Annotated in this window: 106 protein-coding genes, 1 tRNA gene and 1 riboswitch (1 of these 108 running past the window's edge); of the genes, 55 read left to right on the forward strand and 52 right to left on the reverse strand. The window is 55.7% G+C overall.

Annotated features, from left to right (window positions below):
- Window positions 1-291 precede the first annotated feature (291 nt).
- The 23 genes from CHR62_RS09875 to CHR62_RS09985 all read left to right on the forward strand — a co-directional run bounded on the left by CHR62_RS09875 (window position 292) and on the right by CHR62_RS09985 (window position 30,990).
- Window positions 292-906 carry a PilZ domain-containing protein gene (locus CHR62_RS09875; protein WP_123660822.1) on the forward strand — a complete coding sequence of 205 codons (615 nt, stop codon included), beginning with the start codon at window positions 292-294 and terminating at the stop codon, window positions 904-906.
- Window positions 903-3,116 carry a cellulose biosynthesis cyclic di-GMP-binding regulatory protein BcsB gene (bcsB, locus tag CHR62_RS09880; RefSeq protein ID WP_123660823.1) on the forward strand — a complete coding sequence of 738 codons (2,214 nt, stop codon included), beginning with the start codon at window positions 903-905 and terminating at the stop codon, window positions 3,114-3,116. The genes CHR62_RS09875 and bcsB (CHR62_RS09880) overlap by 4 nt, the downstream gene beginning before the upstream one ends.
- 388 nt (window positions 3,117-3,504) lie before the next feature.
- Window positions 3,505-3,975 (forward strand): cellulose biosynthesis protein BcsD, encoded by a 471-nt coding sequence (locus tag CHR62_RS09885; RefSeq protein WP_123660824.1) that lies wholly within the window; start codon window positions 3,505-3,507, stop codon window positions 3,973-3,975.
- 54 nt (window positions 3,976-4,029) lie between these two features.
- A complete protein-coding gene (gene bcsP, locus CHR62_RS09890; protein ID WP_123660825.1) occupies window positions 4,030-4,632 on the forward strand; it encodes a cellulose biosynthesis protein BcsP in 603 nt (200 codons plus the stop codon).
- Window positions 4,629-5,414, forward strand: coding sequence for a cellulose biosynthesis protein BcsQ (bcsQ, locus tag CHR62_RS09895; RefSeq protein WP_123660826.1), 786 nt, complete (start codon window positions 4,629-4,631; stop codon window positions 5,412-5,414). Before bcsP ends, bcsQ begins: the two co-directional genes overlap by 4 nt.
- Window positions 5,415-5,458: 44 nt before the next feature.
- On the forward strand, window positions 5,459-7,804 hold the full coding sequence (bcsB, locus tag CHR62_RS09900) for a cellulose biosynthesis cyclic di-GMP-binding regulatory protein BcsB (RefSeq protein ID WP_158609114.1): 2,346 nt from the start codon (window positions 5,459-5,461) through the stop codon (window positions 7,802-7,804).
- A 3-nt stretch (window positions 7,805-7,807) separates the two neighbouring features.
- Window positions 7,808-9,055: a cellulose synthase complex periplasmic endoglucanase BcsZ gene (bcsZ, locus tag CHR62_RS09905; protein WP_233574953.1), complete on the forward strand. Its 1,248-nt coding sequence runs from the start codon at window positions 7,808-7,810 to the stop codon at window positions 9,053-9,055.
- Entirely contained in the window at window positions 9,055-13,161 is a 4,107-nt protein-coding gene (locus CHR62_RS09910; RefSeq protein ID WP_158609115.1) for a cellulose biosynthesis protein BcsC, read from the forward strand. The genes bcsZ and CHR62_RS09910 overlap by 1 nt, the downstream gene beginning before the upstream one ends.
- 36 nt (window positions 13,162-13,197) lie before the next feature.
- Window positions 13,198-13,857, forward strand: coding sequence for an SGNH/GDSL hydrolase family protein (locus CHR62_RS09915; protein WP_093969389.1), 660 nt, complete (start codon window positions 13,198-13,200; stop codon window positions 13,855-13,857).
- A 5-nt stretch (window positions 13,858-13,862) separates the two neighbouring features.
- The gene (locus tag CHR62_RS09920; RefSeq protein WP_123660829.1) at window positions 13,863-14,543 is read left to right on the forward strand and encodes an alginate O-acetyltransferase AlgF; all 681 of its coding nucleotides are present in this window, start codon (window positions 13,863-13,865) and stop codon (window positions 14,541-14,543) included.
- Between the two features lie 4 nt (window positions 14,544-14,547).
- On the forward strand, window positions 14,548-15,966 hold the full coding sequence (locus CHR62_RS09925; protein WP_123660830.1) for an MBOAT family protein: 1,419 nt from the start codon (window positions 14,548-14,550) through the stop codon (window positions 15,964-15,966).
- Window positions 15,966-17,108, forward strand: a complete 1,143-nt coding sequence (locus tag CHR62_RS09930) for a cell division protein FtsQ (protein WP_123660831.1) — start codon at window positions 15,966-15,968, stop codon at window positions 17,106-17,108. The genes CHR62_RS09925 and CHR62_RS09930 overlap by 1 nt, the downstream gene beginning before the upstream one ends.
- 72 nt (window positions 17,109-17,180) lie before the next feature.
- Window positions 17,181-18,578 (forward strand): GumC family protein, encoded by a 1,398-nt coding sequence (locus tag CHR62_RS09935; RefSeq protein WP_123660832.1) that lies wholly within the window; start codon window positions 17,181-17,183, stop codon window positions 18,576-18,578.
- Window positions 18,575-19,600 carry a polysaccharide biosynthesis tyrosine autokinase gene (locus CHR62_RS09940; RefSeq protein WP_123660833.1) on the forward strand — a complete coding sequence of 342 codons (1,026 nt, stop codon included), beginning with the start codon at window positions 18,575-18,577 and terminating at the stop codon, window positions 19,598-19,600. The genes CHR62_RS09935 and CHR62_RS09940 overlap by 4 nt, the downstream gene beginning before the upstream one ends.
- 35 nt (window positions 19,601-19,635) lie before the next feature.
- On the forward strand, window positions 19,636-21,006 hold the full coding sequence (locus tag CHR62_RS09945) for an O-antigen ligase (RefSeq protein WP_158609116.1): 1,371 nt from the start codon (window positions 19,636-19,638) through the stop codon (window positions 21,004-21,006).
- The gene (locus tag CHR62_RS09950; RefSeq protein ID WP_123660835.1) at window positions 21,003-23,462 is read left to right on the forward strand and encodes a capsular biosynthesis protein; all 2,460 of its coding nucleotides are present in this window, start codon (window positions 21,003-21,005) and stop codon (window positions 23,460-23,462) included. Before CHR62_RS09945 ends, CHR62_RS09950 begins: the two co-directional genes overlap by 4 nt.
- A complete protein-coding gene (locus CHR62_RS09955) occupies window positions 23,459-24,421 on the forward strand; it encodes a glycosyltransferase family 2 protein (protein WP_123660836.1) in 963 nt (320 codons plus the stop codon). The genes CHR62_RS09950 and CHR62_RS09955 overlap by 4 nt, the downstream gene beginning before the upstream one ends.
- A gap of 9 nt (window positions 24,422-24,430) precedes the next feature.
- Window positions 24,431-25,618, forward strand: a complete 1,188-nt coding sequence (locus CHR62_RS09960; protein ID WP_123660837.1) for a glycosyltransferase family 2 protein — start codon at window positions 24,431-24,433, stop codon at window positions 25,616-25,618.
- 41 nt (window positions 25,619-25,659) lie between these two features.
- Window positions 25,660-26,952, forward strand: coding sequence for a lipopolysaccharide biosynthesis protein (locus tag CHR62_RS09965; RefSeq protein ID WP_123660838.1), 1,293 nt, complete (start codon window positions 25,660-25,662; stop codon window positions 26,950-26,952).
- The gene (locus tag CHR62_RS09970) at window positions 26,952-28,019 is read left to right on the forward strand and encodes an acyltransferase (protein ID WP_123660839.1); all 1,068 of its coding nucleotides are present in this window, start codon (window positions 26,952-26,954) and stop codon (window positions 28,017-28,019) included. Before CHR62_RS09965 ends, CHR62_RS09970 begins: the two co-directional genes overlap by 1 nt.
- A gap of 27 nt (window positions 28,020-28,046) precedes the next feature.
- Window positions 28,047-28,913: a polysaccharide deacetylase family protein gene (locus CHR62_RS09975; protein ID WP_123660840.1), complete on the forward strand. Its 867-nt coding sequence runs from the start codon at window positions 28,047-28,049 to the stop codon at window positions 28,911-28,913.
- A 23-nt stretch (window positions 28,914-28,936) separates the two neighbouring features.
- Entirely contained in the window at window positions 28,937-29,722 is a 786-nt protein-coding gene (locus CHR62_RS09980) for a WecB/TagA/CpsF family glycosyltransferase (RefSeq protein ID WP_233574955.1), read from the forward strand.
- Between the two features lie 41 nt (window positions 29,723-29,763).
- Entirely contained in the window at window positions 29,764-30,990 is a 1,227-nt protein-coding gene (locus CHR62_RS09985; protein ID WP_158609118.1) for an outer membrane beta-barrel protein, read from the forward strand.
- Between the two features lie 13 nt (window positions 30,991-31,003).
- On the opposite strand, the gene CHR62_RS09990 is transcribed toward CHR62_RS09985, so the two are convergent.
- The 5 genes from CHR62_RS09990 to CHR62_RS10010 all read right to left on the reverse strand — a co-directional run bounded on the left by CHR62_RS09990 (window position 31,004) and on the right by CHR62_RS10010 (window position 36,055).
- On the reverse strand, window positions 31,004-32,416 hold the full coding sequence (locus tag CHR62_RS09990; protein WP_123660843.1) for an undecaprenyl-phosphate glucose phosphotransferase: 1,413 nt from the start codon (window positions 32,414-32,416) through the stop codon (window positions 31,004-31,006).
- 11 nt (window positions 32,417-32,427) lie between these two features.
- Window positions 32,428-33,864 (reverse strand): mannose-1-phosphate guanylyltransferase/mannose-6-phosphate isomerase, encoded by a 1,437-nt coding sequence (locus CHR62_RS09995; RefSeq protein WP_123660844.1) that lies wholly within the window; start codon window positions 33,862-33,864, stop codon window positions 32,428-32,430.
- A gap of 27 nt (window positions 33,865-33,891) precedes the next feature.
- Window positions 33,892-34,554, reverse strand: coding sequence for an SGNH/GDSL hydrolase family protein (locus CHR62_RS10000; protein WP_123660845.1), 663 nt, complete (start codon window positions 34,552-34,554; stop codon window positions 33,892-33,894).
- An 18-nt stretch (window positions 34,555-34,572) separates the two neighbouring features.
- Entirely contained in the window at window positions 34,573-35,436 is an 864-nt protein-coding gene (locus CHR62_RS10005) for an SLBB domain-containing protein (protein WP_123660846.1), read from the reverse strand.
- A 349-nt stretch (window positions 35,437-35,785) separates the two neighbouring features.
- Window positions 35,786-36,055, reverse strand: a complete 270-nt coding sequence (locus CHR62_RS10010) for a helix-turn-helix domain-containing protein (protein ID WP_123660847.1) — start codon at window positions 36,053-36,055, stop codon at window positions 35,786-35,788.
- Window positions 36,056-36,133: 78 nt separating this feature from the next.
- Between CHR62_RS10010 and CHR62_RS10015 the strand changes: the two genes are divergently transcribed.
- Entirely contained in the window at window positions 36,134-36,910 is a 777-nt protein-coding gene (locus CHR62_RS10015) for a hypothetical protein (RefSeq protein ID WP_123660848.1), read from the forward strand.
- A 296-nt stretch (window positions 36,911-37,206) separates the two neighbouring features.
- The gene (locus CHR62_RS10020) at window positions 37,207-38,103 is read left to right on the forward strand and encodes a HEPN domain-containing protein (protein WP_123660849.1); all 897 of its coding nucleotides are present in this window, start codon (window positions 37,207-37,209) and stop codon (window positions 38,101-38,103) included.
- Between the two features lie 211 nt (window positions 38,104-38,314).
- On the opposite strand, the gene CHR62_RS10025 is transcribed toward CHR62_RS10020, so the two are convergent.
- The 16 genes from CHR62_RS10025 to tyrS form a co-directional block, all read right to left on the reverse strand.
- Complete coding sequence (locus CHR62_RS10025; RefSeq protein ID WP_123660850.1) at window positions 38,315-39,367, reverse strand: LPO_1073/Vpar_1526 family protein; 1,053 nt, start codon at window positions 39,365-39,367, stop codon at window positions 38,315-38,317.
- The gene (locus CHR62_RS15565) at window positions 39,357-39,617 is read right to left on the reverse strand and encodes a hypothetical protein (RefSeq protein WP_148062191.1); all 261 of its coding nucleotides are present in this window, start codon (window positions 39,615-39,617) and stop codon (window positions 39,357-39,359) included. Before CHR62_RS15565 ends, CHR62_RS10025 begins: the two co-directional genes overlap by 11 nt.
- A 442-nt stretch (window positions 39,618-40,059) precedes the next feature.
- Window positions 40,060-40,299 (reverse strand): hypothetical protein, encoded by a 240-nt coding sequence (locus CHR62_RS10030; protein ID WP_123660851.1) that lies wholly within the window; start codon window positions 40,297-40,299, stop codon window positions 40,060-40,062.
- Between the two features lie 280 nt (window positions 40,300-40,579).
- On the reverse strand, window positions 40,580-41,107 hold the full coding sequence (locus tag CHR62_RS10035; protein WP_123660852.1) for a hypothetical protein: 528 nt from the start codon (window positions 41,105-41,107) through the stop codon (window positions 40,580-40,582).
- A gap of 276 nt (window positions 41,108-41,383) precedes the next feature.
- Window positions 41,384-43,159: a DUF927 domain-containing protein gene (locus CHR62_RS10040; RefSeq protein ID WP_123660853.1), complete on the reverse strand. Its 1,776-nt coding sequence runs from the start codon at window positions 43,157-43,159 to the stop codon at window positions 41,384-41,386.
- Window positions 43,156-44,106 (reverse strand): toprim domain-containing protein, encoded by a 951-nt coding sequence (locus CHR62_RS10045; protein ID WP_123660854.1) that lies wholly within the window; start codon window positions 44,104-44,106, stop codon window positions 43,156-43,158. The genes CHR62_RS10040 and CHR62_RS10045 overlap by 4 nt, the downstream gene beginning before the upstream one ends.
- Window positions 44,107-44,269: 163 nt before the next feature.
- A complete protein-coding gene (locus tag CHR62_RS15990) occupies window positions 44,270-44,491 on the reverse strand; it encodes an AlpA family phage regulatory protein (protein WP_199722926.1) in 222 nt (73 codons plus the stop codon).
- Window positions 44,492-44,605: 114 nt separating this feature from the next.
- Window positions 44,606-45,349 (reverse strand): hypothetical protein, encoded by a 744-nt coding sequence (locus CHR62_RS10055; protein WP_123660855.1) that lies wholly within the window; start codon window positions 45,347-45,349, stop codon window positions 44,606-44,608.
- Window positions 45,346-46,578, reverse strand: a complete 1,233-nt coding sequence (locus CHR62_RS10060) for a tyrosine-type recombinase/integrase (protein WP_370318056.1) — start codon at window positions 46,576-46,578, stop codon at window positions 45,346-45,348. The genes CHR62_RS10055 and CHR62_RS10060 overlap by 4 nt, the downstream gene beginning before the upstream one ends.
- 123 nt (window positions 46,579-46,701) lie before the next feature.
- Window positions 46,702-46,792, reverse strand: a tRNA-Ser gene (locus CHR62_RS10065).
- A gap of 89 nt (window positions 46,793-46,881) precedes the next feature.
- Window positions 46,882-47,502, reverse strand: coding sequence for a riboflavin synthase (locus CHR62_RS10070; RefSeq protein ID WP_093969407.1), 621 nt, complete (start codon window positions 47,500-47,502; stop codon window positions 46,882-46,884).
- A gap of 15 nt (window positions 47,503-47,517) precedes the next feature.
- Window positions 47,518-48,684, reverse strand: coding sequence for a bifunctional diaminohydroxyphosphoribosylaminopyrimidine deaminase/5-amino-6-(5-phosphoribosylamino)uracil reductase RibD (gene ribD, locus CHR62_RS10075; protein ID WP_123660857.1), 1,167 nt, complete (start codon window positions 48,682-48,684; stop codon window positions 47,518-47,520).
- A gap of 29 nt (window positions 48,685-48,713) precedes the next feature.
- Complete coding sequence (nrdR, locus tag CHR62_RS10080; protein ID WP_123660858.1) at window positions 48,714-49,199, reverse strand: transcriptional regulator NrdR; 486 nt, start codon at window positions 49,197-49,199, stop codon at window positions 48,714-48,716.
- 51 nt (window positions 49,200-49,250) lie between these two features.
- Window positions 49,251-50,495 carry a serine hydroxymethyltransferase gene (gene glyA, locus CHR62_RS10085; protein WP_123660859.1) on the reverse strand — a complete coding sequence of 415 codons (1,245 nt, stop codon included), beginning with the start codon at window positions 50,493-50,495 and terminating at the stop codon, window positions 49,251-49,253.
- 65 nt (window positions 50,496-50,560) lie between these two features.
- The gene (locus CHR62_RS10090) at window positions 50,561-51,193 is read right to left on the reverse strand and encodes a YbhB/YbcL family Raf kinase inhibitor-like protein (RefSeq protein WP_123660860.1); all 633 of its coding nucleotides are present in this window, start codon (window positions 51,191-51,193) and stop codon (window positions 50,561-50,563) included.
- A gap of 75 nt (window positions 51,194-51,268) precedes the next feature.
- Window positions 51,269-52,495 carry a tyrosine--tRNA ligase gene (tyrS, locus tag CHR62_RS10095; protein ID WP_093969411.1) on the reverse strand — a complete coding sequence of 409 codons (1,227 nt, stop codon included), beginning with the start codon at window positions 52,493-52,495 and terminating at the stop codon, window positions 51,269-51,271.
- Window positions 52,496-52,691: 196 nt separating this feature from the next.
- On the opposite strand from tyrS, the gene CHR62_RS10100 reads away from it, so the two are divergent.
- Window positions 52,692-54,068, forward strand: coding sequence for a peptidoglycan DD-metalloendopeptidase family protein (locus CHR62_RS10100; RefSeq protein WP_370318057.1), 1,377 nt, complete (start codon window positions 52,692-52,694; stop codon window positions 54,066-54,068).
- A gap of 57 nt (window positions 54,069-54,125) precedes the next feature.
- A complete protein-coding gene (locus CHR62_RS10105) occupies window positions 54,126-55,247 on the forward strand; it encodes an anhydro-N-acetylmuramic acid kinase (protein ID WP_123660862.1) in 1,122 nt (373 codons plus the stop codon).
- 28 nt (window positions 55,248-55,275) lie between these two features.
- Here CHR62_RS10105 and CHR62_RS10110 read toward each other — a convergent pair whose 3' ends face one another.
- The 8 genes from CHR62_RS10110 to pmbA form a co-directional block, all read right to left on the reverse strand.
- Window positions 55,276-57,120, reverse strand: coding sequence for an ABC transporter ATP-binding protein (locus tag CHR62_RS10110; RefSeq protein ID WP_123660863.1), 1,845 nt, complete (start codon window positions 57,118-57,120; stop codon window positions 55,276-55,278).
- An 88-nt stretch (window positions 57,121-57,208) separates the two neighbouring features.
- A complete protein-coding gene (gene erpA, locus CHR62_RS10115) occupies window positions 57,209-57,577 on the reverse strand; it encodes an iron-sulfur cluster insertion protein ErpA (protein ID WP_093969415.1) in 369 nt (122 codons plus the stop codon).
- 63 nt (window positions 57,578-57,640) lie between these two features.
- Window positions 57,641-58,348 (reverse strand): DUF6776 family protein, encoded by a 708-nt coding sequence (locus CHR62_RS10120; protein WP_123660864.1) that lies wholly within the window; start codon window positions 58,346-58,348, stop codon window positions 57,641-57,643.
- Between the two features lie 64 nt (window positions 58,349-58,412).
- Window positions 58,413-59,474, reverse strand: a complete 1,062-nt coding sequence (gene argC / locus CHR62_RS10125; RefSeq protein ID WP_093969417.1) for an N-acetyl-gamma-glutamyl-phosphate reductase — start codon at window positions 59,472-59,474, stop codon at window positions 58,413-58,415.
- Between the two features lie 150 nt (window positions 59,475-59,624).
- Complete coding sequence (gene rpsI / locus CHR62_RS10130) at window positions 59,625-60,017, reverse strand: 30S ribosomal protein S9 (RefSeq protein WP_093969418.1); 393 nt, start codon at window positions 60,015-60,017, stop codon at window positions 59,625-59,627.
- Window positions 60,018-60,026: 9 nt separating this feature from the next.
- Window positions 60,027-60,455 (reverse strand): 50S ribosomal protein L13, encoded by a 429-nt coding sequence (gene rplM, locus CHR62_RS10135; protein ID WP_093969579.1) that lies wholly within the window; start codon window positions 60,453-60,455, stop codon window positions 60,027-60,029.
- Between the two features lie 236 nt (window positions 60,456-60,691).
- A complete protein-coding gene (locus CHR62_RS10140; protein WP_093969419.1) occupies window positions 60,692-61,792 on the reverse strand; it encodes a TRAP transporter substrate-binding protein in 1,101 nt (366 codons plus the stop codon).
- A gap of 9 nt (window positions 61,793-61,801) precedes the next feature.
- Entirely contained in the window at window positions 61,802-63,169 is a 1,368-nt protein-coding gene (gene pmbA, locus CHR62_RS10145) for a metalloprotease PmbA (RefSeq protein WP_093969420.1), read from the reverse strand.
- Window positions 63,170-63,233: 64 nt separating this feature from the next.
- Here pmbA and yjgA point away from each other — a divergent pair, with 64 nt between their 5' ends.
- From yjgA to CHR62_RS10160, 3 genes are all read left to right on the forward strand, one after another.
- Window positions 63,234-63,779: a ribosome biogenesis factor YjgA gene (yjgA, locus tag CHR62_RS10150; protein WP_123660865.1), complete on the forward strand. Its 546-nt coding sequence runs from the start codon at window positions 63,234-63,236 to the stop codon at window positions 63,777-63,779.
- Window positions 63,780-63,781: 2 nt separating this feature from the next.
- Entirely contained in the window at window positions 63,782-64,450 is a 669-nt protein-coding gene (locus CHR62_RS10155) for an alpha/beta hydrolase (RefSeq protein WP_093969421.1), read from the forward strand.
- A gap of 274 nt (window positions 64,451-64,724) precedes the next feature.
- Window positions 64,725-65,699, forward strand: a complete 975-nt coding sequence (locus CHR62_RS10160; RefSeq protein WP_123660866.1) for an ABC transporter substrate-binding protein — start codon at window positions 64,725-64,727, stop codon at window positions 65,697-65,699.
- Window positions 65,700-65,773: 74 nt separating this feature from the next.
- Here CHR62_RS10160 and CHR62_RS10165 read toward each other — a convergent pair whose 3' ends face one another.
- Together CHR62_RS10165 and CHR62_RS10170 are read right to left on the reverse strand one after the other, a co-directional pair.
- Complete coding sequence (locus CHR62_RS10165; RefSeq protein ID WP_123660867.1) at window positions 65,774-66,583, reverse strand: alpha/beta fold hydrolase; 810 nt, start codon at window positions 66,581-66,583, stop codon at window positions 65,774-65,776.
- Window positions 66,584-66,614: 31 nt separating this feature from the next.
- The gene (locus tag CHR62_RS10170; RefSeq protein ID WP_093969424.1) at window positions 66,615-69,089 is read right to left on the reverse strand and encodes a GNAT family N-acetyltransferase; all 2,475 of its coding nucleotides are present in this window, start codon (window positions 69,087-69,089) and stop codon (window positions 66,615-66,617) included.
- A gap of 91 nt (window positions 69,090-69,180) precedes the next feature.
- Between CHR62_RS10170 and gltX the strand changes: the two genes are divergently transcribed.
- Window positions 69,181-70,596 carry a glutamate--tRNA ligase gene (gene gltX, locus CHR62_RS10175; protein WP_093969425.1) on the forward strand — a complete coding sequence of 472 codons (1,416 nt, stop codon included), beginning with the start codon at window positions 69,181-69,183 and terminating at the stop codon, window positions 70,594-70,596.
- Between the two features lie 7 nt (window positions 70,597-70,603).
- Here gltX and CHR62_RS10180 read toward each other — a convergent pair whose 3' ends face one another.
- Window positions 70,604-71,098 (reverse strand): hypothetical protein, encoded by a 495-nt coding sequence (locus CHR62_RS10180; RefSeq protein ID WP_123660868.1) that lies wholly within the window; start codon window positions 71,096-71,098, stop codon window positions 70,604-70,606.
- Window positions 71,099-71,495: 397 nt separating this feature from the next.
- Between CHR62_RS10180 and CHR62_RS10185 the strand changes: the two genes are divergently transcribed.
- The 4 genes from CHR62_RS10185 (at window position 71,496) to CHR62_RS10200 (ending at window position 77,159) form a co-directional block, all read left to right on the forward strand.
- The gene (locus CHR62_RS10185; protein WP_123660869.1) at window positions 71,496-74,426 is read left to right on the forward strand and encodes a ribonucleoside-diphosphate reductase subunit alpha; all 2,931 of its coding nucleotides are present in this window, start codon (window positions 71,496-71,498) and stop codon (window positions 74,424-74,426) included.
- Between the two features lie 33 nt (window positions 74,427-74,459).
- The gene (locus tag CHR62_RS10190; protein WP_093969428.1) at window positions 74,460-75,629 is read left to right on the forward strand and encodes a ribonucleotide-diphosphate reductase subunit beta; all 1,170 of its coding nucleotides are present in this window, start codon (window positions 74,460-74,462) and stop codon (window positions 75,627-75,629) included.
- Window positions 75,630-75,784: 155 nt separating this feature from the next.
- Window positions 75,785-76,396 carry a histone gene (locus tag CHR62_RS10195; RefSeq protein ID WP_093969429.1) on the forward strand — a complete coding sequence of 204 codons (612 nt, stop codon included), beginning with the start codon at window positions 75,785-75,787 and terminating at the stop codon, window positions 76,394-76,396.
- A gap of 199 nt (window positions 76,397-76,595) precedes the next feature.
- Window positions 76,596-77,159, forward strand: a complete 564-nt coding sequence (locus CHR62_RS10200) for a YggT family protein (protein WP_123660870.1) — start codon at window positions 76,596-76,598, stop codon at window positions 77,157-77,159.
- A gap of 72 nt (window positions 77,160-77,231) precedes the next feature.
- On the opposite strand, the gene CHR62_RS10205 is transcribed toward CHR62_RS10200, so the two are convergent.
- The 8 genes from CHR62_RS10205 to CHR62_RS10240 form a co-directional block, all read right to left on the reverse strand.
- Window positions 77,232-77,732 (reverse strand): glycine zipper 2TM domain-containing protein, encoded by a 501-nt coding sequence (locus CHR62_RS10205; protein ID WP_093969431.1) that lies wholly within the window; start codon window positions 77,730-77,732, stop codon window positions 77,232-77,234.
- A gap of 39 nt (window positions 77,733-77,771) precedes the next feature.
- Entirely contained in the window at window positions 77,772-78,719 is a 948-nt protein-coding gene (locus tag CHR62_RS10210; RefSeq protein ID WP_093969432.1) for a carbohydrate kinase family protein, read from the reverse strand.
- A gap of 1 nt (window position 78,720) precedes the next feature.
- Window positions 78,721-79,686 (reverse strand): zinc-ribbon and DUF3426 domain-containing protein, encoded by a 966-nt coding sequence (locus CHR62_RS10215; protein ID WP_123660871.1) that lies wholly within the window; start codon window positions 79,684-79,686, stop codon window positions 78,721-78,723.
- Window positions 79,687-79,707: 21 nt separating this feature from the next.
- Entirely contained in the window at window positions 79,708-80,616 is a 909-nt protein-coding gene (gene prmA, locus CHR62_RS10220; protein ID WP_123660872.1) for a 50S ribosomal protein L11 methyltransferase, read from the reverse strand.
- Window positions 80,617-80,648: 32 nt separating this feature from the next.
- The gene (gene accC, locus CHR62_RS10225) at window positions 80,649-81,995 is read right to left on the reverse strand and encodes an acetyl-CoA carboxylase biotin carboxylase subunit (RefSeq protein ID WP_093969435.1); all 1,347 of its coding nucleotides are present in this window, start codon (window positions 81,993-81,995) and stop codon (window positions 80,649-80,651) included.
- 3 nt (window positions 81,996-81,998) lie between these two features.
- On the reverse strand, window positions 81,999-82,445 hold the full coding sequence (gene accB, locus CHR62_RS10230; protein ID WP_093969436.1) for an acetyl-CoA carboxylase biotin carboxyl carrier protein: 447 nt from the start codon (window positions 82,443-82,445) through the stop codon (window positions 81,999-82,001).
- 87 nt (window positions 82,446-82,532) lie between these two features.
- Window positions 82,533-82,967, reverse strand: coding sequence for a type II 3-dehydroquinate dehydratase (gene aroQ / locus CHR62_RS10235; RefSeq protein ID WP_093969437.1), 435 nt, complete (start codon window positions 82,965-82,967; stop codon window positions 82,533-82,535).
- Window positions 82,968-83,073: 106 nt separating this feature from the next.
- Window positions 83,074-83,583: a TlpA disulfide reductase family protein gene (locus CHR62_RS10240; RefSeq protein ID WP_123660873.1), complete on the reverse strand. Its 510-nt coding sequence runs from the start codon at window positions 83,581-83,583 to the stop codon at window positions 83,074-83,076.
- Between the two features lie 76 nt (window positions 83,584-83,659).
- Here CHR62_RS10240 and mpl point away from each other — a divergent pair, with 76 nt between their 5' ends.
- The 8 genes from mpl to CHR62_RS10280 all read left to right on the forward strand — a co-directional run bounded on the left by mpl (window position 83,660) and on the right by CHR62_RS10280 (window position 92,089).
- Complete coding sequence (gene mpl, locus CHR62_RS10245) at window positions 83,660-85,033, forward strand: UDP-N-acetylmuramate:L-alanyl-gamma-D-glutamyl-meso-diaminopimelate ligase (RefSeq protein WP_123660874.1); 1,374 nt, start codon at window positions 83,660-83,662, stop codon at window positions 85,031-85,033.
- Window positions 85,030-85,620 carry a YqiA/YcfP family alpha/beta fold hydrolase gene (locus CHR62_RS10250; RefSeq protein ID WP_093969440.1) on the forward strand — a complete coding sequence of 197 codons (591 nt, stop codon included), beginning with the start codon at window positions 85,030-85,032 and terminating at the stop codon, window positions 85,618-85,620. Before mpl ends, CHR62_RS10250 begins: the two co-directional genes overlap by 4 nt.
- Before the next feature lie 14 nt (window positions 85,621-85,634).
- A complete protein-coding gene (locus tag CHR62_RS10255) occupies window positions 85,635-87,527 on the forward strand; it encodes a ribonuclease catalytic domain-containing protein (protein ID WP_123660875.1) in 1,893 nt (630 codons plus the stop codon).
- On the forward strand, window positions 87,524-88,387 hold the full coding sequence (locus tag CHR62_RS10260) for a TonB family protein (protein WP_093969442.1): 864 nt from the start codon (window positions 87,524-87,526) through the stop codon (window positions 88,385-88,387). The genes CHR62_RS10255 and CHR62_RS10260 overlap by 4 nt, the downstream gene beginning before the upstream one ends.
- Entirely contained in the window at window positions 88,384-89,259 is an 876-nt protein-coding gene (gene aroE / locus CHR62_RS10265; RefSeq protein ID WP_123660876.1) for a shikimate dehydrogenase, read from the forward strand. Before CHR62_RS10260 ends, aroE begins: the two co-directional genes overlap by 4 nt.
- 16 nt (window positions 89,260-89,275) lie before the next feature.
- Window positions 89,276-89,980 (forward strand): monofunctional biosynthetic peptidoglycan transglycosylase, encoded by a 705-nt coding sequence (mtgA, locus tag CHR62_RS10270; RefSeq protein ID WP_093969444.1) that lies wholly within the window; start codon window positions 89,276-89,278, stop codon window positions 89,978-89,980.
- Between the two features lie 100 nt (window positions 89,981-90,080).
- Entirely contained in the window at window positions 90,081-91,259 is a 1,179-nt protein-coding gene (lptG, locus tag CHR62_RS10275; protein WP_123660877.1) for an LPS export ABC transporter permease LptG, read from the forward strand.
- Window positions 91,256-92,089 carry a symmetrical bis(5'-nucleosyl)-tetraphosphatase gene (locus tag CHR62_RS10280; RefSeq protein ID WP_123660878.1) on the forward strand — a complete coding sequence of 278 codons (834 nt, stop codon included), beginning with the start codon at window positions 91,256-91,258 and terminating at the stop codon, window positions 92,087-92,089. Before lptG ends, CHR62_RS10280 begins: the two co-directional genes overlap by 4 nt.
- 26 nt (window positions 92,090-92,115) lie before the next feature.
- Here the strand turns inward: CHR62_RS10280 and CHR62_RS10285 are convergent, their stop codons facing one another.
- Genes CHR62_RS10285 through CHR62_RS10300 form a run of 4 tightly spaced genes read right to left on the reverse strand, consistent with a single transcriptional unit; the run spans window position 92,116 to window position 94,050 of the window.
- Window positions 92,116-92,868: a 1-acyl-sn-glycerol-3-phosphate acyltransferase gene (locus CHR62_RS10285; RefSeq protein ID WP_093969581.1), complete on the reverse strand. Its 753-nt coding sequence runs from the start codon at window positions 92,866-92,868 to the stop codon at window positions 92,116-92,118.
- Between the two features lie 10 nt (window positions 92,869-92,878).
- Complete coding sequence (gene ruvX, locus CHR62_RS10290; RefSeq protein WP_093969447.1) at window positions 92,879-93,289, reverse strand: Holliday junction resolvase RuvX; 411 nt, start codon at window positions 93,287-93,289, stop codon at window positions 92,879-92,881.
- Window positions 93,282-93,866: a YqgE/AlgH family protein gene (locus CHR62_RS10295; RefSeq protein ID WP_093969448.1), complete on the reverse strand. Its 585-nt coding sequence runs from the start codon at window positions 93,864-93,866 to the stop codon at window positions 93,282-93,284. Before CHR62_RS10295 ends, ruvX begins: the two co-directional genes overlap by 8 nt.
- A gap of 19 nt (window positions 93,867-93,885) precedes the next feature.
- Window positions 93,886-94,050, reverse strand: coding sequence for a rubredoxin (locus CHR62_RS10300; protein ID WP_093969449.1), 165 nt, complete (start codon window positions 94,048-94,050; stop codon window positions 93,886-93,888).
- 105 nt (window positions 94,051-94,155) lie between these two features.
- Between CHR62_RS10300 and CHR62_RS10305 the strand changes: the two genes are divergently transcribed.
- Genes CHR62_RS10305 through hemL form a run of 3 tightly spaced genes read left to right on the forward strand, consistent with a single transcriptional unit; the run spans window position 94,156 to window position 96,895 of the window.
- Entirely contained in the window at window positions 94,156-94,956 is an 801-nt protein-coding gene (locus tag CHR62_RS10305) for a bifunctional hydroxymethylpyrimidine kinase/phosphomethylpyrimidine kinase (RefSeq protein ID WP_123660879.1), read from the forward strand.
- Complete coding sequence (gene thiE, locus CHR62_RS10310) at window positions 94,953-95,591, forward strand: thiamine phosphate synthase (RefSeq protein WP_123660880.1); 639 nt, start codon at window positions 94,953-94,955, stop codon at window positions 95,589-95,591. The genes CHR62_RS10305 and thiE overlap by 4 nt, the downstream gene beginning before the upstream one ends.
- A gap of 26 nt (window positions 95,592-95,617) precedes the next feature.
- On the forward strand, window positions 95,618-96,895 hold the full coding sequence (hemL, locus tag CHR62_RS10315; protein ID WP_123660881.1) for a glutamate-1-semialdehyde 2,1-aminomutase: 1,278 nt from the start codon (window positions 95,618-95,620) through the stop codon (window positions 96,893-96,895).
- Between the two features lie 178 nt (window positions 96,896-97,073).
- Here hemL and CHR62_RS10320 read toward each other — a convergent pair whose 3' ends face one another.
- Genes CHR62_RS10320 through CHR62_RS10345 form a run of 6 tightly spaced genes read right to left on the reverse strand, consistent with a single transcriptional unit; the run spans window position 97,074 to window position 104,377 of the window.
- Window positions 97,074-97,484: a RidA family protein gene (locus CHR62_RS10320; protein WP_123660882.1), complete on the reverse strand. Its 411-nt coding sequence runs from the start codon at window positions 97,482-97,484 to the stop codon at window positions 97,074-97,076.
- A gap of 38 nt (window positions 97,485-97,522) precedes the next feature.
- Entirely contained in the window at window positions 97,523-99,175 is a 1,653-nt protein-coding gene (locus CHR62_RS10325; protein WP_123660883.1) for an AMP-binding protein, read from the reverse strand.
- A gap of 29 nt (window positions 99,176-99,204) precedes the next feature.
- The gene (locus tag CHR62_RS10330) at window positions 99,205-100,380 is read right to left on the reverse strand and encodes an acyl-CoA dehydrogenase family protein (RefSeq protein WP_123660884.1); all 1,176 of its coding nucleotides are present in this window, start codon (window positions 100,378-100,380) and stop codon (window positions 99,205-99,207) included.
- Window positions 100,381-101,229, reverse strand: coding sequence for an enoyl-CoA hydratase family protein (locus tag CHR62_RS10335; RefSeq protein WP_093969456.1), 849 nt, complete (start codon window positions 101,227-101,229; stop codon window positions 100,381-100,383).
- Window positions 101,230-101,252: 23 nt separating this feature from the next.
- Complete coding sequence (locus tag CHR62_RS10340; RefSeq protein WP_093969457.1) at window positions 101,253-102,041, reverse strand: SDR family NAD(P)-dependent oxidoreductase; 789 nt, start codon at window positions 102,039-102,041, stop codon at window positions 101,253-101,255.
- Window positions 102,038-104,377 (reverse strand): bifunctional salicylyl-CoA 5-hydroxylase/oxidoreductase, encoded by a 2,340-nt coding sequence (locus CHR62_RS10345; protein ID WP_093969458.1) that lies wholly within the window; start codon window positions 104,375-104,377, stop codon window positions 102,038-102,040. The genes CHR62_RS10340 and CHR62_RS10345 overlap by 4 nt, the downstream gene beginning before the upstream one ends.
- A 279-nt stretch (window positions 104,378-104,656) precedes the next feature.
- Between CHR62_RS10345 and CHR62_RS10350 the strand changes: the two genes are divergently transcribed.
- From CHR62_RS10350 to proB, 6 genes are all read left to right on the forward strand, one after another.
- A complete protein-coding gene (locus CHR62_RS10350; protein WP_233574959.1) occupies window positions 104,657-105,172 on the forward strand; it encodes a MarR family winged helix-turn-helix transcriptional regulator in 516 nt (171 codons plus the stop codon).
- A gap of 73 nt (window positions 105,173-105,245) precedes the next feature.
- Window positions 105,246-106,472, forward strand: coding sequence for a bifunctional glutamate N-acetyltransferase/amino-acid acetyltransferase ArgJ (argJ, locus tag CHR62_RS10355; RefSeq protein WP_093969460.1), 1,227 nt, complete (start codon window positions 105,246-105,248; stop codon window positions 106,470-106,472).
- Window positions 106,473-106,612: 140 nt separating this feature from the next.
- On the forward strand, window positions 106,613-106,924 hold the full coding sequence (rplU, locus tag CHR62_RS10360; RefSeq protein WP_123660885.1) for a 50S ribosomal protein L21: 312 nt from the start codon (window positions 106,613-106,615) through the stop codon (window positions 106,922-106,924).
- 28 nt (window positions 106,925-106,952) lie between these two features.
- Window positions 106,953-107,213: a 50S ribosomal protein L27 gene (gene rpmA / locus CHR62_RS10365; protein WP_093969462.1), complete on the forward strand. Its 261-nt coding sequence runs from the start codon at window positions 106,953-106,955 to the stop codon at window positions 107,211-107,213.
- A gap of 86 nt (window positions 107,214-107,299) precedes the next feature.
- Window positions 107,300-108,421 carry a GTPase ObgE gene (gene obgE / locus CHR62_RS10370; protein ID WP_093969463.1) on the forward strand — a complete coding sequence of 374 codons (1,122 nt, stop codon included), beginning with the start codon at window positions 107,300-107,302 and terminating at the stop codon, window positions 108,419-108,421.
- 36 nt (window positions 108,422-108,457) lie between these two features.
- Window positions 108,458-109,594 (forward strand): glutamate 5-kinase, encoded by a 1,137-nt coding sequence (gene proB, locus CHR62_RS10375; protein WP_093969464.1) that lies wholly within the window; start codon window positions 108,458-108,460, stop codon window positions 109,592-109,594.
- Window positions 109,595-109,613: 19 nt separating this feature from the next.
- Here proB and CHR62_RS10380 read toward each other — a convergent pair whose 3' ends face one another.
- Window positions 109,614-110,375 (reverse strand): helix-turn-helix domain-containing protein, encoded by a 762-nt coding sequence (locus CHR62_RS10380; RefSeq protein ID WP_093969465.1) that lies wholly within the window; start codon window positions 110,373-110,375, stop codon window positions 109,614-109,616.
- 115 nt (window positions 110,376-110,490) lie between these two features.
- On the opposite strand from CHR62_RS10380, the gene CHR62_RS10385 reads away from it, so the two are divergent.
- Together CHR62_RS10385 and thiC are read left to right on the forward strand one after the other, a co-directional pair.
- The gene (locus CHR62_RS10385) at window positions 110,491-110,871 is read left to right on the forward strand and encodes a helix-turn-helix domain-containing protein (RefSeq protein ID WP_158214000.1); all 381 of its coding nucleotides are present in this window, start codon (window positions 110,491-110,493) and stop codon (window positions 110,869-110,871) included.
- Between the two features lie 104 nt (window positions 110,872-110,975).
- Window positions 110,976-111,071, forward strand: a riboswitch (TPP riboswitch).
- 44 nt (window positions 111,072-111,115) lie between these two features.
- Complete coding sequence (thiC, locus tag CHR62_RS10390; RefSeq protein WP_123660886.1) at window positions 111,116-113,029, forward strand: phosphomethylpyrimidine synthase ThiC; 1,914 nt, start codon at window positions 111,116-111,118, stop codon at window positions 113,027-113,029.
- On the opposite strand, the gene CHR62_RS10395 is transcribed toward thiC, so the two are convergent.
- Window positions 113,022-113,948 (reverse strand): AraC family transcriptional regulator, encoded by a 927-nt coding sequence (locus tag CHR62_RS10395; protein ID WP_123660887.1) that lies wholly within the window; start codon window positions 113,946-113,948, stop codon window positions 113,022-113,024. The genes thiC and CHR62_RS10395 overlap by 8 nt on opposite strands.
- Before the next feature lie 227 nt (window positions 113,949-114,175).
- Here CHR62_RS10395 and CHR62_RS10400 point away from each other — a divergent pair, with 227 nt between their 5' ends.
- Window positions 114,176-115,343, forward strand: the 5' portion of a protein-coding gene (locus CHR62_RS10400) for an FAD-dependent monooxygenase (protein WP_158609119.1). 482 nt of this gene lie beyond the right edge of the window; only the first 1,168 of its 1,650 coding nucleotides appear in the window; the start codon lies at window positions 114,176-114,178; its stop codon lies off the right edge, out of view.

Raw genomic sequence — 115,343 nt, forward strand, 5'->3', positions numbered from 1 at the left:
TAAGTGCGCCCAAAAAGCGCCAACAGGCCCGAAAACGGGCCTGATCGGGGTGCAAACAACCCGAAAGTGGCGATGATTTGAGCAGTTTTTAACCATTTTTGAATACTTTGGTCATGAGGTCGATTTTTGGATGTTTGAAATCGAGTTCTTCAGACCTTCCCTAACAAAGGTAAGTTCAACGTAACGGCCAAAGGCGGCATCATCGAGCGATCTTACCTTGACGCTGACATCGCCAAACCTTATATCTTGCTGCTCGGGCTGAATCTTTTTGGCTTGCTGATCGGCGGCATCATGTTGGCAAGCAACTATGAGAACCCCGACCTGTTCATGACCATTATCATGAACATGCTCTGGACGGTCTTCAACGTACTTCTTGCAGGAGCCTGCGTGGCGGTTTCCCTCGAAAGCCGGCAAATCCGGCAATCACCACGGGTATCAGCCACGCTTCCCGCGATTCTGCAGACGCCTGATGGTATGGCATTTCGCTGCGACACCCACGACTTCTCTGAGCAAGGACTTGGCGTCACGCTGCCGCCCGGTGTCCAAATAGCGCCCGGGTCGCTCGTCGGTGTAACGCTCACGCGCGGAGATGACGAAGCCTACGTACCCTGCAAGGTAGTGTTGTGCCAAGGCCAACGCATCGGTGTCAAACTCGAACCGCTTACGCCAGAACAGGCTTTTAACTATACGCAAATGACCTTCGGGCGTGCAGACTTGTGGGTCGACGCCTGGAACGCCGCAGCGCCAGACGCGCCGTTAAGCGCCCTACGCAACGTATTAAATATTGGTGTGCGAGGCATCAGACTATTCGCGAAGCTATCGCGCGACACCCTGACAGAAAAACTCAAGCATCCCGGCATCGGGAAGGCACGCTCTTCATCAGACTCACAGGTTAAACAGCCATGAAGGCGCTCGCTGGAAAATTGCATTCTGGGTTTCAGCTGCTTTGCGCTGCGGCTTCAGTATTGCTAGTAAACACGGCTTACGCCGCAGATCACGTCGAACCGCACGCGCTCAGCGCTCCTGAAATACAAAGCAGGTCCCCAAACCAGGCATCAACGCAGTCTCTGTCGTATACGCTAGCCGACCTTGGCCAGCGCAATAACATCAAGATTGTCGGCGCCGATGGCTCGTACAGCGTCGCCCTGCTCATGCCCAACAAAATCGTGCCGGACACAGCGCAACTCAAGCTGAAATACCATCATTCAGACGAGCTACTCAGCGGTCTATCTCACTTGAATGTACGTATCGACGGAAAACACGTCGCGACAATACCCGTCAAGCAAGATGACGCTGGACAAGAGCTGAGCTACAACGTCGAATTGCCAGCACGCTGGATAACACCCGAATCAAGGCTGGACCTGCAGCTTATTGGACACTACACCAATCGCTGCGAAAATCCCCGTTATTCCGGACTATGGCTAGAAGTCGACAACACGAGCACTCTCGATCTGGAGGCGCGTCCGAACCTTGCCAACCCTCGCCTTGACGATCTGCCTGTACCCTTCTTCAGGGGTAACTCGATCGCTCAACTTGTATTGCCTTTTGTATTGCCGGCAAGCCCGGATGCCGAAACCCTTGAAGCGGCAGGCATCGTTTCGTCGTGGTTCGGCGCGCTCGCCGACTATCGCGGCGCAAAATTCCCCGTTAACCACGACAAACTGCCCGAAACAGGGGACGCCGTTATCGTCTTAAGCGCAGATGAATCAATTAACGGACTTGAGCTGCCTGCGGTAAAAGGGCCTGAGGTGGGCGTGTTCACGCACCCAAGTGATCCAACCGCCAGCCTTCTGGTCATACGGGGTAAAAATCAAACCGAGGTAAAACAAGCCGCGCAGGCACTTGTACTAGGCGACAAGGCCTTGACCGGTAAGCAAGCGTATATCTCAGCACTCGACCTTCCAGAACCGCGACTACCCTACGATGCGCCCAGATGGCTGTCTCGTCACAATCCCGTCGCGTTCGGCAATTTGCAAGCACCTGCCAACTTGCAAGTCAACGGTTTTTCGCCCGATTTAATCAGGTTTGGAGTACGTTTGCCGCCCGACCTTTATGACCCTGACGATGTTGGGGCATTAATTAAACTTGTTTACCATTACACACCCCGGCCAAAATCAGATGCATCCCGCCTCTTGAGTAGCGCTAACGGCATTCCGCTTGGCGTCATAGATCTCAAACCAGCGGGCAACCCCGACACGGCCACACTAAGCCTTCCGGTCAGAACGCTTGCCTCACAAACCGAGCTCCAGTTCTATTTCGACTATAACTATCTATCTCGCGAGAACTGTAAAGACGTTCCCGCGGATACTGTGCGAGGTCGGATCGACCCAAGCTCAACCATCGACATATCGCACTTGCCGCACTTTATCGCCATGCCCAATATGGCCGCTTTCGCCAATAGCGGCTTTCCGTTCACTCGCTTGGCAGATTTATCTGAAACAGCCTTTGTTCTACCGCAACAATCTGGTACCGAAGAGCAAACAACCTACCTCAACATTCTGGGTCAAATGGGCGCAGCGACCGGATACCCCGCAATACGCCTCCAGGTTGTTTTCCCGCAGCCAAACACCCCACTGCCCAACAAGGATATTTTGGTCATCGCGGGCTCCAACATCCACGATGTATTGGGGCCTTGGTCGAGCGCCCTGCCAAAAAATAGCGTCCTGGAAAACGGCCAAGATCAAGAAAATTCCTCGTTATGGAAAAAGCTTATTGCATACGTCGACCCTTCGACCAGCACTCAACCGCATCGCCAACTAAACCATCAGGCATTACTAACCGGCTTTGAGTCGCCTGCGTCAGCGGGCCGCAGCGTTGTTGTAGTTGCGTCAGCAAACCCATCAAATCTGCACCATTTCAGCGACGCGTTGTTAAACACAAGTTTGTTGGAACGCATCCGTGGGTCAAGTATTAGCCTGGGTGCCGATCAGGTACAAACGCTGTCAACACAAACCGACTATTACCTGACCGACCTAAGCCTGCCGCATCGCATTGTTTGGTACTTGGAACGCCATCCGTTAATCCTTGTAATGCTTGCCTTAATCACAACCGTGATACTTGGGCTCATGATGTACGCAACACTGCGTGCACGCGCGATTAAACGTCTGCGCCAGTAAGAGCTAAACGAACAGGGATGCAATACAACACCTAGCCAAAAGGCTTAAAACTTTTGTAATTTTGGTCTAAAATCGCATTAAGTCGCACATTTAACATAATGCTACTCTTTAGGCATGTGCGCTACAGGCAAGGTTATGCTTCAAGAATGCGGGCCGGAAACCCGCAGCTCCGCCTTGCAAAAACTATGCTGGTTATGCATATACGCTTCTCAAGTTGCCAATCCCAGCGCTCTCCGTCTGCGTTGCAGCATCTGGGCCGCCCTGCTGGCATACCGTTTTTCCCCGCAAAACTACCTAAATCGCTCGTTCCAATGCGTATTTCCATACGTATTGCCCAACGCTGCGCTCGCAACGCTTGAGAAATCCAATAAAAACCCAAAGGACCGTCGTGGAAAAAGATATCGTCCAGTACTTGATTACGCAACACTGCTCGGCTCAATGGAGAGGCTTCATGGGGGCGCTTGCACAAGAGCTCACACAGCATCTCACACCCAACAACCTACGCGGGCTCATGCGCCGCGCGGGCCAACGCTTTGCAAGACAGCACCCCTTACCAGAAAGTGAGACGATCGGTGCACTTCAAAGCGCAATCAATGCGCTCTGGCAATCGATGAACTGGGGTTGGGTTTCTATCGACGACGAACATGCACAACTCGTTATTCGTCACTACCTGTCGCCTTTACCCGTCAGCATGCTGCCCGAGAACATGCCCTGGTCAAACGGTTTCCTGGAAGGCGCCTATGAGCAATGGCTGCATCAATCGGGTGCTGATGAATCGCTTTGTCTGCGTCAATCGGCCATCGACGACAGCACGGGTACTGTTGAGTACCGCCTTGAGCACCGCTCATTCGAACGCTGAAATGAGTCGTACTCACCATTGTAAAAAACGAAACGGAATAGAGTGGAACGCAAAATGAGTCAAGACACCGACATTCAAAACCTGTTTCGACAGTTCGACGGGCAATCTGCAAAATATAAAGAGATCACCCGTGACGAGCAAAATTCCAGCGCACGTCACCGGTGGCCGTTGATCGAAACCATTAAGCTTCACCAAGAGCCGGTTCCGCCTGCGCGCATCGTAGAGCCGGCTTTTCCTGAGCACGTTGCAGAGCCGCAAGTGAGCAACACGTTCGTGACTGCAGTCGCGACGGACCAAGCACAACACGCTTCCGTGGCGCCAACGCCAGCGCCTGAGCCAAAACCAGAGCGTGTCATACCGTCAAAAACGGCCTTGCTAAGGTCGCTCACGCAGTCGCCCCAACGACTTCGATCGCAATTTAGCCCAACCGCCGCGCTCGACCTCTCAGAGGCCCAACACAAGCCATTGTTCCAGGCGTCAAACAAACGCACCGAACAAAAAACAATCGAAACGCCTGCGCCCAGCACGATGGCGCAAAGCGCTGCGCCCACAACACCGTCCGATACGGCACAAACGCCGCTAAAGAAGTTATTCGGGCGTTTGGCATCGTCACCGCAAGACAACGCCCCCTCTGACCTTCCCTTGCGTCGCGGATGAACCGCACCGTGAAGAAAGTAGCGATCGTTTCAACCAAGGGCGGCGTCGGCAAAAGTACCGTATCAGCAAATCTGTGCATGGCACTATTTCGCTCAGGCTTTCCGGTGCTGGGTGTCGACCTGGACCCACAGAACGCATTGCACCTGCACTTTGGCGGCCGTAATGACAGACTTGACGGGATTTCGAGAGCGACACTGGAAGCTCGCGAATGGCGTGACGCGGCGTACCAGGTTGACGCCGGCCTGGCCGTTTTGCCGTACGGTCTGATTAACGAAAACGATCGTCACGAATTTGAAAAACGACTGACCCACGACGCCCACTGGCTCGAGCGCAATTTAAATCAATTGCCTATCGCACCCGAAACCATCGTCATCATCGACACACCGCCGGGGCCGTCAACGTATTTGCAGCAAGCCCTAACAACTGCAGACCTGGTCATTGTGGTGACGCTTGCCGATGCGGCCTCGTATGCCACCCTGCCTCAAATGGAAAAACTCATCCGCAACTTTTGCACATCGCGTGATGATTTTTTAGGGTACAGCTATCTGGTTAATCAGTACGATCCTAACAAAGCGCTTAGTCAGGACGTGCTGCAAGCCCTGCGAGAGCAGCTCCCTGACAGCACCGTCGAGCCCGTCAAATTTAACCAAAGTGTAGGCGAGGCACTGGCCTACGGAAAGACCCTCATTGAGTACCGTCCGGACAGTATTGTGAATAAAGATTACTTTTCCTGGGCCAAGTGGATCCTAGACCACCTCGAAGTCACAGTACCAGACACCTAAGCACGCTGCGCCAACTCAGACAAAACAAAAGACCTCAGATGCTCATGACAAATAAAACGTTTCACCCGCCCTTTACACGTGGTCGGCTTATTGCACGATGGATCGTGCCTTGCATGCTGGTTGGGGGCTTGCTAAGCCATACGTCCAGCTACGCCAACGAAACAACAATTGCCTCTGAGGAAACAGTCGCGCCTATCGGGATCGAACCGGTTGCGGCCACCCCACCCTTTGTCGCCAACCGCAACATAACCTTCCAAGCGCTCGGGGCACAATATCCATTGAACCTGCGCGGCATCGACTCAAGCAACACGATCCCCTTCAGCATTCGCGCAGACGAGGTAGTGACAGGCGCACGGCTCAAGCTTGGTTATGCCTATTCGCCTTCACTGCTCCCAGATCTCTCGCACATCAATATTCTGGTCAACGACGAGGTTGCGGCAACCATCGCGCTGCCCAACGATAAGGCAGGACGCCAGCTCACAAAAACCGTCACTCTCCCTGCCCATCTCATCACGGCCTACAACCAGTTACGCGTCCAATTAGTCGGGCACTACACGCTCGAATGCGAAGACCCTCTGCATTCCAGCCTGTGGGCCAACATCAGCAACCGCAGCACCTTAGAACTGGCGGTCAACCCGCTGCCGCTACCCGACGACCTTGCCCTATTCCCATTGCCGTTCTTTGACCCACGGGATATCGAGCAACTCGTGTTGCCGTTTGTATTTAGTGGCGTCGCCGACAACAACGTGCTAGAGGGCGCTGGCGCGCTGTCCTCTTGGTTCGGTGCGATGGCTGGCCATCGCCGCGCCCACTTTCCTGTAGAGAAAGACGTGGCGCCTGCAAGCGGGAACGCCATCGTTTTCGTCAACGGTGCAGAGCAAGCCCGCTTTTTTCACTCTGAGCCTTTGGCCGGCCCCACGCTGGCCGTTATGCCTAACCCTCAAGACCCCAGCAGCAAATTTTTACTGATAATGGGCCGAAACAGCGAAGAGCTTAAGCAGGCCGCCATTGCCCTGGCAGCGGGCAACCAGACACTGAGCGGTCGCGTAGCGCTCATCACACAATTCGCCGAATTGAAACCCCGGGTTCCTTACGATGCACCCCGGTGGCTACGCACCGACCGGCCCGTTGCATTTGGCGAACTGATCGACGAAAAGCAATTGAACGTGTCCGGTTACAGCCCAGACTTGATTCGCATCAACGTCAGGACACCTCCTGATTTGTTCGCATGGCGCGAGAAAAACGTACCTATTCAATTAAAGTACCGTTATACGCCGCAACCGACTTCAGTGAACTCTTCTTTGCTCTTCAGCGTCGACGATCTCTTCATGAAGTCGATGCCATTGTTCGCACTGGATGATCTTTACCCAGAGCAAACCCCTGCTACCCAAACGCTACCGGATCAAGACATACCGTCTCAGGCGCTGCTGGAAGTACCGTTGAACACGCTGAAGTCCAGCGCACAACTGCAGTTCCGCTATATGTACGACTACATAAAGCAAGGCGAATGCCGTGACATCATCATTGACAACGTTCGTGGTTTGATCGACCCCGAGTCGACCATCGACCTGACAAGCTATCCTCATTTCAAGGCAATGCCGGATTTGACGTCGTTTGTAGACAGCGGCTGGCCTTACACCCGACTTGCCGACCTGTCGGAAACGGCAGTCATTATGGACAAGCAATTTTCTGCCGACGAAGTTACGCTGTACCTTGACCTGATGGGCCTGATGGGCGAATCGACAGGCTACCCTGCGCTGGCCGTGACCGTAACCCACATAGACGGAATTGACGCGGTCTCCAACAAAGACTTGCTGGTACTCGCCGCCGGTGCCGAAAAACCCGCCTTAACCTACTGGAACGACTTCTTGACCGGCAGTTACACGGGTGCAGACGGCAAACGCTTGGGAACGTCCGACTTGCTGTACAAAAGGTTGATGTGGCCCACGCCTGACCCACGCAACGCCATCGTGCCGCAACGGGCGACGATTAACTACGACAGCCGCGGGTCCAGCGCCATAGTGGCTGGCTTCGAGTCTCCGAAAGTTCCAGGCCGAAGTGTGGTCGTTGTGGCCAGCAATCAACCCGAGGGCCTTAAACAAGCCAGCTCGGCCATACTGAAAAACGAAGATTTTCAGGGTACGGTGGGGGGAAGCCTTTCTATCGTCAGAAACAATAAGATAGACCAGCTTGTTGCAGACCAAACTTACTACACCGGCGATTTGGGCTTCTTCAAGCATATTCAGTGGGTACTCTCACCCTATCTGCCCGCCGCTCCCTGGAAAGCCGCTCTGATAGCACTCCTTGTGCTCTTGGTCGTGTTCGCCGTGGTGACCCAGCTTGCCCGAAAAGTTTTACGCAATCGCAAAGCGCGTACACCTAAGGCCTAAAACATGCCCCGTCTCGCGCTGCGTCGTCAACTGTACAAAAGCCAGCACCCTCAACCGGGGCGGCGACGCTTCATCTGTTCATTAGCGGCCAGCGGCCTTTTAGCCGTTGGCGGCAACCCGATGGCGCAAACCGAACCAGTAGCCCCAACACAGTGCCGCGGCACCGTTGACTGGCCACAATGGCAAACCTTTCTCGAATATTTTGTGCAGCCTGACGGACGTGTGCTCGATGCCAGCACCCCCGAACAGCACAGCTCGTCGGAAGGGCAATCTTATGGCATGTTTTTTGCCTTGATTGCCAATGATTGCCAGACATTCGAGAAAATGTGGCGTTGGGCCGTAAACAACCTGGCAAACGGAGACATTTATCGCAATTTGCCGGCCTGGATTTGGGGTAAAGACAAAGAGGGAAACTGGCGCGTCCTGGACAACAACTCGGCATCCGACGCCGAACTCTGGTTCATTTATTCTCTGCTGGAAGCCGGGAAGCGCTGGGGTCGTCCCGACTACACAAACGACGCGCTCGCGCTGTTGCGGCTTGTCGAAACGCTGGAGATCGACACATTGCCAAGCCTCGGGAAGATGCTTCTCCCCGGGCCTAATCACTTTGTCTTACCCAACAATATCTGGCGTCTGAACCCCAGCTATCTTCCTTTACCGGTGTTGCGCCGGCTGGCCAGCGTTTCACCAAACGGGCCCTGGAACGAGGTCATTGAATCGACGGTCGCCCTGCTTCAAGCGACGACGCCCAAAGGGTTCGTGGCCGATTGGGTGTGTTATCAAGCAGACCCAGCAGCAGGCACCGGGATGTTCATTACTGACCCCGACAAAGGCGACGTCGGTAGTTACGACGCAATTCGCGTGTACTTATGGGCCGGTATGACGCCCGCTGACGACCCGTTAGCACAGACCATACTCGACACGTTATATGGCATGGCCATAGCGGTCAAAGAAACCGGCGCGCCCCCGGAGCGCGTGGACACCAAGACGGGTGTTGGCACAAACACAGGACCAGCCGGGTTTTCATCTGCCTTGGCCCCCTACTTCCATGCGCGCAACGAGCTGACCCAAATGAACGCACAATACAACCGGGCCGCATCGTTGCTGCAAGCAAAACTGCTTGAAATGCGCGCCAAAGCACAACAGCCGCCTTACTACGACAACGTATTAGATCTGTTCAGTACAGGTTGGCAACAAGGTCACTACCGTTTTACAGCATCGAGTGACCTACAACTCCAATGGGACCGATAATGTCTGCCCGTCACTACACCATCGCCTTAGGCCTTCTGGCCGTTCTGACAACTCAAAACACCTTTGCTCAGCAATCCTCTGTCGTAGGGTCGCTTGTAGAGCAAGGGCGCTACTGGCAATCGCGCGGTGACTATAAGCGCGCCGCCGAAGTCTGGGACAAACTGCTGGTCGCCAACCCAGGAAACCCCGATGCACTGTATGGTCTTGCACGGGCTGCCCTTGCGGCGAACGACCTGGTCTCTGCCAATAGCCTTCTAGAACGCCTGCGCGCAGCCTCGCCGCAAAGCAGCCTGCTCCCGCTTTTGGAACAAGAGGTATACCTGGCTCAACCAGGGCCGCGTGTAGAACTGGACAAGGCACGATCTTTAGCCGCGGCTCAACAAATGGACGAAGCCATCGCGCAATACGATAAAGTATTGCGAGGCCAAAAACCCTTAGGTAGTCTGGCCCGTGAGTACTACAACTACTTAGGCTATAGCTCAAAAGGCCTGGAGCGATCGATCCAGGGCCTCGAAGAAATTACCCAGTCTTCTCCTGACAATCTGAACGATCAGCTATCGCTTGCAAAACAGCTAATACGCAGCCTGGATCGCCGCCAGGAAGGGCTGACCATGCTGGAGCGTCTGTCAAAACAGCCCGCGGTTGCGAGTGAAGCAACAGAAGCATGGCGCTCTGCCCTGACCTGGATTGGCCCACCTCCGCCTGCCTATCGCGCAGCCTTCGAGGCCTATTTAAAGGCCAATCCAAGCGACGACGAAATCCGAAAAATCCTGAATTCGGCGCGCGCCAACGCCCCCAGCCCGACCAGTAATAACACCAAGCCGTCAGAGCGAGCAGCCACCCCGCCGGCACAGAACCCTAAACTGGCACGCGGATTCCAACTTCTGGAGGCCGGCAACTTGGCTCAGGCCGAAGCCTCATTCCGGGAGGTTTTGCAGCGCGATCCTCGCGACGCGGATGCCCTTGGGGGTTTAGGGCTGGTTTACATGCAAAACAATGACTTTGCCCGGGCCGAAGAGCTGCTCGCGGTAGCGGCCAATCGCAAATCAGGTTGGAAACGAAGTCTGGGCGTGGTGAAGTATTGGAAGCTGGTCAACGAGTCCAACACTGTCAGACAGCAAGGCAATACGGCCCAAGCACGCAGCCTTGCAGAGCAAGCCATCAAAATGGACAACAAAACCGCCGCTGCGCACAATGCGTTGGGTGGCGCCTATGCCAAAGAAGGGCAAAACGAAAAGGCAGCGCAGGCCTTCAGGCAGGCTCTAAAGGCCGATAGCGCCAACCCGGAAGCCCTGCAAGGCTTAGCCGAAGCGCTAACCAACATGGGCTCGCTGGACGAAGCGGCCACCCTTGTCAATAAACTGTCTAGCAACCAACAACTTGACGCGTCGCAAGTTAGTAAATTGCGCGCCACCCTGACCACGAGCCGCGCACGACAGGCCATACAGCGCGGCGATACCGCCAACGCGCAACGTGCCCTGGAAGATGCACTTCGCGACGAACCGAACAACCCCTGGATAAGGCTGGAGCTGGCACGCCTTTACGCAAAAAACGGCGCCATCACCGAAGCCCGTGGTCTGGTTGACGGTTTGCTGCTCTCGCACCCGAACATGCCAGATGCACTGTACAGCAGCGCCTTGCTATCGTTAGAGCTGGGCGAATGGAATAACGCTTACAACACATTGCAGCGTATCGCGCCAGCCGACCGAACGCGCGAGATGAGCGACTTACTGCAGCGCACCGGCATACAGGCTCAATCGGCACAGGCGGCCACACTGGCCTCTCAGGGCAAGCTTGCAGAGGCGCAAAGTCTGTTGCTTGGCCTGGAGCAATCTACCGCGAACGATCCGGGCCTGACCAGCGCTGTCGCTTCGGCCTGGGTCGATGCCGGTAACAGTGGCCGGGGTCTGGCGCTGATGCGCAAAACGCTGGAAAGCTCGGGCAGCAATAATCCGGATGCCCTGCTGGCTTACGCAGGACTGCTGCTGAAAACCGAGCAAGATGTTGAGGCGGCCGGCATAATGCGCAGCCTGCAGACTAAATCTCTAACGCCAAGCCAACAAGAGGCCTATAACAATCTGGCGATCTTGTACACAGTGAGACAGGCAGATCTGCTGCGGCAACGGGGCGACCTGGTTCGCGCCTACGACACACTCGCCCCCGTACTTTCACAACGGCCTAACGACCCTGCGGCACTGGCGGCACTGGCCAGAATGTATGCCGACAACGGCGACCATCAAAAAGCGTTTGACTACTACCAGCGTCTGCTAAAAGATGATCAGGATAATGCGTCGCTGCAGATTGCGGCGGCCATGGCGGCAACGCAACTAGGCGATAAGCAATATGCTGAACGCGCCATCAACCACGCGCTGAGCATTGCTCCGGACAACCCGGAAATTCTGGCCAATGCCGCTCGACTGTATCGGGCTCAAGGCAAGACCAGTAAAGCCATGGATTTATTCACCGCTGCTGTGGCCGCTGAAAACAAAAAGCTCCAGTTGGCATCGGCACAGCCAGTAGATCAGGCTCAAGCGCAACCTCAAACGCCGGCCTATATCAATCCATTCGCCCAAAAAGCGGCCATACAACCGCCCGCATTACAAAACAACACGTTCCAACCCAAGACAACACCGTCACAAGTTGCCATGCCCATGGCGACCCTACCTTTACCCGCAAACAATTTGTCCGCTGCGGCTCCCACCCCAGTCTCGGCAACCGCGCCCGGGCCTGCAATATCGCTATTGCCACCGACACCCAACAACGCGGCCCAAAATATGGCGTTCGCGGCCCCTAACCCCACCCCTCCGGCGCCAGTTACGAATCAAGCCGCCGCTGAGATTGTGGCCTCCAGCAGACTTACTGCGCTTAATAAAGAGCTCGCCGACCTTCGAGACTTGCGCAACCCCGAAGTCAAACTGGCAACGACTGGCCGCAGCAATAACGGGGAAAGCGGGCTGAGCAAGTTGACCGACATGCAAACGTCCCTATCCGTTCAAATGCCCGTGGGGGATGGCAAGCTGACACTCGAAGCGACTGCCGTCAAACTCAAGTCCGGTGAGATCAGCCAGAACTACTACAGTCTGGATCGCTTTGGTGGTGGGCCCGTAGCCATCTATGACGGTATTGCGCAAAGCGGCCAATGGGGTAATGCCCAGGCGCTGAACACGATTACACCCTCGGGTAAGCAACAAGACAGTGGCGTAGGTTTATCCGCTGCGTACGAATATCAGGGGCTGAAAGTCGATATAGGCACCACGCCTTTGGGGTTCATAAGAAACAACATCATCGGCGGCCTGAAGTACGACGGCATGCTCGATAGCCAGAACCGTAGCTGGTATAGCGTTGACGTCTCAAGACGCCCCGTTACCGATAGCCTAACCTCATTTGCCGGCGCCCACGACAGTCGAACCGACATGACTTGGGGTGGGGTTACCAGCACCGGCGTCCGACTTCAGGCGGGCCAAGACACCGATGACGTTGGGTATTACGGCTACGGCAGCTGGCACGCCCTGCGTGGCCATAACGTCGCCTCAAACTCACGCACCAACGTCGGCGCTGGCGTTTACTGGCATCTGGTACGCGAATCAGATCAACTGCTTACAGCAGGGCTGAACCTCGACGCCACGTTCTACGAAAAAAACCAACGGTTTTTCACTTATGGTCATGGCGGCTATTTCAGCCCGCAATCCATGTATTCGCTTAGCGTACCTATTACTTGGGCCCAGCGCAGCGGGCGCTTCTCGTACAAACTGCAGGGGTCCTTGGGCGTAGAGCACTTTGAAGAAAACGACGCCGATTACTTCCCGACTGACTCGTCACTGCAGGCGCGAGCACAAACGGCAACACAATATGCCCGCGCTTTGGGGCTGACAGGTGCAACCAGCGTGTATTCAGGGCAATCCAAAACAGGCTTGAGCTACAACCTCGCCGCCGCGGCTGAATACCGTCTGACGAACCATCTGGTACTAGGCAGCCAGTTAGGCCTGAATAACGCCAAAGACTACCGCCAATGGGCTGGCGGCCTTTACATGCGCTACACGTTCTACCCGAGCAATAAGGGCATGGACCTGCCTATTACCCCTTACCGTGGGCCATACGCCAACTAACGCTTTTTTATATTGCGCTAATCGAAGAGGTTTTACATGATCACATCCATCTTAGCGGGCCTGACTATTTTAATTATTGGCGACAGCCATCTGACAGCACCCGGCTATCTGATAACGACATTGCACGATGGACTAACCAAACAAGGCGCGATCGTGCACACCATCGGTGTGTGCGGATCCAACCCTGGCAGTTGGTTGCAAGCGACACCCGGCGACTGCGGTGAAGGCGAGCGCAAAGGCGATGCGCAGCCTACGTTTAAGGCCAGCGGCGCCCAAACTCGGCCTATTGCCAACCTAATCACCCAAAACAAGCCCGATCTTGTTGTGGTCGTCATGGGGGACACCATGGCCGGCTACGACAAAAGCAATTTCATGAAAACCTGGGCCTGGCAAAACACAACGCAGCTGACTAAAGCCATTTCCTCCAGCGGCACCGCGTGCGTCTGGATCGGGCCTGCCTGGGGAACCGAGGGGGGCAAATACCAGAAAAGTTTTGCGCGTGTGAAACAGGTTTCTGGGTTCTTGGCGACTAACGTCAAACCCTGCAGCTATATCGACTCACTCAAGTTCTCCAAGCCAGGAGAATGGGCAACCGTCGACGGCCAGCACTTTACCGCATCAGGCTACCAGCAATGGGGTAAGGCGCTCACCCAGGCGATTTCAACAGACCCCGTTGTGCAAAAGCTCAAAAGGTAGAAAACATGTTGCAGCACAAATTTCTGGCCGCCGCCATTGCCTGCCTGATGAGTTTGCCGCTATCGGCAACCGAGATTCCTTTATATGAAACAGGGCCAGCGGAAGATGCCGCTTTCATTCGTTTCGTAAACGGCACACAGGCATCGCTCAACATTGCTGGCGGGCAAGCTAAAAACGTCATTCAGTTAACGTCCGACAAGCCGGTTTCCGATTTCGTTCCTGTCGCGGCAAACCGTCCCTTGAAGGGCGTCTTTGAACAAGACGCCACAAAAGCGCCCTCCGAAACTGTGGTGAAACCAGGTGAGTTCGTAACGGTTGTCGCCGTACCCGACCAGACAAAAGGCCTCGCGCTTCAGACCATCCGTGAGACGCCGGAAGAATTCAACGCCCTAAAAGCCTCCCTGGCGCTTTACAACTTATCCAGCCAATGCGGTCAAGCAACGCTCAAGGTGTCAGGAAAAGACGTTGAAATTTTCAGCAATGTGGCGGCCGACACTGCATCGATTCGCCGCATGATCAACCCCATAAAGCTGGATGTGCAATTGCTTTGCAACGCAAAGCCCGTCGGCAAGCCCATGTCACTGGGGCAACTTTCTGCCGGCGAACGTTACACCTTATTTGTACTACCCGAAAACAGCGCTACGGGCACGCGCCTCTACCCCAGCACAGATACCATCAGTTTCTGACAACATGGTTTTCACTTCGCTCGAATTCCTTACGCTATTTCTGCCGGGATTCTTTGGTATCTACCTGGTAACGCCAGCCGCTTGGCGCAACCGTGTGCTTTTACTTGGCAGTTGGTTCTTCTACGCCTGGTGGAGCCCTGTATTTCTTAGCTTACTGATTATCGTCACAGGTATTGCATGGTTTGGCGGTCTGCTCATACAGCAGGCATCCGAACACCACAACCAGCAACGTGCCAAACATTGGTTGATCCTGCTCATCACCATCAATGTTGGCATTCTGTGCTGGTTCAAGTATGCAAATATTGTCGTTGCCACCTACAACCAGACCGCACTCTGGGTGGGGGCTATGCCGGTGACATGGCAAAAAGTACTGCTGCCTGCAGGACTTTCATTTTTCGTTTTGCAAGCGGTGTCGTATCTCATCGACGTCAAGCGCAACACCATTAAAGCGCAGCCTAGCTTTGTCGATTTCGGTGCATACATCGCAATGTTTGGCCAACTGATTGCCGGACCGATTATCCGTTACGAATGGGTTCACACAGAACTGGCGCACCGCCCCATGAACTGGCCAAATTTTCGCCAGGGCGCACGCCGCTTCATGATCGGCATGAGCATGAAGGTGCTGGTCGCTGATACTTTAGCGCCCATTGCCGATATCGCGTTCGCGTTACCCGCTCCGTCTATGGCAGACGCCTGGTTGGGTTGTGGTGCCTACACGCTGCAGCTATTTTTCGACTTCGCCGGCTACAGCGCCATGGCTATTGGCCTGGGACAAATGATGGGGTTTCATTTCCCAGAGAACTTCAACAGCCCATACCTGGCTCGCAACATCCAAGATTTCTGGAGACGCTGGCACTTGTCGCTGTCCAGCTGGATCAGAGACTACTTATACATCCCACTCGGAGGCAACCGCTATGGCGTGTATAAAACCTACCGGAACCTGCTGTTGACCATGGCCATTGCCGGCTTGTGGCACGGCGGCGACAGCTGGAACTTTCTTTTCTGGGGCATTGCACATGGTGTAGCCCTGAGCGTGAACCGAATTTGGAACGAGGCCGGATGGCCGAGATTGCCATCGGCCTTGGCGCACGCCCTAACCCTGATCTTCGTCATGTTAGCCTGGACCCTATTCAGAGCGACGGACTTTGATAACGCCATAGCCATGTATCAAGGGCAACTTGGATTTAATGCGCTAGCACTCGGCAACGAGCTACGGCTCGCCTGGCGACCCGCCCACGGCATCGCCGCAATTTTAGGCATTGCCTGCGTCTTGTTCCCGTTAGCCCAGCCCTGGCTTGATCGACAGCCAGCGAGCCAACGCCTGGCCAATATACGCGGGCTTTGGCCATTGGGCGCCTTCTTGCTGTCGTACAGTCTGCTGGCTAGTCGCGGCTCCACCCCATTCTTGTATTTCCAATTCTAATGACGCCTGCCGATACGTCCGACCGCACGCAAGAGCGAATCGTTTCCAGGTCACTGGGCGGCACGATCGCGGCCATATGCATGGCCGCATTCATGCTTATTGGTCTGCTCATAAATATTGTCGCGCTGTCTGAAGAGTCAACAACAGATACAACCTCATATAGCTTGGCAGACATACTCGACGGGACAACAAGCCAGCAGATTGCTGATGAACTGGCCCAAACCGTACTTCCCAAAGAAGCGGCAAAACTGCAACGCGCAGTCAACTGGCTTGCTTTGGGAGACCTGGGTCCGAAAGTACGACGAGGTTGCAATAACTGGCTATTTCTGACCGATGAGCTCACGACCCATGCCGATGGCGACAAGGCCAGTCGCGTGCGAGCCACGCAAGTCGAAGCAGTACAGAAAATGCTGGCAGAGCAGGATATCCAGCTGATTGTTGCTGTAGTCCCCGACAAAAGCAGGATCATGCAGGACCAGTTATGCAGCCTCCAGCGACCGGCGATACTCGAAAACCGTGTGCAATCGTGGATTCAGCGACTACACGACAGCGGCATCGCGGCCGTTGACCTGTCGCAGCCCATGCAAACAAGCGAAAGCCCATCGTTTTTACGCACCGACACCCACTGGAACGCGACAGGGGCACAACTTGCCGCACAGGCCATTGCAGCCAAAGTAAAAGAACACTACGGTACGCCCCTCTTACCACGTCAAACGGTCGAGGTACAAACGGCTCAGCCGCACATTCGTCCCGGCGATCTGGTTAGATTGGCAGGCGTAGATTGGCTACCAACCGCACTTCAGCCTAAAACCGAGGGAGTGGCCCAGTTAACGTTCAACGTCAAACAAGACCCCTTGGCCGATTCGGCCGACGACTTATTCGGCGACGACAACTTACCTACCGTCGCACTCATTGGCAGCTCATTTTCTCGTACCTCACATTTTGACAATTTCCTGTCGCTTGCGCTCCAGACACCCATTGCGAATATGTCAAAAGATGGCGGCGCGTTCTCGGGGTCGGCAAATGACTACTTTCGCAGTCCAGCATACAAGCAAACGCCCCCAAAACTAGTCATCTGGGAAATACCCGAAAGAGACCTTCAAGCACCGTTGGACAAGGACGTGGCCATTTTGCCGCCATAAGCTTTAATATGCGACATGCAATTCCTCGCGCAACGCACCGGATACATTGACCTCTGACATTCATAGGCTACCGTGATTACTAACCCCACCGAGACCAACACACTGTCTCCGCGCCAACTCATCGCGATGCTACAAGCACGACAAGGGCTTATTTTCTCTGTCGCCATCGGCGTGTTTTTAGTCACGCTCATCATCAGCCTGTTTTTGCCTCGCATCTGGTCATCATCCAGCGACATTTACATCGATTACCGGGAAAATGACCCCATCGCAGCCCAGCGCCTCTCAGCCATGCTCGATGACAGCTACATGCAAACCCAACTCGACTTGCTGAAAAGTCAGCGTGTTGCAGAAACTGTCATCGACAATCTGAAACTTCGCGGCACCCCTTGGTACCGCAGCGCCGTGCAAGACAACGGCGAAGAACGTGCCGAACAGCAACTTGTCAGCCGCTTGATTGACAACCTGGAGATCCGGCGACTGAAAGGAAGTCGAGTCGTAACGGTAGAGTTCAGCGGACGTTCCCCCCAAGAGGCTCGGGATTATGCCGACGCCATCGTTATGGCCTATATACAGCTGGGCGAACAAATGTCATTTACAGCGGCACGCAGTCGCTTTGAACAATACAACGCGCAGTTAGAACAACTAAGAACAGATGTAGATGAAGTTCAAAACAAACTGACCGCCTACCAACAAGAACATGACATTCTGAACGTTCAAGAACATGGCGATCAAGAAACGCAAAGACTCAATGAGTTCAATAAAACATTGATTGCATTACAAAACGAGCTGCAGCAGGCCTACGCAGACCGAGATGCTACACAACGCCTGCTGAAATCGGGGCTAAAACCCGAAGAACTGCCGATGGTAAACGACGCCACAATAATCAATACGCTAAAGTCACAACTGGGTTTCGTTGACCGACAACTCGGCGACAAACAAGGCGCCTTGGGGCCCAACCACCCCACAATCAGAGGCCTGACGGCAGAACGAAACAAGCTCACATCACGCATCGCGCAAGAAGCGCAAGCTATTGTCAGCGGCCAGGAAAACACTATCGATCGCCTTAAAGAACAAATAAACGAACTTGAAAAAACCATCGCTGCACAGCGCAAAACAGTACTCGCCCAAATGCAGCAACGCAACGAAATTTCCGCCATGCAACGTCAACTGGCCAGCGCTCAGCAAGTCTATACGTCGGCTTTGCAAAAGTACGACACGCTTATCATGGCAAGCAACGTTATGTCGCCCAACGTCACGGTGCTGCGACCCGCCGAATTACCCACGGTAGCAAGCAAACCCAACGTAAAGGTCAATCTGGTCTTGGGGCTTATTGTTGGCGTCGGACTCGCACTGGTACTAGCGCTATTGCTCGAACTTTTACACCGGCGTGTTCGCGTCGTGGAAGATATGCTGGGTGACCCCGATTTACCCTTGCTGGGGCACATTGGATTTAGGGAGACACTGGTATGAAGAAGCCACCACCTTCTCTCTGGACAGAAATCGCTCAAACACGCATAAGAGAAGCCTACGGCTCAGGTGGGCCTGGCGCGCAAGAGGGTACAGGCGACACCAGATCTGGTGTTGCCAGTCCTCGAATCGGCGACTCTTTTGTCAAATCGGGGCGATTGTCGGACGACGATGTTAAAGCCATCATAGAAAAACAACGTACAGAAAAACTCAGATTCGGTGACGCAGCCATCGCCCTGGGGCTGCTCAGCGAACAAGAGGTTCAGCAAGCACTGTCAAAACAGTACGATTACCCCATCGCCTCGGCAGATGCTGCGCTGGCTGGTTTTCCGATTGCCTATGCTCCACATACACCAGAAGCCGAAGCCATACGCAAAATTCGGACACAACTGCTATTGAAACTCGAGCCCAGTGAACTCCGATGCCTTGCCATTGTCAGTCCCAACAGCGGCGAAGGAAAATCGTATGTATCCACCAGCCTGGCGCTTGCCTTTGCACAAAACGGGCAACGCACCCTACTGATCAATGCCAACCTGCGCGAAGCGCAACATTCTGGCGTGCTTGATAGCCAACGATCGCAAGGCCTATCGTCAGTACTGTCGCAACGCGGTGACATCGGGCAATCAATGCTGGCCACCAGCTTTGCCAAACTACACCTGCTCGACGCCGGGCCACTGCCACCCAATCCAACAGAACTTTTACTCGCGCCCAGCCTGCTCCACATATTTGAAAACATCAAAGATCAATTTGATATTGTCATTATGGACACCCCGGCGATGAACGCGTTTCCCGACGCGCAACTTATCGCACAGCAAGTCGATGCCTGTATCGTGGTAGCGCGACAGCACCGAACCCCACTGAACGACCTTCGTAAGACAAAACGCCTGATTCAAGCGGCCGGCGGCGCCATCATCGGGTGCATTTTCAATGAGTACCCTGACTTAGACGGCCCAGGCAACCCCACGCCCTGGTACATGAGCTTTTTACATAAAATGCGCCGCCGCCTGATCGACCGCATCAGGTAATGCGGCGGACCATCATATATAGCCGACACGCGCTCATGCGAAGCTCGCCAACGCTCTCAAGGCCAGACACCACAACCACTTGGCTGGTGAACATCCTGATCGCTTTCAGTGCGATAGCGGCACTGATTCCCACCACGCTGGCCTACCTCGACCCCACGTTACGTCTTAGTATTGACTTCTCAGAAGGCTCCATCATCAGGCAAATACAGTTGTCACTGCTGTTTTTACTGGCGGCCTTTGTGTTCTACACCAACCGAGCCACAGGACTTATAACGTTAAGAAGCATCAATCCTTTTCTGATTCTGGTGTTTGTTTATTGCCTGGCCTCGACACTATGGTCTCCATACCCTGTGGTGACCATCAAACGCATTGTCATCCTCGGTGGGCTTTTGTTGGCGGGACTGTGCATCGCACCCCCTATTGGCACACCGCACCAGTTTTTACGTACGCTCAGGCTGACACTGACAACCATACTTGTCCTGTCTTTTTTTACTGCGATTTTTGTGCCACATATCGGCGTTGACTACTCGCTCGGCGGCGCGTGGCGCGGTATTACCTGGCAGAAAAACTTGTTGGGCAGTGTGGCCACCTACAGCACTTTGCTGTGGCTTTACGAATGGACAACCAACAGCGAAACGCGCTGGCGAAGCGGCATTGGCATTGCATTCAGTCTGTTTATACTGATTATGGCCAAAAGCTCAACAGCCACCGCTCTGGCCGTGCTGGCCTGCGGCCTGTATGTCTACAACTACCGGGTTTGGCTCGCGGGCCGCTATCTTAATCTAACCCTACTGCTCGGCGCGCTCTGTATCGTCGTGATGTTCGTGCATTTTTACTACGTAGTGAACGCACAACTACCAGACTGGAACACGCTGATTAGCCCCATCGCTGCCTTATTCGACAAGGGTACCGACCTGACCGGACGCACCGAAATCTGGGTGATCCTGGCTTACTCAATTACCCAACACCCAATCATAGGCATCGGCTATGGCGCGTTCTGGCTAGGGGCCGGTAGCCCTGCCCAGTTCATCGCCGACGAGTTCGGCTGGATGCCCGCCCACGGCCATAATGGTTACCTTGATGTGATGAATGAATTGGGTGGGGTTGGCCTGCTGCTTTTCATTGGCTTTTTGCTGTGGCACTTACGTTGCATCCTGAAACTGATGAAACACGACCGCCCTGAAGGCGCCTTGCACCTATCGTTTTTGATGATCATCGCCATCAGCAACATCACAGAAACTGATTTCCTTAGCGGCTCGCAGTTTCAAAATATCCTGCTGCTATTTTCGTCGCTTTCTGTATCTGCCCGACTTTACTGGCTAAAACGCTCCTCCGAATTGGCACCCAACCCAGAAGCGGAAGCCCTGCGGGCCATTAAAAAACCAAATACCGCAAAAGTTCAATGAGTAGAATCGGCACATACTTCGCTTGGGCACTACTGACCGTAGCCGCGGTTGTATTCCCAAAATTAACGTACGGGCAACCAACCGCGTCCGGTTTCTCCCAAGACAGTCAAGGCGTTGCTTATTTCCGTTTCGGCATCGACGAAGACAAACTGGGCGGCGCCCCCGATCAGTCGGCTTTGAATCACGTGCTGAGTCGTAATGATCGCGTATTCGTCAAAGGCCAGCATTTTTACACTGTGGGCCCTGATGGGCTTCCTGAAACGGCAGATGACCAACGAATACGATTCTTTGGCGTCAATCTGAGCTTTTCTGCCAACTTGCCCGAAGCTGCTCGCGCCCCTGACTTGGCCCGACGTTTGCGAAAGATGGGCGTCAATGCCGTGCGACTCCATCATCTGGACAGCTTTCCTGACGACAGCGCAACATCGCCGCGCAGCATCCTGGCAAAGGGTCCCTACCCCACATTCAATAAGGTCGCCGTTCACCGCCTCAAAACCTTCATTGAGGCCCTGACGACCGAAGGAATTTACGTTAACTTAAACCTGCGTGTCGGCTATCGCTTTCGTCCATCCATCGACGGCCTTCCTGAACTCGATAACGGACAAACGCAGCCGGCATCGGTAGGGACACCCATCCATGTTTACTACCCGCCGCTGATCGAGCGGCAAGCGCGCTACGCACGTGAGCTGATCCAATTGCTTGGCCTGAAAGGCAATCCGACCCTGGCCATGGTAGAGATCAATAACGAATCTTCGTTGCTGGCCGCTTGGCAAGGCGATGCCTGGTACGGCGACACGTGGCGTAATGCTATTCCATCAGCCTATAGCCCTGTACTTCAAGCGCACTGGGACGGCTGGATTCTGCAGCGCTACGGCACTCGAGAAGCTGCCTGCGAAGCATGGGACAACTGCGACGATCCCGACTTCAGTGCTCTGCCCGTAACAACAATTTCTGGCGCAGACTCAGTTCCGCCCTCGTTAGGCAACCGTATTACCAACAAGCTGGGAAGCATTGCTCGAGACCTAGGCTGGTCAGACACTAATTCTGCCGCCCCCAACCCTCGACAGCGTTACAAGTATGATTTTTTAAGCTTTCTCGCCGAGATGGACCGCCAGTATTTCAATGAAATGAAAGCGGTGATACGCGAGGCCGCTGCCGCTCCCGTGCCAGTTACCGGCACACAAATGACCTATGGCGGCATCATGAATTTGGTATCGCACCAAGACATGGACTACATCGACGACCATGTGTACGTAGGACATCATGTTTACGCAAATGGCAACCCTTGGCAATCCACCGATTGGCGAGTTCAAGACATATCGACGTCAGGCGAAGGACTTGCACGTTTACTGGGTCTGTCTTTGCGGCGCGACCACAGCAAACCCTTCGTCATCAGCGAATTCAACCAGCCCTTTCCTACGCCGGGTGGCGCCGAAATTTTGCCGCTCATGGTTGCAGTGGCTTCACTCCAAGACTGGGACGGCCTATTTTTTTACAGGTACGACGACAGCTTGAATGACAAGCTGGCGCCTTGGTACTTTTCCCTGAGCGGAGACTGGGGCAAATACGCACTGATGGGGCAAAGCGCCAAGCTGTTTCGTCACTTTCAAATTCCCAGCTTGACAGATGAAACACCACTGCCACTGCCGCCCGCCGATCGCTTGTTTCTGGCAACGCAAGGCCATATTCGCACTGCACCTCTAGAACGACACCTAGAACAGCGTTTCGGCCTGCCGATCACAGCGGCCTTAAAAACCCGTTTGTCGCAACAAGTGCTCGAAAGCGATGCCAGTAAAGCGCAATCACCGACGCCCCATCTGGCCATGACCGCTGACACAGCTTCAACTGCCGCCAGTCAGGCGCTCATCCATTTCAACGACCAAAAATACGCAGTGTTAAATACGCCGAAGGCATGGGGCGTATTCGGTCAAGTACGACCCGGCCAGGTAGTTGATGAGGGAATCTTTGCGCTACGAATCGACAGTCCGTCGACTAAGTCAGTTCAAGTGCTGATCACGCCTTTGGATCAGCACAACTTGAAGGAATCAGCACACTTATTGATTTCTTTAGGCGGTGACACCACAGGCACACAGCCCGGCTCAAAGCCGCCACGCCCCAAAGCCCTGGTGCCCTATCCCGGCAAGGCGGGCTGGCTAACGCTCGAACCCGACCCTATGGCCACAGAGCGTTCGGGTATGTTGTCGGCAAAACCGCCGTCGTGGCAAAAACACACCCCGGTTGAACTGCGCCTGCCCGATGCCGCGAAGTCACTCACCCTTTACCCCCTAAACGGACGCGGCCAACGCGAAAAGCCAATAGCCATTCCAAGACCGGCCAGTGACGGCCCACACACGTCGTGGATAAAACTGCAGGCGGATGCCGCCACCGCCAGCACCTGGTACGAAGTCGTCATTCATCAAAGCTCCGACCCAACCCTCAAGCAGACCCAAAAATGAGCATTCAGCAAAACACGATCGAAGGCATCGTCGACAACGGCACCGGTGTGAGCATTTGCATGGCGACATACCGACGGGCAGATCAACTGATCTTGTTGCTGAACGATCTCGCCTCGCAATCACGATGCCCCGACGAAATTGTCATAGTCGACAACGACCCGGCCGGCAGCGCGAGACCCGTCGTAGAAAAATTCCGCGAAACTCATCAACCAAACATTGCCGTTACCTATGCCATTCAGCCGCAAAAGAACATTGCCCTGACCCGAAACATGACGCTGGCCCTGGCCAGCCACCCCTGGATCGCATTTATTGACGACGATGAACGGGCCTCACCCACATGGCTAGAAACCTTGATAAGCTGCGCAGCAAAGCAAAAAGCAAAGGTCGTGCTGGGGCCGGTAATCCCGGTGGTACCATCCAACGCCCCGAACTGGATTCGCAAAGGAAACCTTTACGAATGCCCAAGAATGCCGACAGGTACAGTTGTGCCGCTGAACACGATGCGGATTGGCAACGCACTGATGCATAAATCGGCACTGCAGGGGGAGGCGCAAGCTTTCGACCCAGCCTATGGCGTTACCGGCGGATCGGACAGCGATTTACTTACACGCATTGCCCAAAAAGGCATACGCATTGTTTGGTGCGACGAAGCGCTTGTCGAGGAGCCCGTTGATGTCAAACGTATGACGTTGAATTGGATTCTGAAACGCGCCATGCGCGGCGGACAGGATTACGCACGGCATTTCCTGAAAGGGAGGCTGACCCCATCCCCCCCCTCTTTGGGGCGACGCATCCTGTTTTTTTCCAGAGCATCTATTCAGATGGTTGTTGCTGCCGGCTTGTCGCTCGTCACGTTGCCGTTGGGCAAACATCATGCCGCATTCTGGTTGGCCAAAACTTGGGCCAACTTTGGCAAGCTGGCCGTTTTGTCTGGCTGGCTATACCGAGAGTATGCCTAAGGACACACCATGCCTGCAGCACTGAATCTACTTTTGTTCGTTTTACTGGCGCCGGCTTTACTAGGCTGCTCGTACTTGCTGATATTGACTTTACTGTCTCGCCGCATGCCACAACAACTGGCTGCGCGAAAAGACTTGCGCTTCGACATCATCGTGCCCGCGCACAACGAAGCCGGCATCATCAAACAAACACTGCAAAGCCTGAAAAAGCTAGACTGGCCGGAAACTCACTACCGCATTATTGTGATCGCCGACAATTGCACAGATGACACGGCGGCCATCGCTAGTGCGAACGGTGCGACCGTGCTGAAGCGCCATAACGACACACAGCGAGGCAAAGGTTACGCGCTGGACCACGGCATCCGGTTTTTCCTTGAATCGAGCCCGGGCGATGCGGTGGTTGTGATTGACGCCGACACACAAGTCTCGGAGAACTTGCTCTCGTGCTTCGCTGCGCGCTTGTCATCGGGCGCTGACGCAATACAAGCGCACTACGGTGTACTGAACCCCAACGACTCTTGGCGCACACGGCTGATGACGATTGCCTACAGCGCTTTTCATGCAGTAAGGTCGCGGGGCAGAGAACGCCTTCATGTGTCGTGCGGCCTGCGCGGCAACGGCATGTGTTTCAGCCGGGCACTACTGCTTGAACAGCCTCCTCAAGTCTACTCTTTGGCGGAAGACGTGGAGTACGGCGTTTTGCTTGGGCTGAACGACGTTCGTGTGCACTATGCTGACGAAGCTCTGGTACTGGCAGAATTGCCCACTTCGGGTGCAGACTCAGCCTCTCAACGACAACGTTGGGAAGGCGGCCGCTTCGCCGTGGCAAAAGCGTATAGCGGTAAGCTACTGCATCACGCCCTGCGCCATCGCAGCCGGATTAGCCTCGATCTGGCGCTGGATTTACTGACGCTGCCACTGGCCTATCTTTGCATATCAATAGCAGTCACAGCCTGTCTGGCCGGACTGGCCAGCTTGATCTACCCGACTCAATTTTTTTGGCTTTGGCTTTGTCTGAGCTTGCTTGGCGCGCTGATACTGCACGTCCTTCGCGGCTGGCAACTCAGCCCCTTGGGGCCTGCCGCCCTATTCGACCTGCTACGCGTCCCTTTTTTTATCGCCTGGAAACTAGTGGTCATGCTCAAGCAAAAAGGCAATACCAACTGGATCCGGACCAAACGAAACAACCGGCACTGACTGCACAAACCATGTGCGTCTAAAGGGACAATAAACCCGTGATGACTGGCGCAAACCCGCCCCCCTCTACACCACCGACGCCCATACAGGCCAAGTGGTCCAAGATACTGGGCAGCTCCATACTAGATCAAGCCTTGCTGTCGGCAGCTAACTTTGCCGTGGGCCTGATTCTGATCCGGTACGCCGACGATACGCAATACGGCTACTACGTCTTAATGTTCAACGCCGTCATGCTGCTCACTATGCTGCAGAACAGCTTCACCGGCACACCACTGGTTATCACCCTGCCGAAGCTTTCGACGATCGACAAACGCCGCTGGGTGGGGAGCGTCTATGCCGACCAGCGACGCATTCTGCTTATCTTAGGTGTTGGCCTGCTAACGCCGGCCCTTCTGCTTTGGGGGTTCAACCTGCTCGATAACGGCGAGTCAGTCTTGATCATGACGGCTATTGCTGCAATCATTACTAGCCTTTATCGGGAGTTCTTCCGAAACACCTTGCTTATTTTTCAACGTCCACAAACCGTTTTAGTGGCAGATCTCGCGTATGTCGCCGTATTGGTGGGTGGTTGTCTGATTGCAGCGCTATTTCCCTTCGCCGCAGCAATTGCCATGCTCGCAACGGCTCTATCTGCATTGGTTTGCGGATACATGCTGTGGCGCTGGATGCGCGATTTGATCGACCCCCAGGCCCTTCCCGGCCAATTAATGAAAATTGCGCCCATTGGGCTATGGGCTGCGTCAGGCTCGGGCGTCTACTGGTTATTAAACCAGGGCTACAGCTTTGTCACAGCCGCCACTCTCGATGTGGCTGCAGTCGGAGCACTAGCAGCTGCGCGGCTTTTAATGATGCCTATTAATCTGGTATGCACAGGAATACAAAAACAGTTGACTCCGGCGGCCTCGCAATGGCTTCATCACGACGGTGCGCGCACGACGATGCAACGCCTTTGTTTACTGGCCACAGCCATGGGGTTAGTTGTTCTTGTTTACGCCATATTCGTTTGGCTACTGCGAGACTGGATCTTTCTCGACCTCTTGCAAAAAGACCATCACCAACGCAACGAATTACTGCTTTTATGGGCTGGCGTCTTTTTAGTAAAAGCCCTACGCGATCCAGTCATGCTGATACTGATGCTCAGACAGCGATTTCGTTTACTGACATTCAGCTCCCTGATTTGTGCCGTAATCGCGCTGGCGCTTTGTTATGCTCTGACAGGCTACTTGAGCACCGCAGGTGCCTTATGGGGCATGCTGATTGGCGAGAGCATTTCACTCACCCTAACCCTGCTCTTCGCCTGGAAAGAGTCACGGACTAATAGCCACCCAACGTAATGCAAACCCTAGTCTCGATTCAATACTTGCGTGCTGTAGCCGCCATGATGGTGGTGCTGACGCACCTGCACCCTCAATGGACACGTATGGGGTACGAAGGACCATGGCCGTTCTGGCTTATTGGCGGGGTCGATATTTTCTTTGTAATAAGCGGCTTTATTATGGCCCAAACCACTCGAGAGCAAAGCCAAACTCCGGGCCAGTTTTATATACGTCGGGTCGTGCGTATTGTTCCTCTTTACTGGTTGCTCACATCGGTCGTAGCCAGCGTATTGCTGTTGAAGCCCAATTTACTGCAAAGCACTCGTTTTGACGCATGGCATGTCGTCTCGTCGTATCTGTTTATTCCTTCAGACAATCCGGGAACCGGGCGCATTGAGCCTTTACTTATTCCCGGATGGACGCTGAACTACGAGATGTTTTTTTACCTGCTATTTGGCGCGGCTTTGCTTCTTCCGTCACGCTCACGCGTCGCTGCCATCACCATGGCTATTGGTGCACTGGTGCTATTCGGAACCTTAGTCTCCACCAACAGCCCGATCGTTAATTTTTATACGTCCAGCATCATGCTGGAGTTCGTATTCGGCATTTGGCTAAGCCAAGCCCACAATGCAGGAAAATTGCGCTTACCGATACCTTGGGCGTGGGCAGCAGTAGCGCTGGGGCTAGCCTTGCTGCCACTATTTGCTTTCATAATCAGCCCACTTCCTAGGGCACTAACTATGGGCCTACCCGCGCTGTTGATCGTATGTGGGGCGCTTGCCCTAGAGCAACAAGATGTCATTCCCAAAAGCAAATCCTGGCTTGTTCTGGGCAATATCTCTTATTCTTTGTATTTATCTCATCCGATCGTATTATCGGCCGCCAGCCAGCTCTGGCGAAAGGCCGGTTTAAACGAGCCCAATGGGCTGTTCGGTAAGGCTGACATACTGGTTTTCAGCGGCGTCGCCATAGCACTCACCATCGCTGTTGCACTCGCCACGTTCCTCTACATAGAACAGCCCATGACAAAGAAACTAAAGCGCCTGGCGTACGACCTGCCAAATAAGACGCCAGTGCTAAGATAGCCGGCGAATCAACACTAACGGCCCACCATGACTTTTTTTGCCGTACGCACACGCACGCAGTCCCGCTACCTATCATGGATGATGCTTGTGCTTGCCCTAGGGCTTCATGCAATCGCTCTGGCACAGCCTACAGTCGCCCTAACTTTCGACGATGGTTTCAACGCCGAGGGCAACAACCGCGTAGCCGCTCAATACAACAAAGTCATACTAGATACGCTACGCAACAAAAACATCAAAGCCATGTTGTTTCCATTGGGTGCGCTTGCCGACAACTCCGACACAATGGCGCTAGTAAAGGCTTGGGGCAACCAGGGCCATGCCATTGGCAATCACACGTACTCCCATCAAGCCTTGAGTTCAACAAACACGCGTCGCTATCTCGAAGACATTAAACGCGCCGACCTCCTGCTAAGACAAGTTCCTGGCTGGTGCGCTCGGTTAAGGTTCCCTTATCTAGACGAAGGGAAAACACCCGAGCAACGTGCAGAAGTACTGCAATGGCTGGCAGCAGAAGGCTATGGCGTGGCGTCCGCTACGATTTCGTTGCCCGACTGGGAGCTGACCAAACAATACGAAACGTTGCTGAACAACGTGGACACTACCGGCGCCAGAGCATTTTTAAATGACTATACAAAGCAAGTCATCACGCAGGCCCGAGCTCAGGAAAATTACTGGCAAGGCCTCTTGAAACGCAGCCCAGCACACGTTTTATTGCTACATGCCAATCCGCTCAATGCCGACGCATTACCAAGTATTATCGACGCCCTGCGGCAAGACGGATGGCACTTCGTTACCCCAGCCAGTGCCTTTGCAGACCCCATCTACCAACGCGCTTTACCAGCGTTGTCTGCCAATGATCCAGCCGTAATGTTACCCTCGCCCATGTGTAACTAACGCCAATGCCGAGCCCAATTGATATGCAGACGCCTCGCACTGTCGCATTGTTTGACCTGAACATACAGGCCGTTAAATTTGATGCCGCATGCGACATGCTCGCCTACGAGGCCGAAAACAAAGGCACATCGGCATGCGTTATCGTGACCCCAAATGTCGATCACATTGTTCGGCTTGAACGCCGGCCCGACCTGAAGGCCTTGTACAAACAGGCAGACTATATTTTCGCCGACGGCATGCCCATTGTATGGGCCAGCCGTTTACTCAAACACCCGCTACCCGAACGGGTAACTGGCGCTGACCTATTAGTTTCGATGTGCGAAGCGGCGGTTGAAAAACAATGGAAAGTCGCCCTGCTTGGCGGTCGCCCAGGTTCAGAAAATGAGTTGCTTGCTCACTTTCAGCATACGTTCCCCGGCTTGGATATTGAAATTATTGCGCCGTCGATGCAGTTTGATCCCCTGGGCCCAGAAGGGGCTCGAGCCGCACAACATATTGCCGCACGCGAACCGAATTTAATATTCGTTTGCCTCGGCCTGCCCAAACAAGAAATCTGGGCGCTGCACTATGCCTCGCAACTGCCAGGTGGCGTACTCATGTGCGTTGGGGCTGCGATGGAATTTGCTCTGGGGCTAAAACCCAGAGCACCGCTGGTATTTCAGAAGGCCGGCTTTGAATGGCTATGGCGGCTAATATCAGACCCCAAACATTTATGGCGTCGTTACTTGGTAGACGACCCCTACTTTTTGGCTATTTGCTGGAAAGAGTGGCGTTGCCAACGCGCCAAGAACAGAAACGTCGACACATGAAGCCGCTGTCTCACTTTATCTGTCTGAGCTGCATTTGGCTAATGTCACTGAGCATGGCGTTTGCTCAGGGCTTCCCGCAGGCCATGGATTACGTCATGCAAATGCAAAATAGCGTGCAATCAAATAGTAATCCTGGTCGCGCCTCCGAAATTCACAGAGAGATTGAACGCTCGACGGTTTCAGTAAATACCATAGGCATGGCATTGCGTGTCCCCCTGTTGTCGCAAGAAACGCGTCTGGACATCGCCGGGGCGACCGGCAAAGCAAACTACAGCGGCCTACCGCAATTCGACCACAACCCATCTTTTCTTGATGCCAACCTGCACTGGAAAGCAGGCGATCTATTTAACGGGAAATTTGGCTATGAATTCAACCGGAGACGCTACGAATCAGACCAAATCTGGCCCGAAAGCGATGTTGTGTCAACCCGTCGCCTAAACGCCGAAGCACGCTTCAATGTCAGCGAGGACATTGCACTACCCATCGTTAAGCTATACGACGAAAAAGCCAATTACAACGACACACTGAACAGGCAATTGTTCGACTACTCGGAGAAAGGCTGGGAAATTGCCGCCAAATACCAAAGCGTGACAGGATCTTCTATCACCATAGGCGTCAAAGAAAGCCGCACCACCTACCCCTTACGCTACCAGCTTAGTCGCAACAACCTGGATGACGGCTACGAGGATCGAGAGCTGTTCGCTGAAGTCTATTGGCAATACAGTGTCAAAACGGGCTTATATACCCGGCTAGGATGGCTGAACCGGAAATACGACACCTTCTCCGATCGCAATACGCGACTCCTTGACCTGGATACTCAACTCATCTGGCAGTACTCGCCTAAAACCACGCTTCGCGCCGGCCTCTGGCAACGGCCCTACAACAACGACGAAGACCCCAATATCCAGTATTCGACGCTGCGCGGCTTCGGCCTGAGCGCGCAATGGCTGCTCACGCCGAAATTGGGCGTCAGTTTCAGTGGCGCCTACGAACAACAGAAAGATACCCGCTTAACCGGCGATTTAACCAACAGCACCCGGCTACGTGTTGGGCCGCGGCTGACTTGGCAAGCCAGCCCTAACCTACGTGTAATACTTGATGGCTACCACGCCCGTAAACAGGGCGACTTACCATCGAACCGTTACCAGCAAAATGTGGTCAGGTTAGGCATTGTGGTGCAGACCGACAACGGTAACGATAGCCTGGCTGAACTGCTGAATCCGCGTGAATGCCGTTGGATGCATATTGAAACCGCGCTTTGCCCGTGACGCACAGCCTAAATTAATAGGCGTTACGATCCCAAAATATCATCAGCGCGGTTCGAAACAATATTTTTATATCCATCCAGAGCGACCAATGCGTAATGTAATAGCGGTCGTACTGCACCCGGCGCTCCATCTTGTCAAGGGTGTCGGTCTCCCCTCGTAAGCCATTGACCTGAGCCCAGCCCGTGATGCCAGGCTTCACCGTATGGCGCAGCATATAACCGCGAATTTTCTGTCGATAAAACTCGTTGTGTGACTCTGCATGGGGACGCGGACCCACCAAACTCATCGACCCCTGCAATACATTCAACAACTGCGGCAGTTCATCGATCGAGGTGCGACGCAAGAAACGCCCTACCCGTGTCACGCGGTCATCGCCCTTGCGGGCTTGCATCAGCAAGCCATCTTGGTGCGCATCGGCACGCATCGAACGGAACTTATAAACCATTATGGGTCGTGCGCCTTCGCCATATCTTTTCTGCCGATAAAGAACAGGACCTGGGCTATCAAGCTTGATGGCCAATGCCGCCAGCAACATCACCGGAGACAGCACCAACAGCGCCAAGCTGGCCAGCACAACATCCGTTACCCTTTTTATGTAGCGTGATGCGCCTACCATCGGGGTTTCATGAAGCGCCAACAACGAAACACCTGCAATTTCTGCACCCTGCACAGAAAAACCTTCTGACAACCGGGGTTCAGGCATGAAATAGATGGCGCTTGTCGAGTCATAAAGCTTATCCATCAAAGTCGTCATTTCGGGGCGTTCATGCTCTCGCATGGCGACGAAAACCACCGAAAATTCATTCTTCTCGATATGCGCAATGGCATCGTTATAGCCGCCCAGATAAGGCAACTGCACGCTCTCGGGATACAAACCTGAAGGCACAGGCTGCGCGGCATAATAGCCAACAATTTCCATCCCCAAGATGGGGGATCGTATCAACCGGTGAGCAAGCTTGTAAGCCTCTGGGCCCAAGCCAACGAAAATCGCTTTGCGCCGGTTCGTTGGCGCCGTATTTACCCGCCATACAAGCATCCGCAAGCCCGCCAACATAATGCACTGTAACGGTAAGCTATAGCCAGCCCACTCGAGCAACAACGTACGAGCGAGACTGTCGGGAACTTGGTTATGCAATACGAAAAAAACGAGAATCATGGCCACTAGCAGAATGCGCAACCAGCGCACCGCAGCCTGCCGTAGCATCCATGCCATGCTACGGGCGCTGATCATCAGGTGAAACATGTAAAACGCCATGAATGCGGTAATAGCCAACACCCAAACCGCAATGAGACCCGTACCATCGCCAAGGACATCGTGACGTTCGATCAGTAATCCGGCAATGCCACCGTTCACGGCTGCGGACAACAGTCCAGCCGCCACCAAAAAACCATGGTTGTTACGGCCTAACTTTTCAGGTTGAAACATACATGCTCCGATTAGCGCCCGTAAGCATCGTCGAAGCGGACAATATCATCCTCTCCGAGATAGGACCCTGACTGTACTTCGATGACCTCAAGAGGAATGGAACCGGGATTCTCCAGCCGGTGCCGAATACCCAGGGGGATATAGGCCGACTGATTCTCGCCAAGTAAAAACGTCTCTTCGCCTCGAGTTACTTGCGCTGTGCCTCTGACAACAATCCAATGCTCGGCGCGATGATGATGCAACTGCATGGACAAACGCCCACCCGGATGCACAGTGATGCGTTTGACCTGAAACCGCTCGCCGAAATCGACGGATTCGTAATAGCCCCAAGGCCGCAGCACCCGATGCGGCGACACAGCCTCGGATCGCCCTTGCGCTTTTAATATCGTGACGATATCGCGTACGTTCTGCACCTGATCCCGCGCCGCCACCAAAACCGCATCTGGAGTGTCAACGACAACCAAATTCTGAAGGCCAAGCAACGCCAGCAAACGATCGCTGCCGCTGGCATAAACATTGCTGCAAGAAGTCGCCAGAACATCGCCCATCAAGACATTGCCATCGGCATCTTTCTCGCTCAGCTGATGCAAGGCTTCCCAAGACCCGATATCGGACCAGCCCGCATCAAGCTCGACCATAGCGGCATCAGGAATACGTTCCATGATGGCATAGTCAATAGAGTCGGACGGGCAGGACTGAAACGCCGAAGCATTGATTCGAGTGAAGTCCCCATCGTTGCTAAGATCAGACATCGCCTGACGACAAGCACTCAGGATATCCGGACGAAACTGTTCGAGCGCCTGTAAGTAGGAACTGGCACGAAACAAAAACATGCCGCTGTTCCAGTAATAATTTCCTTGCTGCAGAAATTGCGCAGCCCGAGCCGCATCGGGCTTTTCGGTAAACTGCTGCACAGCAAATACGAGCTCATCGGAAGCATCGGGGGTTGGATCAATTTGAATGTAGCCATAGCCCGTTTCCGGATACTGAGGCTTAACACCAAACGTCACAAACTTTCCGGCAGCGGCCGCCGGCAACCCTGCACTCACTACCCGAGTAAACGCCTCGGGGTCGCGCACAACGTGATCAGAAGGCAAAACCAGCAACACGGCATCACTTTCATCCCGCGTGGCCAACAAGGCCGCCAATGCAACTGCGGGCGCTGTATTGCGCCCCGCAGGTTCTAGCAAAATAGTGCCATCATCTGGATACCCGACCTGCCGTAACTGTTCAGCAACGATAAAGCGATGCTCTTCGTTGGCGACGGCAATGGGCTGCGCTGACGTCAAGCCGGCCAAACGCCTAAAGGTTTGCTCAAGGGGCGAGTGCCCATCAAGTATGGGCAAAAACTGCTTCGGGTAAATCGCGCGAGACATCGGCCAAAGCCGCGTCCCGGAACCGCCCACTAGCAAGACGGCGCGTAATTCAAGCGCCTGGGCATCTACCATGACTCCCCCGTCAAGTTAACAACATTGTTACTTACTTTCCCGCAGCTTTTGGATTTGAGGCAAACCGCCCAACTCTCCGACAATGGCCTTGCTCCAGGCCGCGTAACCGTCAGGAGTAAAATGCTGACCGTCAAATGTGCGCCATTGCCCCGGCTTGGCGAATTTCAGGGAATCAACGTACGTGCAAGGACTTACGGCGCTGGACAAGAACCGCGCAGCGCGTTCGACCCGATCATCTTGTTTGTTGTATTTGCCTCCGGCCTTTCCGTAGGCCGGCCCCACCCATACACAGGGCGTCTTTGTCGCCGCAATGGCCTTAACAAGACTACTGACCCCCTGCCATGCCCAAGCTTTGGGAAAAGCGGGGTTATCATAAGACCCCATGGTGTCGCCAATAACCACCACAACCACATCGGGCTTGTCTGCGGCAATCAATTGACCGATCGCCTGGGTCTGCGTGCCGGGACCTGTTACGGTTGCGGCGGCCTCACCCTTTTTCACAGCGCCACAATCGACAACCTTCGGCTTGATCCAATCGATGGCGCTCGCCCCACAGGCACCCACAATGTGGGTTTTAGTCGCACCTTGAGCGGCTAAGTCGTTATACAAGTTGTCACGCAGTTCATAGATCATGTGGCTTTCGCCAAGCACTAAAAAACTAAGACCGGCCAACGTTGCCGCTGCAGACATAAAGTACAGCCCCTTAAATCAGAACCATCGCTCATTAACGTAAACAACATCACCCGGCAACACGGCATCAGCCAATTCCACGGGTATATCGCGCATTTGCCCAGTGATTGGATCCACCCGACGTATGAGTATTCGGTTTTCAGAGGCACGCGCATTAAGCCCCCCGGCCAAGGCAATAGCGCGCATGATGTTTAACCCATCTTCAACCGGATACGCACCCGGTTGCCCCACTTCGCCGTATATGTAAAAGCGGGGCGCCAGAGGCACAAAAACAACATCACCAGGCTGTAACTCGATATCTTGCACGTCTTGCGAGGGCACCACGCGGTTGCCCACGGTAACCTCGAGCTGCTCACGCGGCTGCCCCAATGTGCCTTCACGACGCATTAACACGGCCTTGTCATCGGCCCCCGCTTTAACACCGCCCGCCAAAGACAGCAATTCGAGCAACGACAAATTGCCCTCGATGGGGTAACGCCCAGGACGTTGGACCTCGCCATAAATAGACGCAAGGCGGCTACGCACCTGAACGACCTCGACGACAACCTGCGGGTCGCGCAGATAGCCTCCCTTACGCATGCCATTGGCGACGCGCTGGGCAATGTCGGCCGGCGCCTGGTTGTTCACATCCAGGCTCCCTAGAAAAGGCACCGTAATTTGCCCACTGGCGGTTACAGTGACGTCTGTGGTTAGGTCTGGGTGACCCAGCACCACAATGCGCAATGCGTCTCCGGGGCCAACGACATTAACTGCAGCACCTCGCACCTGACCGACGGCCATATCGGGCGTGTTTCCCGCAATTGCTTGCGCCATACCAACGTTATGCGCAAACGCAACAAATAACGCCAGCCCAAACATCAGGAAACTCTTGAGAGCAGACACTCGTTTCTCCGAACAACTAATAGTAACGGAATTCTAACTTGCCACAACTTGAAATAACAGTTTCCATGTAAGACGGCGTCAAAAATGAAATCTTTTTACAATCAGCTACATCCCTGCGTTCAACGTTCAAATACGCCGCGCTAACAAAAAGCCCTTGAGTTCGAGAGAACTCAAGGGCTTATATATTCTTGGCGGCAGAGGGGGAGTCACATCAAAGACAAAAAGCCTCATGAATAAACAATCTACAGAAAAACAAAAACACTCATACCGTCAAAACTACCGTCAAAATTAAAGCACTGAGCACTTATCCACAGTCCAGAGCTTGTCGTTCCAACAACAACTCCTTGCCTTAGTTTTTGTCACTCAACTTATCCCCGTCCTCCAACGCCGGGACAAGTAACTCAACGACATCAATACCCAACGCATGAGCAATACGCTCCAAACCATCGATACTGATGTTGGTCACGCAGCGCTCAAGTTGAGAAACATAGGTGCGATGGAAATCCGCCAACTCGGCCATACGTTCTTGGCTCAACCCTCGCTCGGTACGTAGCCGTCTCAAATTTACGGCAATTCTGGCGCGTGCCGTATCCGGAGTGTTAACTGTCTTCGTGCTCATGCGCGTAGAGTGGCGCACTACCGCTTTATATACTACAGTACGTAACTCTACTGTTTTTAAATCTCAATTGGTGCTGGCATGGCAAAAAGAATGGCAGTCTGTGTATCCATTGTTATGTTGCTTGCTGGATGTGCAAACACCCAGTGGTACAACCGCAATTACGCTTCCGGTGATACAGAGCTGATGGCTAATCAAAAGGCAATTGATGAAGGTTATTGCATGCAGGTCGCCCATGGTGCTGCACCAATGCCTGACGTTCGCGTTTACGCGCCCACCAAACAAAGCTACAGCATTTCTGGAACGTTTACTTCATACGGTCAAGATGGCGTTCAGACCACCAACTATTCGGGTTATGTCACACCCAGTCCGGGTGCATCTTTTTCATCAGGGTTTGCGCAAGGCGTAGCACTTGGTGCTGCGATAAGAGCCAGACGAGCTCAAGATGCAATTATGAAAGGTTGCATGATGAAGCTTGGGTGGACAGATAAACCAATCGAACAGCAGGCAACACTAGCTCCTGACTCAACCCGCGCTGTCAATGAACCTCCCATACCAACAAATGCAAAAACGAAAGCGGCAGATGCTGATATAACCTGCGAGCAATGGGCAACTGATATAGCGGAAACTATTGATTCAGGTTATCGGAGTGGGGTCGACAAACAGATTGTGCATCGACTAGCTGGGGAGTACATTGAAAAATCGAATGGTTCGGCAAGACAGCGCTTAATTGTTATGAGCATAATCAATGCGCGCTACAAAATCCCACTAAAAGAACTATCTTCTCAGGATTACCCGAAGTATGTCAGGTGGGAGTGTGAGCAAGATTGGGTTGGTTTTGGATTGGGTCGCTCATAAAGTGTATAAATCTGTGCTTGATCTGACAGATACTGTCAGGCAGGAAACGACCGAGGCTGTGTGAAAACTCAGGCAACTACAAAATTCAGGGGTCTTCTTACCATTACCTATAGCAAGAAAATCGCATGCGGAGCGATCTAAGAGGTCGGTTTTTTGCCGGTGCCAGTGCTTGATGCGTTTTCACACAGCCTCGACCCAAAGCAGTCAGTTACAGCATTGATCCGCAGCGGTAACGCTAATGTTCGAACTTGACGCGAAAATTAGAACCCAGAAAACACAAGTGGAGAAAACACCAAATGGATGAAAAGCCTGTCCGGACTGATATTTGCTTAGGTATCTCTGGCATTGACCTGGGTGACCGGGTAATTGAATTTGGGCATGGCATCCAATTGCGCACAACGTTCGCTCATCTTTTCGCGACTGACATTCTGGCCTTTGAGCGACCAGCCACCCCCACATCATTCCATCCAGGCCCATGGCAAGCCGTATCGCACAAGCGTGGTGTCGACATCCTGGCCGAGCTCTTTATTCCCAAGGAGTACATTCATCCACGTTTATCGAATCTTATTGTCGGTCACACAATCATCTCTTTGTTTCGTCTCTGGGTAGATCCGCAGATCGCACTGCAGGCGTTTACGCAAGGGTCAATCGCAAAGTTGAAGGAAAGAGCTGGTAAGGACAAGGGCGGAGAGTTGGCCGCCATGCTCTATGCCCAGCGAGAACGACACGTCAACATAGGCCTCATAAATGGCGACAAGGTCATCGAGAGCATCGACTGGGTTGTCGAAAACTGGAATAACGCCCTTGAACTTCGCAGTTCGAGTGCAGAGTTCAACCTAGCTCTGGATACTTTTGACAATGCCCAATGCATCCCCAACACGGCCATGATGCTCGTGTCTATTTGGGGAGCTCTAGAGGCCATCTTCGCTCCTCACAAAGCGGAACTTGTCTTCCGAGTCTCATCCCAACTGGCAGCTTTCCTCAAGCCACGCGGACTCGCTCGTTTGGAGAAGCAAAAGGAAATTGTCAAGCTCTATAACCTGCGTTCTGCTGCAGCGCACGGTTCTCCAAAGCACGTGGACGAAGACTTGGTGAAGACCTATGAGCTGTTGCGCATGGCAATTATCCGGATGATTGAGCTTAAGTTGGTTCCCAATAAGGAAAAGCTTGAAGAACTGCTATTCATCAGCTGACAAGAGCCGAGTATCTGCCAGACCGGAAGACACGAAAGTCTGCTTTCCAGCAAACCAGCTATCTATTGTTCGACCGTCTGAATGTGGCCGATTTTAGCTATAGGCACATGGCCGAAATCGACCCGGAGCAGTCAGTCTCAGGGTTCGTTGAGAAGGTAACAACCCTCCTTCAAGGAGCCGATAGACCACCGTTTGAAGGAAGGGCTAGGCGTCAGTTGATCCAGACTTCCAATTCCGTAAACTCCCTAGCGAAGCGCTTGATATTCGCGTGCCCAATAGCTATACCCACGCTAGTCAATGTGAAGCTTTGCATTGGAGTGTTAACCCAAGCGTCAAACACCTCTTTCATGAACGGCCGAATCTGTATGACCTTCTCCTTCACTTGAATGTCGTTCAGTTTGGATTCATCGAAAAGAGTTAGAAGCTTGGCACCATCGTCCGCACTCAGTTGCTTCTCCTCGATTTGTTTCTCGATGGTCTGTCTATTCATCGCGTTATTCTGCAACTTCGAAGGATCCGTTAGGCATGGAATGACGAACCTAGAGTCAAGCCCTACGGATATGCCTCGGCTGGTAAGTTCTGCCTTCTCGAATCCTTTGAGGAAGAGGCCTCCGTAACGCTTTCCAAGAGTCTCTTCGAGCGGGCCACCAACTAGAGCAGTACCGCAACCAGCGAATTCAAGGTGCTGGTAGCTAGCCGCACTCTTCGGAAGCCTCGCTGAATGGGGGAAGACATGCTTATCCAAATACTCACCGAATAGTTTGTGATTTCCGACCTGATAGTTCTGCGTGTACCGGAAAAGGAAGATTAATGCTAGGGCTGATAACTGCCCATCGGTCAGTTTAGGGGCAGTTGCGAGAGACTCATTTAGTACGATTTGAAGGATAGTTCTCTGATCTTGCTTGCTGCGATCAACTAGCAGATCAACGAGAAGGTCCCCCAGATCCGTATCGCCAGTTCTTGCAAACTCCTTCTGAACTGTCAGAAGCGAATATTGAAAGTCTGGATCCTTCGCTTTCTGGAGTCCGCTCGGGTTCTCTTTCTCAAGCTTCTCAATCACCCGATTGGTTATTTCTTCAACTCGTGAGCTTGCAATGTCTCTCGCCAGACCTGACAGTTCGTAGAAAGTAGCCTTTGCGACATCTAGAGCGATTGCTCTTGCCTCGGCAGTCGAGATCCCGGTGTTGACGATCGTGACATCCCCCGCTGCTTGGATTGCGGCCCCCCCGCTTGCTACGGTTTGATCTTGATTTTTATTGAGCATCTTTTGTCCCTTGCTCAGTCCTGATGTCGCCAGTTGTCACGTTGCCGCCGGCTTGGATGCCAAAGCCATTATGGGAGACGACCTGCTTCTGCGCTTCCCGTTTTGTTCGTTTCCCCTCAACAAGGAAAGCCGTTACTAGGGCCGAGAGTGAAGTGATCATTGCTATTGCGGGCTCATAGTCGGGCTCCGCGATACACCAGGCGATCGATCCGGAAAGCGCTACTGCCGACAATACCTTTATGAAAAGCACTAACGATTCTCCTGGATGTCTAAATTAAATGGACGGTACGTTACAGGCTATTTCTATTCGTCTACTAGTTTAGACTAGGCATAGTCATTGCGCATTATCTGCTTTCGCATATTTAGGTACCTACAAAACTTGAACACAAACTCAATTTCCGCTTCTGGCCGAAAGCGGCTGTCATGCGCTCAGTTGTGACTTGATCAGACAGTGTATGTCAGATCAAGCCTAAGTTAATACACATAAAGCTTGCCATCGACCCCTTGTTGTCTGTTGCCTCGATTCGCTTCCTCCATCGTGCGCACGCGCACACGTACTGCTTTGAAAACTCTGGTTTACGCAACAGGCTTTTGCGTTCCATAGTTTATGGCTTTACCCGCTAGCCTGGCCCTGCGGAGGGCCAGTGTTCTACTTGAGTCAGTTTGCGAGCTTGGGCACGCTGCTTGGCTCATTACTCCCGTCGAGCTTCCCTTTGCGCAATTTCTTCGTCGGAGTAATATGTAGGACGAACCTTGGCAGTACCCAGCAAAAGCCGCTCAAGCGTGCGCCCCATACATTCGCCACGCTCCTTCTGGCTTTGTACATAGATAATCAGGTCACTCGATACATAGGCACTGACACGCTTGAAACCAGCATCTTCAAGCCGCCTCCGATATGCCGCCAGCCGCCGAGCGTTATCATTAGTTGACATAATTGAGCCCGTCCTGTGAGTCTGTCCCCATAAAGGGCGCGTAGCGCTTCGTCAATGTAAGAAGCTGAATGCGCTGTATATAAGTCACGTATACGATCGTCGAACTGGCCCGAGTCATAAGTCAACGGTATAGGTATGGATTGAGCCAGCACCAAATCCTTCCATGCGTTCATGTTCCCTTAGTAGTGTCCAACGGCCAGCTAACAGACAAGCCCCCTGATCGAACGGATGATTTGTTTCACTGCCCTTTTCATTTCCAAGTAATTTGAGGGGCCACATTTCAAACACTCTCCTTTGCATCAGAGTGCTTTGCGAAACCGTCCATCTCATCCTTGAAACCCACACATCGGTGCAAGGTATATATGCATGTTTCGCCGATTGGTGTAATGCGTTGGCGGCAATGACCAGCGTAGAAGCTGAGGCACTCAGCACAGCTTCGCCGGTCGTCTAAGTGGCGGTCGCGCCGCATGAGGCGGCAAGCCAGTCTATCGGCGGACTGTGCCGGTATACCTTTTGCCATGAACGCCAGCGCCCTCGCCGCGCACAGTTCGGCCTCGTTATCCGTCCAGGCGTAGCCTTCCCAATTTTTCGCCTGTTTTTTTCGCAGGGCTGGCCTACCATCGGGGGCGGATACTGTGGTAGCCGGGCTGGTAGCCACCAGATTGAACCCCGTCGTATCGGTGCGTGCTTCCGTGCCAACCTGCTCTTGGGGGCTTTGCACAATATTAGGTTTTTTAAGGTAGGCCGGGGGCGCTTCCCAACCACCTAACCAGCCATCTAGCGCCGCCAGAATAGCCACCTCACTCATGGCAGCCCCGATTTTCAACTTCCTGCCTTGTTTTTTGTGGTGCCACAAGCGCCACCGGTGCCGCAGTCAATAGCCATGCGGTTTTGCGTGTGGCACCTACTGTTTTCGATGGTGCCACAGGTGCCACAAACGAACCATGCAAGCCGTGTTTTGTGGCACTTGTGGCACCTCGGTTTACGCATGGTGCCACACTGTAAGACACGCCACAGAAGGCTATGGCACCTGCGGCACCTGTGGCACCAAGTTTTTTAGAGTCAAGGTACGCATTTATCATTTCTAGCCGCCTTCACCCAGCTTATCGGGGTAAATATGATAAAGCCGTGGCGTCCTACCGTCCGGTGTCCGAGTCGAAAGCGCCGTTTTGCCGTTCGCCCCCTTCTGTGCAAATGCACCCACACTATCCAATGCCTTAATCACCCGCTTTATGTCGTACCCTGTCGTGGCTTCTCGCAGCCCACCAGAAGTAAACAGGTAGACGGTAGACGCCCCAGATTTGTCCACGTAGCCCGCCCGATTGATAACAGGTCGCATCGCATCGTCTTTGGCGATGCCTGAAAACCGGCTATCGCCGTACTTGTCGATAAAGTCGTTGATCGCCCGCAGTATCGCCACGTCCTCGGCATTGCGCCCGCCTGTAGCTCGCTGATCGCGCCATAAGGTAAACGCCCGCATCGCAGCATTGGCGGCATGCCCCGACTGCCATGGAACTATGCCCGCCCCCGTTGCCAACTCGCCCGCCAAGGCACACAAAGCAAAGACTCGCGCCCCCCGGGTTTCCTGCCCGTCGGCTGCCCCAAACTTATTTATGATCGCTTCAAGTCTACCCGATAGCTCCAGCCCATCAGCAAAGTGCTTTATCAGCGCCGCCACAAAAGCCCGTCCTGCTTGGCCGTAGTGCTGGGTTGCGCCGTCGCGTATGGCGTCAGACAGGGCCGCCCCCGATGCAAAGCCATGCAGTTCATCCCATGCGCCATAGATGCCGGTAATGGGTACGTCCTGCAGGCGCAAGGCTTGGCCTGCCTTAGCTTCATACCCGCCTGCCGCCATCCTCGATGCAATGGTTACTTCGCCGGTGGACAGGACAAACACACGCCAGCGTGAAACCTGCCGTGCCTCGCCTCTTACATTGGCACGCGTCTTGCCATGGCCGTTAACCAGGGCATAGGCCGATTCGTATAGGTCTTTGGGGTTTACCTCGCCCACCTCGTCCAAGGCAAGCATGGTGCCGGTGTGCATCTTGGCCGCACCCTCCAGGCCGTTGCTTGTGGTACGCCATGTCCGACGAAACGAAGGCCCGCCCCAAACCGATATAGCCGCCATAAGAATAGTGGTCTTGCCAGCGCTGGAATCACCAAACAGGTGCAGGCCGCCCCCATCGATATTGAGCTTTTCCAGCAGAACGCCCGCAAACGCCGCCGATATGCCCAGCGTCAGCATGGGATTGCCCACCGCCCGCGCCGCTACATTAGCCTGCCAGCCTTCCATTGTTCCAGCCACGCCATAGGGGGCTGTACGCTCGGTTGCCTGATACCAAATATCATCCCCGCCAAAGATCGCATCAGGCAAAACAAACACGCTGCCATGCCAGCCGGTTGTATTGGCAGCCCGTAGGCGTTCGTTGGGAAGCTGCGCATTGATGTAGTCCAGGAGTCGCGCCTTGCGCTTTCGGTCTATTGCAAGCCCTTCGGCCATCAGCACCGCCAACACTTCCATGCCATCCCCCGCCAGCATTTGCATTGGCATGGCCCAATACTTCCAATTGCCGTTAACATTTCGGTACTTCAGCAGCCGCCCATGGTCGCCATCCTCCTGATTGGCGGTCAGTGCTACCACATGAAGGGGGCCACAGTGCCAGTCGTCGATAATGGTCGGGGGCGAATCGGAATTTTCCCTGATGCTGTGGTAATACACGCCGGGTTTGAGCTTCTTGCCTTTGCGGTCTACCCAGTCGTCATAACAGCGCCAGCATGGGCGCTCGTTTTCTGCCGGGAATGGGTCTATGGGTTTGGCCGCGTCATCTATATCCAACTCGATTACTTGCACCTCGCTCATACCGCAGCCCTCCGTGCAATCAATTCGTCGTTCCAGTCGCCTACTGCATCCGGTGTCAGTATCCGCACCGACAACCCCATACGTGCCGCCCGCTTGCCCAAGTCGGCCGCTGCCTTCTGCCCGGTTTGGTTTTCGTCGTTGTCGGCAAAAATATATAGGTGATGTATGCCAGGGGGCGGCTCAAATGACGCAAGGCCATGCGCCGATACGCAAGGCCAGACAGGCACTCCACCTAAGAGGGTTGCAGCAACCGCAGTTTCTATGCCTTCGGCCACGCCTAGGCCCAGCCGCCCATCAGGTCGCTCCACTTGCTGCCCTATCTTTATAGACGCGCCCGCCATTCGCCCAGCAGACTTACATAGCTTCTTGACCGTAGGCACGTTGGCTTTATGGCCGTCGAGGGTCAGGTATGTACGGTGAACATTCACCAGCACCCCCGAGCTATCGGTTACCGCCGCAAGCATGGCCGGAAACTGATCTATCAGTATTGCGCCGTGCCAGTAATCCAGCTTCGGCATGAATCGCAGCGCATCGGAATTAGGAACCATAAGGCCGCGCCGTTCCAGGTAGACACCAGCAGCACACGAGGCTGTCATCGGCTTAGCGCTATCCCAAAGACGGGTAAGGTACTGGCGGTTATTAGCCCATTGCGCCATCTGCTCTTGCTGCCGCTCTCGCTTGGCCTGTCTCATAAGCAGCCTGTGCCGGTTGCGGTCAACATCAGACAGGGGACGGTCATTCGATACCCAAACGCCCGTGGCCGATGTTTTCCAGTTCCACCAAATGCAGGTCGGCACGTCATCATCAAACAGGCGGTACGCGCCGCTACGCTTGCTGCCTTTGTCACCTTCGGCCTTGCAGCGTTGCAGACTGCCCGCCGTGATGGAGTCAGGGATTAGGCCGCCAGCAAGCAAGGCGCTTTCGAGTTGATGCAGGTCTTTAATCATTGCATCCCCTCTGACGCGTCGTGCGCTGTCAATGCGCTTGCTTTGATCGTCGCCAGCAAAGCCAAAATGCGGACATATCGCACCGCCGTTGCTGTGCTTTTAGGGTTGAAGCCACGCCGCCCAACGTAGCCTCCAACCGTGAGAGTTTTTCGTCTCTGCATGTTCAGCCCTCCGCGTTCGCTTCCTGCCATCCTTGCGGGTCAGCCATCCACTCACGAACAGCAGAAAGTCGCCAGCGTGTGCAGCGTGCTGATAGTTTTATGGGTGCGGGAAATTTACCCGTCTGCACCAGCTTCCAAGGCCAGGAACGGGAAGCGCCCAGCAGGTGGGCTACTTCTTTGTCAGTGATTAGCCGGTCGTCGGCTTGTGGAGTTTGCTTTGCCACGATGTACCCCTTTGGGAATTAAACATGGGCATAGCATGAGTCTCAAGGACTAAATAGTAATCACAGTAGCCGGGCAAGGCATACGAGTTGCCCGGCAAACCACATAAGTAAAAACTATATAAGGCCTTCTTTTTTGGCTTTACTAAGAAAAGCTTTGATGGTGTCAGTTGATGGAAATATTCTTCGCGTGCCTGAGTTATCAGTAAATTCCGTGTACTCCAACTGTCGCCCCCATTCTGCATAACTTCGTCTCCCCTCAAAGGCCCTGTACCGTCTACATGCCTCTTGACGCCATGCATCTCCCTTCTTGCTAGCCTTGTCACGTTGTGCATTACGATTGTTTCGTCCGACCGTGATATCTAGAGCATCCCTTTCTCGCTGTGCATAGGACAAAAACTCCTTAGCACGTGAAGCAAGACGCTGCGCCTTCTGACCTGCGACACGCGGATAAATGCCTAATCCTATTGGCTCCTTCTTAAGCACATCAACTGCTTGCCTCGACCAAAGCAACGCCACAGCAGCAACAAGCTCCCATTTTTCTACACGCAGTCTCATTAATATTGGGTCGCTAACGGCAATAACCGCCAGCCTCCAAACCCCCTCTCCGTGTAATTGCCAATTAAGCTCCGGTCGCGGGAGTCGATACGCCACAAAGTCTATTTCTCCATCAGACTCTGAAAGGTGCTTATTCATTACATCCAGCATCGACTCAAGATCCGAAACTGAGCGGTGCGCCAATAACATGCAAGCTTCGACAGATGCGGTTAACAGTCCAAGCGCTTTACCATGGTCAGGTACACGCCCTACCCACCGAAGAAGTGCCTTGTAATAATTTGTATTTGACATCATAGTCATCATGCCCGCCTCATAGCCACCACATTAGCTACGCGCAGCGCATCCAAATGGTCGGCCCAGGCCTGCATCATCTTGGCCCGCTGGGGTAAATACAGCGCATGGTTATACGCCGCTGATACGTCGTCGCGCTCTTGGTGTGCGAGCTGTAGTTCGATATGCTCGTGGGGCCAACCCTGCTCGTGCAAGATAGTGGACGCCACGCCTCTGAAACCGTGGCCTGTCATTCGCCCCCTATAACCCATGCGATACAGCGCGTACAAAATGGTGTTATTGCTCATGTGCGTGGGCTTTCCGGTATCCGCAGGAAAGACAAATTCCCGACCATAGGATAGGGCTTGCAGCTTTTGCAAGACGGCCAACGCCTGCTTGCTAAGGGGTACGATATGGGGGGTACGCATCTTCATGCGCTCTGCTGGGATACTCCAACGGCCTGCATCAAAATCAAACTCATCCCATTTCGCACAGATCAACTCACTGGTACGAACAAAGACCAGCACCATCAGTTGCAGGGCTAACCGTGTATGTTCGCCACCTGTGTAAGCATCCATATCATGCAATAGCTGGGGCAGGTCTTTGGCGTCAATGCGGGAATAGTTGCGCTTCTTCCTGGCGGGCAAAATATCAGAAGGCTGTATGTCGGCTACCGGGTTACGGCTAGCCAAGTCATGGGCCACCGCATACCGCATAATTTGGCTGCATTTTTGTAGCTGACGCTTGGCAATATCCAGCGCACCCCTTGCTTCGATAGTCTTGATGCAATCGCGCACTTGAGCCGCCGTCAGATCTTTGGCCGGAACACTGCCCAGGGCTGGCAAAATATCCAACTCTAGTCTCCGCCACACTTCCGCAGCATGTTTATCGGTCTTACTAGGTTTCCAATGCCTGAACCATTTCTCAGCCACCGATTTAAAAGTCATGGCATCGGCCCGCTTTTCGGCCTTGCGCCCCGCCATTGGATCGCGACCCTCACCTAACTCTCGTTTAGCCACCAGATGCGCCTCACGCGCAGCCGATAAGGTCATGACGGGGTAGACGCCATAGGAAATAGTTTTGCGTTTCTCGCCAAACCGATAGTCATAGCGCCAATACTTCCCCGCCTTATTCACCAACAAATACAAACCGGTACCGTCAACCAACTTATACGGTTTTTCCTTTGGCTTAGCTTGACGCACAGCAACATCAGATAGGTTCATGACGGTATTTATTCCTGTCGGCAGATGGATACCGTCCAAAATACCGTCACAATACCGTATATGTCAATCAACTACCGTCTATTGATGCAGACACAAAAAAACCCGCAATGTCCGTAAACATGCGGGTTTCTATACTATCGCCTACTGCTGTAGACTAATTCTTGGCGGACAGAGGGGGATTCGAACCCCCGATACGCTATTCACGTATACACGCTTTCCAGGCGTGCGCCTTCAACCGCTCGGCCACCTGTCCTAATCGCTTTTAACTACTGGCAGGCAAGGCACAAAGCCTCACCAAAGCGAAGTCCGTCATTCTAACAGAAATACGGCAAAATCAAAAACCTATACCGTCTTGCTCACCATGCGCTCAACATAACGCGCAATCATGTCAATTTCCAGGTTAACCGCACTACCCGCCTTCAAATGCTTCAGCGTCGTCACTTGCACCGTATGCGGAATCAGGTTGATCCGGATCTCGCAGCTACCATCGGCTGCGTCGTCGACCTGGTTTACCGTTAAGCTGACCCCGTTTACCGTAATCGAACCCTTATAGGCCAGATATTTCGCCAAACTGGCCGGCACCCGAATGCGTAAATCCCACGATTCCCCCACCGGCTCGAAACGCACGACCTCGCCCAGGCCGTCGACATGACCCGACACCAGATGCCCGTCTAGTGAATCGCCCATGCGCAACGCATGCTCCAGGTTCACCTCGCCGATCGCATCCAACCCCGCCGTCCGGTTCAAGCTCTCGCGAGACACATCGACCTTGAACGTTGAGCTCGTAAACTCGACGACTGTCATGCAGGCGCCTTGAATCGCGATTGAATCACCCAAGCGCGTATGTTCGAGCGGCAATCCACCCGCCTCAAGTGTCAGGCGCACGCCCGCGTCATCTTCGCCGGCCTTCAGCGGTTGAACATCAACAATCTTGCCAACCGCCGCAACAATCCCTGTAAACATAAATCACACCCTAAGTCAGTGGGCCGGCACTGTATGCCCACCCGATAAATCAGTTGATACCGCCGCCAGCAGATCAGCCCAGCGATCGGCGCGGCGCGCACGCACACGCAAATCGGGGCCAATACCAACCGGCGCTAAAAAATCGTAACGCTGGACGTCACCCAAACCACTTAACCCAGGCAGCGCAAACATACCCTGCCCAGGGCCCAGCACCATGGGTGCAAAATACACCAGCAATTCGTCGACCAGGCCCGCCTGCAGCAACGCCCCGTGCAAACGCGCACCCGCCTCGACATGAATCTCGTTGAACTCATTGGCGCCCAACCACTGCATGACCGCCATCAAATCGACATGGCCATCGTGCTCGGGCAGCACCACCACCTGAACACCGCAATCGGCTAGCCGTTGTGCTTTGTCGTGATTGACCACGCAAGTAAACACCAGCACCCGCCCGCCGTCGAAAAGCCGGGCGGTTTCAGGCACCTGGAAATGCGTATCGACGACAGCGCGAACCGGCTGGCGCGGCGTGTCAACCTCGCGCACAGTCAACTGCGGATTATCGGCCAGCACCGTGCCCAGGCCTGTTAACACCACACAACTACGTGCCCGCCAGTGGTGGCCGTCGGCACGGGCCAGGGGCCCCGTAATCCATTGTGACACCCCGTTAACCAGCGCAGTCTGCCCATCGAGCGACGCCGCCGACTTAACCCATACCCACGGCGCTTTGCGCGTCATGCGCGCCACAAACCCGGGGTTCAATTCAAGCGCCTCATCGGCACAGACCGGCACTGACACCTCGATACCCGCTGCGCGCAACCGGGCAACGCCACGACCACTGACCAAGGGGTTGGGGTCGGACATGGCAATGACCACACGTGCAGGACGCGCAGCCACAAGCGCATCGACACACGGCGGCGTGCGACCAAAATGACTGCAGGGCTCGAGCGTCACATATACCGTAGACCCGGCGACATCGACGCCGCGCTCTTGGGCCTGCCGCAACGCCATGACTTCGGCATGTGGGCCGCCCACGGCTTGCGTCGCACCAGACGCCAACAATTGGCCGTCTTTGACAATGACGCAACCAACGCGTGGGTTAGGACTGGTCAAGAAAAGCACACTCGCGCTAAGCGAAATGGCCTGACGCATCCAGTGAAGATCGACCTCGGTTACCCGTGACATAGCGGGCACGCCACCAGCGCCGCCCGCCATCATGCACCCTTTGATGCGCGACCGCCCGAGACAGGCTCGACCTTGATTTCGTCAATAGCTTTGACGAACTCGTTGATATCTTCGAAACTTTTATAGACTGAGGCGAACCGCACGTAGGCCACCTGATCAAGCTTGATCAGTTCGTTCATGACCAACTCGCCCAAATAGCCCGTTGAAACTTCGCGCTTGCCACTCGTCAACAGGCTTTCTTCAATACGTGCTACGGCCGCATCAACTTGCTCAGTACTGACTGGCCGCTTTCGAAGCGCAAGCTTCAGGCTGCCACGCAATTTTTCAAGATCGAACTCAGTGCGTGTACCGTTTCGCTTGACCACGGCGGGCATCGACAGCTCGACCCGTTCGTAGGTGGTGAAGCGCCGTTCACAAGCCATGCAACGGCGGCGCCGACGAATGGTATCGCCCTCTTCGGAAACGCGAGAGTCGATGACCTGTGTGTCGGAACCATTACAGAACGGGCATTTCATGGTTTAGACAGGCCTGGCGCAACACACACGACAGGCCTGACCCTTGAGGGATTAGCGGTAAACCGGCAGGCGCGCGGTCAATTCGTTGACGCGTGCACGCACGTCGGCAATGACGGCTTCGTTTTCCGGGTTGTCGAGCACATCGGCAATCAAGTGACCGGTGAGTTCGGCTTCGGCTTCTTTGAAACCGCGCGTGGTCATGGCAGGCGTACCCAAACGAATACCGCTGGTGACAAAGGGCTTTTCGGGATCGTTGGGAATAGCGTTTTTATTAACCGTAATATGCGCCTGACCCAAGGCCGCTTCAGCCACTTTACCGGTAATCCCCTTGGGACGCAGATCGACCAGCATCACATGGCTTTCTGTGCGACCTGACACAATACGCAGGCCACGCTCAACCAACGTACGAGCCAGAACGTCGGCGTTTTTAATAACCTGTGCCGCGTAAGTTTTGAACTCGGGTTGCAAGGCTTCTTTGAAAGCCACAGCCTTGCCAGCAATAACGTGCATCAACGGGCCGCCCTGAATACCGGGGAAAATAGCCGAATTGATGATCTTTTCGAACTCGGCTTTCATCATGATGACGCCACCGCGCGGACCGCGCAGCGATTTGTGCGTGGTCGAAGTGACGAAATCGGCGTGCGGGAAGGGGTTGGGGTAGGCGCCGCCAGCAACCAAGCCCGCGTAGTGGGCGATATCGACCATGAACAGCGCGCCGTTATCGTGTGCGATACGGGCCATACGTTCGAAGTCGATACGCAGCGAATAGGCCGACGCGCCGCCGACCACCAGCTTGGGCTTGTGGGTTTTGGCCAGCTCTTCCAGCTTGTCGTAGTCGATGGCTTCGTTGGCGTCGAGGCCATACGAAATAAAGTTGTACAGCTTGCCCGATGCGTTAACCGGCGAACCATGCGTAAGGTGGCCACCTTCGGCCAGGCTCATGCCCAATACGGTGTCACCGGGCTTAAGCACCGCCATGTAAACGCCCTGATTAGCCTGCGAACCAGAGTTGGGCTGCACGTTGGCAGCTTCGGCACCGAACAGTTCTTTCAGACGATCGATCGCCAGTTGCTCGACGATGTCGACGTACTCGCAACCGCCGTAGTAACGCTTACCTGGGTAACCCTCGGCGTACTTGTTGGTCAGCTGGGTGCCCTGAGCCTGCATAACGGCGGGGCTGGTGTAGTTCTCGGAGGCAATCAGTTCGATATGCTGTTCCTGACGAACATTTTCCTTTTGAATGGCGGCCCACAATTCGGGGTCGACGTGATCAAGCGTACGCGAGCGGTCAAACATGAAGAATCCTAGGAAGTGCAAAATAAAGGTCAAACGGCATTTTAACCCGGCCGCCTGTAAACCACCTAAGCGCCGGCAAGCGCCGGGTTCAGGGTGTATTTGCCGGTAAGGGCCGCCTGCGCAAGCACATGCCCCTGAATAGCACGCAACACATCGGGGCCCGTAAAACGGCCCTCGAGCGGAACGCGTTCGATATCAAGGGCATACACCGTGAACACGTAACGGTGCACAATGGCGTCGTTCCAGGGGGGGCACGGGCCGTCATAGCCGAAGTAATCGCCGCTCATGTCGCGGTCGGCGGCAAACCAGCCGGTGTAATCATTAACGCCCTGACGGGTATCGTTGGCGGCCAAAGGGCCACCCTTGCCACGCGGCGTGATGCCGTCCGAATAAGCACCCTCGGCGATTTCACGTACCGATCCGGCCACATCAATCAGCACCCAATGGTAAAAATCGACGCGCGGCAAACTGGCGGGCACTTCGCGCCCCTCTTGGTTGACGTCGTCACCCTTGCTGGGCACGTCGGGGTCGTGGCACACAACGACAAAAGATTTTGTCCCTTCGGGCGCATCGACCCAGGCCAGGTGGGGGTTGCGGTTACCCGCAAGGGCGATATGCGATTCGGAGTCGATCTTCCCGAAAGCGTTAGCTTGCGGAATGAACTGCTGGTCGGCAAAAGATTTACTGGTCAGTTTCATAAGGCCTCCTGAATGCTGGACCGGATCATGCTACAGAGTATTTGGCGTGCCGCAACCGAAAAATGGCGACCGGATTTAAGCAACCGTGACACGGGCAAACTTGCGCTTACCTACCTGCACCACATAGGTGCCGGCCGGCAACTGCAAACCCTTGTCTTCAATGCGTGTGCCATCGACACGAACCCCGCCTTGCTCGACATTGCGCTGAGCTTCGGCGCCCGACGCAACCAGGCCGGCTTCGCGCAGCACTTTAAGAATACCCAACGGCGCCCCCGCCAACTGCACTTCAGGCATGTCATCCGGGATAACGCCGTCGCGGAAACGCGCCTCGAAACGCGCCAGGGCTTCGTGGGCGTCTTTCTCGGAGTGGAAGCGCCCAACGATTTCTTGCGCGAGCAAAACTTTAGTGTCGCGCGGGTTGGCGCCGTCGTTCACGGCCTTTTGCAGAAGCGCAATTTCGTCTTGGGTACGGAACGACAACAGTTCGAAATACCGCCACATGAGCGTATCGGAAATAGACATGAGCTTGCCAAACATGCTGTCAGGCGTTTCGGTAATGCCAATGTAATTTCCCTTGGACTTCGACATTTTGTCGACCCCGTCGGTGCCTTCGAGCAACGGCATGGTCAAAATGCACTGCGGCTCTTGGCCGTATTCTTTTTGCAGCTCGCGCCCGACCAGCAAGTTGAATTTCTGGTCGGTACCGCCCAGTTCGAGATCGGCCTTAAGCGCGACCGAATCGTAGCCCTGCATGAGCGGGTAGAGAAACTCGTGCACCGAAATAGGAATGCCCTGCTTGAAGCGACGGGTAAAGTCTTCGCGCTCCATCATGCGCGCTACGGTGTAGCGGGACGCCAGCTGAATCATGCCTCGTGCGCCCAATGGGTCACACCATTCGGAGTTATAGCGAATTTCGGTTTTGGATGGATCGAGAACCAGACTGGCCTGGGCGTAATAAGTCTTGGCGTTTTCCTGGATCTGTTCGGGCGTGAGCGGCGGACGGGTGGCGTTACGACCACTGGGGTCGCCAATCATGGAGGTGAAGTCACCAATAAGAAAGATGACGGTGTGCCCCAAGTCTTGCAACTGACGCATTTTGTTCAACACCACCGTGTGTCCCAAATGGATGTCGGGAGCGGTAGGGTCGAGCCCCAGCTTAATACGTAACGGCTGACCCGTGGCGCGACTGCGGGCGAGCTTTTTTACAAATTCGCTCTCTACCAACAATTCGTCGCATCCTCGCTTAACTACGCGCAAATCTGCTTCTATTTCGGGGGTAATGACAACTTCTGGCGACGACATATAACGACCGTTGATAAGAAAAAATGAAAAAATACTCGAAAATAGTCAAGCAATGCGATAGCATACCGTGTTAATTAAAGCGGTGCGCGTTGCAAACTAACCACGGGCTTGTTTTTGCAATTGCCAACCAGGTTGACACGCAATCTTCAGTAACAGGAAATATGCGGGCCAAACACGGGCCGTTCACATGCCAAACATGTCAAAAAAACAGCCAACCGACAAACCCACACATCACTATATTACCGGCGGCCTGATGCTGGTGGCCCTTGGCCTTTTTGCAACAGCCGGCGCGCTGGCGGTGGTCAAGCCCATTACCGAAGCAGCTCCCCCCGCAGTATATCAAGCGCGGCAAACACTTAGCTTGCCCAGCACGCTTCCCACTCTGCCCGAAGTCGCCCTCGAACAATCGCCGTTCATCGACGAGACACGTATTCGGCCGGGCGACACACTGGCTGCCGTCTTGCAACGTCTTAACGTCCAAGAAGCCAACCTTCAGCAGTTTTTGGTCCAGAACGAAGGCGCGCGCTCTATTTACAAACTGTACCCTGGCCGCACCGTACAAGCCGCCCTTGATGCACAAGGTGGGCTGCAATGGCTTCGCTATTACCACACGCCGGGTGCGCGCGACGGCAACGCATTCGTTTCCAAATGGCTTGAAGTACGCCCCGATGGCAACAACGGCTTTACTGCGCTAGAACAAGCCGAAGCCACCGAAACCCAAATGCGTATTGCCGAAGGCGAAATTACGCATTCGCTGTTTGGCGCCACTGACGCCGCCAACATCCCAGACGCCATTACTTTTCAAATGGCCGAAATTCTGGGTAGCAAAATCGACTTCATGCGCGACCTGCGCAAGGGCGATCGCTTTCGCATCGTTTACGAAACGCACTCGCACGAAGGCAAAGAAGTCGGCTCAGGCCGAGTTTTGGCGCTCGAGTTCAACAACGGCAACAAGACCTACGATGCTGTCTGGTTCCAACCCGAAGGCGAATCAGGCGGCTACTACGATTTCGACGGCAAAAGCCTGAAAGGCGCTTTCTTGCGCTCAGCCCTCAAGTTCTCTCGCGTCAGCTCTACGTTTGGCATGCGTCGTCATCCAGTACACGGCAGCTGGCGGGGCCATAACGGCGTCGACTACGCTGCGCCTACCGGTACGCCCATCCATGCCACCGCCGACGGCGTTGTCGACTTCATCGGCAACCAAAATGGTTTTGGCAAGATCGTCATCCTCAAGCATGGCAACAACATCTCCACCTATTACGCCCATCAAAGTCGCTTTGCTGACGGCCTTGGCAAAGGCGACCGGGTCGAGCAGGGCCAGCTTATTGGGTATGTCGGGTCTACCGGCTGGGCGACCGGCCCGCACTTGCACTACGAATTCCGCGTTGGCGGCAAGCCTGTCGACCCGCTGTCAGTCGACCTGCCCGTCGCCAAAGTGCTAACGCCCAAGCAATTGGCGGCGTTCCAGTCAAAACTCGACAGCTTCCAAAGCCACTTCCAGTTGCTGGCCGCCTTGCAAGACGAAGGCAACAGCGCCGAAGACGCCGAGGTCAAACTCGCCAGAGCCGAATAAGCCAAGGCAAGCACCCCACCCCTCGCGGTGGGGTTTTCATTTCAGCGGTTACTTTTTATGCCTCAAGCCCCCGCCTATTACATTGGCCTGATGTCGGGCACAAGCACTGACGGAATCGACGGCGTGCTGGCCGATTTCAGTCGCCCAAACCAGCCCCGCACGCTGGCCAGCGCGTCGCTGCCCTTGCCGCCCGAACTACGCCAAACCTTGCTGGCCCTGAACATCAGCGGGCCCGACGAGCTGGTTCGTAGCGCCCATGCGTCTAATCAACTGGTTCGGCAGTATGCCCAAGTATGCGCAAAACTACTCGAACAGACCGACCTGGACGCCAGCCAGGTTGTCGCCATTGGCGCCCACGGGCAAACCGTCAGGCACGACCCGCTTGCCGGTTACACACTGCAGCTGAATGCGCCGGCCCTGCTAGCCGAACTCTCGGGTATTGACGTTGTTGCCGACTTTCGTACCCGCGACGTCGCCGCTGGTGGCCACGGCGCACCCTTGGTACCCGCCTTCCACCAGGCCTTGTTCTCGTCGACTTACCCGCGCACCGTGCTAAACCTGGGCGGCATAGCCAACATCACCATACTCGAACCCGGGCAGCCTGTTCGCGGGTTCGATACCGGCCCGGCCAATGTACTAATGGACCTCTGGTGCCAGCTAAAAACAAGCCGCCCCTACGACCACAAGGGGCAATGGGCAGCCAGCGGCAGTGTCAACCCCCAATTGCTGACCTTGCTGCTCGAAGACCCGTGGTTTCGCCTACCCCCACCAAAATCAACCGGCCGCGACCTGTTCAACCAGGCCTGGCTCTCAACCCGACTCAGCGCCTGGCACGCAACTAATCCACACCAACCCCTGGCTGATGCCGACATACAAGCCACACTTCTGGCGCTGACGGCACAAACCGTGGCCGATGCTGTGACTACCCATGCCAGCCGCACACAAGAGCTTTTGGTTTGTGGTGGCGGCGCCCTGAATGACGCCCTAATGACCGCTCTGCACGAGCGGCTTGACTGCCCGGTGCATGCCACCAGCCATGTCGGGGTACCGGTACAAGACGTCGAAGCACTGGCGTTTGCCTGGCTGGCCTGGGCGTATGTAAACAACCACCCAGCCGGCCAACCGTCGGTAACCGGGGCCCGACGGGCCACCATACTGGGCTGTTTGCACAAGGCCTGAGCCCTGTCGCTTAAGTGCGGCAATAACGCTAATCTTCCTGCGCCAAAAATCCGCCGCTCTGGTGCTGCCACAGCCGCGCATACACACCATTCTTTTTCAACAACTCAGCGTGACTGCCCTCTTCGATAATCTTGCCGTCATCAAGCACAATCAAGCGATCCAACGCAGCAATCGTCGACAAACGATGCGCTATGGCGATCACTGTCTTGCCTTCCATGATCTCATTCAGGCTCTCTTGAATGGCCTGCTCGACTTCCGAATCCAGCGCACTGGTCGCTTCGTCGAGTAACAAAATGGGTGCATTTTTAAGCATGACCCGGGCAATGGCAATACGCTGACGCTGCCCGCCGGACAACTTGACGCCCCGCTCGCCAACCAGCGTGTCGAAACCCCGATTACCCTTAGGGTCACTCAATTGATTGATAAATAGATCGGCTTGGGCGCGCCGTGCCGCCGTCATGACGTCGTCGTCAGTGGCGTCGGGGCGACCATAGGCAATATTGTCGCGGATAGATCGGTGCAACAACGAGGTGTCTTGCGTAACCATACCAATAACACTGCGCAGGCTGTCCTGGCTGACTTGGGCGATATCTTGGCCATCGATACGAATCTGACCCGAGTCTACATCGTAGAAACGCAACAATAAGCTGATGAGCGTAGACTTGCCGGCGCCAGACCGACCCACCAGGCCGATTTTCTCGCCCGGCTTGACGCGCAGGTTCAAGCCATCGAACACCTGGCGCTCGCCGTTGTAATTAAACGAAACGCTGTCAAACGTGACCTCGCCTTGTTTGACCTGCAGCGCGGGCGCCCCGGGCTTGTCTTGCACTTTGGGTGGGTGCGTTAAGGTGGCAATGCCATCTTGCACCGTGCCAATGTTCTCGAACAGCGACGCCATTTGCCACATGATCCAGTGCGACATGCCATTGATACGCAGTGCCATAGCCGTTACGGCGGCCACTGCCCCGGTACCGACTTCGTTGGCGTGCCAAAGCGCCAGGGTGTAACCCCCTGCCGCCAGTATCAGCCCCACCACCAACGCCTGGTTCACGATTTCAAACTGGCTGACCAGCCGCATTTGCCGGTAACCCGTTAACTTGAAGTCTTCCATGGCGGCACGCGCAAACTGGGCCTCGCGCCGGGTATGCGAGAACAGCTTTACCGTAGTAATGTTGGAATAGGCATCGGTAATGCGCCCCGTCATTGATGAGCGGGCGTGCGCCTGCTCTTGCCCAACCTTACCCAGGCGCGGCACAAAATAGAACATGGCCAGCGCATACAGAATGATCCAGCCCACAAAAGGCAGCATCAGGCGCAGGTCGAAACTGCCCGCCAGGGCAATGATGGTAACGAAGTACACCCCCATGCCCACCACAATTTCGCAGAACGTCAGCAGTACGTCGCGTACGGCCAATGCGGTCTGCATGACTTTAGTCGTCACCCGGCCCGCAAACTCGTCAGCAAAAAAAGACAAGCTTTGCCGCAGCATCAGGCGGTGGAAATCCCAGCGCAAACGTAGCGGCAAATTAATGGCAAGGGCCTGATGCTGCACCATCGTACGTAAAGCCACCAGCACAATACTGGTAACCAACACAATGCCAATACCCCACAGCACACTACGCTCGTGGGTCGATATTGGGCCATTGGCATCCCATACGGCCAGGTAATCAACAACTTGACCTAAAAACGCAAACAGCCAGGCTTCGTAGATAGAAACGGCAGCGCTGAATACCGCTAGCCAAGCAATATAGCCGCGCGCACCGCGGGTGCACGCCCATAAAAATGGCAGCAGCCCCTTAGGAGGTACCGGCACTGCATCGGGCGGAAACGGATCAAGCAGGCCTTCGATTCGGCCAAACACATCGGGTTTCATGATTGAGATGCCCTTGAGTAAAACAAAAGAGCCCTGGTCCGTAAGGAACAGGGCCCTGCGATACCGTGAAACGGATCAGAAAGCGGGTTTACGCCGAGAACGACGAGCCACAGCCGCAAGTAGACGTTGCGTTGGGGTTCCGAATGACAAACTGCGAGCCTTCGAGGTCGTCTTTGTAGTCGATTTCGGCGCCGACCAGATACTGGAAGCTCATGGGGTCGATTAACAGCTGGACACCTTCTTTGTCGATGGCAGTGTCATCTTCATTGATGACTTCATCGAACGTGAAGCCATACTGAAAACCCGAGCAACCACCGCCTTGCACGAAAACGCGCAATTTGAGTTCGGGGTTGCCTTCTTCGGCGAGCAGGTCTTTGACTTTTGCCGCCGCAGCATCGGTAAACACCAGGGCTGGTGGGGGGGCTTGAAGATCAACGGATTCAGTCACATTGCTCATTTTTTAACTCCGGTACGGCCAATGGCCGCCATTGAACTGCATTTACACATAGACCCGCACAACCTAGTCGGCGGCCAGATTAACAGTGCGTGTTGCACGTACGGCCGAGCCTTCCATGACGTTAAGCGTTACCGACTTGGGCACAAAACCCTCGGGTAAATCAAGCAGACCTTCGGCACGCTGGAACTGGTCGAAACTGAGTTTTAACGGGGTAGACTGGCTTTGCTCGGTGTTGCTTGCACCGACCCCGGCTGCGGGCTTTAACGTTATTTTAACGTTTTTCCCTTTTTGCACCCCATTAGCCACAAACTCCATAAGGCCATTAAAGCCAGAACCCGACGTACCGTTGCGCATCAGCAGCACCCGATAAGACAACAACCCTGCCCTGGGCTCGATATCGAACGCTCTGACGGTCACTGCGCCAGCGGGACCAGGCGGCAACAACTGCTCGTAGAAGGCCAACCGTTCGCGAGCGCTGGCAAGATCAGACTGGGCGGCATTCAGCGTGGTTTCGAGACTACTGCGCGTGGTTTGCTCGACCAGCAACTGGCTTTGAAGCGCGTCGCGCTCGGTGGTCAGTTTAGCCATATCGAAACCCATTTGAGCCACGGTAACGTCGAACCGGGTTTGCAAGGCTTCGAAGCGGCTGGCTTGATCGCCCGACCGCGTATGCTGACCAAACATAAAACCAGCAAACAGTGCGGCCACCACCACGACTGGCCAAACAATTTTTGGCCAGTAACGTACCAGGCCGACTTGATTGTGTTTCATACAGAGTCGACCCAAAAACTACGGAAAAGTTCCGTCGCGCAGGTGCGCGGCACCCGCTTATACGTCAGGGCAAAACCGCCACATGATTGAGCCCGGTGGTTTCGGGCAGACCAAACATCAGGTTCATATTTTGCACGGCCTGACCAGACGCCCCTTTGACAAGGTTATCTTGAATAACCAGCACCACTAATTGACCGGGGCTGGGGCGGTGAACGGCAATACGCAAATGATTGGACGCCCGCACAGAACGGGTTTCGGGCTGGCTGCCCGGCGGCATGACGTCGATAAAGGCCTCGTCGGCATACCGTGCCTCGAAAAGCGCCTGAAAATCGGTGTCGAGTGCTTCGGGCAAAATACGCAGATAAAGCGTCGAGAACATACCGCGAATCATGGGCACCAGATGCGGCACGAACGTCAAACCGACAGGCTTGCCGGCAATGGCCGACAGCTGTTCGGCAATTTCGGGGTGATGACGATGCCCCGCTACCCCGTAGGCCTTGAAACTGTCGCTGGCTTCGGAGAACAAGGTGGCGACCTCGGCCTTACGACCAGCGCCCGATACCCCCGACTTGCAATCAGCAATAATGTGCTGGGTGTCGACCAGCGCCTTGCCGCCTTCGAGCAAGGGCAGCAAACCCAGGATAACCGTGGTGGGATAACACCCTGGGTTACCCACCACACTGGCGCCAGATATTTTCATACGGTTAAGTTCGACCAGACCATAGACCGAATCGGCTAGGATGTCGGGGCAGACATGCGGCATTTTGTACCATTTCTCGAAGACCGCCGTGTCTTGCAAACGAAAATCGGCAGCCAGGTCGATAATGCGCACGCCCTTGTCTAGCAAGGCCTGTGCCTGACTCATGGCCACGCCGTGTGGCGTAGCAAAAAACACCACGTCGCACTGGTCGAGCGCAGCATTTTCGGGTGTAGCAAAGCACAGGTCGACGTGGCCACGCAGGTTGGGATACATCTGGGCCACCGGCATGCCGTCTTCTTTGCGCGACGTAATCGCGGTGAGTTCGACGTTGGGGTGCTGCGACAGCAAACGCAACAGCTCGACACCGGTGTAGCCCGTGCCGCCCACAATACCTACCTTGATTTTCTTGCCCAATGCACCTGACATGATGTTCCTTGAAAATTTGAGTGCCTAACACCGTAATTATGCAACGCCTGCGCGACTTATGCAGGCACAAAGCAAAAGCCCCGGCATGGCGCCAGGGCTTTTGACTGGACCGCGCAATACCACTGCAGCGGCCCGGGGTACACAAAACAATTAGCGCTTGCTGAACTGCTTGCGACGACGTGCTTTGTGGAAACCCACTTTTTTACGTTCGACTTCTCGGGCATCGCGAGTAACGAGACCAGCCTGCTTGAGCGCGGGCTTGAGGGTTTCGTCGTAGTCGATCAGGGCGCGGGTGATGCCGTGACGCACTGCACCTGCCTGACCGCTTTCGCCACCACCGTGAACGTTGATGTGAAAATCGAACGACTCGAGGTGACCCGTGAGTTCGAGCGGCTGGCGAACCACCATGCGACCCGTTTCGCGAGCGAAGTATTCATCAACAGGCTTACCGTTAACAACGATTTTGCCCGAACCTTTTTTCAAGAACACACGTGCTACCGAAGTTTTGCGGCGGCCGGTGCCATAGTTCCAATTACCGATCATGACCTATCCTTAGATTTCCAGCGGTTTAGGCTGCTGAGCGGAGTGCGGGTGCTCGGCGCCGGCGTAAATCTTGAGCTTCTTGGCCATGGCATAACCCAGGGGGCCCTTAGGCAACATGCCTTTGACCGCTTTCTGGAGGGCACGACCAGGAAAACGCTGCTGCATTTTCTGGAAGTTGGTTTCGGTAATACCGCCGGGGTAACCCGAGTGACGGTAGTAGCGCTTGTCGAGGGCTTTATTGCCGGTAACGACGATGTCGGCCGCGTTGATGATAACGATGTAATCACCGGTGTCAACGTGTGGTGTGAATTCTGGCTTGTGCTTGCCGCGCAGACGACGTGCGACTTCGCTGGCCACACGCCCGAGGACTTTACCCTTGGCGTCAATCACGTACCAGTCACGCTTGACTTCATGCGGCTTGGCCACAAAGGTCTTCATGATGGTTCCTAATAAATTAAAGCGCAAAGCCGACGCCAAAAAATGCGCAGGCCCGCACATATTAAACATATGGTTTCTTTCACCAAAAGCGCCAAAGCGTTGTTATAAGGTCAACTTAAACGACCCAGCGCCAACAAGCCTTGCTTGCAAACACCCAGCCTCGTTGCCCCACGGTTCGCCCGTGCACTTCCAGAAAAGCCCACTATAGTAGCATAAATTATTGTTTTTGTTGAATCTTATTTCTTGGCACGCGCCAAAGCGACATTCAGGTAGTTATCGTAACTGCCCTCGGCCAGACGGAACCAGGGCGAGACTTCGTCGCGGAAACCCATGTAGTTATCAAACACTTTCTTGAATTGCGGATACTTGTCGCAAAACTCTTTATAGACCACATTCGCGGCATCAAAAGAAGCGTTCATGACATCAAGCGGAAACGCCCGCAGCACAGCCCCGCTGGCAACCAGACGCCGTAAGGCTGAAGCATTATGCGCGTCGTAATCGGTAAGTAATTGCTGACCAGCGTAACGGGTGGCCATAGCAATAATGGCCTGATACTGCTTGGGCAACTGGTTGTAAGCGCCATCGTTAACGTACAACGACAACTGGGCAGAACCTTCCCACCAACCCGGGTAGTAATAGTATTTGGCTACCTTTTGCAAACCCAGTTTTTCATCATCAACGGGCCCCACGAACTCGACCGCGTCAAGCGTACCCTTTTCAAGCGAAGGGTAAATGTCGCCCGGCGGGATTTGCTGGGGCACCACGCCCAGGCGCGAAAGCACTTCGCCGGCAAAACCGGCCGTGCGCATTTTCAGGCCCTTGAGGTCTTCGGGTGTTTTGATTTCTTTGCGATACCAGCCGCCCATTTGCGTGCCGGTATTACCCATGGGGAAATTGACGATGTTTCGGGTAGCAAACAACTCGCGCATCAGTTTGAGGCCGTCGCCCTGATCCATCCAGGCATTCATTTGACGGGCATTCAAGCCGAACGGCACGGCGGTGTCAAAACAGAAGGTCGGGTCTTTCCCGTAAAAATAGTAAGACGCCGTTTGCCCACACTCGACGGTGTTGTTGCTGACGGCATCCATGACACCGAACCCAGGTACGATCTCGCCACCGGGGTACAAACGAATACTGAAGTTACCGCCCGAAGCCTCTTCGACCATTTTGCAGAACGTTTGCGCCGAACTATACAGAGGCGGCAACGAAGGCGTGTAGGTCGAGGTCATTTTCCAGCTGACCTTGGGGTTGGCTTGTGCCATAACGGGTGCGCCCAACGCGGCCGTGCCAGCCACAGCACCCATACCAGCCTTTTTCAGAAATGAACGACGTTGCATGCAGTACTCCTACTGGCCGGCAATGGCCATTTGCTCGATAAGAATAGAACCGGTCGACTTGGACCCACGCACGATGGTGTCGGCGCCAACGGCCACAATTTGCCGGAACATATCTGCCAGATTCCCGGCAATGGTGACCTCTTGAACAGCATGGACGATCTCACCATTTTTTACCCAGTACCCAAACGCGCCGCGCGAATAATCACCCGTCACGTAATTGACGCCCTGCCCGATAAGCTCGGTGACCAGAAAGCCCGTACCCATTTTTTTAAGCATGGCCCGGAAGTCGTCGTCGGGATTGGTGAGCCGCGACGTTAGGCTTAAATTGTGCGAACCGCCGGCATTACCCGTGGTTTGCATCCCCAGCTTGCGTGCAGTGTAGGTAGACAGAAAGTAGCCTTGCAATACGCCGTTGACCACCACGTCGCGGGCCTGCGTGCGCACGCCTTCGTCGTCGAAAGGCGTGCTGCCCATGCCGCCTACTACCAGCGGGTCTTCTTGCACATTAAGGTGGTCTGCCATTACGGGCTTACCCAACGCATCGAGCAGGAAACTGGCCTTACGGTAAAGCGCGCCCCCACTGGTTGCCTGAACCAGCGAACCCAACAGACCCACCGCCAGAGGCGCCTCGAAGAGCACCGGAAAACGACCCGTTTTAATGCGCTTGGCCGACAAACGCGATAACGTCCGTTCGGCGGCGTAGCGGCCGACTGCAGCGGGCTTAGCCAACAACTTAGGGTCGCGCACCGAGCTGTACCAGTAGTCGCGCTGCATGTGGTTGCCCTTGCCGGCAATAGGCGCCACCGACAAGCTGTGGCGCGAGTACGGATACCCCCCCAAAAAACCACGGCTGTTGCCCAGCACAAAATGACCTTCGAAAGTTGCGACAGACGCGCCTTCGGTGTTGGTAATTTGCGGGCTGACATCGCGCGCCGCTTTTTCGGCTTTGAGCGCCAGCTCGGCGGCTTCGTCGGAAGACACCCCCCAGGCATGATGCAACTTCAGATCGGGATAGTCGTGTGCCAGGAACTCGGCATCGGGCAGGCCTGCGGCCGGATCGGCCGCCGTATAGCGCGCAATGTGCCAGGCAGCGTCGACAGTTTCGCGCAAGGCCTTTTTAGAGAAGTCGGACGTTGACGCCGACCCGCGCTGTTGACCTGCGAATACGGTGATATCGAGCGACCGGTCGCGCGTTTGCTCGACGGTTTCAATGCCCAGATTACGGACAGACACAGACAAGCCGGCACTTTCGGAGACCTCGGCCGCAGCGTCGGAAGCCCCCAGAGATTTAGCGTACTTGAGGGCGTCTTGCACAAGCTCGCGAAAACGCGCCTGGTTTTCAGAAATGGGAAGAAGTGACTTGGATTTTTTGCTCATCGCAGCTCTTATCAGGTTAGGCAGTTATCATATCGCCAATTACGCTTTGATTTCATCGGCCAACATGCATAACCATCCTGAACACGAACTCGACGACGACTTCGACGATCGTCCGCCCAGCAAATCACAAGTCAAGCGCGACATGCTGGCCCTGCAAGACCTGGGCAAGCAATTGGTCGACCTGTCGCCCGAAAAAATCAAACAACTGCCACTTGAAGAAAAGCTGTTCGAAGCCATCCGATTGGCGCAGCGCACTACGGCGCGCGAGGGCAGACGCCGCCAGATTCATTACGTGGGCAAACTGATGCGCGACGCCGATGCCGATGCTATCCGGCACCAGCTTGATATCTGGGAAAATGGATCACGCGAACAAACTGCGGCCATGCACCGTCTTGAGACACTGCGCGACCTGTTGTTGCAAGACGATAACGCCCTGACCAAGCTGCTTAACGAGTACCCCGGCGCAGATGTTCAGCATTTGCGCGCCCTGATTCGGGCCGGGCGAAAAGAAGCGGAAAACAACCAGACCTTACAACCGGGCCAAACGCCGCAGCGCAAGCACTATCGCGCGCTCTTCCAGGCCCTTAAAGCACTCGACGACGCCGCCTGAACATGACAACACTAGAAACACTGGAAATCGAAACTGCCCCCAACCCAACGCATGCCGTCATCTGGATGCACGGCTTGGGCGCCGACGGCAACGACTTTGCACCCATCGTTCCCGAACTGGGCCTGGGCTCATCGCCAGCCATTCGCTTCATTTTCCCCCATGCGCCGGTTCAACCCGTGACCATCAATAACGGTATGCACATGCGGGCGTGGTACGACATTTTGTCTATGGATATTGGCGGGCGTCGCGAAGACGAAACAGGCCTGCGCGCGTCGCAAGCGGCTATCGAAGCGCTGATTGCCCGCGAAAACAGCCGGGGCATCCCCACGCAAAACATTGTGTTGGCCGGGTTTTCGCAAGGCTGTGCCATGACGCTGCAGACCGGGCTGCGACACGCCGAACCCCTGGCTGGTCTGGTGTGTTTATCGGGCTACTTGCCCTTGGCTGACACACTAGCGAACGAACGTCACACCGCCAACGCGAACATACCTGTTTTTATGGCGCATGGCACCCAAGACCCGGTCGTCGCCATCGAACGCGCTCAAGCTTCGCACGACGCCATGACCGCACTAGGCTACGGTATTACCTGGAAAACCTATCCCATGCCACACTCGGTATGCCTGGAAGAAATCCGCGACATCTCGGCCTTCCTCAAACAGGTTCTGGTCTAAGCCCCCGGCGCCCGCTTTGCCAGACGGCACCTAAGCCCCCCTCCCTCCGCTAGGCATCGCCCCCCCCGTGGCGGCGATGCCTGCGCATCTGCCTGCCAATTCCGCCCCAAACATCAGGGTAAATCCGGCTAAGCGCGCTATTGCGTAGCGCCCGAAACTTCTTTACCGTAAGTGTATGCATTTGCATAAATTCGCGCCCACCATCTTAAGCGCCATTTTCAGCAATGCAATCGTCGCTAGGCTTCCCGGAAAATGCACACACGGAGAAAAAACCATGAACAAATCCTTAATGGCCCTGGTTTTATCAGCAGTTGCAGCAGCGCCTACCTACGCAGAAGAAATACCAACCTTGCGTGTGGGCTGGATGATTCCGGCCGAAGAGGCAAAATACCTGATGATCAAACGCCCCGAGTTGTTCCCCGACCTGGGCAAAAAATACAAAATTGAATGGTCTCAGTTCCAGGGTACGTCACCCATGATGCAAGCTTTGCGCGCCGGGGTGCTCGATTGCTCGACCATGGCGCCGCTCTCCATGGCACAGGCCTACCTCGAAAGCGGTCTCGAAAGCTATATCGTGGCGCAGCATGCCCACGAAGAGAAAGGCTATTTTTCACCTTACTGGGCAGTAAAAAAAGACAGCCCCATCAAATCAGCCGCTGATCTCAAAGGCAAAATCATAGGTACCAACGCCTATGGCACCGGCATGTACTTCCAGATGCTCTTGTGGCTGAAGCAACAAGGTATCGACTACGAAAAAGATGTCAAGATCGTAGAAACCGGCTTTCCCGCCTCGGCCGACGCCATTCGCACGGGCCGCGTCGATAGCGGCCCGTTGGTACAACCCTTTGCCCTGCTGGCCGAAGAAAAGGGCGATTTACGCCCCCTGTTTACCTTGTCCGAGGTGCAGTCTCCTACCGTCTACAGCTTCGAGGGCTGCAGCAAGGCCTATGCCGACAAACATCCCGAGGTCGTTCGGCTGTACGTAAAAGACCTGCAGCGCGCCATGACAAAATTGCTTGAAGACCGCAAGCTGGCAGTTGAAGTCACGGCAGAAGTGACCCGGGCACCTGCGGCAATGCTCGACAAGTATCTCTTCACCGACAAAGACTTTACGCATATCGCCACCATGAAGCCCGACACCAAGGCCATTCAAGAACTACTAACCCTGCAAAGCGACGCCGGCTTTTTGTCCAAGCCCGTCGACGTATCCAAATTCGTACGCCCCGACATCATGGCCCCCATCGAATAAAACAAACCTGACAATACAAAAAAGGGCCGCAATGCGGCCCTTTTGCTATGTTCCAAACCATGAGGGCTTAATTATCAGCGCGTCATGGTGTCATGAAAGAAATCAACCAAAACCTGATTGAACTTCTCCAGTTCTTCGAGCTGAGGATTATGTGCGCTTTCTTCGAAAGCTACCAGGCGTGCATTCGGCAAACGCTCAGCCAGTTTCTTGGCGTCGTCAAAAGGCTGCTTTTTATCGTGCACGCCGTGCAAAATTAACGTGGGCACCTTAAGGGCCGAAACCCGGCTACCCAGATCGGTGTTTTGCAACGCCTGGCCCAACATTTTGGTAGCGTAGATAGGCCACTGCAACATAGTGTCGATAACCGCCTGGCGGGTAGCCGCCCCGGGATCACGATAATAAAAGCCGTCGTTCACTAGCTTTGCCGTCGCTTCGACTTTATTTCTTGCCATCCCTTGCGCATAAGCCTGCCAGCGTTCGGGCGAGAATCCGCCCCGCTCGCCCTCGGTTTCAAGAAAGCGAGCGCCGCCGCCGGCCAGCGCAAGCCCCCGTACGCGGTCTGGATGACGTAGCGCCATGGTCAGGCCAACATAAACACCCACGCCATGACACACCAGATGAAAACGGGACACCTTGCATTGTTGCAGCAAAGCTTCAAGATCGTCGGCAAGACCATCGAACGTATAGCCATGACCCGGCTTGTCGCTTTGACCGTGCGCCCGCTGATCGTAGACGACTGTACGGAACGTGTCGGTGAGCTTATAAACCTGCTGCTCCCACATTTCGTGGCTGGTACCGCCGCCATGTATAAAAACTATGGGCTCACCCTGCCCATAGTCTTCGTAATAAAGGTTAACTCCCGGTTCAACACTTGCCCATGCCATGGATGTCTCCTGTTGTTATTGGCGCGAAACGTTAATGTTCTGACAACCCCTCATCAAGCGCAAGCCACACGCGACGCATCGACGGATCTTCGGCGTCGGCGTCGTTCTGGAAGCCAAGGCGCGTCATCAAGCCCAGCATCGCCCTGTTGTTGGCCAGGACAAAGCCTTCGATGTAGCCCAACCGTTGGGCTCTGGCCGCCTCGATCAACCCTTGCAGCAGCTTCTTGCCCAGACCATGCCGCTGCCATTTATCGGAAATGACCAAGGCGTATTCAGCCCCAAGGCCGTCGGCATTGCGAAGGTAGTGGGCAAAGCCCACAATTTGCTCTTGTGGATGCCCCCGGTGGGCCGGGTTAGGCACCTGCACCGTAGCCACCAGCGCCAATTCCCGGTCGTAGTCGATGCGGGTATAGCGCGCCAGCATGCTGGGCGTGAGTTCGCGCAACATGGACACAAACCGCATATAGCGCGACTCGTCGGACAGGTCGCGTACGAACAACTGCAGCGGTTCGGCGTCCTCAGGACGAATAGGTCGCATCATCCAGGGTTCGCCATCGGCAAATTCGTGCGACTTGACCAACTGCCGCGGATACGGGTGGATCGCCATGTGGCCGTAGCCCGAATTTTCGGGCAGGGCAGCAAGCTCAGAGGGCTTGACCTCGACCTGAACACCTTGCGCGAACAGCTGCATATTGCCAGCCCAAATCGGGTCGATCAAGACATTAGCCAGTTCGGGTAGTTCGCACACCATGTCTGACAAGCGTTCGAGCACTTCTTGCAGGCGTTCGTAGGCGGCAGGGCTCATTTGATGCTTGAGTACACGCCGCCATATTGCACTACGCTCGACCAACTGACGCGCCAGGAAGCCGTTAAGCGGTGGCAGTTCAATAGCGCGATCGCGCGCAGAAATTGCCGAACGCCCGCCGGAGCCAAAATTAATGAAGGGCCCATAAAGTGCATCGACGCCTACACGAATGGCCATGGGCACGTCATCGACGTGCTGCAACCCGGGGAAGTCGGCGTCGGGTTGCAATAACTCGAGAGGGATATCGAAATACGAAAACAGGTTTACGCACTCGGACAGCGTCAGATGCTGTCGCCCTTCGGCCAGCACCTGCGCCACCAGCTTGCGTGCCTCATCGACTTTTGGCAGGCGCACCAAAGGCTCGGGCGGCAGCGTCTGCAAAGACAGTGTCTGGTTGTAGTGATAGGCAGCCAAAACGCCAAACGCATTGGTGGCCGCTTCAGGGGTACGGAACGACGGAATGCCCACCTCGTCGAGCATGCGGCGCAATGGCCGCATACTGGCCTCACCCATCAGGCAGGCCATAATAGGTTTGGGTGCTTTGGGCGCCATGGCCGTGACTTGCCGCACCACTTCGGCCATATCAGCACGCGAGTCGGGGGCCAGCAACATCAGCAAGCCATCGACATTAGGGTCGTCCATGAGCGCCGCCAACATCAGACGCATGGTTTCGGGGACGAGCGCCGCACGCGTTACTACCGGATTCTTGACCTGAGCCCGAGGCTCGAGGCTCTCGGACAAAGCATTGACGGTAGACAATGAAAACTCGGCCGGCACAACCGCGGCGGCCTCGCCCATGATATCAAGTGCCAACTGAGGCGGACCGCTGCCATTGGAAAACAAAGCGATGCGCCGGCCCTTGGGGCGAACCGGACTGCGCAACACCTTGATTGCGGAAAATAGCTGCACAAAGTAAGGCACCCGCACCGCCCCCGCGCGACGTAGCAAGGCATTAAAGACTGCGTCGCTTAACGAGTTAGGGTTACGCGCGCCCTGTCCGGCACGCAGCACGACCACCGGTTTGACAGATGCGGCGGCACGCAATGCACTAGTGAGTGCTCGCGACGACGCCACATTATCGAGATACACCGCAATGCTGTCGGTACGAGAGTCGGTAGCCAGGTAATCGAGCACTTGCGCAATGCCCACGCTGGACTCGTCGCCCATGGAAACAACCGTTGAAAACCCCAGATTGGCATCGCGGGCCCAATCGAGGACGGCGCTGAAAATAGCCTCGGACTGCGAGACAAGCGCTACCTTTCCGGGTAACGCCAAGTGCGACGACAGGCTAAGGTTAAGCCCGGTGTGCGTGCGCTGCAGTCCCAAAGACCGGGGCCCCAACACCATGCAGTCGTGCTCGCGGGCGAACAACCGACACAGCTGTGTATCGTGCGCAGGGTCAATAGACGGGTGGTCGGGCGACAGCACGATCAGTGCGCGCGGACGATGCGCCTGCAAAGACCACAAGGCCTGGTTAAGCATACGTCCGGTAAGCGACACGACAGCAAGGTCGAGCCGCGCCCCCTTGGCTACGCCGGTCAGGGTGGCCGGCAGTTTGACCGACTGACCCGGCTGTGCCACAACCACGGTAGCCTGACCGCGCAAACGTGGCGGCAAACTTTGTGCGGTGGCAAGGCCCTTGGGGCCCACAACAAGCACCGAAAGCGGATCGAAAAGTGCAGCGAGGCGATGGCGAAGCATGGTGTTGAATCTGTACCTTAAAATACCGGGATTGCACTTGATGTCGTGACGCATCTTCGCGTCGATACAACCCCAACATTATTATCTATCTATGACCTCGTCTACCCCAGCGGTTGTCCGCACGCGATTTGCGCCCTCTCCTACTGGCTTTTTACACCTTGGCGGCGCACGCACTGCCCTTTTTTCATGGGCTTTTGCCCGTCATCATAAAGGGGTTTTTGTATTGCGTATCGAAGACACCGACCTCGAACGCTCGACACCTGAGGCCGTGCAAGCCATTTTAGACGCCATGCAATGGTTGAACATGCAGCCTGACGAAGGCCCCTTCTACCAAATGCAACGCATGGATCGCTACAGCGAGATCATTGAAAAAATGCTGGAAGACGGCACGGCGTATTACTGCTACAGCAGCCCCGAAGAGGTCGAAGCCATGCGCGAGAAAGCCCGTGCAGCCGGCAAGAAGCCGCGCTATGACGGCACATGGCGCCCAGAACCAGGCAAAACCCTGCCAGCAGTGCCCGAAGGCCGTAAGCCCGTTATTCGTTTTAAAAATCCGCAAGACGGTGTAACCGCGTGGCACGACTTGATCAAAGGCCCCATCAGCTTTGACAACACCGAACTTGATGACCTGATCATTGCCCGCCCCGACGGCACGCCCACCTACAACTTTTGCGTGGTGGTCGACGACTGGGACATGAAAATCACGCACGTACTGCGCGGCGACGACCACATCAACAACACGCCACGGCAAATCAATATCTTGCGAGCGCTGGGTGCCGAACTACCACAATATGGTCACTTGCCAATGATTCTCGGCCCCGATGGCGACAAGCTTTCAAAGCGCCACGGCGCCGTGAACGTCATGCAATACCACGAAGACGGCTACTTACCCGAGGCGATGATCAATTATCTGGCCCGCCTGGGCTGGAGCCATGGCAACGACGAAATTTTCTCGCGCGAACAACTGGTCGAGTGGTTCGACACCCGCAATTTGACCAAGTCGGCCGCACAATGGGACCCTAAAAAGCTGAATTGGGTCAATGCGCATTACATTCGCGAAACAGACAACAGCCAACTGGCTACCCTGGTTGCGCCGCGTATTGCCGGCCTGGGCGGCAACCCCAATGCTGTTGACCTGGACGATGTTATGGGCCTGCTGAAAGACCGCGCCGAAACGCTGAATCAACTGGCCGAAGGAGCCATGCTGTTTTGCCGCGAATTTGCCGGCGTCGACCCAACCCTGAAGGCCGAACACCTGACACCCGAAGCGGTTACCGTTCTGCAAGACTTTGCCGACCAGGCCGCCAACCTGCCCACCTGGACAACTGAAGCTCTGGCCAGCCTGATCAAGGCAACCCTTGAAAAGCACAATATCAAAATGCCCAAACTGGGCGTACCGTTGCGCGTTGCTGTCACCGGCCAAAAGCAAACACCAGCTATAGACGCCGTGCTGAGCATTCTGGGACGGGAAACCGTACTCAGCCGCCTGGAAGGCCTGTCCGACTAACCAGCGCCTAAAAGGGCAGACGGTAATCGTTTGGCATTCGGCCCAAGGTAATGTCGCCGTCGGGCGCCCGCAATCGCAGCTGGCGCCCCGACTGCGCACCTACGGTGTAGTTGTTAGTGTAAATGGGGTCGTCGGTCTCGACCTCGGCGCCATTAGAACGCAAGGTTTGCAATACCAGCGTTTGGCCCTCAAGGCGCCAGCAACCCTCTTCGCTTAACATTTGCGGCGGCTTACCCCGGCGCTGCAACTGCTCGCTGTAGGCCATTTTCCCGTCGGGCCCCAACTTTATCCAGACCTTAAGCTCGCCGGCAATGCCCGGCGACTTGCGGGTGCCCAGCCAGTTTCCGACCATACCCTGGCCCGCAGCTGCGGCCTGGCACTGTGGCTTGGGTGCCTGAACCTGCGGCGCCTGTTTCGTGACAGGGGCGCACGCCGCCAATAACATAACCAGCCCCGCAACGGCACTGACACCTGCAACCCTATTTACTTGTATCCGACGCATAACACCTGCTAATAGAATCAAACGATTTGGCAAGATACCAAGGGCAAGCGGTACTTGCCAATGGGGTGCAACATTTGCTCACCAAGACAGGCTTCCAGCCTGCCCCCAGACGGCCGAAAATAATCGAATAAAAAGGTTTCCAAGCACTATCAATGACTTGGCAGAGTTTGTCCGATTTTTTTCCCGGCTGAACAAAAAATTCATGTAAAACCGGCTTGATTCGCACGAGACCAGACACTACAATTAGTGCTCAAAATTACTCAAACCACTATATATAGTGGTTACAACAAAAAGAAGCACAGCAGTAAAAACAGCAGTTTTGCAGCCTGTTCTCTCTTCCACCATTCATAAAAACACGCTACGGCGCTTAAAAAGCACGCCGTTTCCAGGAGCCCTCATGCAGACTTCTCAAACCGAATCCACGACCGCCCAACAGCCGTCGCCCGCCGCAAAATCGGGCAATGCCGGCAAGGCCAACAACCCCTGGCAAAACTTCAGCACCATTCGCCGTAACGGGGCCGTCGTTGCATTCGAACCCAACAAAATTGCCATCGCCATGACCAAGGCCTTCCTGGCCGTCAATGGGGGGCAAGGTGCAGCGTCCGCCCGCGTCCGCGAACTGGTCGAGCAACTCACCTCCCAGGTCGTCAACGCTCTGGTGCGCAACCGCCCAGGCGGCGGCACGTTCCACATCGAAGACATTCAAGACCAGGTCGAACTGTCGCTCATGCGCTCAGGTGAACACGACGTTGCCCGCGCCTACGTGCTGTATCGCGAAAAGCGCGCCCAAGAACGCGCACGCGCCGAGTCGGCCAACCCCTCGCCCGCACAAGCTGTCGTGCTGCATGTCACCGACAACGGTGTACGCCGCCCGCTCGACCTCGACCAGCTCAAAGCCACTATCGATGCTGCCGGAGTCGATTTGCCTGTACAAATCGACTCCGACGCCATTCTTAAAGAAACCATCAAAAACCTGTACGACGGTATCCCCGCCGACGAGGTCTACAAGTCGGCTATTTTGTCAGCCCGCGCCATGGTCGAAAACGACCCGGCCTACAGCCAAGTCACTGCACGCCTTTTGCTGCACACAATCCGTGCCGAAGTGCTGGGCGAAGAAGTCTCGCAAGCCGAGATGAACACCCGCTACGCCGAATACCTGCCCCGCTTTATCAAAACCGGTATCGAAAACGGCCTGCTCGACGACAAACTGGGCCAGTTCGACCTGCCCAAGTTGGCTGCTGCCCTGAAAGCCGACCGCGACAACCAGTTTTCGTATTTAGGCCTGCAAACGCTATACGACCGCTACTTCCTGCACGTACGCGGCCGTCGCATCGAACTGCCGCAAATTTTCTTCATGCGCGTCGCCATGGGCCTGGCCCTGAACGAAATCGACCGCGAAGCGCGCGCCATCGAGTTCTACAACATTCTGTCGTCGTTCGACTTCATGAGCTCGACCCCCACGTTGTTCAACTCCGGTACGCTGCACTCGCAACTGTCGTCTTGCTACCTCACGACCGTCTCTGACGACCTGGTCGGCATCTACGACGCCATCAAAGAAAACGCTCTGCTGGCCAAATACGCCGGCGGCCTGGGCAACGACTGGACACCGGTGCGCGCGCTGCGCAGTCACATCAAAGGCACCAACGGCGAAAGCCAGGGCGTGGTCCCCTTCCTTAAGGTCGTCAACGATACAGCCGTTGCCGTCAACCAGGGCGGCAAACGCAAGGGCGCAGTTTGCGCCTACCTCGAAACCTGGCACCTCGACATCGAAGAGTTCCTCGAACTGCGCAAAAACACGGGCGACGAGCGCCGCCGCACGCACGACATGAACACGGCCAACTGGATCCCCGACCTGTTCATGAAACGCGTCATGGAAAACGGCGACTGGACCTTGTTCTCTCCGTCCGACGTCCCCGACCTGCACGACAAATACGGCAAGGCTTTCGAAGAAGCCTACACCGGTTACGAAGCCAAAGCTGCACGCGGCGACCTGCCCCTACACAAGACAATCCCGGCTGCAACGCTGTGGCGCAAGATGCTGTCCATGCTGTTCGAAACCGGTCATCCTTGGCTGACATTCAAAGACCCATGCAACATTCGTTCGCCGCAACAACACGTTGGTGTGGTTCACAGCTCTAACCTGTGCACCGAAATCACCCTGAACACCAACGAGTCTGAAATTGCAGTGTGCAACCTGGGCTCGGTCAACCTGGCCGCGCACATCACACAAAACGCAGACGGCAGCTACGCGCTCGACCACGACAAGCTTCAGCGCACCATCGACGTAGCCATGCGCATGCTCGACAACGTCATCGACATCAACTATTACGCCGTACCCAAGGCGCGTAACTCCAACGTACGCCACCGTCCGGTCGGCATGGGCATCATGGGCTTCCAAGACGCCCTGCATATCCTGCGCGTTCCGTTTGCGTCGCAAGCCGCCGTCGAATTCTCCGACCGCTCTATGGAAGCCGTTTGCTACTACGCCTACCTGGCCTCCAGCAAACTGGCCGCCGAGCGCGGGCCTTACGCCAGCTTCCGTGGCTCACTCTGGGATCGCGGCATTCTGCCTCAAGACACCCTCAAAATGCTGCGCGACGAACGCGGCGGCTATGTCGAAGTTGACGACAGCAGCAGCATGGACTGGGATGCCCTGCGCGCGCACATCAAGCAATACGGCATGCGTAACTCCAACTGCGTTGCCGTAGCGCCTACCGCCACTATTTCCAACATCATTGGCGTGTCACCCTGCATCGAACCCACCTATCGCAACCTGTATGTCAAATCAAACTTGTCGGGCGAGTTCACTGTCGTCAACGACCACCTGGTGCGCGATCTGAAAGCACGCGGCCTCTGGGACGAAGTCATGGTCGCCGACCTGAAATATTTCGATGGCAGCCTGGCACGCATCGACCGCATCCCCGAAGATCTGCGCGAGCTGTACGCCACGGCATTCGAAGTCGACCCTAGTTGGGTCGTCGAGTGTGCAGCGCGTCGCCAAAAATGGATCGACCAGGCCCAATCCCTGAATATTTTCATGGCCGGTGTCTCGGGTAAAAAACTCGATGCCACTTACAAGCTAGCTTGGATTCGCGGCCTGAAAACCACGTATTATCTGCGCTCTAGCGGCGCAACCAACGCCGAAAAATCCACCGGCCGCGGCGGCGAACTGAACGCCGTTGCCCAAGCAGGCATGAGCGGCGGCATGGCTGCGGCCCCCGCGCCCATTTCGACGGCGCCCGACCTGCCCGAAGCCGAAGTCATGGGCACCGTATGCACCTTGCGCCCTGGCGACGACGGCTTCGAAGAGTGCGAAGCTTGCCAATAACGCCGGCCAAACTATTTAAAAGGTTTAATCATCATGCTTAACTGGGACGAAGATACCCCCCTCGGCACCCCTACCCCCGCAGCGGCGCCTCGCGCCGCAGCGCCTGCGGCTCACGCTCAACCCGACGTAGCCATGGTCAACCCTGTTGCTGCTGCGGCTTCGACGACGGCGGCACCGGCTTCGGCCGGTCGCGTCAGCGCGGCCGACAAGCGCATCATCAATGGTCAGACCGATGTCAACCAACTGGTGCCGTTCAAGTACAAATGGGCCTGGGAAAAATACCTCGCGACCTGCGCCAACCACTGGATGCCGCAAGAAATCAATATGTCGCGCGACATCGCCCTCTGGAAAAACCCCACAGGTTTAACCGAAGACGAGCGCCGCATTGTTAAGCGCAATTTGGGCTTCTTTGTCACGGCCGACTCGCTGGCCGCCAACAACATTGTGTTGGGCACATACCGCCACATCACAGCGCCCGAATGCCGGCAGTTCTTGTTGCGCCAGGCCTTTGAAGAAGCTATTCATACGCACGCCTATCAGTACATCGTCGAAAGCCTCGATCTCGACGAGTCCGAAATTTTCAACGCGTACCACGAAGTCCCATCGATCCGCGCCAAAGACGAATTCCTCATCCCGTTCATCGACGCTATCGCCGACCCGAACTTCAATACAGGCACGCCCGAAGCCGACCAGACCTTACTCAAGTCGCTTATCGTGTTTGCCTGCCTGATGGAAGGCTTGTTCTTTTACGTGGGCTTTACTCAAATTCTTGCACTGGGTCGCCAAAACAAAATGACAGGTGCTGCCGAGCAGTACATGTATATCTTGCGTGACGAGTCCATGCACTGCAATTTCGGCATCGACCTGATCAACACCATCAAGCTCGAGAACCCGCATCTCTGGACACCAGAGTTCCGCGAAGAAATTCGCGAACTCTTCAGCAAGGCCGTCGATCTTGAATATGCATATGCCGAAGACACCATGCCACGCGGTGTGCTAGGTCTGAACGCATCCATGTTCAAGTCTTATCTGCGCTTCATTGCCAACCGACGTTGCCAGCAAATCGGTATCGAGCCACTCTTCCCGCAAGAAGAAAACCCCTTCCCCTGGATGGCAGAAATGATCGATCTCAAGAAAGAACGCAACTTTTTTGAGACACGTGTCATCGAATATCAAACAGGTGGGGCCCTAAGCTGGGAATAATGCTTGGATAGTGTTACTGCTTACGTTAGACTCATAGCGTGCCGGGTGCTGTGCACTTTGCACGCTTGTGCCATTTGAAATGGGTCGCACCATAATGTGGGGGCCATATCAAATGGGTGGACGTTCTGTACGATTCATTCTCAAGGAGCATCACTATGGCTACAGCCAAGAAGGCAGCACCAAAGAAAGCCGCTGCAAAAAAAGCAGCACCAGCAAAAAAAGTTGCAGCAACCAAAGCAGCGCCCGCTAAAAAAGCAGTAACGGCAACCAAGGCCGCACCCGCAAAAAAAGCGGCTGTTAAAAAAGCTGCGCCTGCCAAAAAAGCCGTAGCCAAAAAAGCAGCGCCGGCAAAAAAGGCAGTTGCTAAAAAAGCAGCGCCAGCTAAAAAAGCAGTAGCCCAAAAAGCAGCACCGGCCAAGAAAGCCGTCGCGAAAAAAGCTGCGCCAGCCAAGAAAGCAGTAGCAAAGAAAGCAGCACCTGCCAAAAAAGCAGTGCCCGCAAAAAAAGCAGCCACTAAAGCCGCTGCTGCTCCTGCCAAAAAAGCTGTAGCTAAAAAAGCGGCGCCGGCAAAATCGGCAGCGCCTAAAGCCGACGCCCCCAAGGCCAAAAAAGAAGAAAAGAAAACCGAAAAAAAAGCCAAGAAAGAAAAAAAAGCCAAAGCAACCAAAGCTGAAGCCAAAGCCAGCAAAGGCGCTCAAGCCACCGAAGCCAAAAAAACGGTAAACCCCGTCGCATCGTGGCCCTTCCCCACCGGCGACAGGCCTTAAGCTTTAAAAGTACCGGCTTTACTTCCTTCAAACTGCCTGGCCATGCCAGGCAGTTTTTATTGACACGACAGCATATGCAAACAAGGTCTGCCATCAAGCGTGCCTTTACCGGCCAGCTGAGCAGCAGTGTTTCTGCATGCGCAAGCCCTGCGCTCGTGCGACAATGTGCCGTTGTTAACTTTCAGGCTGGCGACTACTCATGTTTGGCAATATCCTGCACTTCATTATCAACATCGTCTTCTCGCTGTTTGGCATTGCGCTCATCATCCGCGCCTGGATGTACGCAATCCGCCTGCATCCGTTCAACCCGTACGCTCAGGCAGTTTTACGCATTACCGACTGGCTGGTGCAACCTATCAAAAAAGTCATCCCAGCCAGCAAGTTCCTCGACTGGCCCAGCCTGCTGGCCGCCTACCTGACCGCGCTGGTCTTTTTGCTCCTGACCTTCTTCGTACTCACCGGCCACTTGCCTGTCGTCAACGGATTGCTGGGCGCCTTGGTCGCCAGCTTTCTCACGGTACTTAAATGGGCGTTCAACCTGGTGTTGTGGCTCACGCTCATTCAAGTTGTACTGTCGTGGGTTAACCCCATGGCCCCGTTAATGCCCGTACTGCAAACACTTACTGCCCCACTGCTCGACCCTATCCGCCGCATTCTTCCCAGCCCAGGGGGCATCGACTTCTCACCCCTGGTGCTGCTTATCGTGGCCCAAGTCGTCATGATGGTGCTCGAAGGCTTTGCGTACCGGCTCTTCGGGGTTTAAGCCCGCAACGTTAATCAACCAAAAAAAACGCTGCTTTTATAGCAGCGTTTTTTTTAACTTCTTTAACCGTTCTTACATGGGCACGACGCGGGTTGGGCCCTGGCCGCTAATAACACGCACCCGCTGACCGGCCGAAATAGCTACGTCGGCCGCCTGTGCAATAACGCGTGTTTCGCCGTTATCGAGCTGTACGGTGATTTCGAGCCCTTGGGTTTTACCGACCTGGTTTTCGATGGTGTTACCCAGCAAACCGCCCAAAATAGCGCCGCCTACCGTTGCAATCGCACGGCCCGAACCGCCGCCCACAGCATTACCGGCAACACCGCCCAAAGCGCCACCTGCAATCATGCCAGCGCCCGACGACTTCTCGTTTTGAATGGTGACAGGACGCACCGAAACCACAGTGCCCATGCGCATGATTTGCTCTTGTTGCGCCTGACCATAGGTATAGACAGAGCTGGATGCCGAGGGATTGGCACACCCTGCAATAACCGCCAGACTACCTACCGCAACCGCCAATGCAGCCCAGCGACCGCCACGCGATGGAACATGTGTTGTAACTGTCGAACCCATTTCGATGCTCCTTTAGGCCTTGGACGCAAGGCCCGATAATTAAACTGCTGCCGGCAATGCCAGCCCATAATGTTGCTGAAGCATGGCCGCGATGTCATCGCGCCCAGGCTGATGATTTTGCGGGCCGCGTGAACCAATTTTAATCGCGCCCATGACATTCGCCAAACAACAGGCGTCGTGCAAGGCCCAGCCTTCGGACAACCCATACAACAAACCCGCGCGGTGGGCATCGCCGCACCCTGTTGGGTCAACTACATCACTAACTTTGACCGGATCAATATGCGTCGAGTTCCCGTTCTGGAACACGGTAGCACCTTCGGCACCGCGCGTGACCACAACTGCCTTCAGTCGTTCGGACAAGGCCTCCATGGACACACCGGTACGCTGGGCAATCACGCTGGCCTCGTAGTCGTTAGCCGTCAACAAGGTAGCCATATCGATCATTTCGTGAAGATCGTCGCCTGAAAAGAGCGGCATGGCCTGCCCCAGGTCGAACACGAACGGAATACCGGCATTTTTCATGCGTCGAGCATGGGCAAACATACCCTCTTTGGAGTCGGGCGACACAATGCCCCACACCGCACCGTTGCCATCAAAATCGTTTTCTGCCGAACGCACCATGGCACCGGGGTGAAACGAAGCAATCTGGTTGTTGTCGAGGTCTGTCGTGATAAAGCACTGGGGCGTGAACATGTCGGAAATGACACGAACCTGGCTGACGTCGATACCTAAACTACCCATGTACTCGAGATAATCGGACGCATCGACCCCAACGGTGCCAACGGGCACAGGATGCCCACCCAGCAAACGCAGGTTGTAGGCAATATTGCCTGCGCAACCACCATACTCTTTACGCATTGACGGCACGAAGAAAGACACGCTAAGCGACTGGATGCTGTCGGGCAAAATATGATCTTTGAAATGCCCCTCGAAAACCGTAATGGTGTCGAATGCAACCGAACCGCAAACTACTATTTTCTTTGCCATCTTAATCCTTTGAAGGAAAATACTTGCCTAATTGATAACCATTGATACGCAAGCCGTTAACTGGCACCGATACACGCAAACGAACCTCTTGTTGCGCGCCGAACGGGCCTCTGAGCTGTTGATCGTCAAGATAGTCGGCGGGCTGCAAAATACGTCGCGACACAATGGCGCCCGAGAAATCGACCAGGTCGAGTGTAAGCGCCGGCCACTGCTGCGGCTTGTCGTAGGTATTGCGCATGACAACAGTCAACACCATTTCAGTCACGTCTGCCGCACCCAACGGAGGCCTAGTCTGTCCGGCTTCTGCGCCAGCCGCACGTAATGAAGAATCCATTATCGAGATGCGATCAATGCGCTGCGGATAGTCGACGGTGCAATCAAGATGCAGGCATGCACGCTCAAGCCAGGGTCGAGTCCATGGCACCTCAGCCGCCAGTTGCATACGGAATGCATAAGCCAGCAAAAGGGCCGCCAGACCCAAAATCAGCAATACCAACACCCAACGCAGCCCGCCCGAGCGCCCACTCGACACACGTCGACGATCGGTTAAAAATACGCTGTCGTTGACCTTACGATAATTTTTGGGCTCGACGAAAATACGAGGCGCGTCCGATGCGGGCGCATCGTCTTCGATATCGGACTCGAACACGCCAGCGCCGCGATCATTGAGGGTATGTGGTGAGCGAGGCCCGGCACTGGGCGCCGCAAACGTAGGCTCGGGTCGTGCGGGCACCGCAGGCGCCCGACCTCGTACAGGAATCGTCACGGGCGGCAACGTATCCTCTGGCGCTTGGGGCAGCGTTGCGGGTACGTAGTCTTCGGCCGACTTCTCATCTACGACCGCCTCGTAGCCGTCGAAGATGCCGGCGCAATTAATGCACCGGATATACCCCTTGCGCAGCTTCATTTGCTCGAGGCTGGCCCCAAAGACAGTGCCGCAATCGGGGCAACGGGTGTTCAGCTTCATACCGCTACGCCAGAAGAAACATTACTGGCCACGTTGGCCGTGCAAACATACCCAGCCGTCACGGGCTTTCCAGACAGACATGGCTATCCAGGGGGCATACGCTTGCGCGACCTCTTCAGCCTGCCGCTCGAGCACCCCTGACAACACTAGATGACCACCAGGCGACACCCGATGACACAGCATGGGCGCAAGGATCTTGAGCGGATTGGACAGAATATTGGCTACAACGACGCCAAAATCGCCCTCGGGCAGGGCATCGGGCAAACCAGCCTGCAATTCGACCTGATTGACTGACGCGTTGTATTGCGTCGAGGTGACTGCCTGCGGGTCGATGTCGACCGCCCAGGTAGGGCCACAGCCCAGCTTACGTGCAGCAATGGCCAAAATACCCGAACCGCATCCGTAATCGAGCACGGTGGGCGCCCCTGTCATGACTTCGGACAACCATTCGAGGCACAAGTGTGTTGTAGGGTGGCTGCCCGTACCAAACGCCAGACCAGGATCAAGCTCAAGCGTGACCACGTCGTCTGATGCGGGCACGATCTGATCATCACGATGCCAACTCGGGATGATCCAGACTTTTTCACCCACCTGGATCGGGCCAAACTGCGATTGCGTTACCCGAACCCAGTCAGCGTCGGGCACCTCGCGTGTTTCCCAATGAGACAGGTCGAGCCCCAGGTCGGCATTGACACGCACGGCCTCAAGGATGTGCTCGGGGTCAACACCATCGGGAAGCAAAGCAACAACACGGTTGTGTTGCCACGCCTGCACTTCGGGCTCGGTACCCGGTTCGCCGAACAAAGGCTGTTCAGCTTCGGTATCGCGGTCGGCGTCTTCTACAGACACCGACAGCACACCCGCCTCGAGCAGCGCGTCGGACAATGCCTCTGCCGCTGCTTCGGGACAATTCAACACCAATTCACGCATGAGAGCTTCCGGATTGTTGACGAACGGCCCGATCAGGGACGCTGCGACAACTTGTGTTCGAGATAGTGAATACTGGTGCCACCCTCGACAAAGCGGGCGTCTTGCATCAGCTCGCGGTGCAGCGGGATGTTGGTTTGAATGCCTTCAACCACCATTTCGGACAAGGCAATTTGCATACGCGCAATCGCCTGCTCGCGGGTATCACCATACGTAATGAGCTTGCCGATCATGGAGTCGTAGTTAGGCGGAATGCTGTAACCGCTGAATACGTGGGAATCGAGACGAACACCCATCCCCCCCGGGGCATGCCAGGCGGTGATTTTGCCCGGGCTGGGCGTAAATTTGAAGGGGTCTTCGGCGTTGATACGGCACTCGATGGCATGGCCGCGGAACTGGACGTCACGCTGACGGAGCGTAAATTTTTCGCCGGCGGCAATCCGGATTTGCTGGGCAACCAGATCGACACCTGTAATCATTTCGGTAACGGTATGTTCGACCTGAATACGAGTGTTCATCTCGATGAAGAAGAACTCACCATTTTCGTACAAGAATTCGAATGTCCCTGCGCCGCGATAACCCATTTTGCGGCAGGCTTCGGCACAACGTTCGCCAATGCGTTCAATGAGCTTGCGCTGAATATGCGGAGCGGGCGCTTCCTCAATAACCTTTTGGTGGCGACGCTGCATCGAGCAATCGCGCTCACCCAGCCACACGGCATTACGTCCGCCGTCGGCCAGCACCTGGATTTCGACGTGACGCGGGTTCTCGAGGAATTTTTCGAGGTAGACCTCGGGGTTGTTGAACGCAGCACCGGCTTCGGTGCGCGTCATACCCACAGCATTAAGCAGCGCGGCCTCGGTGTACACCACACGCATGCCACGACCGCCACCACCACCAGCAGCCTTGATAATGACCGGGTAACCCACGTTGCGTGCAATGCGCAAAATTTCTTGCGGGTCTTCGGGCAGCGCGCCGTCGGAGCCGGGCACAACCGGCACACCGGCTTCGATCATGGCGTGCTTGGCACTGACCTTGTCACCCATGAGGCGAATGGTTTCGGGGCGAGGGCCGATAAAAACAAAGCCGCTTTTTTCAACGCGCTCTGCGAAGTCGGCGTTTTCGGACAAAAACCCGTACCCAGGGTGAATGGCTTCGGCGTCGGTAACTTCGGCGGCCGAGATAAGGGCCGGCATACTCAGGTAGCTGTCTTTGGCAGACGCAGGGCCGATGCAAACAGCCTCGTCGGCCAGACGTACGTACTTGGCCGAACGGTCGGCCTCGGAGTACACGACAACGGTTTTAATGCCCAGTTCACGGCAGGCCCGCTGAATGCGCAGGGCGATTTCACCGCGATTGGCAATCAGGATTTTTTCAAACATGGATCAGCCAATTACAAATAGGGGTTGGCCATACTCGACGGGCTCGCCATTCTCGACCAGGATTTCTTTGATCACGCCAGACTTGTCTGCTTCAATTTCGTTCAGCAACTTCATGGCTTCGATGATGCACACCGGATCGCCTTCTTTAACCGACTGGCCAACCTCGACAAAAGGCGAAGCCCCTGGATTAGGCGCACGGTAGAACGTACCTACCATAGGTGCTTTGACGATATGGCCTTGCGGCGCCTTGGGCGCGGCTTCGGCGGGGGCAGCGGGTGCTGCCGCAGCTGCGGCCTGCACAGGCGCGGCCTCGGGCACGTAGGCCACCGGCTGAACCGACTGGGAGAATTTGACGATGCGTACCTTACCCTCGCCTTCGGTGATTTCGAGTTCGGCAATACCGGACTCGGCAACGAGATCGATCAAGGTTTTTAATTTTCTGAGGTCCATACAAACTTCCCGTAACGCGGCATCAGGCCAATTCAGCGCGATGCTCGAGTAATGATTGTTAAAAAATTAATTGGTGAAACGCAGCACCTAATGAGCCAGGGCATAACGAAGCGCTGCCTCGTACCCATAGGCACCTAAACCTGCAATAACGCCCTGCGCCTGATCCGACAAATACGAGTGATGACGGAAAGGTTCACGTTTGTAGACGTTGGACAAATGTACTTCGATGAACGGCAAACCCACTGCGGCCAACGCATCGCGAATAGCCACACTGGTGTGCGTGTAAGCACCTGCATTAATGATAATGAATTCTGTTTCGTCGTGCCGGGTCGCCTGAATGCGATCAACCAGCTCACCTTCGTGGTTGCTTTGAAAAACAGCACAACCCGCATCGGCTTCGGCGCAGACTTCGGCCAGGCGCGCGTTGATATCGGCCAGCGTTTGCCGCCCGTAAATGCCGGGTTCGCGGGTACCCAGCATGTTCAGGTTAGGGCCATGCAAAACCAGAATGTGTTGTGCCATTTATGCTTTTCTACGACAGACAGACCGTCTTTTTACGCTAAAGAGCGTTATTTGTCTATTAAATACCCAAAAACCCAGGAACGTATTGGATTGCAGCAACACGTACTCAAGGCTTTGAAACACGCTGCAAAATCGCGTCGAGATGATCGGGCTTGACCTGACCCATAATGCGTTCGAGGACGTTGCCGGACGCATCGTACACCAGGGTATACGGCAAACCACCTGTTGGATTGCCCAAGGTTTTCATTAAGTCGATGCCACCATACCCCGTGACCAGCAACGGATACGTCACATTGACCTTAGGAATGAACTTTTTAATGTTGGCAGCCGTATCGACCCCCAACCCCACAAACTGCACCCCAGGATACTTTTGCTTAAGCGCTTCTAGGTCGGGCATTTCTTTGACACAAGGCGGACACCAAGTCGCCCAGAAATTAACCACCACTGGACCGCCCCGCCACTGATCGAGCGGAACCGGGGTGCCGTCGGAGTCGGGAAACTGAAGACCAAACAACCCGGCCGACGATGCCACGGCATGGGGTAACCCCCCAACGGCCAAAAGCCCTGCGGCAAACATGCCCAGGCAACGCTGCAAAAATTTACGACGCATCATCATAAAATGGATTTTAACATCGCCGTTATTCAAGCGCGGCACTACCGGCTGACTACAATAGGCAGCCAGGAGAAAACGAATGCACATACATATTTTGGGGATCTGCGGGACCTTCATGGGCGGTTTGGCCCTGATCGCCCGCGCGGCAGGCCACACTGTCACGGGCTGCGACGCCGGTGTCTACCCCCCCATGAGCACCCAGCTTGAAGAACAGGGCATCACCCTGACCGAAGGCTTCGGGGCCGACCAGGTCGACCTTAAACCCGACCTGTTCATCGTGGGCAACGTTGTGACGCGCGGCAACCCGCTGATGGAAGCCATTCTTGACCTTGGCTTGCCTTACACGTCGGGCCCGCAATGGCTGGGCGAAAACATTCTGCAAGGGCAACATGTTCTGGCTGTTGCCGGCACACACGGGAAAACCACAACCAGCTCGATGCTGGCCTGGATACTGGAACAAGCTGGGCTAGCCCCCAACTTCCTGATTGGCGGCATCGCCCCGGGCCTCAAAGTATCGGCCCGGTTCAACCCGGCACAAAAATTCTTCGTCATCGAAGCCGACGAATACGACACAGCCTTTTTCGACAAGCGATCAAAGTTTGTACATTACCGGCCGCGTACCGCGATACTAAACAACCTTGAATACGATCATGCGGATATCTTCCCGACGCTGGACGCCATCGAAACTCAGTTTCATCACTTGCTTCGCACCGTGCCGGCCAGCGGGCAAGTCATACGCCCCGCCAATGCGCCTGCTCTCGACCGCGTCATCGCACGCGGTTGCTGGACGCCCGTTGTCGACTTCGGCGACAACGGCCACTGGCAGTATCGCGATCAAGGCCATGCTACCCACTTCAGTGTCATTCAAGACGGCACACCCGTAGGCGACGTCACCTGGAGCCTGACCGGCGAACACAACAAGCTGAACGCGCTGGCCGCCTTGGCAGCAGCGCGCCACGTGGGGGTCGACACCGCGCAAGCACTGCTGGCGCTGTCGAGCTTTGGCGGGGTGAAGCGGCGCATGGAAGTGCGCGGCACCATCGCCGACATTACGGTGTACGACGACTTCGCCCACCACCCCACGGCCATTGCTACGACGCTGGCCGGCCTGCGCCGGCAAGTCGGTCAGGCCCGCATTCTGGCCGTCATCGAACCACGTTCGAACACGATGAAACTGGGCACCATGGCCGCACAACTGCCCGGCGCCTTGCAAGATGCCGACTTAGTGTTTTGCTTTGGCGAAACACAAGGCAAACACGCCCTGGGCTGGGACCCAACCCAGGTACTGGCGCCCCTGGGTACAAAAGCTCACGCACATCACGACTTGAACACACTGGTACAAGCCATCGTTGCCGCCGCCACTGCCGGCGACCATATCCTGATCATGAGCAACGGCAGTTTCGGCGGTATCCACCAAAAAGTCCTTGCTGCTTTACAGCAACCCCACCCATGATTCTTTACTTGCACGGCTTTCGCTCCTCACCGCAATCCGCCAAGGCCCAGTGGCTAGCACAAGCCGTTGCCGACCTGAACCTGACCGACCACTGGCATTGTCCGCAACTGCCGGCCAGCCCGCAGGCCACTATCGATTTATGCAACAATCTTATTGACTCGCATGCAAGCGACCCGGCTGGCGTCACCCTTGTGGGCTCGTCGCTTGGGGGCTATTACGCCGGTCACCTGGCGCATACTCGCGGCTGTCGTTCCGTTTTGCTCAACCCGGTCATTTACGCCGCACGCGACCTGGCCACTCAAGTCGGCACACACCAGCAATACCACAGCACCGAACCTTTCGTTTTTTTGCCCAGGCATGTCGACGAACTCGCCGCACTTGCATTTCCAAAGCCCCAGATGCACAGCCGCTATTTTTTAATGGCGTGTACGGGCGACGAAGTGCTTGACTGGAAAGAAATGGCAGCTTGGTACGCAGGGTGCCAAAGCCGCATCGTCAGCGGCAGCGACCACGGCATTTCCGACTTCCCGCGCTGGTTGCCCGAAGTCATGCAATTCATTCGGGCCATACCCCAAACGCAACGATAAAAACACAACGATATATGTACGTTCTCTACGAAGACAGTGGCGCATTCAAGGCTGAAAAAATCTTTTCGCAAAGCGACTCAACCCTGCAGGTCGAGTCCGAAAGCGGAAAACGCAGCAAAATAAAAGCAGCCCACGTACTGTTCCAATTCGAGCAGCCCGCGCCACAAGCCCTCCTGGCTCAGGCGCATGCGCTGGCAGACACGTTGGAAATTGATTTTTTGTGGGAGTGTGCGCCGCAAGACGAATTCGAAGCCATTGCCTTTGCGCAAGAGTATTTCGGCCACCCCCCGTCGGCTACTGAAAAGGCAGCTCTTATTTTTGCGCTGAACAGCGCACCGGCCTATTTTCATCGACGCGGTAAGGGTAGATACCGTCCAGCTCCACCTGACATACTCAAAGCCGCTTTGGCCGCCATCGAAAAAAAGCAAAAACAAGCCGAACAGCAACAAGCCTGGACGGATGAATTGGTTGCAGGTCGACTACCGGAAGACTTGGCCGCTGTTGCACAAAGCTTTTTGGTCAAGCCCGACAAAAACTCCTTGCAGTGGAAGGCGTTTGATGCGGCCGTCACTCAACTGGGCACAAGCCCCGAAAAATTATTGCTTCAGGTCGGCGCCTGGCCCAACCCGCTCAAGCTTCACCGCGATCGCTTCTTCGCCACCCACTTCCCGAAGGGGCACGAGCTCAAAACGCTCGATATCCCGCCCGTTGAAGACGAACTGCCGTTTGCCGATGTCGAGGCCTACTCAATCGACGACATCACCACGACCGAGGTTGATGATGCCTTGTCAGTCACCCCGATTTCAGCCTCCGAAGTACGTATCGGTATCCACATTGCGGCCCCAGGCCTGCTGATCAAGCGCGGCAACGAATTCGACGACATGGCACGCAACCGCATGTCTACGGTTTACATGCCCGGCCAAAAGGTGTCGATGCTGCCCGAACCGCTGATCCAGGCGTTCTCGCTGGACGCCGGGCAAATCAAACCCGCTTTGTCGCTGTACGTCACGGCCAACCTCGAGACCGGAGAAGTCAGCGCGACCGAGACCCGCCTTGAGCGCATCAGCGTCAAAGAAAACCTGCGGCACAACTGGCTGGATGCAGACGTGACCGAAGAAGCGCTGGACACGCCCGAAGCACCGCTGCCCTATGGGCATTGGTTGCGCCCCTTATGGCAGTTTTCGCGACACCTGAACCGCGAACGTGAGGCCGTACGCGGCAAACCGGAAAACAACACCCGGACCGAATACTCGTTTTACCTCGAAGGCCCGCCAGACGACCCGGAAAGCATCGTCAAGCTGGTGCCGCGCCAACGCAACGCGCCGCTTGATCGCCTGGTGGCCGAGTACATGATCCTGACCAATAAACTGTGGGGTGCTTTTATGGCCCAGCATGGCGTGCCCGGCATCTACCGTTCGCAACAGGCCGGGCGTGTTCGCATGTCGACGCAAGCGCTCCCCCACGAAGCTATTGGCGTGCCCCAGTATGCATGGTGCACCTCGCCTTTGCGACGCTATGTCGACCTGATCAATCAGGGGCAAATTATCGCCGCAGCACAACATGGCGTATCGGCACGACTGGTTGCGCCCTTCAAGCCCAAAGAAGCCGACCTGTTCGCCATTATTGGCGCCTTTGATGCGCAGTACGCCGCATGGGGCGAGTTCCAGTCCACCATGGAACGCTATTGGTGCCTGCGTTGGCTGCAACAACAAGGCATTACCGAAGTCACCGCCAGCGTACTGCGCGAAGACCTAGTCAGGTTCGATTGTGCGCCCTTAGTAACCCGGGTGGGCGGTCTGCCCGAACTCGAACGCGGTACGCAGGTCAAACTGGCAATAACAGGCTACGACGAGCTTTCGCTCGAGATTCATTGCCGCCTTATCGAGACCCTTTCACCGGAGCCATGAGTCGCGTGTGGGCCATAGAGCGCAAAACCTATCTTTACATTGGTATCGCGGCGTCCCTGATTTTGCACGCTGCGGCACTGGCCCTGCGCTTTACCCACACACAGCAACCAACCCGCCCACCGGCACAATCGCTCGATGTCACCTTGGTTAACGCGCACACCGAAGCGGCTCCGGTTGCACCGCAGGTGACTGCACAAAACAACCTGAACGCCGGCGGCAACACGGCAAACAACAACGCCGTAGCCAGCACCCCATTACCGCGCACCAGCACCGAGGCAGCCGATGAAATCATTCTGGAAGCCATGCGCAAACGCCAAGCCGAGCTGGAGGCGCGCCAAGAGCAATTGCTGACCCAGCTTGAGGCCCGCCTGCAGGTCAATACAGCACAACGACCCGATCTGCTGCAGCAATCAGATGATCCCGGCCAAGACAACCGTATCCAGGACAGTGCTCTGCTTGCCGCACAAATTGCAGCACTGAAAGAGCGCATCGAACGTTACAACGCACGACCCAAGCAGCAGTTTGTAGGGCCAGCCGCGCAACAAGCTGCCTATGCGCAATATGTCGAAGCCTGGCGGCAAAAAATCGAACAGATCGGTACCACGCATTACCCACAAGAAGCACGCGGCAAAATCTACGGTACGCTACAGCTCACCACCTACATCAGAAAAGACGGCTCTCTTGAGCGTGTCGAGATCAACAGACCATCGTCCGAACCGGTACTGAACCTGGCAGCCCGGCGCATTGTGCAACTGGCTGCGCCGTTCCCTCCTTTACCACCCGAAGTCGCAAAAGACCTGGATATTCTGGCCATTACCCGAACCTGGCACTTCACCAACGACCAACTGATCACCCAATGACTACCCCAGCGCCCCCCATCTCCAACCCTGCACTTCGAAAATTTGCCGTCATTGGCAATCCTGTCGCCCACAGCCGTTCACCGTTTATCCATGAGGCGTTTGCCGCTCAAACCGGGGTATCACTGGTCTACGAAAGGTTGTGCGCGCCACTCGACAATTTTGCGGGCACGGTAAAGCAATTTTTTGACGATGGCGGTGTCGGCCTGAACGTGACTGTCCCGTTTAAAGAACAGGCCTGGCAAATGGCAAAAGACGGCCTGTCGGAACGCGCCCGCGTTGCCGGTGCAGTCAACACGTTGTGGATGCAAGACGGCCAGCTTAAAGGATGCAACACCGACGGTATCGGGCTGCTGAACGACCTTGAGCGCCAGGGGCAAAACCCGACCGGGAAACGCATTTTGCTGGTGGGCGCTGGTGGAGCGGCGAAAGGTGTCGCGCTGCCGCTTCTAGAGGCCGGATGCACCAAACTCCACATTGTCAACAGAACTGTCGAAAAGGCCATGGCCTTGCACGCCGCCATGACGGACGCTGCCCCGACCTATGCCTTGTCCCTCAGCGCCGGAGGTCTGGACTCGGCCGACGGTCAATGGGATATCGTCATCAATGCGACGTCGAGCAGCATCGACGACAAGGCCCCGGACCTGCCGGGCGCGCGCTTTGCACCAAACGCCCTTGCCTATGACATGTTCTACGCCACCCGGCCCACAGCATTCATGCGCTGGGCCGAAAGCGCCGGGGCGGCGCACGTCTGCGACGGGCTGGGTATGCTGGTCGGGCAAGCTGCCGTCAGCTTCCAGATCTGGAATGGCGTGTTGCCCGATGTCGGCCCTGTGCTGATCGCGCTGCGCGCGCAATTGCACGCCAACCTATAAGCGGAGCCCCCAGCCAATGTCAAAAGCCAGACTCGCCGGACTCTTTGCACTGCTAGGCCTGTTCGGCCTGCTGCTGTATCAGTTCGGCCTGTTTGTCATGGTGGTTTGGCTGAACTTTAACAACCCCAACACCAGCGCCTTCATGCGTGCCACGCTAACCGAACTGCGTGCCGATAACCCCGATGCCCGAATTGCTTTCGAGTGGGTGCCCTACGACCGTATCAGCCCGAACTTGAAACGCGCCGTCGTGGCGGCCGAAGACGCCAACTTCATGACCCACAGCGGCGTCGAATGGGAAGCCATAAAACGCGCCTTCGAATACAACATTCAAATGGCAGACGAAGGCCGCAGCCGGATCCGCGGCGGGTCAACCATCAGCCAGCAACTGGCAAAAAACCTGTTCCTTTCGAGCGACCGCTCTTACTTGCGTAAAGGGCAAGAACTTGTCCTGACCTACATGATAGAAGCCGTCATGAGTAAAGAGCGCATTCTGGAGCTTTATCTGAACATTGCGCAATGGGGCGTCAATGTTTTTGGCGCACAGGCCGCCGCACAACACTACTTCAAACGCGATGCGGCACAGCTTGGCAGCGCACAGGCTGCCCGCCTGGCCGCCATGTTGCCCAACCCCGCTTACTACGACCGGCGCGGCAACACCACTTACCTGCAATCGCGCACCGCCACGCTTACCCGGCGCATGCGTATGGTCGACATTCCGTGAACTGGGCAACAACATACCCACCACCTTATCGTGGCATTACAACGCACGATAGCGCGTCGTTTGTTAAGCTTACGACTTGGCTTTTTTGATTTGAATCTTCATGCGCACCGCTCGTCGCTATCTTGCCCGCGAAATCAATCGCTCATGTGCCGTTGTCTTACTGGCACTGCTGGGCTTATTTACCTTTTTTGCGCTCATCGAAGACCTGGAAGACGTCGGTGAAAAATTCACCCTGCTGAACCTGTTTTATCTGCAGGCGCTGCAAATGCCAACGCGACTCTACGAATTGCTGCCCATAGGCTTGCTGATCGGGGCCATTCTTGCCCTGGCCAGCCTGGCGCAACGCAACGAACTGGTCATTTTCCGGGTATCGGGCGTCAGCGGCATGAAGCTCATGCGCATGTTGTGGGTTATTACCATCCCCTGGGTCGTCGGCGCCTTCATCTTGTCTGAAATCGTTACCCCCGCGGCCGAAATCAAAACAAGCGAAACCACCCTGCAATTACTCGGGCGCGCTGGCGGCGGCCGACTGAACAGCGGCTACTGGTTCAAAGAAGAAGCCCCGGATAACGGCACGCGTGTGATCAACATTGCTGAATTGAAGCCTAATGGCGGGGTTGGCGGCATTACGCTGTACGAGTTTCGTCACGGCCAAGAACTCGCCACATATTCGCAAGCAGTAGACGGCTACTTCGCCGACGGCGCCTTGATCATGAACCAGGTCACCGAAACTGCCGTAAATGCGCAGGCCATTTCGGCTCTAGCTGATGCCAAAGTGCCCGACATGCCGGTCACACAAGTTAATCGTGTCGAACAACGCAGCCTGCCCACATCGCTTACACCCGAACGCCTGATCGCTCGTATTCTGACACCCGAACGCATGTCAATTTCGGTATTGACCGACTACATCAGCTACCTTGAGTCCAATAACCTGCAAACCGACCGCGAAGTCGTCGCCCTGTGGCGCAAGCTAGCGTACCCGTTCACCTTGCTGGTCATGATCACCATTGCGGCACCCATTGGCTTTATGCAAACCCGCCGCGGCGGCGTTGGCGGCAAGGTGTTTGTGGGTATTTTGCTAGGTGTCGGTTTTTTCATGATCAACCAGTTAGCGCTTAACGTCGGCATGCTCGGCAAATGGGCACCCTGGGTCACAGCCCTCGTCCCCAACATTGCGGCGTTATTGTTGGCCCTTGGCGCGCTTATCTTGATGGAAAACCAGCATAACGTCAGGCGATTCATGGTCAGCCGCAACCCGTTCAGCCGGCCGGCCCGATGACCAGACATCACGACATCTGGATGATCGGCGATATTCAGGGGTGCTGTCATGCCCTTGAAGACCTACTCAAGCACCCCGACCTGTCGGCCGATAGAAATCGCGAGCTCTGGTTCGCTGGCGACATTGTCAACCGCGGCCCCCGTTCGCTTGAAACCGTACGACACATCATGGGCATGCGGAAAAAAGCCGTTACCGTGCTGGGCAACCACGACCTAAACCTGCTTGCGGTGGCTGCTGGGGTGCGCAAGCCCGGCAAGTCGGACACCATAGCCGACATCTTAAAAGCCCCTGATGCCGACGAAATCATTACCTGGCTGCGTCACCGCCCATTAGCGCACTACGCCCACGGTCACCTGCTTGTGCATGCGGGCGTACTGGCCAAATGGGACGTCGACAAGACCCTGGCGCTGGCCAGCGAAGTCGAGGCCGCACTGCGCTCACCCAACTGGAAGCGCACGCTTGAAAAAATGTATGGTAACGAACCAGCCGACTGGCGTGACGACCTGGGCAATAACAAGCGTTTGCGGGTGATTATCAATGCCCTGACGCGGATTCGCATGTGCAATAAAAAAGGGCACATGGAGTTCAGCTACAAAAACGCACCCAATGCGTCAACCAACGGCGACCTGATCCCGTGGTTCGACGTACCCAACCGGGCAACGGCCGACCATACCATTGTCTTCGGACATTGGTCGACGCTGGGTTTGATGATACGACCCGACGCCATTTGTCTGGACACCGGCTGTGTGTGGGGCGGCAAACTTACTGCATTGCGCCTGCACGATCACAAATTGGTGCAGGTATCGTGCAAACAGGCGCAAAAACCTTAAATCGCCAGGCTCAAGCCCGCCGACAATTATGACGTTGGCGCACAAATAACCGCATGACGAATTTGCTCGCGCACCAGAGTCGCGACTTCGGCCCGCCCCAAGGGCTGGCTTTCCGATGGCGGAATGGGCGGTAAAAATTCAACCTCGACGCGACTGCCTGTTGCGCCCAGCAGCACCCACATATTGCCGACCAAGGTTTGTTCACCCACAAAGGCCAACAAATCGCTACGCTGGGTGCCTTGATAAAACCTCAAGGCCACCGGCTGTATGACAACTCCGGCCCGCAGGGGCGGCTCGAACAAACTGGCATGAAACGGCAAGACATCGAAACCCGTGCTGGTCGTACCCTCGGCAAACAACCCCACCACCTGAGCCGTATCGAACATGGCCTGCATTTGCTCGCCGACGCGGCGCACCGAATTGCGCTGGGTGCGATCAATAAACACCGTACCCGCCTTATAGACAAGCCAGCCGATAACCGGCCATTTACGGATATCTTGCTTGGCAATGAACGCCACGCAGCGAACGCTGCTGAGGATAAAGATATCTATCCAGGACACATGATTAGCGACCCATAACGCGGAGCCCGTCATGACTGGCTGGCCAATCACCTGAACCTTGACCCCGCATATGGCCATAAGCATGCGAGACCACATATTGTTGAGCCGCGACCGCCCTTGCAATCCGACAAGGGGATAAATCGTTGCGACACAAAAAAGGCTGGAAGCCAGCCATAACAGCACAAAGGGAACTCGGATCAAAAACAGTACTACGCGCAAAATAACCTCTTCAGGATGTTGCACCTTGACCCGGAGCATCAAGGTATCGCTGCAGGATAATAGCAGCTGCAACCGCGTCGTCGGGCTGATGACTGCCTAATCGCTCTTGCGCCTCGAGACTGGAGCCTCGCTCGTCGACCAACTCGACCGGGACACCGAAGCGACCGTTAATCTGGTTGGCGAAACGACGCGCCTGCGTTGTAGCCAACTGCTCTGCGCCATAGGTATCGAGCGGCAGGCCGACAATCACACGATCGGGCCGCCATTCGTTGATAAGGCTGGCTATAGCCTGAAACCGCAAGTCTCGGCGCTCGGCCGTGATAATGGTCAAAGGCCGGGCGTGGCGCGTTAGCGTATTTGCCAGCGCCACCCCTATTTTCTTCAGGCCATAATCGAAAGCCAACAGGGTTTCTTCAGGCATGCCCCGCCGTACCTGCCAGCATGGAAGAATGAATACCCAACACGCCTAGCGCCGATTCGTAGCGCGATTCGGACGGCACATCGAATATGACGGTATTGGATGATTCGACATTGAGCCACGCATTTTGTGCCAGCTCACTTTCCAGCTGACCGGCGCCCCAACCTGCGTACCCCAACGTCACCAGATAATGGTCGGGGCCCTTGCCCGCGGCGATATCTTCAAGAATATCGCGCGACGTGGTGAGCAGAACATCGCCCAACGGGATACTGGACGTATATTGACGCCCTGGCGTGTGCAACACGAAACCCCTGTCAGTATGCACCGGGCCGCCATAAAAAACGGGCTGCTCGGCAACCGCGGCACCGGGCGCGAAACTGATGGAGAGACGCTCGAGCAGATCGGCCAAGGTAAGGTCTGTAGGCCGGTTGACCACCAGGCCCAGTGCACCCTGACTATTGTGTTCGCACAAGAAAACTACCGTGTTGGCCCACTCGCCGCCGACCATGCCGGGCATGGCCAGCAAAAACTGTTTGGACAAGTCAACCTGGTGTTCGGTGTGGTGTGTAGCAGATGCCATGACTCGCCCCTTAAGGTAATTAAACTTCCATCATCTCGAAATCTTCTTTGCGGGCGCCGCATTCGGGGCACACCCAGTTGGGAGGAACGTCTTCCCAACGTGTACCGGGAGCAATACCCTCGTCGGGCAACCCGGCTTCTTCATCATAAATCCAACCACAGATCAAACACATCCATGTACGCATTACTTGTTACTCACTGAAAATATTGAAAGCTGCCCAAGGCAAGGGCAGGTATCCTATAGAATGGGGTCAATTCGATTAATCCCAATAGTAACCGGGTTTCCCTCAGTGCAAGAAGCGTCGCCCCCTATCGTCCTCGTTTTCGGTCCATTCGACCCAACCGGTTCGGCATTTTTGCCGGCCGACGCCATTACGTGCGCCGCTCTGGGCGGCCACGCCATCAGCGCCATCACCGCGCTGCATATCCAAGACACCGCCAACGTCGAAGACGTCCAGGACATCAGTCCCGACATCATCGACGACCAGGCACGCTGCCTGCTCGAAGATATGTCGGTGCGTGCCATCAAGGCTGGGCCGCTGTACACCACCGATGCTGTCCGGGTGCTGGCACAAATTGCGGCCGACTATGCCGATGTTCCATTGGTGGTTCATTTGGCCGGCGTGCCTCAGGTTTTTGCCAGCAACGAACACGACCTCGAAGAGGTCAACGCCGCGCTCTGCGAACTCTTGCTCCCGCAAACCGACCTGGTCATTATTGAAGACAGCCTGCTGTCGCAGTGGGGCAACGACGGCGTTCTGCCCGGGCGGGGGGCCGGCCATCTGGCCGACACCTTACGCAGCTTTGGCACACCCTGGGTACTCACGACGGGCGAAACACTTCGGCCGGGTCATCGGGCCTATGTCTTGCGCGGCCCCGACCAGCAAGTCTTCAACTGGGCGTGGCATGCCCCGCAGGCTCGTACCGCCAACCTCGACGGACCCCTGGCCTGCGCGCTGACGGTAGCGCTGGGCCAAGGTAAGGCCTTACCGGGTGCGGCAGAAGACGCCATCAAAGCAACCGTCGAACTCACTGCACGCACCTTCCGGCCCGGCATGGGTTCACGCCTCATCAACCGCACAGCACCATGACCCACGCACAACGTCTCCCCCGCGGCCTGTATGGCATCACGCCCGACACCACACACTTCGAGGCACTGCACGAAGCCGTTACGTCCGCCGCTCTGGGTGGGATGAAAACACTCCAGTGGCGACAAAAACAGTTGTCGCCAACGCTGTCGCACCGGCATGCCCTGGCCATGGCGCAACTTTGCCGGCAGCTGGGCGTTGTTTTCATCATCAACGACGACGTCGATCTGGCCATTGCCGTCGGCGCCGACGGGGTACACCTGGGCAAAGACGACGGCTCCGCCCGCCAAGCCCGCGAACGTCTCGGCCCCGGCAAAATTATCGGTCGTTCGTGCTACAACGAAATTGAACGTGCCAAAACTGCCATTGCCGACGGTGTCGACTATGTAGCTTTTGGCACTGTATTTACATCATCTGTCAAACCCGATGCCGTTCGCGCACCACTTGCGCTTTTCGCGCAGGTACGCAGCCTTTTCAATGACCAACCACCCGTCGCTCTGGTGGCTATCGGCGGCATTACGGCCGATAATGCATCCCAGGTCGTTAGCGCCGGAGCCGATAGCCTTGCCGTTATCGGCGGCCTTTTCGATCAGCCCGATGTCCGGGCAACCGCGGCACGCTTCGCCGCCCTGTTTTAACTTTTACTTGCTCAAAGATACCGCCCATGCCACGTAATACCGCCCTCTTCGAACGTGCCTCTCAAACTATTCCCGGCGGGGTCAACTCGCCAGTTCGGGCCTTCCGCTCGGTGGGTGGCGTTCCGCGCTTTATTGAGCGCGCCAACGGCCCCTATGTGTGGGATGCCCAAGGCACACGCTATACCGACTATGTCGGCTCATGGGGCCCCGCCATCCTGGGCCACGCCCACCCCGAAGTCATCAAAGCCGTCCAAGATGCTGCCGTCAACGGCCTGTCGTTTGGGGCACCCACCGAAGCCGAAATCGAAATTGCCGAAGCCTTGGTGGCGCGCCTACCCTCTATCGAAAAAGTGCGCCTGGTCAGTTCGGGCACCGAAGCCACCATGAGCGCTATCCGGCTGGCCCGCGGTTACACCAAACGCTCCAAGATCATCAAATTCGAAGGCTGCTATCACGGCCACGCCGACAGCCTGCTCGTCAAGGCAGGCTCCGGTATGCTCACCTTCGGGAACCCGACGTCGGCCGGCGTACCGCCCGAGTTCATCCAGCACACACTGGTGCTCGACTTCAACAACATCGATGCCGTCGAAGCCGCCTTCAAGGCCCACGGCGACGAAATCGCCTGCATTATTGTCGAACCCATCGCCGGCAACATGAATCTGGTTCGCCCGCAGCCGGGCTTCCTCGAAGCCTTGCGCCAACTATGCACCAAACATGGCGCATTGCTGATTTTCGATGAGGTCATGACCGGCTTCCGTGTCGGCCCGCAAGGGGTTCAAGGTCTAACAGGCGTCAAACCCGACATCACCACGTTAGCCAAAGTCATTGGCGGCGGCATGCCAGTCGGTGCATTTGGCGGCCGGGCCGACATCATGGAATACGTCGCCCCGTTGGGGCCTGTTTACCAGGCGGGCACGCTGTCCGGCAACCCCGTCGCGGTTGCTGCAGGCCTGGTCACCCTCAAGTTGCTATCCGAGCCGGGCTTCTACGACCGCCTGGAAGCCCAAACCCGCAAATTGGCCGATGGCCTGGCTGAGCGCGCCGAAAACGCCGGCATTCCGTTTAGCGCCGATTACGTCGGTGGTATGTTCGGCCTGTATTTCCGCGAACGTATCCCGACGACCTTAGCCGAAGTGTCCGAATGTGATGTCGAGCTGTTCAAGAAGTTCTTCCATGCCATGCTGATCAAAGGCATTTACTTTGCGCCGTCAGCCTTCGAGGCCGGGTTTGTATCGGCCACACACGACGACGACGTCATCAATGCAACTCTTGACGCTGCCGAAGAGGTGTTTGCAAAGCTATAGGCCTTGTAGATAGCGCCGGGGCCCTTGACTGTTGCATGCAAGGACCCGGTTATCGCGCTCAACGCACGGTTCCGCCTGGCTCAGACCTTACTGGGTTCAGCGTAACGCAAAAACAGAAACGCCCCGGGGTATTAGATACCCCGGGGCGTTTTTCTGGATTTACCGATCAGTCGAAAGATCAGGCAGCCGGAGGCACGACCGCAGTCACCTCGATTTCAACGCGCGCACGGTCTTCGATCAGGGCGGCCACTTCGATGGCCGTCATGGCCGGGAAGTTGCGACCGATAGTGGCACGGTAATGCTGGCCGATTTCACGTAGCTGCGAGGTGTACTCTTGCTTGTCGACCACATACCAAGTCATGCGGGTAATGTGTTCGGGGCCAGCGCCGCCCTCTTTCAACACGTCGACAATGTTGCGCAACGTCTGGCCAACCTGCTCGGCCAAGTTGTCGGTTTCGAACTGCTGCTGGGCATTCCAGCCGATCTGGCCCCCAACAAAAATCAAACGGCTGCCGGGTTGCATTTCGGCCATAGTACCGTTGGCGTAACCGCGGGGTTCGGTCCAATTTGGGGGTTGCAAAATTTTCATGATTGCCTCGTGTAAATCAAATAAAAATCAAAAAATAGTTAGCTCTGTTGGGCTTGTTGCCTAAGAACGAACCGTTGCAATTTGCCTGTTTCAGTGCGCGGCAGCTTGGCGACGAACTCGATAGCGCGCGGGTATTTGTACGGAGCGATGGTGGCTTTGACGTGGTCTTGCAATGCCTTGACCAACGCAGCATTACCTTCGAAGCCAGGCTTGAGCACCACAAAAGCTTTAACGATGTTGCCGCGCTCGGGGTCGGGCTGACCGACCACACCGCATTCAGCAACAGCCTCGTGCTTGAGCATGGCGTCTTCGACTTCGGGCCCGGCAATGTTGTAGCCGGCCGAAATGATCATGTCGTCATTACGCGCCTGGTAGTAAAGGTAGCCGTCTTCGTCCATTTTGAACGTGTCGCCAGGCAAGTTCCAGCCATTCTGGACATAGACCGTTTGACGATCGTCGGCCAGATAACGGCAGCCTGTCGGGCCTTTAATGGCCAGCCGACCAACAACACCCGTACCCACCGGGTTGAAATCATCGTCGACAACTTGCGCAATATAGCCGGGCACAACTTTGCCAATGGCGCCACGTCGCACGTCTTCGGGTGGGCTGGACACGAACACGTGGATCATTTCGGTGCCGCCGATACCGTCGGTCATTTCAATGCCTGACGCTTCTTTCCAAAGCTGACGTGTCGTGTCTGGCAAGGCTTCACCTGCCGATACTGTGCGCTTCAGGCTGGACAGGTTGTATTTGCCAACCAGGGCCGCCATCTGGCGATAAAACGTCGGAGCGGTAAAGGTTGTCGTCACCCCAAACTGCTCGACCTTGGCCAGCAGTTCGTCGGGCGACAGCTTTTCGATAAGTACCGTCGAGCCACCGACACGCAGCGGGAAACACAGCATGCCACCCAACCCGAACGTAAAGGCCAACGGCGGCGTACCGCAAATGATGTCGCCTGCGTCGAGCTTGAGAATGTGCTTCGAGAAGGTGTCGCACATAGCCAGAACATCGCGGTGAAAGTGCATGCACCCTTTGGGCTTGCCTGTCGTACCGCTGGTAAACGCAATCAGGCAGACATCGTCGACTGCAGTGTCGCAGGCCTGAAACTGGCCCGACTTGGCCGCAGCCAATGTCTCGAGCGCATCGGGGCCATTGTCGCAAAAGTAACGAACACTTTTAAGCGACGGGCAATACGCCGGATGCGCAGCGTCGAAGCAATGCTCGATTTCGTCAGCAAGACGCTTGTCGCACAACACAGCCGTGATTTCAGCTTTATCAACAACCGGCTTGATTTCTGATGCGCGCAGCAAAGGCATGGTGGGTACAGTGACCAGACCGGCCTTGACGGCCGCCAACCAACTGGCCGCCATCATGGGGTTATTAGGGCCACGCAGCAACACGCGGTTGCCAGGCACCAGCCCCATGTCTTCGACCAGTACCTGGGCGATCTGGTCGGTCAGGCGTTTAAGCTCGGCATAGGACAATGACTTTTTTTCGTTACCCTCGGGCCAACGCAACGCGATATTGTCGCCGCGGCCTTGTTCGACATGACGATCGACCAGCTCTACAGCAGCGTTCAAACGGGCCGGATAAGCGACATCGGAATTACCGTCGAGCAAAAATTCGGGCCAAAGCTCGACGGGTGGCAGATTGTCGCGGGCAAATGTATCAATATGGGCAGATCTTTCCAACTGTGTCTCCTCTTTTTATTGGCTATGGATTACGGCGAGTTCTTGAGCAGCTCGCGCGCAATGATCAGTTTCTGCACTTCGGTTGCGCCTTCGTAAATGCGCAAGGCACGGATTTCACGGTAAAGTTTTTCTACGGGTTCGCCCGACACCACGCCCTGGCCGCCAAACATTTGCAACGCGCGATCGATAACGCGTTGCGCAGATTCAGTAGCTGTCATTTTGGCCATGGCCGCTTCGCGGGTGGTCCGTTGCTTTTGTACATCGCGCATCCAGGCCGCACGATATGTCAGCAATGCCGAAGCATCGATATCGGTAGCCATGTCGCCCAAGGCAGCCTGAGTCAATTGCAGGTCGGCCAGTGTCTGACCAAACATAGGTCGCGATTTCGCACGTGCCGTGCCCTCTTCCAGGGCGCGACGGGCAAAGCCTAACGCGGCCGCAGCAACCGATGCACGGAAAATATCCAGCGTCATCATGGCAATTTTAAAGCCCTGGCCGGCGTCGCCCAGACGCTGCGAGACCGGAATACGGCAGTTCTCGAATTTCAGTCGCGCCAGTGGATGCGGTGCGATGACGTCGATACGCTCGGCAATCGTTAAGCCCGGCGTGTCGGCATCGACAACAAACGCCGAAATGCCGCGTGCGCCCGGGGCTTCGCCAGTACGCACAAACACGCAGTAGAAATCGGCGATTCCACCGTTGGAAATCCAGGTTTTTTCACCGTTGATCACATAGTGATCGCCTTCCAGCGTTGCCTCGCACGACATGGCGGCGACATCGGAGCCAGCATTAGGCTCGGACAGCGCAAACGCCGCTATAGCGTCACCACGGGCAACCCGTGGCAAGTAACGCATGCGCAGGTCGTCGCTGCCGGCTATTGAAATAGCGCCGCTACCCAAACCTTGCATGGCAAACGCAAAATCGGCCAAACCGTCGTGACGCGCCAGCGTTTCGCGCACAATACACACGGCGCGCGAGTCGATTTCGGGCCAGCGGCCGCCCCAGGCGCCACCGGGGCCCGACGGTACGGCGACCGTTAACCAACCGGCATCCCCCAGCGCACGCACCAGGTCACGACACGCCTGATCGGTATCGCTGTGATCGATACTGGACAAATTCGCTTCACACCAAGCGTCGAGTTCCCGGGCGAACGCCGGATGACGCTCGTCGAAGAACGGCCAATCAAGCCATGTCGTGTCGGTCATTTAGTCACCTTCGAAAACGGGTTTCTGTTTGGCTACAAACGCGTGGTACGCACGATGAAAGTCTTTAGTCTGCATGCAAATAGCCTGAGCTTGCGCCTCGGCTTCAATCGCTTCGTCAACACCCATAGCCCACTCTTGGTGCAGTGCCTTTTTGGTCATGGCATGTGCAAACGTCGGACCATTGGCCAACTGCTGCGCCAACTTTTGTGCTTCGGCCAATAAGGCATCGGACGAGTGCAGACTGTTGTAGAAGCCCCAGTTATAACCTTCTTGGGCCGACATGGAGCGACCTGTGTAAAGCAATTCGGACGCCCGCCCCTGGCCAATAATACGCGGCAGAATCGCGCACGAGCCCATATCGGCGCCGGCCAAACCCACGCGGGTGAACAAAAACGCTGTTTTGGTTTGCTCGGTGGCCAAACGCATGTCAGACGCTAACGCAACTACCGCGCCTGCGCCGGCACACACGCCGTCAACCGCCGCAATAATGGGCTGCGGGCAGGCGCGCATGGCTTTGACCAGATCACCCGTCATGCGGGTGAACTCGAGCAATTGAGGCATCGTCATTTTGGTGAGCGGGCCGATGATTTCGTGCACATCGCCACCCGAACAGAAGTTGCCGCCCGCACCGGTGATAACCACCATTTTGATGTCGTTGGCATAAACCAGCTTGCGGAACAGGTCACGCAACTCGGCATAGGACTCGAATGTCAGCGGGTTCTTGCGATCGGGACGGTTCAGCGTAATGGTGGCGACTTTGCCGTCTTCGGATACTTGCCACAAAAAGTTGCGGGCCTCGTAACCGGCCATGGGGCCCGTATGGTGGGCCATGGTGTGTTCTGTCGTCATGAAAACTCCTTCGTTAGGCAGGCTTAGCCCACCATGACTTCGCCCCCGTCGACGGGGATAGATTGACCATTTACAGCACTGGCACCCGGCTGACACAGCCAGGCAATCGCGTCAGCGACTTCGGCCGGTTGCACCAGACGCCCCTGAGGGTTGCCTTCGGCCAGCTTGGCCTTGGCTTCGTCAAGCGACATGCCAGTTTTTTGCATGATGTTGTCGAGCGCCTCGCGAACCAGATCAGTTTCGGTGTAACCCGGGCACACGGCATTGACCGTAATACCTTTGCGGGCCACTTCGAGCGCTAACGAACGCGTTAAACCAACCACGCCATGTTTGGCGGCGCAGTAGGCACTGACATAAGCATACCCTTGCAAACCGGCGGTACTGGCCACATTGACAATGCGCCCCCACTTGGCCGCCAGCATATCTGGCATGGCGGCTTGAATACAGTGGAATGTACCGGTCAGGTTAACCGCCAGCATCTGATGCCAGCCGTCTTCAGTTAAACGATCGAAACGTTCGCTGATCGCCTGACCTGCATTATTGACCAGGATCTCGATGGGCCCGAAGCGCTCGCGCGCCTGGGCAAAGGCGGCCTTGACCACCGCCCCTTCGACAATATCGCCGGTGACGTAAGCAACGTCACCCAGCACAGCCAATTGTTCGGTTGCCTTTTGCAGCGACGAAGCGCTGCGGCCCATGAGGGTGACCTTGCAACCTTGCTGCAGCAGGCGCTCGGCCACCATCAGGCCGATGCCCCGAGAGGCACCGGTGACCAAGGCATGCCGCGGCGCTCCCGCCGCAGCGCCGATCATTTGCCAACTGGCTGTGCGTAAGCAGCAGCCCGCTCGAAGTAACTCTCAAGCTGACGTTTGGCCGGGAAGTACTGCTTGGGCCAGGTAACGTCGGTGTAGCCAATACGTGCCGATTCGCGCAGTGTCCACGCCGCGTCAGCCAGATGCGGACGACCTACGGCGCAAAGATCGGCACGACCCGAAGCGATGATGCTGTTGACGTGATCAGCCTCGAAAATGGTACCGACCGCTGTGGTCGGAATGCCAGCTTCGTTGCGGATACGGTCGGCAAACGGCGTTTGGAACATACGGCCATAGACCGGTTTTTCGTGGCGCACCACCTGACCGGACGAGCAGTCAACCAAATCGACACCAGCCGCCTTGAACATAAGGGCGATTTCGATGGCGTCGTCGGGTGTGATGCCGCCTTCGGCCCAGTCGTGTGCCGAGATGCGAACGGCCATGGGCAGATTTTGTGGCCAGACGGCGCGCATGGCCTTGAAGACTTCGAGCGGGTAGCGCATGCGGTTTTCCAGCGAACCACCGTATTCGTCTTTACGTACGTTAGTAAGCGGCGAAATGAAGCTGGACAGCAGGTAGCCGTGTGCGCAGTGCAACTCGAGCCAGTCGAAGCCAGCGGTCACAGCGCGGCGTGTTGCTGCCACAAACTGATCGCGGACCTCGTCCATTTGGGCGCGTGTGATTTCTGACGGTGTTTGAGACACACCTTCGATGTATGGAATAGGCGATGCCGAAACGATAGGCCAATTGCCTTCGTCAAGCGGCAAATCGGTGCCTTCCCAGCTAACCTTGGTCGATGCCTTGCGGCCGGCATGCCCAATCTGGACGCCGACTTTAGCGTCGGTATTCTGGTGAATGAAGTCAGTAATGCGCTTGAATGCCGATGCCTGCTCATCGTTCCAGAGGCCAGGGCAAGCGGGCGTAATACGGGCTTCGGGCGAGACACACGTCATTTCGACCATGACCAAACCGGCGCCGCCCATGGCACGCGAACCCAGATGGACCAGGTGGAAGTCGCCAGGTACGCCGTCAACGCACGAATACATGGCCATTGGCGACATGACGATACGGTTTTTAAGCGTAACGTCGCGCAGCTTGAACGGTGTATGCATGGGGGGCACGGGGTGATCGCCGTCGGCTTTGGCACCCGACTGCTTGGCCAGCCAGCGCTCGTAGCCGTCGATCCATTTCGGGTCACGTACGCGCAGGTTCTCGTGCGAGATACGCTGCGAACGGGTCAGCAACGAATAAGCAAACTGCTCAGGCTCGAAGTTTTCGTAGCGCGACACGTTCTCGAACCACTCGGTCGAGTTACGGGCAGCGTTCTGGATTTTTGCGACCTCGACACTACGGACATCTTCGTAGTGCTGCAGACCTTCATTGAGGTCGAGGTTCTTGGCGATCAGGCAGCGATGCAACTCGATCGCGTCTTCGAGCGCCAGTTTAGTACCCGAGCCAATGGAGTAGTGTGCTGTGTGAACGGCATCGCCCATGAGAATAATGGGTACGGTGCGCCCGTCGGGCAGCGTTTGACGGTGAACCCACTTGCCGCAAATAACACGGGGGAAACGAATCCAGATAGCCGAGCCACGCAGGTGGGAGGCATTCGAAATCAGCGGGTTGCCATCGAGGTAAGGGGCGAAGATTTTTTCGCAGAAGGCGATGCCTTCTTCCTGACTCATTTTGTCAATGCCGTGAGCTTGCCAGGTTTCGTCGCGGGTTTCGACAATAAAAGTCGATGTACCGGGCTCGAACTGGTAGGCGTGCGCCTGGAACCAACCGTGCTCTGTTTTGACGAAAGCAAACGTGAAGGCATCGAACGTTTTTTTGGTGCCCAGCCAAACAAAGCGGCAATGACGGGTGTCGATATCGGGCTGGAATGTGTCGGCGTAGCGTGTACGCACACGGCTGTTCAGACCGTCGGAAGCGATAACGAGATCGGCCTTGTACTTAACAGCGATTTCCTGATCGTCGGTAACGTCGGTTTCGAACACCAGGTTGACGTCCAACTCTTTGCAACGATCTTGCAGGATGTTCAGCAGCTTCTTACGACCAATACCAATGAACCCGTGACCACCGCTACGAATTGCGCGGTCTTTGTACAGAATCTCGATGTCGTCCCAGTGGTTGAAAGCCTGCGCAATGCGTTCGGCAGAGACCGGGTCGGCTTCTTTCAGGTTTTCGAGGGTAGCGTCTGAAAACACAACACCCCAGCCAAACGTATCGTACGGTCGATTGCGCTCGATGACGGTTACTTCGTGGCTAGGATCGCTGAGCTTCATGAGCAGACCAAAATACAGGCCAGCGGGACCTCCACCAATACATACGATATTCATGAGCGTTCTCCGAGAGTTTTCTTGAAATTTGAGCGCGTTTGGCAAGAGGTACGCGCAAACCTTATTTAGTTTAGGTTTAAACTATATACAGAAAAAAAACCGCGTGCAATGCTTTTTTTATGCGGCGCCGCACAATATCCGGGACACTAGAAACAACCCCTAATAGAAAACTTCAAGATTAAACTATATAAATGGTAAACCTTGATATTGTTTTCGTTTAGACTTGGACTAATTTGGCTGCATTTTCGGCCAAATTCCCCGCATTTGAACTTGTTGCCCATGAACGCTATGCACCCCCTTACCGGCGAACTCTATCGCCCCGATCTTGAAAGCCGGGCAGGCCCCGACGACCACGACGACCTGCGTCTGTGGCTACGGTTGCTCACATGCTGCAACCTTATCGAAGGCGACATCCGCAGCCGCCTGCGCATCGACTTCGAAACCACGCTGCCTCGTTTCGATCTGATGGCTCAGTTACTGCGCGTGCCCGAAGGCATGAAAATGAGCGAGCTATCCCGACACATGATGGTGACCAACGGCAACATCACCGGTATTACCGATCAACTCGAAAAAGAAGGCCTGGTCGAACGCCTGAAGGTCGCCTCCGATCGGCGCAGCTCCATCATTCGCCTGACACCAAAGGGCAAGCGCGCTTTCAAAAAAATGGCCGATGCTCACGAACACTGGATCCAGGGCCTGTTCAGCGGGCTATCCGATAAAAGCCGAAAAGCGCTTTTCGATGCGCTGGGCGAACTTAAACTGCTGGCCCAAACCCGCTTGGCGGCGCGCGACTAACAGCGCAGGCCGCATACGATAAAATGACTTTTTGCCCGCACTGCGGGCCTCATTTTTTTGTGCGAGTGCAGCCATGGCCGTCAATTTGCAAATTCCCGAAAAATCCAGCGTATTTCCGGTCGCCGGTGTAGAAATCGGCATCGCCGAAGCCGGCATCCGCAAAGCCAACCGCAAAGACCTGACCGTCTTTCGTCTGGCGCCCGGCACCGCCGTCGCCGGCGTATTTACGCAAAACCGCTTTCGGGCTGCACCAGTGCAAGTCTGCGAGGCCAACCTGACGTCAGGGTCTGAAATTCGGGCGCTGGTCGTCAACACAGGCAATGCAAATGCCGGCACCGGCACCCCGGGGCTTAAAGCCACGCACGACACTTGTGAAGCGCTGGCCAAACTGCTGGGCTTGGCGGCCAATCAAATCCTGCCGTTTTCTACGGGCGTCATTCTCGAGCCCTTACCAGTCGATCGCCTCGTGGCCGGCCTGCCCGCAGCTATTGGCAACCTGTCACCCGACAACTGGTTCGACGCCGCCTATGGCATCATGACCACCGACACCCAGCCCAAAATCAGCTCTCGCCGCGTCGATATCAATGGCCACACCGTGACCATTACCGGCATCAGCAAAGGCGCGGGCATGATTAAACCCAATATGGCCACCATGCTGGGTTACCTGGCGACCGACGCAGGTATTGCACCGGCACTGCTCAAGCAAGTAGCGGCCGACCTGGCCAACCAATCATTCAACCGCATCACTGTCGATGGCGACACCTCGACCAATGATTCGTTCATTGTCATGGCCACGGGCCAGTGCGGGCTGTCTATCGACTCACGCGAGCACCCCGCCTATCCCGCGCTTTACCAGGCATTGGCCGAAGCCGCCCTCGACCTGGCCCAAAAAATCGTGCGTGATGCCGAAGGCGCCACCAAATTCATGACAATCCGGGTTGAAGGCGCAAGCAACACCGACGAGGCCCTCAAAGTAGCTTACGCCGTTGCCCATTCGCCCTTGGTAAAAACGGCGTTTTACGCCAGTGACCCAAACTTGGGCCGTATTTTGGCGGCTATCGGCTATGCCGGCATTACTGACCTGGATGTCGGTGGTGTCAACCTGTGGCTAGGCGACGTTCTGGTGGCCAGCAATGGCCAACGGCACCCCGATTACGTCGAAGCAGACGGCCAACGCATCATGAAAGAGGCCGAAATCGCAGTACGCATCGCACTGGGCAGAGGCAACGTCACCGAAACGGTCTACACCTGCGACTTCTCGCACGACTATGTCAGCATCAACGCCGACTACCGTTCGTAAGTTTGCACGTTGCCCAAAACACAACAGCCAGGGCGCCGGGCACACCCTTGCCCGCCCTTAGCTGTTGACTTCAAACGGTTTTTTAAGCCATAATAGCCAGCTTGGCATTTTGCCAAGATATTTTTTTGAGGTATTCCCACATGTACGCGGTCATAAAAACCGGTGGCAAACAGTATCGTGTTGTCGCTGGCCAAAAACTCAAGGTAGAACAGATACCAGCAGACATCGGGCAAGAAATCTCGCTAGACCAGGTATTGTCGGTAGGTGAAGGCGACCAGCTTAAAATTGGTACGCCATTAGTCGCCGGTGCCGTGGTCAAGGCAACTGTTCTTGCGCAAGGTCGGCACGACAAGGTAAAAATCTTCAAAATGCGCCGTCGCAAGCACTATCAAAAGCGTCAAGGCCATCGTCAAAACTACACCGAACTGCGCATTGACACAGTCAACGTGTAATTTCGGATAAGGTCATCAGGAGCTAAACATGGCACAAAAGAAAGGCGGCGGCTCAACGCGGAACGGTCGCGATTCAGAATCGAAACGACTGGGTGTAAAAGTTTACGGTGGTCAGGCAATTAACGCCGGCTCCATCATTGTTCGCCAGCGTGGTACGCAATTCCACCCCGGCGTCAACGTCGGTATTGGTAAAGACCACACGCTGTACTCGCTGGTCGACGGCCAAGTAAAGTTCGCCGTTAAAGGCGCACTGAACAAGCGCACCGTATCGGTTGTATCGGCTGACTAAGCTCTGCAATCTTGCGCGCAAAGCCCTACCAGCCGGTAGGGCTTTTTGTTTTAGAATATCCTCTTAATTTTTAAGCGACGGGCCCCATGAAATTCGTAGACGAAGCCACCATCGAAGTTATTGCCGGCAAAGGCGGTAACGGCGCCGCGAGCTTTCGCCGCGAAAAGTTCATCCCAAGGGGTGGGCCTGACGGCGGTGACGGCGGGCGTGGCGGCAGTATTTATGCCATTGCCGACCGCAACATCAATACCCTTATCGACTTCCGCTATTCGCGTCTGCATCGCGCCAAAAATGGTGAAAACGGCCGCGGGTCTGACCAGTACGGCGCAGCTGCCCCCGACATCACCTTGCGCGTCCCTGTCGGCACCACAATTTTTGACGCTGACACAGGCGAGCAATTATTCGACCTCGACCGTCACAACCAGCAAGTCACACTGGCGGCTGGCGGCGACGGCGGCAAAGGTAACCTGCACTTCAAGTCCAGCACCAATCGCGCGCCCAAGCAATTCACCTACGGTCAAGAAGGCCAGCAGCGCCGCCTGCGTTTCGAGCTCAAAGTATTGGCCGACGTCGGCCTGCTGGGTTTGCCTAATGCCGGTAAATCCACCTTCATCAGCCGGGTTTCAAACGCGCGTCCCAAAATTGCCGACTACCCATTTACAACACTGCACCCTAATCTGGGGGTCGTTCGCACGTCCGAATCACGCAGTTTCGTTATTGCCGATATCCCTGGCCTCATTGAAGGCGCCTCCGAGGGCGCCGGGCTGGGGCATTTATTCTTGCGCCATTTGTCCCGCACACGAGTGCTGTTGCATCTGGTCGACGTCTCCTCGCCCGACCCCGACATCGATCCCGTCGGCCCTGCCGTAGAGGGCGCCCAGGCCATTGTCGAAGAGCTTCGCAAGTACGACCAGACGCTTTACGAGAAACCCCGCTGGCTTGTCCTGAACAAGCTCGACATGGTGGCTGACCCCGAAGACGTCAAGAAACGCATTTGCAAGGCGCTTGACTGGAAAGGCCCGGTATTTGCCATTTCTGCACTTACCGGTGAAGGCACGCAAGACCTGATCTGGGCACTGCAAGACTGGCTCGACGAAGAGCGACAGCGCGCCAATACGGCGTCCGACAAGGCCGATGGTTCGTATGTTGCTGAAGACCCTCGCTTCGACGACACACGCGGCCCGGTCGACACGCCCGACGCCTCCTGACTCCCTATCGCTTCCCCTTTACCTTCAGTTTCAGCCATGTCTTCCGAGACCTCAGTCGTCGCCAAATCGAAACGTATTGTTGCCAAAGTCGGCTCTTCCCTGGTCACCAACGAAGGGCGAGGCATCGACCTGGTTGCCGTCGGTGAATGGGCCGCGCAAATCGCCGCCCTGCACCAGCAAGGGCGCGAGGTTGTGCTGGTGTCCAGCGGCGCCATCGCCGAAGGTATGGCACGCTTGGGTTGGGCCAAGCGCCCGCAAGCCATGCACGAGCTTCAGGCGGCTGCGGCAGTTGGCCAAATGGGTCTGGTACAAGCCTACGAAGTTGCCTTCGCACGTCATGGCATTCGCACGGCACAAATTCTGCTCACCCACGAAGACCTGGCCGACCGCGAGCGCTACCTGAACGCGCGGACAACGCTATATACCTTGCTGTCGCTGGGTGTGGTGCCCATCGTCAACGAAAATGACACCGTCGTCACCGATGAAATTCGGTTTGGTGACAACGACACATTGGGCGCACTCGTTACCAATCTTATCGAAGCCGACGCGCTGATCATTCTTACTGATCAGGCCGGTCTGTTCAGCGCCGACCCGCGCAAAAACCCCGAAGCCGAACTGATTCAGGTCGCACAAGCCGGAGACCCAGCACTGGAAGCCATGGCCGGCGGCGCCGGCAGCGGCATCGGAACAGGCGGCATGCTGACCAAAGTAATGGCAGCGCGCCGCGCCGCCAATAGCGGCGCCCACACCATCATTGCGTCAGGGCGCGAGCCGCACGTCTTGCAGCGGCTTGCCAACGGCGAACGTATAGGCAGTGAACTACGCGCCCTGCTCCCGGTCAGATCCGCGCGTCAGCGCTGGATTGCCAATCATCTTCGGCTGCGCGGCAAAGTCACGCTTGACGACGGCGCAGTCAAAGCCTTGACCAGTGGTCGCAAAAGCCTCCTGCCAATTGGCGTCATTCATGTCGACGGTGATTTCGAACGGGGTGATGTCGTGGCCTGTATCGACCAGCAAGGACGCGAATGCGGGCGAGGCCTGATCAATTATTCGGCCACTGACACCCGGCGCATCATGCGCCAGCCCACCGCACGCATTGCCGAAATTCTCGGCAGCATGTCGGATGCCGAACTGATGCATCGTGACAATATGGTGTTTTTGCGGCAATCGTAGGTCGGCCAATAACAACTGATTACGCCATCGGCCCCACAAACATATAGCCCGAGCCGTGTAAAGAGCGCACTGGCAACTCGAGGTTTCGAGCCTGAAACTTGCGACGCATTCTACTGACAAGCACGCTTAATCGTTCGCGTTTGGCGCCATCGGCTTCTGCCGCCAAATAACTGCCTGCGGCTTTCAGCAGTTGCTCGTGTGTTGCGCTACGCTCGTCAGACGATGCCAACGCCAGCATGAAGGCGCGCTCGGTCGTGGTCAACGGTACCTCTTGGCCTTCAGGGCTGACCAATTTCCAGGCATTTTCTGTAAAACGCCACGCGGGCGGAGCATCGAACAACTGTGCAGCGGGGTCACTACCCGTCATACGACGCAACAGCGCAAATACGCCAGCCACCACAAGGCGATCGGACGCATTTGGTGTGAAATACATATCAATGCCAGACTGCAAGGCTAATAGTTGAGTGTCTTCGTGCAAGTCAGGGACGAATGCCGCAATACCCATGTGCGGAAAATCTACGCGCAACAAGTGTGCCAACGCTGCATTTTCGGCCAGCAAGCCGCACAGCACGGCAAACATACGTGGCCTGCTATCTTCGTCATCAAGCGCACGCTTTCGCGCTATTAAGGCCGCTTTTGACAATAATTGCGATGCGCTCTTACAGCTGACCCGTTCGAAGCCAGCAGCGCCCAAGGTCGTGCAACACGCCACCAGACCTTGCTCGGAGACCTGGGCTGGCGTGTCTTTCGGCTCGTACCAAAGTATTAACGGCAACGACATTTTGATCACACCTCACGAAACGTAATAAAAAATCTAATCGATAATTTACCCGAATATCACATACGTAATTTTAATTATTACCAACGTGATTGAACTAGGCGCTTCAATCACGTTTGTGAACACCTTAGCCGAACGCCTCAAACACGCTCGAAATTTGCGCAACCTGACCCAGAAAGAACTGGCGCAGGCAGCGAAAATCTCTCAGGGCGCAATTTCCAATTACGAAACTCGGTTGCGCGCCAGCCCACGACAGTTGTTGAAATTGGCCGCCGCACTGAAGATAAGCCCGTCATGGCTGGCAGAAGGCATCGGCGCCATGGAGATCCCGGCCAGTTCTGCGTTAACGCTGCAAGACAACAGTCTGGCGAACCACGCAGCTCAAGTCTGGCCCTTTGAACGCATCAGCGTAGCCGACGTCCAGTCCTTGTCGGCAGAGCAACGACGCATGATCGAAGACGTCATCCTGACCTGGACACAAAACGTCAGAACCGGTTAACGCAGCACATCTCTAGCTAAGGGCTTTAGCCAATCGCGTCTTCCGATGACGCTACATAACGCTTCGGGCGGGCTGGCGCAATTTGCACCAATCTCCTATACTGCGCGCTCATGCAGGGGTACTTGCCTTCGGGCAGGTTGAGACAAACCCTTTGTACCAGTACGGATAATGCCGATGCTGGGAGCAAAATCCTTCAGTACCGTTGCCTCCCTATTCGGCTCCATAGCGTCATTTTGGAGCAACCATGACCACCCTCCCCCCCCTTTCCGCCTCGGCAATCGCCGACCCGGCCGCTGTTCAAGCCTTCCCCAACGCCCGCAAAATCTACCAAACGGGTTCCCGTCCGGATATCCGCGTGCCGTTTCGCGAAATTTCTCAACACGCCACGCCCGACGTAGGCGGAGAGGAAGCCAACCCACCCATTACGGTGTACGACACCAGCGGCCCTTATACCGATCCGGACGTCATCATTGATATTCGCAGAGGCCTGGCCGAGGTCAGAACGCCATGGATCGAAGAGCGCAATGACACTGAGCGTTTGCCTGGACCAAGCAGCGCATTTGGTCAGGCCCGCCGCCAAGACCCAACGACAGAAGCGCTACGCTTTGATTTGAAGCGTTTGCCACGCCGCGCAATACCCGGACGTAATGTGACGCAAATGCACTACGCACGTCAGGGCATTGTCACACCGGAAATGGAATACGTAGCGATTCGCGAAAACTTGCGCCGGGATGCCTACCTGGACAGCCTGAAGGCACTCGGCCCCAAGGGCGAACGCATGTACCGGCAACTGACACGAGAGCACCCCGGCGCACCTTTGGGTGCCAATATTCCGACCATCATCACGCCCGAATTCGTACGCGACGAGATTGCGCGCGGACGAGCGATCATTCCGGCCAACATCAACCACCCCGAACTTGAGCCGATGATCATTGGCCGTAACTTTCTGGTGAAAATTAACGCCAACATCGGGAATTCGGCACTGCAATCAGATATTGCACAGGAAGTCGAGAAAATGACGTGGGCCATTCGCTGGGGCGGCGATACGGTCATGGACTTGTCGACCGGCAAAAATATCCATGAAACCCGCGAATGGATCATCCGGAACTCACCGGTACCGATAGGGACCGTACCGCTTTACCAAGCCTTGGAAAAGGTAGACGGAAAGGCCGAGGAACTGACGTGGGAAATTTTCCGCGACACCTTAATCGAGCAAGCCGAGCAAGGGGTGGACTACTTCACAATTCATGCCGGCGTGCGGCTGCCCTTCATACCACTCACAGCAGAACGCCTGACCGGCATTGTCTCGCGGGGTGGGTCGATCATGGCCAAATGGTGCCTGGCGCATCACCGCGAAAGCTTTTTATACGAGCACTTCGAAGAGATATGCGACATCATGAAAGCGTACGACGTCAGCTTCTCGCTGGGGGACGGTTTGCGGCCGGGGTCCATTCACGACGCCAATGATGAAGCGCAGTTTGCCGAACTACGTACATTGGGCGAACTGACGAAAATTGCCTGGAAGCACGACGTACAGGTCATGATCGAAGGTCCGGGCCATGTGCCCATGCACCTGATCAAACGAAACATGGACGAGCAGCTCAAGCACTGCCATGAAGCGCCCTTTTATACGCTTGGCCCCCTGACGACCGACATTGCGCCAGGTTATGACCACATCACATCAGGCATTGGCGCCGCACTGATCGGCTGGTACGGTACCGCCATGCTGTGCTACGTCACACCCAAAGAACACCTTGGATTGCCCAACAAGAAAGATGTCAAGGACGGCATCATTACCTACAAAATTGCGGCACACGCTGCCGACTTGGCTAAAGGGCATCCGGGCGCGGCCATTCGCGACAACGCCCTGTCCAAGGCGCGCTTCGAGTTCCGCTGGGAAGATCAGTTCAACCTGGGCCTTGACCCCGACACTGCACGCGATTTTCACGACCAGACGTTACCCAAAGCTGCCATGAAAACCGCGCACTTCTGCTCGATGTGCGGCCCGCATTTTTGCAGCATGAAAATTACACAAGATGTACGGGAATACGCCGCCGGGCGCGGTATCGAAGCAGAAAAAGCCTTGCAGCTAGGAATGCAGGAAAAGGCCGTAGAGTTTGTGAAACAAGGCAAACAGCTGTATTCCCGCGCTAAATAACACGCAAACCGGTGGCACGAAACTCTGCTGGAGTTGTCCCTGTCAGGCGTCGGAAAACACTGGTGAGATGACTTTGACCCGAAAAGCCCGTCAGCAGCGCAATCTGACTGATGGGCTGATCGGACTTGAGCAATAAGTGACGGGCACGCTCGATGCGGCGCTGAACCACATACTGGTGCAACGATTGCCCGACCTGCTTTTTAAAGGCGCGCGCAAAAAAATGAGGGCTATAGTCGGCAACGCCTGCCAGGGCAACCAGGCTTAAGTCCTGATCTAGCGCGGTGTCAATGTAATCGAGCACGCGCTGTACGCCCTGACGGGAAATACGTGCACTTTGCGCAGCTTGCGCCCGTTGCCGAATGACCCCGTCCCCCAGTGCATATAAAGTTTGCACCGCCATGGTGTGTGCCAGAGCATCGGTATAAAGGTGACCGCCCGTACCGGACGGCGCACGCAATTCGGACAACACGGCCAGCGCCAGTTGCTCCAGCAGCGGCTCGCTCTCACCCAGTATGGGCCTGATTTCAGCGCGACGCATATCGCCCTCGTACACCTCGGCAACAACCTGTTCGACAAGTGTCCGTCGCAAATACAGCAGCATGACCTGCGGCGCGCCAGTCACCTGCCATTGCGACTCGGTGTTAGGCGGGATTGTGCCGAAACATCGGGGCCGCAGGTCGGCCGAGTGCGTTTGCCCCGTACCCGGCAGACGCCGCCTGATATGCGCGGAACCGGCGACACAGTACGCCAGACAGAGGTGATCGACAGCCGGAACCGTAGCAGACCAGGATTGTTCGGTAGCCAACGATGCGTAAACATGCCGCCAGCCGAGGCCTTCGCTTGACACCACAAGACGATTACCCGCCAAAGAAGCGATGCGATGGGTCTCGCGGGACGGAAACTCTGCTTGGCTGGCCATAAGCTGCTTTTGCGCACAGGCGCGCACGGTTTAATGGTCTATCGGTCAATTCAGGCGAACGCCATCGTCTCGCCTCCCAATCACTATAGAGCATGACACCTCCGTCAACGGCACATATCGGGGTTAATCCCGATCCAGAATTTGACAAGCACCCACAGAAATCGAGTATCGGACCGCCGCGCTGCTCACGTAAAGTCAAGCCATCTCAACTAAAACCTCGACTTCCTATGACTCATACCGACGTTCTTGTTGTTGGGGGCAGCCTTGTCGGGCTGTCGGCAGCAGCCATGCTGGCACACCAGGGCATTTCGTGCCTTTGCATCGAGCGCCATCAGGGGACGGCCATTCACCCGCGGGCCGGACACTTCCATTTACGCACGCTTGAGGCATTTCAAGCCATTGGCCTGGAAGCCGCCGTACGCAAAACATCTGAAGCGCAGTTTGATCCGGATGGCGGCATCAGCGCCGTCGAGTCGCTGGCCGGCCGGGAAATTGCCCAATACATTGCCAACCTGAATGCCGGTGTTGAGCAGTACAGCCCCAGTCGTCGGCTGTTCATGACACAACAAAGCCTGGAACCCTTGCTACGAGAGCGCGCCCAGGAACTGGGCGCCGCACTAAACTACAGCACCGAACTCGTCGACTTCACGCAAGACGATCAGGGCGTTACGGCCAGGGTACGCCATCTCGACACGGGTAAAGAAGGCAGTATCCGCGCCAAGTACATGATTGCCGCCGACGGAAACCGCAGCCCGGTCAGGCATAAGCTCGGCATCGATATGACCGGACACGGCGAGCTGTCACACAGCGTCACGCTCTACTTCAAGGCCGACTGCAGTCGTTGGCTTGAAGGCCGTAATCTGGGTGTGATCTATGTGAAAAATGACAAACTGCGGGGCTTCTTCCGTATGGTGCGCAGTGGTGAAGCCGGGTTTCTGGTGGTCAATACTGCGGGCGACATCAGCGACCCGCAGGCACACAACATTGCCGACGTCATTACGCCGCAACGGGCCGAAGCACTGGTTCGCGATGGCATTGGCGACGCCACTGTACCCATTGCGATTGAAGACATAGCACGCTGGCGCGCCGTCGCCGATGTCGCAACGGCGTTTTCAAACCAACGGGTGTTCCTGGCCGGCGATGCCGCGCACGTCATGCCGCCTACGGGTGGGTTTGGTGGCAATACCGGGGTGCAAGATGCACATAATCTGTGCTGGAAACTGGCCCTGGTCATCAAAGGCATAGCGGCACCCGCACTTTTAAGTACCTACGATGCCGAGCGTCGCCCTGTTTGCGCACTGACCGTCGAACAGGCCTACACACGTTACGTGCTTAGAATCCACCCAGAACGTGATCGCACAGGCATGCAGCCCCTGGTCGACGACCTGAACATGG

This window comes from Pusillimonas sp. NJUB218 (genome assembly GCF_003788685.1).
Classification (GTDB): domain Bacteria; phylum Pseudomonadota; class Gammaproteobacteria; order Burkholderiales; family Burkholderiaceae_B; genus Neopusillimonas.

What these genes read in the sequence shown, in the direction of transcription:
- CHR62_RS09875 (WP_123660822.1), top strand. Translation starts at nt 292, where the DNA reads ATGTTGGCAAGCAACTATGAGAACCCCGACCTGTTCATGACCATTATC.
- bcsB (WP_123660823.1), top strand. Translation starts at nt 903, where the DNA reads ATGAAGGCGCTCGCTGGAAAATTGCATTCTGGGTTTCAGCTGCTTTGC.
- bcsP (WP_123660825.1), top strand. Translation starts at nt 4,030, where the DNA reads ATGAGTCAAGACACCGACATTCAAAACCTGTTTCGACAGTTCGACGGG.
- bcsQ (WP_123660826.1), top strand. Translation starts at nt 4,629, where the DNA reads ATGAACCGCACCGTGAAGAAAGTAGCGATCGTTTCAACCAAGGGCGGC.
- bcsB (WP_158609114.1), top strand. Translation starts at nt 5,459, where the DNA reads ATGACAAATAAAACGTTTCACCCGCCCTTTACACGTGGTCGGCTTATT.
- bcsZ (WP_233574953.1), top strand. Translation starts at nt 7,808, where the DNA reads ATGCCCCGTCTCGCGCTGCGTCGTCAACTGTACAAAAGCCAGCACCCT.
- CHR62_RS09910 (WP_158609115.1), top strand. Translation starts at nt 9,055, where the DNA reads ATGTCTGCCCGTCACTACACCATCGCCTTAGGCCTTCTGGCCGTTCTG.
- CHR62_RS09915 (WP_093969389.1), top strand. Translation starts at nt 13,198, where the DNA reads ATGATCACATCCATCTTAGCGGGCCTGACTATTTTAATTATTGGCGAC.
- CHR62_RS09920 (WP_123660829.1), top strand. Translation starts at nt 13,863, where the DNA reads ATGTTGCAGCACAAATTTCTGGCCGCCGCCATTGCCTGCCTGATGAGT.
- CHR62_RS09925 (WP_123660830.1), top strand. Translation starts at nt 14,548, where the DNA reads ATGGTTTTCACTTCGCTCGAATTCCTTACGCTATTTCTGCCGGGATTC.
- CHR62_RS09930 (WP_123660831.1), top strand. Translation starts at nt 15,966, where the DNA reads ATGACGCCTGCCGATACGTCCGACCGCACGCAAGAGCGAATCGTTTCC.
- CHR62_RS09940 (WP_123660833.1), top strand. Translation starts at nt 18,575, where the DNA reads ATGAAGAAGCCACCACCTTCTCTCTGGACAGAAATCGCTCAAACACGC.
- CHR62_RS09945 (WP_158609116.1), top strand. Translation starts at nt 19,636, where the DNA reads ATGCGAAGCTCGCCAACGCTCTCAAGGCCAGACACCACAACCACTTGG.
- CHR62_RS09950 (WP_123660835.1), top strand. Translation starts at nt 21,003, where the DNA reads ATGAGTAGAATCGGCACATACTTCGCTTGGGCACTACTGACCGTAGCC.
- CHR62_RS09955 (WP_123660836.1), top strand. Translation starts at nt 23,459, where the DNA reads ATGAGCATTCAGCAAAACACGATCGAAGGCATCGTCGACAACGGCACC.
- CHR62_RS09960 (WP_123660837.1), top strand. Translation starts at nt 24,431, where the DNA reads ATGCCTGCAGCACTGAATCTACTTTTGTTCGTTTTACTGGCGCCGGCT.
- CHR62_RS09965 (WP_123660838.1), top strand. Translation starts at nt 25,660, where the DNA reads ATGACTGGCGCAAACCCGCCCCCCTCTACACCACCGACGCCCATACAG.
- CHR62_RS09970 (WP_123660839.1), top strand. Translation starts at nt 26,952, where the DNA reads ATGCAAACCCTAGTCTCGATTCAATACTTGCGTGCTGTAGCCGCCATG.
- CHR62_RS09975 (WP_123660840.1), top strand. Translation starts at nt 28,047, where the DNA reads ATGACTTTTTTTGCCGTACGCACACGCACGCAGTCCCGCTACCTATCA.
- CHR62_RS09980 (WP_233574955.1), top strand. Translation starts at nt 28,937, where the DNA reads ATGCAGACGCCTCGCACTGTCGCATTGTTTGACCTGAACATACAGGCC.
- CHR62_RS09985 (WP_158609118.1), top strand. Translation starts at nt 29,764, where the DNA reads ATGTCACTGAGCATGGCGTTTGCTCAGGGCTTCCCGCAGGCCATGGAT.
- CHR62_RS09990 (WP_123660843.1), bottom strand. Translation starts at nt 32,416, where the DNA reads ATGTTTCAACCTGAAAAGTTAGGCCGTAACAACCATGGTTTTTTGGTG.
- CHR62_RS09995 (WP_123660844.1), bottom strand. Translation starts at nt 33,864, where the DNA reads ATGGTAGATGCCCAGGCGCTTGAATTACGCGCCGTCTTGCTAGTGGGC.
- CHR62_RS10000 (WP_123660845.1), bottom strand. Translation starts at nt 34,554, where the DNA reads ATGTCTGCAGCGGCAACGTTGGCCGGTCTTAGTTTTTTAGTGCTTGGC.
- CHR62_RS10010 (WP_123660847.1), bottom strand. Translation starts at nt 36,055, where the DNA reads ATGAGCACGAAGACAGTTAACACTCCGGATACGGCACGCGCCAGAATT.
- CHR62_RS10015 (WP_123660848.1), top strand. Translation starts at nt 36,134, where the DNA reads ATGGCAAAAAGAATGGCAGTCTGTGTATCCATTGTTATGTTGCTTGCT.
- CHR62_RS10020 (WP_123660849.1), top strand. Translation starts at nt 37,207, where the DNA reads ATGGATGAAAAGCCTGTCCGGACTGATATTTGCTTAGGTATCTCTGGC.
- CHR62_RS10025 (WP_123660850.1), bottom strand. Translation starts at nt 39,367, where the DNA reads ATGCTCAATAAAAATCAAGATCAAACCGTAGCAAGCGGGGGGGCCGCA.
- CHR62_RS10030 (WP_123660851.1), bottom strand. Translation starts at nt 40,299, where the DNA reads ATGTCAACTAATGATAACGCTCGGCGGCTGGCGGCATATCGGAGGCGG.
- CHR62_RS10035 (WP_123660852.1), bottom strand. Translation starts at nt 41,107, where the DNA reads ATGAGTGAGGTGGCTATTCTGGCGGCGCTAGATGGCTGGTTAGGTGGT.
- CHR62_RS10040 (WP_123660853.1), bottom strand. Translation starts at nt 43,159, where the DNA reads ATGAGCGAGGTGCAAGTAATCGAGTTGGATATAGATGACGCGGCCAAA.
- CHR62_RS10045 (WP_123660854.1), bottom strand. Translation starts at nt 44,106, where the DNA reads ATGATTAAAGACCTGCATCAACTCGAAAGCGCCTTGCTTGCTGGCGGC.
- CHR62_RS10055 (WP_123660855.1), bottom strand. Translation starts at nt 45,349, where the DNA reads ATGATGACTATGATGTCAAATACAAATTATTACAAGGCACTTCTTCGG.
- CHR62_RS10070 (WP_093969407.1), bottom strand. Translation starts at nt 47,502, where the DNA reads ATGTTTACAGGGATTGTTGCGGCGGTTGGCAAGATTGTTGATGTTCAA.
- ribD (WP_123660857.1), bottom strand. Translation starts at nt 48,684, where the DNA reads ATGTCACGGGTAACCGAGGTCGATCTTCACTGGATGCGTCAGGCCATT.
- nrdR (WP_123660858.1), bottom strand. Translation starts at nt 49,199, where the DNA reads ATGAAATGCCCGTTCTGTAATGGTTCCGACACACAGGTCATCGACTCT.
- glyA (WP_123660859.1), bottom strand. Translation starts at nt 50,495, where the DNA reads ATGTTTGACCGCTCGCGTACGCTTGATCACGTCGACCCCGAATTGTGG.
- CHR62_RS10090 (WP_123660860.1), bottom strand. Translation starts at nt 51,193, where the DNA reads ATGAAACTGACCAGTAAATCTTTTGCCGACCAGCAGTTCATTCCGCAA.
- tyrS (WP_093969411.1), bottom strand. Translation starts at nt 52,495, where the DNA reads ATGTCGTCGCCAGAAGTTGTCATTACCCCCGAAATAGAAGCAGATTTG.
- CHR62_RS10100 (WP_370318057.1), top strand. Translation starts at nt 52,692, where the DNA reads ATGTCAAAAAAACAGCCAACCGACAAACCCACACATCACTATATTACC.
- CHR62_RS10105 (WP_123660862.1), top strand. Translation starts at nt 54,126, where the DNA reads ATGCCTCAAGCCCCCGCCTATTACATTGGCCTGATGTCGGGCACAAGC.
- CHR62_RS10110 (WP_123660863.1), bottom strand. Translation starts at nt 57,120, where the DNA reads ATGAAACCCGATGTGTTTGGCCGAATCGAAGGCCTGCTTGATCCGTTT.
- erpA (WP_093969415.1), bottom strand. Translation starts at nt 57,577, where the DNA reads ATGAGCAATGTGACTGAATCCGTTGATCTTCAAGCCCCCCCACCAGCC.
- CHR62_RS10120 (WP_123660864.1), bottom strand. Translation starts at nt 58,348, where the DNA reads ATGAAACACAATCAAGTCGGCCTGGTACGTTACTGGCCAAAAATTGTT.
- argC (WP_093969417.1), bottom strand. Translation starts at nt 59,474, where the DNA reads ATGTCAGGTGCATTGGGCAAGAAAATCAAGGTAGGTATTGTGGGCGGC.
- rpsI (WP_093969418.1), bottom strand. Translation starts at nt 60,017, where the DNA reads ATGATCGGTAATTGGAACTATGGCACCGGCCGCCGCAAAACTTCGGTA.
- rplM (WP_093969579.1), bottom strand. Translation starts at nt 60,455, where the DNA reads ATGAAGACCTTTGTGGCCAAGCCGCATGAAGTCAAGCGTGACTGGTAC.
- CHR62_RS10140 (WP_093969419.1), bottom strand. Translation starts at nt 61,792, where the DNA reads ATGCAACGTCGTTCATTTCTGAAAAAGGCTGGTATGGGTGCTGTGGCT.
- pmbA (WP_093969420.1), bottom strand. Translation starts at nt 63,169, where the DNA reads ATGAGCAAAAAATCCAAGTCACTTCTTCCCATTTCTGAAAACCAGGCG.
- yjgA (WP_123660865.1), top strand. Translation starts at nt 63,234, where the DNA reads ATGCATAACCATCCTGAACACGAACTCGACGACGACTTCGACGATCGT.
- CHR62_RS10155 (WP_093969421.1), top strand. Translation starts at nt 63,782, where the DNA reads ATGACAACACTAGAAACACTGGAAATCGAAACTGCCCCCAACCCAACG.
- CHR62_RS10160 (WP_123660866.1), top strand. Translation starts at nt 64,725, where the DNA reads ATGAACAAATCCTTAATGGCCCTGGTTTTATCAGCAGTTGCAGCAGCG.
- CHR62_RS10165 (WP_123660867.1), bottom strand. Translation starts at nt 66,583, where the DNA reads ATGGCATGGGCAAGTGTTGAACCGGGAGTTAACCTTTATTACGAAGAC.
- CHR62_RS10170 (WP_093969424.1), bottom strand. Translation starts at nt 69,089, where the DNA reads ATGCTTCGCCATCGCCTCGCTGCACTTTTCGATCCGCTTTCGGTGCTT.
- gltX (WP_093969425.1), top strand. Translation starts at nt 69,181, where the DNA reads ATGACCTCGTCTACCCCAGCGGTTGTCCGCACGCGATTTGCGCCCTCT.
- CHR62_RS10180 (WP_123660868.1), bottom strand. Translation starts at nt 71,098, where the DNA reads ATGCGTCGGATACAAGTAAATAGGGTTGCAGGTGTCAGTGCCGTTGCG.
- CHR62_RS10185 (WP_123660869.1), top strand. Translation starts at nt 71,496, where the DNA reads ATGCAGACTTCTCAAACCGAATCCACGACCGCCCAACAGCCGTCGCCC.
- CHR62_RS10190 (WP_093969428.1), top strand. Translation starts at nt 74,460, where the DNA reads ATGCTTAACTGGGACGAAGATACCCCCCTCGGCACCCCTACCCCCGCA.
- CHR62_RS10195 (WP_093969429.1), top strand. Translation starts at nt 75,785, where the DNA reads ATGGCTACAGCCAAGAAGGCAGCACCAAAGAAAGCCGCTGCAAAAAAA.
- CHR62_RS10200 (WP_123660870.1), top strand. Translation starts at nt 76,596, where the DNA reads ATGTTTGGCAATATCCTGCACTTCATTATCAACATCGTCTTCTCGCTG.
- CHR62_RS10205 (WP_093969431.1), bottom strand. Translation starts at nt 77,732, where the DNA reads ATGGGTTCGACAGTTACAACACATGTTCCATCGCGTGGCGGTCGCTGG.
- CHR62_RS10210 (WP_093969432.1), bottom strand. Translation starts at nt 78,719, where the DNA reads ATGGCAAAGAAAATAGTAGTTTGCGGTTCGGTTGCATTCGACACCATT.
- CHR62_RS10215 (WP_123660871.1), bottom strand. Translation starts at nt 79,686, where the DNA reads ATGAAGCTGAACACCCGTTGCCCCGATTGCGGCACTGTCTTTGGGGCC.
- prmA (WP_123660872.1), bottom strand. Translation starts at nt 80,616, where the DNA reads ATGCGTGAATTGGTGTTGAATTGTCCCGAAGCAGCGGCAGAGGCATTG.
- accC (WP_093969435.1), bottom strand. Translation starts at nt 81,995, where the DNA reads ATGTTTGAAAAAATCCTGATTGCCAATCGCGGTGAAATCGCCCTGCGC.
- accB (WP_093969436.1), bottom strand. Translation starts at nt 82,445, where the DNA reads ATGGACCTCAGAAAATTAAAAACCTTGATCGATCTCGTTGCCGAGTCC.
- aroQ (WP_093969437.1), bottom strand. Translation starts at nt 82,967, where the DNA reads ATGGCACAACACATTCTGGTTTTGCATGGCCCTAACCTGAACATGCTG.
- CHR62_RS10240 (WP_123660873.1), bottom strand. Translation starts at nt 83,583, where the DNA reads ATGATGATGCGTCGTAAATTTTTGCAGCGTTGCCTGGGCATGTTTGCC.
- mpl (WP_123660874.1), top strand. Translation starts at nt 83,660, where the DNA reads ATGCACATACATATTTTGGGGATCTGCGGGACCTTCATGGGCGGTTTG.
- CHR62_RS10250 (WP_093969440.1), top strand. Translation starts at nt 85,030, where the DNA reads ATGATTCTTTACTTGCACGGCTTTCGCTCCTCACCGCAATCCGCCAAG.
- CHR62_RS10255 (WP_123660875.1), top strand. Translation starts at nt 85,635, where the DNA reads ATGTACGTTCTCTACGAAGACAGTGGCGCATTCAAGGCTGAAAAAATC.
- CHR62_RS10260 (WP_093969442.1), top strand. Translation starts at nt 87,524, where the DNA reads ATGAGTCGCGTGTGGGCCATAGAGCGCAAAACCTATCTTTACATTGGT.
- aroE (WP_123660876.1), top strand. Translation starts at nt 88,384, where the DNA reads ATGACTACCCCAGCGCCCCCCATCTCCAACCCTGCACTTCGAAAATTT.
- mtgA (WP_093969444.1), top strand. Translation starts at nt 89,276, where the DNA reads ATGTCAAAAGCCAGACTCGCCGGACTCTTTGCACTGCTAGGCCTGTTC.
- lptG (WP_123660877.1), top strand. Translation starts at nt 90,081, where the DNA reads ATGCGCACCGCTCGTCGCTATCTTGCCCGCGAAATCAATCGCTCATGT.
- CHR62_RS10280 (WP_123660878.1), top strand. Translation starts at nt 91,256, where the DNA reads ATGACCAGACATCACGACATCTGGATGATCGGCGATATTCAGGGGTGC.
- ruvX (WP_093969447.1), bottom strand. Translation starts at nt 93,289, where the DNA reads ATGCCTGAAGAAACCCTGTTGGCTTTCGATTATGGCCTGAAGAAAATA.
- CHR62_RS10295 (WP_093969448.1), bottom strand. Translation starts at nt 93,866, where the DNA reads ATGGCATCTGCTACACACCACACCGAACACCAGGTTGACTTGTCCAAA.
- CHR62_RS10300 (WP_093969449.1), bottom strand. Translation starts at nt 94,050, where the DNA reads ATGCGTACATGGATGTGTTTGATCTGTGGTTGGATTTATGATGAAGAA.
- thiE (WP_123660880.1), top strand. Translation starts at nt 94,953, where the DNA reads ATGACCCACGCACAACGTCTCCCCCGCGGCCTGTATGGCATCACGCCC.
- hemL (WP_123660881.1), top strand. Translation starts at nt 95,618, where the DNA reads ATGCCACGTAATACCGCCCTCTTCGAACGTGCCTCTCAAACTATTCCC.
- CHR62_RS10320 (WP_123660882.1), bottom strand. Translation starts at nt 97,484, where the DNA reads ATGAAAATTTTGCAACCCCCAAATTGGACCGAACCCCGCGGTTACGCC.
- CHR62_RS10330 (WP_123660884.1), bottom strand. Translation starts at nt 100,380, where the DNA reads ATGACCGACACGACATGGCTTGATTGGCCGTTCTTCGACGAGCGTCAT.
- CHR62_RS10335 (WP_093969456.1), bottom strand. Translation starts at nt 101,229, where the DNA reads ATGACGACAGAACACACCATGGCCCACCATACGGGCCCCATGGCCGGT.
- CHR62_RS10340 (WP_093969457.1), bottom strand. Translation starts at nt 102,041, where the DNA reads ATGATCGGCGCTGCGGCGGGAGCGCCGCGGCATGCCTTGGTCACCGGT.
- CHR62_RS10345 (WP_093969458.1), bottom strand. Translation starts at nt 104,377, where the DNA reads ATGAATATCGTATGTATTGGTGGAGGTCCCGCTGGCCTGTATTTTGGT.
- CHR62_RS10350 (WP_233574959.1), top strand. Translation starts at nt 104,657, where the DNA reads ATGAACGCTATGCACCCCCTTACCGGCGAACTCTATCGCCCCGATCTT.
- argJ (WP_093969460.1), top strand. Translation starts at nt 105,246, where the DNA reads ATGGCCGTCAATTTGCAAATTCCCGAAAAATCCAGCGTATTTCCGGTC.
- rplU (WP_123660885.1), top strand. Translation starts at nt 106,613, where the DNA reads ATGTACGCGGTCATAAAAACCGGTGGCAAACAGTATCGTGTTGTCGCT.
- rpmA (WP_093969462.1), top strand. Translation starts at nt 106,953, where the DNA reads ATGGCACAAAAGAAAGGCGGCGGCTCAACGCGGAACGGTCGCGATTCA.
- obgE (WP_093969463.1), top strand. Translation starts at nt 107,300, where the DNA reads ATGAAATTCGTAGACGAAGCCACCATCGAAGTTATTGCCGGCAAAGGC.
- proB (WP_093969464.1), top strand. Translation starts at nt 108,458, where the DNA reads ATGTCTTCCGAGACCTCAGTCGTCGCCAAATCGAAACGTATTGTTGCC.
- CHR62_RS10380 (WP_093969465.1), bottom strand. Translation starts at nt 110,375, where the DNA reads ATGTCGTTGCCGTTAATACTTTGGTACGAGCCGAAAGACACGCCAGCC.
- thiC (WP_123660886.1), top strand. Translation starts at nt 111,116, where the DNA reads ATGACCACCCTCCCCCCCCTTTCCGCCTCGGCAATCGCCGACCCGGCC.
- CHR62_RS10395 (WP_123660887.1), bottom strand. Translation starts at nt 113,948, where the DNA reads ATGGCCAGCCAAGCAGAGTTTCCGTCCCGCGAGACCCATCGCATCGCT.